116 protein-coding genes (1 of these 116 running past the window's edge) are annotated in these 110,450 nt (G+C 59.8%); 50 read left to right on the top strand and 66 right to left on the bottom strand.

Going from position 1 to position 110,450, the window contains the following annotated elements; genetic code table 11:
- Positions 1-103: 103 nt before the first annotated feature.
- The 7 genes from pta to ACR0IM_RS16910 all read left to right on the top strand — a co-directional run bounded on the left by pta (position 104) and on the right by ACR0IM_RS16910 (position 8,168).
- Positions 104-1,126, top strand: coding sequence for a phosphate acetyltransferase (pta, locus tag ACR0IM_RS16880; protein ID WP_480682617.1), 1,023 nt, complete (start codon positions 104-106; stop codon positions 1,124-1,126).
- Positions 1,127-1,196: 70 nt separating this feature from the next.
- Positions 1,197-2,228: a YeiH family protein gene (locus ACR0IM_RS16885; RefSeq protein ID WP_480593958.1), complete on the top strand. Its 1,032-nt coding sequence runs from the start codon at positions 1,197-1,199 to the stop codon at positions 2,226-2,228.
- 27 nt (positions 2,229-2,255) lie between these two features.
- Positions 2,256-5,075, top strand: a complete 2,820-nt coding sequence (locus ACR0IM_RS16890; RefSeq protein WP_480682618.1) for a molybdopterin oxidoreductase family protein — start codon at positions 2,256-2,258, stop codon at positions 5,073-5,075.
- A complete protein-coding gene (locus tag ACR0IM_RS16895) occupies positions 5,072-5,821 on the top strand; it encodes a 4Fe-4S dicluster domain-containing protein (protein WP_480593960.1) in 750 nt (249 codons plus the stop codon). The genes ACR0IM_RS16890 and ACR0IM_RS16895 overlap by 4 nt, the downstream gene beginning before the upstream one ends.
- Positions 5,821-6,708: a dimethyl sulfoxide reductase anchor subunit family protein gene (locus ACR0IM_RS16900; protein WP_480682619.1), complete on the top strand. Its 888-nt coding sequence runs from the start codon at positions 5,821-5,823 to the stop codon at positions 6,706-6,708. The genes ACR0IM_RS16895 and ACR0IM_RS16900 overlap by 1 nt, the downstream gene beginning before the upstream one ends.
- A gap of 108 nt (positions 6,709-6,816) precedes the next feature.
- A complete protein-coding gene (locus ACR0IM_RS16905) occupies positions 6,817-7,278 on the top strand; it encodes a carboxymuconolactone decarboxylase family protein (RefSeq protein ID WP_480682620.1) in 462 nt (153 codons plus the stop codon).
- On the top strand, positions 7,275-8,168 hold the full coding sequence (locus ACR0IM_RS16910; protein ID WP_480642452.1) for a sigma-70 family RNA polymerase sigma factor: 894 nt from the start codon (positions 7,275-7,277) through the stop codon (positions 8,166-8,168). The genes ACR0IM_RS16905 and ACR0IM_RS16910 overlap by 4 nt, the downstream gene beginning before the upstream one ends.
- 24 nt (positions 8,169-8,192) lie before the next feature.
- On the opposite strand, the gene dapA is transcribed toward ACR0IM_RS16910, so the two are convergent.
- Complete coding sequence (gene dapA / locus ACR0IM_RS16915) at positions 8,193-9,065, bottom strand: 4-hydroxy-tetrahydrodipicolinate synthase (protein ID WP_480642453.1); 873 nt, start codon at positions 9,063-9,065, stop codon at positions 8,193-8,195.
- Positions 9,066-9,198: 133 nt separating this feature from the next.
- Between dapA and ACR0IM_RS16920 the strand changes: the two genes are divergently transcribed.
- Positions 9,199-11,163, top strand: a complete 1,965-nt coding sequence (locus ACR0IM_RS16920; protein WP_480642454.1) for a lytic transglycosylase domain-containing protein — start codon at positions 9,199-9,201, stop codon at positions 11,161-11,163.
- On the opposite strand, the gene ACR0IM_RS16925 is transcribed toward ACR0IM_RS16920, so the two are convergent.
- Together ACR0IM_RS16925 and mnmC2 are read right to left on the bottom strand one after the other, a co-directional pair.
- A complete protein-coding gene (locus ACR0IM_RS16925) occupies positions 11,137-12,006 on the bottom strand; it encodes a DMT family transporter (RefSeq protein ID WP_480682621.1) in 870 nt (289 codons plus the stop codon). The two genes, ACR0IM_RS16920 and ACR0IM_RS16925, sit on opposite strands and share 27 nt — an antisense overlap.
- On the bottom strand, positions 12,003-12,668 hold the full coding sequence (mnmC2, locus tag ACR0IM_RS16930) for a tRNA (5-methylaminomethyl-2-thiouridine)(34)-methyltransferase MnmC2 (RefSeq protein ID WP_480593969.1): 666 nt from the start codon (positions 12,666-12,668) through the stop codon (positions 12,003-12,005). The genes ACR0IM_RS16925 and mnmC2 overlap by 4 nt, the downstream gene beginning before the upstream one ends.
- A 49-nt stretch (positions 12,669-12,717) precedes the next feature.
- Here mnmC2 and ACR0IM_RS16935 point away from each other — a divergent pair, with 49 nt between their 5' ends.
- Complete coding sequence (locus ACR0IM_RS16935; protein WP_480642456.1) at positions 12,718-13,758, top strand: NAD(P)/FAD-dependent oxidoreductase; 1,041 nt, start codon at positions 12,718-12,720, stop codon at positions 13,756-13,758.
- Here ACR0IM_RS16935 and ACR0IM_RS16940 read toward each other — a convergent pair.
- From ACR0IM_RS16940 to ACR0IM_RS16955, 4 genes are all read right to left on the bottom strand, one after another.
- Complete coding sequence (locus tag ACR0IM_RS16940) at positions 13,750-14,550, bottom strand: HTD2 family dehydratase (protein ID WP_480682622.1); 801 nt, start codon at positions 14,548-14,550, stop codon at positions 13,750-13,752. The genes ACR0IM_RS16935 and ACR0IM_RS16940 overlap by 9 nt on opposite strands.
- Positions 14,551-14,588: 38 nt before the next feature.
- A complete protein-coding gene (locus tag ACR0IM_RS16945; protein ID WP_480642458.1) occupies positions 14,589-15,131 on the bottom strand; it encodes an NADPH-dependent FMN reductase in 543 nt (180 codons plus the stop codon).
- Positions 15,132-15,246: 115 nt separating this feature from the next.
- Positions 15,247-15,918, bottom strand: coding sequence for a YiaD family glycine zipper/OmpA-like lipoprotein (locus tag ACR0IM_RS16950; protein ID WP_480642459.1), 672 nt, complete (start codon positions 15,916-15,918; stop codon positions 15,247-15,249).
- Between the two features lie 118 nt (positions 15,919-16,036).
- A complete protein-coding gene (locus ACR0IM_RS16955) occupies positions 16,037-16,729 on the bottom strand; it encodes a helix-turn-helix transcriptional regulator (protein ID WP_480682623.1) in 693 nt (230 codons plus the stop codon).
- Positions 16,730-16,832: 103 nt separating this feature from the next.
- On the opposite strand from ACR0IM_RS16955, the gene ACR0IM_RS16960 reads away from it, so the two are divergent.
- Positions 16,833-17,018: a hypothetical protein gene (locus tag ACR0IM_RS16960; RefSeq protein WP_480593975.1), complete on the top strand. Its 186-nt coding sequence runs from the start codon at positions 16,833-16,835 to the stop codon at positions 17,016-17,018.
- A 3-nt stretch (positions 17,019-17,021) separates the two neighbouring features.
- On the opposite strand, the gene ACR0IM_RS16965 is transcribed toward ACR0IM_RS16960, so the two are convergent.
- Complete coding sequence (locus ACR0IM_RS16965; protein ID WP_480593976.1) at positions 17,022-17,669, bottom strand: RluA family pseudouridine synthase; 648 nt, start codon at positions 17,667-17,669, stop codon at positions 17,022-17,024.
- A gap of 97 nt (positions 17,670-17,766) precedes the next feature.
- On the opposite strand from ACR0IM_RS16965, the gene ACR0IM_RS16970 reads away from it, so the two are divergent.
- Both ACR0IM_RS16970 and ACR0IM_RS16975 read left to right on the top strand, forming a co-directional pair.
- Positions 17,767-18,177, top strand: a complete 411-nt coding sequence (locus tag ACR0IM_RS16970; protein WP_480682624.1) for a nuclear transport factor 2 family protein — start codon at positions 17,767-17,769, stop codon at positions 18,175-18,177.
- A gap of 2 nt (positions 18,178-18,179) precedes the next feature.
- A complete protein-coding gene (locus tag ACR0IM_RS16975) occupies positions 18,180-18,884 on the top strand; it encodes an SGNH/GDSL hydrolase family protein (RefSeq protein WP_480682625.1) in 705 nt (234 codons plus the stop codon).
- Here the strand turns inward: ACR0IM_RS16975 and rarD are convergent.
- The 9 genes from rarD to ACR0IM_RS17020 form a co-directional block, all read right to left on the bottom strand.
- On the bottom strand, positions 18,875-19,780 hold the full coding sequence (gene rarD, locus ACR0IM_RS16980) for an EamA family transporter RarD (RefSeq protein ID WP_480682626.1): 906 nt from the start codon (positions 19,778-19,780) through the stop codon (positions 18,875-18,877). The genes ACR0IM_RS16975 and rarD overlap by 10 nt on opposite strands.
- A 161-nt stretch (positions 19,781-19,941) precedes the next feature.
- Positions 19,942-22,395: a GcvT family protein gene (locus ACR0IM_RS16985; protein WP_480682627.1), complete on the bottom strand. Its 2,454-nt coding sequence runs from the start codon at positions 22,393-22,395 to the stop codon at positions 19,942-19,944.
- 89 nt (positions 22,396-22,484) lie between these two features.
- A complete protein-coding gene (locus tag ACR0IM_RS16990) occupies positions 22,485-23,453 on the bottom strand; it encodes a GlxA family transcriptional regulator (RefSeq protein ID WP_480682628.1) in 969 nt (322 codons plus the stop codon).
- A 7-nt stretch (positions 23,454-23,460) separates the two neighbouring features.
- Entirely contained in the window at positions 23,461-24,354 is an 894-nt protein-coding gene (locus tag ACR0IM_RS16995; RefSeq protein ID WP_480682629.1) for a homocysteine S-methyltransferase family protein, read from the bottom strand.
- 13 nt (positions 24,355-24,367) lie between these two features.
- Positions 24,368-25,420, bottom strand: coding sequence for an alcohol dehydrogenase family protein (locus tag ACR0IM_RS17000; RefSeq protein ID WP_480682630.1), 1,053 nt, complete (start codon positions 25,418-25,420; stop codon positions 24,368-24,370).
- Positions 25,421-25,432: 12 nt separating this feature from the next.
- Positions 25,433-25,909, bottom strand: coding sequence for a cupin domain-containing protein (locus tag ACR0IM_RS17005; RefSeq protein WP_480593986.1), 477 nt, complete (start codon positions 25,907-25,909; stop codon positions 25,433-25,435).
- A gap of 17 nt (positions 25,910-25,926) precedes the next feature.
- A complete protein-coding gene (locus ACR0IM_RS17010; protein WP_480593988.1) occupies positions 25,927-28,374 on the bottom strand; it encodes a GcvT family protein in 2,448 nt (815 codons plus the stop codon).
- Between the two features lie 16 nt (positions 28,375-28,390).
- Positions 28,391-28,771 carry a GFA family protein gene (locus tag ACR0IM_RS17015; RefSeq protein ID WP_480682631.1) on the bottom strand — a complete coding sequence of 127 codons (381 nt, stop codon included), beginning with the start codon at positions 28,769-28,771 and terminating at the stop codon, positions 28,391-28,393.
- Between the two features lie 77 nt (positions 28,772-28,848).
- Complete coding sequence (locus tag ACR0IM_RS17020) at positions 28,849-29,418, bottom strand: helix-turn-helix domain-containing protein (protein ID WP_480682632.1); 570 nt, start codon at positions 29,416-29,418, stop codon at positions 28,849-28,851.
- A 56-nt stretch (positions 29,419-29,474) separates the two neighbouring features.
- On the opposite strand from ACR0IM_RS17020, the gene ACR0IM_RS17025 reads away from it, so the two are divergent.
- Complete coding sequence (locus ACR0IM_RS17025; RefSeq protein ID WP_480642475.1) at positions 29,475-29,810, top strand: DUF1294 domain-containing protein; 336 nt, start codon at positions 29,475-29,477, stop codon at positions 29,808-29,810.
- Between the two features lie 52 nt (positions 29,811-29,862).
- Complete coding sequence (locus ACR0IM_RS17030) at positions 29,863-30,222, top strand: hypothetical protein (protein WP_480682633.1); 360 nt, start codon at positions 29,863-29,865, stop codon at positions 30,220-30,222.
- Here the strand turns inward: ACR0IM_RS17030 and ACR0IM_RS17035 are convergent.
- Both ACR0IM_RS17035 and ACR0IM_RS17040 read right to left on the bottom strand, forming a co-directional pair.
- Positions 30,219-30,671 carry a GAF domain-containing protein gene (locus ACR0IM_RS17035; RefSeq protein ID WP_480682634.1) on the bottom strand — a complete coding sequence of 151 codons (453 nt, stop codon included), beginning with the start codon at positions 30,669-30,671 and terminating at the stop codon, positions 30,219-30,221. The two genes, ACR0IM_RS17030 and ACR0IM_RS17035, sit on opposite strands and share 4 nt — an antisense overlap.
- 92 nt (positions 30,672-30,763) lie before the next feature.
- On the bottom strand, positions 30,764-31,936 hold the full coding sequence (locus tag ACR0IM_RS17040) for a thiolase family protein (protein WP_480593995.1): 1,173 nt from the start codon (positions 31,934-31,936) through the stop codon (positions 30,764-30,766).
- A gap of 101 nt (positions 31,937-32,037) precedes the next feature.
- Here ACR0IM_RS17040 and ACR0IM_RS17045 point away from each other — a divergent pair, with 101 nt between their 5' ends.
- The 3 genes from ACR0IM_RS17045 to ACR0IM_RS17055 all read left to right on the top strand — a co-directional run bounded on the left by ACR0IM_RS17045 (position 32,038) and on the right by ACR0IM_RS17055 (position 34,639).
- The gene (locus tag ACR0IM_RS17045) at positions 32,038-32,376 is read left to right on the top strand and encodes an STAS domain-containing protein (RefSeq protein WP_480593997.1); all 339 of its coding nucleotides are present in this window, start codon (positions 32,038-32,040) and stop codon (positions 32,374-32,376) included.
- A gap of 26 nt (positions 32,377-32,402) precedes the next feature.
- Positions 32,403-32,849, top strand: a complete 447-nt coding sequence (locus tag ACR0IM_RS17050; RefSeq protein ID WP_480682635.1) for an ATP-binding protein — start codon at positions 32,403-32,405, stop codon at positions 32,847-32,849.
- A 212-nt stretch (positions 32,850-33,061) separates the two neighbouring features.
- Positions 33,062-34,639 carry a gamma-glutamyltransferase family protein gene (locus ACR0IM_RS17055; protein WP_480682636.1) on the top strand — a complete coding sequence of 526 codons (1,578 nt, stop codon included), beginning with the start codon at positions 33,062-33,064 and terminating at the stop codon, positions 34,637-34,639.
- Between the two features lie 25 nt (positions 34,640-34,664).
- On the opposite strand, the gene hspQ is transcribed toward ACR0IM_RS17055, so the two are convergent.
- Positions 34,665-34,991, bottom strand: coding sequence for a heat shock protein HspQ (gene hspQ, locus ACR0IM_RS17060; RefSeq protein ID WP_170328114.1), 327 nt, complete (start codon positions 34,989-34,991; stop codon positions 34,665-34,667).
- Positions 34,992-35,255: 264 nt separating this feature from the next.
- Between hspQ and ACR0IM_RS17065 the strand changes: the two genes are divergently transcribed.
- Positions 35,256-35,837, top strand: coding sequence for a transglycosylase SLT domain-containing protein (locus ACR0IM_RS17065; RefSeq protein ID WP_480594001.1), 582 nt, complete (start codon positions 35,256-35,258; stop codon positions 35,835-35,837).
- A 12-nt stretch (positions 35,838-35,849) separates the two neighbouring features.
- Here the strand turns inward: ACR0IM_RS17065 and ACR0IM_RS17070 are convergent, their stop codons facing one another.
- The 4 genes from ACR0IM_RS17070 to ACR0IM_RS17085 all read right to left on the bottom strand — a co-directional run bounded on the left by ACR0IM_RS17070 (position 35,850) and on the right by ACR0IM_RS17085 (position 42,014).
- Positions 35,850-36,452, bottom strand: coding sequence for a LolA family protein (locus tag ACR0IM_RS17070; RefSeq protein ID WP_480642482.1), 603 nt, complete (start codon positions 36,450-36,452; stop codon positions 35,850-35,852).
- A gap of 39 nt (positions 36,453-36,491) precedes the next feature.
- Positions 36,492-39,380, bottom strand: coding sequence for a DNA translocase FtsK (locus tag ACR0IM_RS17075; RefSeq protein WP_480682637.1), 2,889 nt, complete (start codon positions 39,378-39,380; stop codon positions 36,492-36,494).
- Between the two features lie 14 nt (positions 39,381-39,394).
- The gene (locus tag ACR0IM_RS17080) at positions 39,395-40,576 is read right to left on the bottom strand and encodes an aminotransferase class I/II-fold pyridoxal phosphate-dependent enzyme (RefSeq protein ID WP_480682638.1); all 1,182 of its coding nucleotides are present in this window, start codon (positions 40,574-40,576) and stop codon (positions 39,395-39,397) included.
- A gap of 109 nt (positions 40,577-40,685) precedes the next feature.
- Positions 40,686-42,014 carry an amidase gene (locus ACR0IM_RS17085; protein ID WP_480682639.1) on the bottom strand — a complete coding sequence of 443 codons (1,329 nt, stop codon included), beginning with the start codon at positions 42,012-42,014 and terminating at the stop codon, positions 40,686-40,688.
- 54 nt (positions 42,015-42,068) lie between these two features.
- Here ACR0IM_RS17085 and ACR0IM_RS17090 point away from each other — a divergent pair, with 54 nt between their 5' ends.
- Positions 42,069-43,331 (top strand): FAD-dependent monooxygenase, encoded by a 1,263-nt coding sequence (locus ACR0IM_RS17090; RefSeq protein ID WP_480682640.1) that lies wholly within the window; start codon positions 42,069-42,071, stop codon positions 43,329-43,331.
- Here ACR0IM_RS17090 and ACR0IM_RS17095 read toward each other — a convergent pair.
- The 4 genes from ACR0IM_RS17095 to ACR0IM_RS17110 all read right to left on the bottom strand — a co-directional run bounded on the left by ACR0IM_RS17095 (position 43,328) and on the right by ACR0IM_RS17110 (position 45,961).
- A complete protein-coding gene (locus tag ACR0IM_RS17095; RefSeq protein ID WP_480642487.1) occupies positions 43,328-43,513 on the bottom strand; it encodes a Trm112 family protein in 186 nt (61 codons plus the stop codon). The genes ACR0IM_RS17090 and ACR0IM_RS17095 overlap by 4 nt on opposite strands.
- Positions 43,510-44,151, bottom strand: coding sequence for an LON peptidase substrate-binding domain-containing protein (locus tag ACR0IM_RS17100; RefSeq protein ID WP_480594013.1), 642 nt, complete (start codon positions 44,149-44,151; stop codon positions 43,510-43,512). The genes ACR0IM_RS17095 and ACR0IM_RS17100 overlap by 4 nt, the downstream gene beginning before the upstream one ends.
- 27 nt (positions 44,152-44,178) lie before the next feature.
- Positions 44,179-45,096 carry a thioredoxin gene (trxA, locus tag ACR0IM_RS17105; RefSeq protein ID WP_480642488.1) on the bottom strand — a complete coding sequence of 306 codons (918 nt, stop codon included), beginning with the start codon at positions 45,094-45,096 and terminating at the stop codon, positions 44,179-44,181.
- Between the two features lie 76 nt (positions 45,097-45,172).
- Complete coding sequence (locus ACR0IM_RS17110) at positions 45,173-45,961, bottom strand: exodeoxyribonuclease III (RefSeq protein ID WP_480682641.1); 789 nt, start codon at positions 45,959-45,961, stop codon at positions 45,173-45,175.
- Between the two features lie 151 nt (positions 45,962-46,112).
- Between ACR0IM_RS17110 and ACR0IM_RS17115 the strand changes: the two genes are divergently transcribed.
- On the top strand, positions 46,113-46,472 hold the full coding sequence (locus ACR0IM_RS17115; RefSeq protein ID WP_480682642.1) for a hypothetical protein: 360 nt from the start codon (positions 46,113-46,115) through the stop codon (positions 46,470-46,472).
- Between the two features lie 181 nt (positions 46,473-46,653).
- Here the strand turns inward: ACR0IM_RS17115 and ACR0IM_RS17120 are convergent, their stop codons facing one another.
- A complete protein-coding gene (locus tag ACR0IM_RS17120; RefSeq protein ID WP_170328103.1) occupies positions 46,654-47,340 on the bottom strand; it encodes a response regulator transcription factor in 687 nt (228 codons plus the stop codon).
- 161 nt (positions 47,341-47,501) lie between these two features.
- On the opposite strand from ACR0IM_RS17120, the gene ribA reads away from it, so the two are divergent.
- Positions 47,502-48,596 carry a GTP cyclohydrolase II gene (gene ribA / locus ACR0IM_RS17125; RefSeq protein ID WP_480682643.1) on the top strand — a complete coding sequence of 365 codons (1,095 nt, stop codon included), beginning with the start codon at positions 47,502-47,504 and terminating at the stop codon, positions 48,594-48,596.
- The gene (locus tag ACR0IM_RS17130) at positions 48,593-49,093 is read left to right on the top strand and encodes a L,D-transpeptidase family protein (protein ID WP_480642493.1); all 501 of its coding nucleotides are present in this window, start codon (positions 48,593-48,595) and stop codon (positions 49,091-49,093) included. Before ribA ends, ACR0IM_RS17130 begins: the two co-directional genes overlap by 4 nt.
- Here the strand turns inward: ACR0IM_RS17130 and ACR0IM_RS17135 are convergent.
- Together ACR0IM_RS17135 and ACR0IM_RS17140 are read right to left on the bottom strand one after the other, a co-directional pair.
- Positions 49,077-49,736, bottom strand: coding sequence for a YggS family pyridoxal phosphate-dependent enzyme (locus ACR0IM_RS17135; protein WP_480642495.1), 660 nt, complete (start codon positions 49,734-49,736; stop codon positions 49,077-49,079). The two genes, ACR0IM_RS17130 and ACR0IM_RS17135, sit on opposite strands and share 17 nt — an antisense overlap.
- Before the next feature lie 103 nt (positions 49,737-49,839).
- Positions 49,840-50,898, bottom strand: coding sequence for a porin (locus tag ACR0IM_RS17140; protein ID WP_480594025.1), 1,059 nt, complete (start codon positions 50,896-50,898; stop codon positions 49,840-49,842).
- Positions 50,899-51,181: 283 nt separating this feature from the next.
- On the opposite strand from ACR0IM_RS17140, the gene ACR0IM_RS17145 reads away from it, so the two are divergent.
- The 4 genes from ACR0IM_RS17145 to holA all read left to right on the top strand — a co-directional run bounded on the left by ACR0IM_RS17145 (position 51,182) and on the right by holA (position 55,987).
- Positions 51,182-51,667, top strand: coding sequence for a DUF3576 domain-containing protein (locus ACR0IM_RS17145; RefSeq protein WP_480594027.1), 486 nt, complete (start codon positions 51,182-51,184; stop codon positions 51,665-51,667).
- 72 nt (positions 51,668-51,739) lie between these two features.
- On the top strand, positions 51,740-54,472 hold the full coding sequence (leuS, locus tag ACR0IM_RS17150) for a leucine--tRNA ligase (protein WP_480682644.1): 2,733 nt from the start codon (positions 51,740-51,742) through the stop codon (positions 54,470-54,472).
- A complete protein-coding gene (gene lptE, locus ACR0IM_RS17155) occupies positions 54,459-54,962 on the top strand; it encodes an LPS assembly lipoprotein LptE (protein ID WP_480682645.1) in 504 nt (167 codons plus the stop codon). The genes leuS and lptE overlap by 14 nt, the downstream gene beginning before the upstream one ends.
- Entirely contained in the window at positions 54,959-55,987 is a 1,029-nt protein-coding gene (holA, locus tag ACR0IM_RS17160) for a DNA polymerase III subunit delta (protein WP_480682646.1), read from the top strand. The genes lptE and holA overlap by 4 nt, the downstream gene beginning before the upstream one ends.
- On the opposite strand, the gene ACR0IM_RS17165 is transcribed toward holA, so the two are convergent.
- On the bottom strand, positions 55,984-57,168 hold the full coding sequence (locus ACR0IM_RS17165; protein WP_480682647.1) for a TIGR03862 family flavoprotein: 1,185 nt from the start codon (positions 57,166-57,168) through the stop codon (positions 55,984-55,986). The two genes, holA and ACR0IM_RS17165, sit on opposite strands and share 4 nt — an antisense overlap.
- A gap of 48 nt (positions 57,169-57,216) precedes the next feature.
- Between ACR0IM_RS17165 and ACR0IM_RS17170 the strand changes: the two genes are divergently transcribed.
- Complete coding sequence (locus ACR0IM_RS17170) at positions 57,217-57,513, top strand: HNH endonuclease (protein WP_480682648.1); 297 nt, start codon at positions 57,217-57,219, stop codon at positions 57,511-57,513.
- On the opposite strand, the gene ACR0IM_RS17175 is transcribed toward ACR0IM_RS17170, so the two are convergent.
- Genes ACR0IM_RS17175 through ACR0IM_RS17185 form a run of 3 tightly spaced genes read right to left on the bottom strand, consistent with a single transcriptional unit; the run spans position 57,514 to position 59,596 of the window.
- Positions 57,514-58,251 (bottom strand): VOC family protein, encoded by a 738-nt coding sequence (locus ACR0IM_RS17175; RefSeq protein ID WP_480682649.1) that lies wholly within the window; start codon positions 58,249-58,251, stop codon positions 57,514-57,516.
- Entirely contained in the window at positions 58,248-58,856 is a 609-nt protein-coding gene (locus ACR0IM_RS17180) for an enoyl-CoA hydratase/isomerase family protein (protein WP_480642503.1), read from the bottom strand. The genes ACR0IM_RS17175 and ACR0IM_RS17180 overlap by 4 nt, the downstream gene beginning before the upstream one ends.
- The gene (locus tag ACR0IM_RS17185) at positions 58,853-59,596 is read right to left on the bottom strand and encodes an SDR family oxidoreductase (protein WP_480594257.1); all 744 of its coding nucleotides are present in this window, start codon (positions 59,594-59,596) and stop codon (positions 58,853-58,855) included. The genes ACR0IM_RS17180 and ACR0IM_RS17185 overlap by 4 nt, the downstream gene beginning before the upstream one ends.
- A 139-nt stretch (positions 59,597-59,735) precedes the next feature.
- Here ACR0IM_RS17185 and ACR0IM_RS17190 point away from each other — a divergent pair, with 139 nt between their 5' ends.
- Positions 59,736-61,259 carry a DUF2125 domain-containing protein gene (locus ACR0IM_RS17190; RefSeq protein WP_480642504.1) on the top strand — a complete coding sequence of 508 codons (1,524 nt, stop codon included), beginning with the start codon at positions 59,736-59,738 and terminating at the stop codon, positions 61,257-61,259.
- 44 nt (positions 61,260-61,303) lie between these two features.
- Here the strand turns inward: ACR0IM_RS17190 and ACR0IM_RS17195 are convergent, their stop codons facing one another.
- On the bottom strand, positions 61,304-61,984 hold the full coding sequence (locus ACR0IM_RS17195; RefSeq protein WP_480642505.1) for an FkbM family methyltransferase: 681 nt from the start codon (positions 61,982-61,984) through the stop codon (positions 61,304-61,306).
- A gap of 211 nt (positions 61,985-62,195) precedes the next feature.
- Between ACR0IM_RS17195 and ACR0IM_RS17200 the strand changes: the two genes are divergently transcribed.
- Genes ACR0IM_RS17200 through lpxK form a run of 4 tightly spaced genes read left to right on the top strand, consistent with a single transcriptional unit; the run spans position 62,196 to position 66,546 of the window.
- Entirely contained in the window at positions 62,196-63,542 is a 1,347-nt protein-coding gene (locus ACR0IM_RS17200) for a TldD/PmbA family protein (RefSeq protein WP_480682650.1), read from the top strand.
- Positions 63,529-64,329 (top strand): inositol monophosphatase family protein, encoded by an 801-nt coding sequence (locus tag ACR0IM_RS17205; RefSeq protein WP_480682651.1) that lies wholly within the window; start codon positions 63,529-63,531, stop codon positions 64,327-64,329. Before ACR0IM_RS17200 ends, ACR0IM_RS17205 begins: the two co-directional genes overlap by 14 nt.
- Entirely contained in the window at positions 64,326-65,561 is a 1,236-nt protein-coding gene (locus ACR0IM_RS17210) for a 3-deoxy-D-manno-octulosonic acid transferase (RefSeq protein ID WP_480594054.1), read from the top strand. The genes ACR0IM_RS17205 and ACR0IM_RS17210 overlap by 4 nt, the downstream gene beginning before the upstream one ends.
- Positions 65,548-66,546: a tetraacyldisaccharide 4'-kinase gene (gene lpxK, locus ACR0IM_RS17215; protein WP_480682695.1), complete on the top strand. Its 999-nt coding sequence runs from the start codon at positions 65,548-65,550 to the stop codon at positions 66,544-66,546. The genes ACR0IM_RS17210 and lpxK overlap by 14 nt, the downstream gene beginning before the upstream one ends.
- A 39-nt stretch (positions 66,547-66,585) precedes the next feature.
- On the opposite strand, the gene ACR0IM_RS17220 is transcribed toward lpxK, so the two are convergent.
- The gene (locus ACR0IM_RS17220) at positions 66,586-67,248 is read right to left on the bottom strand and encodes a DsbA family protein (protein ID WP_480594055.1); all 663 of its coding nucleotides are present in this window, start codon (positions 67,246-67,248) and stop codon (positions 66,586-66,588) included.
- Positions 67,249-67,262: 14 nt separating this feature from the next.
- A complete protein-coding gene (locus ACR0IM_RS17225; protein ID WP_480594058.1) occupies positions 67,263-67,769 on the bottom strand; it encodes a DUF721 domain-containing protein in 507 nt (168 codons plus the stop codon).
- A gap of 81 nt (positions 67,770-67,850) precedes the next feature.
- Between ACR0IM_RS17225 and mutY the strand changes: the two genes are divergently transcribed.
- Together mutY and ACR0IM_RS17235 are read left to right on the top strand one after the other, a co-directional pair.
- Positions 67,851-68,906, top strand: coding sequence for an A/G-specific adenine glycosylase (mutY, locus tag ACR0IM_RS17230; protein WP_480682652.1), 1,056 nt, complete (start codon positions 67,851-67,853; stop codon positions 68,904-68,906).
- 59 nt (positions 68,907-68,965) lie between these two features.
- Positions 68,966-70,102: an alkane 1-monooxygenase gene (locus ACR0IM_RS17235; protein WP_480682653.1), complete on the top strand. Its 1,137-nt coding sequence runs from the start codon at positions 68,966-68,968 to the stop codon at positions 70,100-70,102.
- A 78-nt stretch (positions 70,103-70,180) separates the two neighbouring features.
- Here ACR0IM_RS17235 and ACR0IM_RS17240 read toward each other — a convergent pair whose 3' ends face one another.
- From ACR0IM_RS17240 to ACR0IM_RS17255, 4 genes are all read right to left on the bottom strand, one after another.
- Positions 70,181-71,569 carry an adenylate/guanylate cyclase domain-containing protein gene (locus tag ACR0IM_RS17240; RefSeq protein ID WP_480682654.1) on the bottom strand — a complete coding sequence of 463 codons (1,389 nt, stop codon included), beginning with the start codon at positions 71,567-71,569 and terminating at the stop codon, positions 70,181-70,183.
- A 144-nt stretch (positions 71,570-71,713) separates the two neighbouring features.
- Complete coding sequence (locus ACR0IM_RS17245; protein WP_480682655.1) at positions 71,714-72,814, bottom strand: DNA methyltransferase; 1,101 nt, start codon at positions 72,812-72,814, stop codon at positions 71,714-71,716.
- A gap of 107 nt (positions 72,815-72,921) precedes the next feature.
- Positions 72,922-73,539, bottom strand: a complete 618-nt coding sequence (locus ACR0IM_RS17250) for a ribonuclease HII (protein ID WP_480682656.1) — start codon at positions 73,537-73,539, stop codon at positions 72,922-72,924.
- Positions 73,540-73,650: 111 nt separating this feature from the next.
- Positions 73,651-74,142, bottom strand: a complete 492-nt coding sequence (locus ACR0IM_RS17255; protein WP_480682657.1) for a hypothetical protein — start codon at positions 74,140-74,142, stop codon at positions 73,651-73,653.
- Positions 74,143-74,317: 175 nt separating this feature from the next.
- Here ACR0IM_RS17255 and ACR0IM_RS17260 point away from each other — a divergent pair, with 175 nt between their 5' ends.
- The 3 genes from ACR0IM_RS17260 to ACR0IM_RS17270 all read left to right on the top strand — a co-directional run bounded on the left by ACR0IM_RS17260 (position 74,318) and on the right by ACR0IM_RS17270 (position 76,956).
- Complete coding sequence (locus ACR0IM_RS17260; protein ID WP_480682658.1) at positions 74,318-74,605, top strand: hypothetical protein; 288 nt, start codon at positions 74,318-74,320, stop codon at positions 74,603-74,605.
- On the top strand, positions 74,577-75,278 hold the full coding sequence (locus ACR0IM_RS17265; RefSeq protein ID WP_480682659.1) for a winged helix-turn-helix domain-containing protein: 702 nt from the start codon (positions 74,577-74,579) through the stop codon (positions 75,276-75,278). The genes ACR0IM_RS17260 and ACR0IM_RS17265 overlap by 29 nt, the downstream gene beginning before the upstream one ends.
- 106 nt (positions 75,279-75,384) lie before the next feature.
- Complete coding sequence (locus tag ACR0IM_RS17270; protein ID WP_480682696.1) at positions 75,385-76,956, top strand: DUF427 domain-containing protein; 1,572 nt, start codon at positions 75,385-75,387, stop codon at positions 76,954-76,956.
- 69 nt (positions 76,957-77,025) lie between these two features.
- Here ACR0IM_RS17270 and ACR0IM_RS17275 read toward each other — a convergent pair whose 3' ends face one another.
- The 6 genes from ACR0IM_RS17275 to ACR0IM_RS17300 all read right to left on the bottom strand — a co-directional run bounded on the left by ACR0IM_RS17275 (position 77,026) and on the right by ACR0IM_RS17300 (position 80,713).
- The gene (locus ACR0IM_RS17275) at positions 77,026-77,817 is read right to left on the bottom strand and encodes a DUF1217 domain-containing protein (RefSeq protein ID WP_480682660.1); all 792 of its coding nucleotides are present in this window, start codon (positions 77,815-77,817) and stop codon (positions 77,026-77,028) included.
- Positions 77,814-78,215 (bottom strand): flagellar biosynthesis repressor FlbT, encoded by a 402-nt coding sequence (flbT, locus tag ACR0IM_RS17280; RefSeq protein WP_480594082.1) that lies wholly within the window; start codon positions 78,213-78,215, stop codon positions 77,814-77,816. Before flbT ends, ACR0IM_RS17275 begins: the two co-directional genes overlap by 4 nt.
- Positions 78,215-78,589: a flagellar biosynthesis regulator FlaF gene (flaF, locus tag ACR0IM_RS17285; protein ID WP_480682661.1), complete on the bottom strand. Its 375-nt coding sequence runs from the start codon at positions 78,587-78,589 to the stop codon at positions 78,215-78,217. Before flaF ends, flbT begins: the two co-directional genes overlap by 1 nt.
- Positions 78,590-78,666: 77 nt before the next feature.
- The gene (locus ACR0IM_RS17290; protein ID WP_480682662.1) at positions 78,667-79,878 is read right to left on the bottom strand and encodes a flagellin N-terminal helical domain-containing protein; all 1,212 of its coding nucleotides are present in this window, start codon (positions 79,876-79,878) and stop codon (positions 78,667-78,669) included.
- Positions 79,879-80,088: 210 nt separating this feature from the next.
- Positions 80,089-80,448 carry a flagellar biosynthesis protein FlgN gene (locus ACR0IM_RS17295; protein ID WP_480682663.1) on the bottom strand — a complete coding sequence of 120 codons (360 nt, stop codon included), beginning with the start codon at positions 80,446-80,448 and terminating at the stop codon, positions 80,089-80,091.
- Positions 80,432-80,713, bottom strand: a complete 282-nt coding sequence (locus tag ACR0IM_RS17300; RefSeq protein ID WP_480642521.1) for a rod-binding protein — start codon at positions 80,711-80,713, stop codon at positions 80,432-80,434. Before ACR0IM_RS17300 ends, ACR0IM_RS17295 begins: the two co-directional genes overlap by 17 nt.
- 111 nt (positions 80,714-80,824) lie before the next feature.
- Here ACR0IM_RS17300 and ACR0IM_RS17305 point away from each other — a divergent pair, with 111 nt between their 5' ends.
- Genes ACR0IM_RS17305 through ACR0IM_RS17315 form a run of 3 tightly spaced genes read left to right on the top strand, consistent with a single transcriptional unit; the run spans position 80,825 to position 83,642 of the window.
- Positions 80,825-82,054, top strand: coding sequence for a flagellar hook-length control protein FliK (locus ACR0IM_RS17305; protein WP_480682664.1), 1,230 nt, complete (start codon positions 80,825-80,827; stop codon positions 82,052-82,054).
- Positions 82,055-82,056: 2 nt separating this feature from the next.
- A complete protein-coding gene (locus tag ACR0IM_RS17310; protein ID WP_480682665.1) occupies positions 82,057-82,722 on the top strand; it encodes a flagellar hook capping FlgD N-terminal domain-containing protein in 666 nt (221 codons plus the stop codon).
- Positions 82,723-82,748: 26 nt separating this feature from the next.
- Positions 82,749-83,642, top strand: a complete 894-nt coding sequence (locus tag ACR0IM_RS17315) for a phosphotransferase family protein (RefSeq protein ID WP_480682666.1) — start codon at positions 82,749-82,751, stop codon at positions 83,640-83,642.
- Positions 83,643-83,645: 3 nt separating this feature from the next.
- Here ACR0IM_RS17315 and ACR0IM_RS17320 read toward each other — a convergent pair whose 3' ends face one another.
- From ACR0IM_RS17320 to ACR0IM_RS17340, 5 genes are all read right to left on the bottom strand, one after another.
- A complete protein-coding gene (locus tag ACR0IM_RS17320) occupies positions 83,646-84,947 on the bottom strand; it encodes an NAD(P)/FAD-dependent oxidoreductase (RefSeq protein ID WP_480682667.1) in 1,302 nt (433 codons plus the stop codon).
- Positions 84,944-85,762, bottom strand: coding sequence for an ABC transporter permease (locus ACR0IM_RS17325; RefSeq protein ID WP_480594111.1), 819 nt, complete (start codon positions 85,760-85,762; stop codon positions 84,944-84,946). Before ACR0IM_RS17325 ends, ACR0IM_RS17320 begins: the two co-directional genes overlap by 4 nt.
- Positions 85,759-86,649: an ABC transporter permease subunit gene (locus tag ACR0IM_RS17330; protein ID WP_480682697.1), complete on the bottom strand. Its 891-nt coding sequence runs from the start codon at positions 86,647-86,649 to the stop codon at positions 85,759-85,761. The genes ACR0IM_RS17325 and ACR0IM_RS17330 overlap by 4 nt, the downstream gene beginning before the upstream one ends.
- Complete coding sequence (locus tag ACR0IM_RS17335; RefSeq protein WP_480642527.1) at positions 86,649-87,776, bottom strand: ABC transporter ATP-binding protein; 1,128 nt, start codon at positions 87,774-87,776, stop codon at positions 86,649-86,651. The genes ACR0IM_RS17330 and ACR0IM_RS17335 overlap by 1 nt, the downstream gene beginning before the upstream one ends.
- 66 nt (positions 87,777-87,842) lie before the next feature.
- On the bottom strand, positions 87,843-88,928 hold the full coding sequence (locus ACR0IM_RS17340) for a polyamine ABC transporter substrate-binding protein (protein WP_480594119.1): 1,086 nt from the start codon (positions 88,926-88,928) through the stop codon (positions 87,843-87,845).
- A gap of 140 nt (positions 88,929-89,068) precedes the next feature.
- On the opposite strand from ACR0IM_RS17340, the gene ACR0IM_RS17345 reads away from it, so the two are divergent.
- The gene (locus ACR0IM_RS17345; RefSeq protein ID WP_480682668.1) at positions 89,069-89,752 is read left to right on the top strand and encodes a GntR family transcriptional regulator; all 684 of its coding nucleotides are present in this window, start codon (positions 89,069-89,071) and stop codon (positions 89,750-89,752) included.
- A gap of 75 nt (positions 89,753-89,827) precedes the next feature.
- Positions 89,828-91,225, top strand: coding sequence for an aspartate aminotransferase family protein (locus ACR0IM_RS17350; protein WP_480682669.1), 1,398 nt, complete (start codon positions 89,828-89,830; stop codon positions 91,223-91,225).
- A gap of 495 nt (positions 91,226-91,720) precedes the next feature.
- Here ACR0IM_RS17350 and ACR0IM_RS17355 read toward each other — a convergent pair whose 3' ends face one another.
- Positions 91,721-93,019: a lytic murein transglycosylase gene (locus tag ACR0IM_RS17355; protein ID WP_480682671.1), complete on the bottom strand. Its 1,299-nt coding sequence runs from the start codon at positions 93,017-93,019 to the stop codon at positions 91,721-91,723.
- Positions 93,020-93,130: 111 nt separating this feature from the next.
- On the opposite strand from ACR0IM_RS17355, the gene ACR0IM_RS17360 reads away from it, so the two are divergent.
- Entirely contained in the window at positions 93,131-93,517 is a 387-nt protein-coding gene (locus tag ACR0IM_RS17360; RefSeq protein ID WP_480594133.1) for a DUF1801 domain-containing protein, read from the top strand.
- Here the strand turns inward: ACR0IM_RS17360 and rnr are convergent.
- The 3 genes from rnr to dapE are packed head-to-tail and all read right to left on the bottom strand — an operon-like array spanning position 93,508 to position 97,532.
- A complete protein-coding gene (gene rnr / locus ACR0IM_RS17365; protein WP_480682672.1) occupies positions 93,508-95,766 on the bottom strand; it encodes a ribonuclease R in 2,259 nt (752 codons plus the stop codon). The genes ACR0IM_RS17360 and rnr overlap by 10 nt on opposite strands.
- A 47-nt stretch (positions 95,767-95,813) precedes the next feature.
- Positions 95,814-96,389 (bottom strand): TIGR04282 family arsenosugar biosynthesis glycosyltransferase, encoded by a 576-nt coding sequence (locus ACR0IM_RS17370; RefSeq protein WP_480682673.1) that lies wholly within the window; start codon positions 96,387-96,389, stop codon positions 95,814-95,816.
- Positions 96,390-96,392: 3 nt separating this feature from the next.
- The gene (gene dapE / locus ACR0IM_RS17375; RefSeq protein ID WP_480682674.1) at positions 96,393-97,532 is read right to left on the bottom strand and encodes a succinyl-diaminopimelate desuccinylase; all 1,140 of its coding nucleotides are present in this window, start codon (positions 97,530-97,532) and stop codon (positions 96,393-96,395) included.
- Positions 97,533-97,731: 199 nt separating this feature from the next.
- Here dapE and ACR0IM_RS17380 point away from each other — a divergent pair, with 199 nt between their 5' ends.
- Positions 97,732-98,790, top strand: coding sequence for a transporter substrate-binding domain-containing protein (locus ACR0IM_RS17380; RefSeq protein WP_480594144.1), 1,059 nt, complete (start codon positions 97,732-97,734; stop codon positions 98,788-98,790).
- On the opposite strand, the gene ACR0IM_RS17385 is transcribed toward ACR0IM_RS17380, so the two are convergent.
- Positions 98,787-99,131, bottom strand: coding sequence for a hypothetical protein (locus ACR0IM_RS17385; RefSeq protein ID WP_480594264.1), 345 nt, complete (start codon positions 99,129-99,131; stop codon positions 98,787-98,789). The genes ACR0IM_RS17380 and ACR0IM_RS17385 overlap by 4 nt on opposite strands.
- 106 nt (positions 99,132-99,237) lie before the next feature.
- On the opposite strand from ACR0IM_RS17385, the gene ACR0IM_RS17390 reads away from it, so the two are divergent.
- Positions 99,238-99,573, top strand: coding sequence for a cupin domain-containing protein (locus ACR0IM_RS17390; RefSeq protein ID WP_480594147.1), 336 nt, complete (start codon positions 99,238-99,240; stop codon positions 99,571-99,573).
- 52 nt (positions 99,574-99,625) lie between these two features.
- Here the strand turns inward: ACR0IM_RS17390 and dapD are convergent, their stop codons facing one another.
- Positions 99,626-100,453 (bottom strand): 2,3,4,5-tetrahydropyridine-2,6-dicarboxylate N-succinyltransferase, encoded by an 828-nt coding sequence (dapD, locus tag ACR0IM_RS17395; RefSeq protein WP_480642537.1) that lies wholly within the window; start codon positions 100,451-100,453, stop codon positions 99,626-99,628.
- A 108-nt stretch (positions 100,454-100,561) separates the two neighbouring features.
- Positions 100,562-101,479, bottom strand: a complete 918-nt coding sequence (locus ACR0IM_RS17400; RefSeq protein ID WP_480682675.1) for a threonine/serine dehydratase — start codon at positions 101,477-101,479, stop codon at positions 100,562-100,564.
- 79 nt (positions 101,480-101,558) lie between these two features.
- On the opposite strand from ACR0IM_RS17400, the gene ACR0IM_RS17405 reads away from it, so the two are divergent.
- Together ACR0IM_RS17405 and ACR0IM_RS17410 are read left to right on the top strand one after the other, a co-directional pair.
- The gene (locus tag ACR0IM_RS17405) at positions 101,559-102,401 is read left to right on the top strand and encodes an LOG family protein (RefSeq protein WP_480594155.1); all 843 of its coding nucleotides are present in this window, start codon (positions 101,559-101,561) and stop codon (positions 102,399-102,401) included.
- Between the two features lie 3 nt (positions 102,402-102,404).
- The gene (locus ACR0IM_RS17410; RefSeq protein ID WP_480682676.1) at positions 102,405-103,502 is read left to right on the top strand and encodes a cystathionine gamma-lyase; all 1,098 of its coding nucleotides are present in this window, start codon (positions 102,405-102,407) and stop codon (positions 103,500-103,502) included.
- Here ACR0IM_RS17410 and ACR0IM_RS17415 read toward each other — a convergent pair whose 3' ends face one another.
- On the bottom strand, positions 103,503-103,886 hold the full coding sequence (locus ACR0IM_RS17415; protein WP_480594161.1) for a hypothetical protein: 384 nt from the start codon (positions 103,884-103,886) through the stop codon (positions 103,503-103,505).
- A gap of 148 nt (positions 103,887-104,034) precedes the next feature.
- On the opposite strand from ACR0IM_RS17415, the gene ACR0IM_RS17420 reads away from it, so the two are divergent.
- The 3 genes from ACR0IM_RS17420 to ACR0IM_RS17430 all read left to right on the top strand — a co-directional run bounded on the left by ACR0IM_RS17420 (position 104,035) and on the right by ACR0IM_RS17430 (position 107,009).
- On the top strand, positions 104,035-104,952 hold the full coding sequence (locus tag ACR0IM_RS17420; RefSeq protein ID WP_480682677.1) for a DnaJ C-terminal domain-containing protein: 918 nt from the start codon (positions 104,035-104,037) through the stop codon (positions 104,950-104,952).
- Complete coding sequence (locus ACR0IM_RS17425; protein ID WP_480594168.1) at positions 104,949-105,287, top strand: chaperone modulator CbpM; 339 nt, start codon at positions 104,949-104,951, stop codon at positions 105,285-105,287. The genes ACR0IM_RS17420 and ACR0IM_RS17425 overlap by 4 nt, the downstream gene beginning before the upstream one ends.
- Before the next feature lie 63 nt (positions 105,288-105,350).
- Complete coding sequence (locus ACR0IM_RS17430) at positions 105,351-107,009, top strand: U32 family peptidase (RefSeq protein WP_480682678.1); 1,659 nt, start codon at positions 105,351-105,353, stop codon at positions 107,007-107,009.
- Positions 107,010-107,012: 3 nt separating this feature from the next.
- Here ACR0IM_RS17430 and ACR0IM_RS17435 read toward each other — a convergent pair whose 3' ends face one another.
- The 5 genes from ACR0IM_RS17435 to ACR0IM_RS17455 all read right to left on the bottom strand — a co-directional run.
- Entirely contained in the window at positions 107,013-107,618 is a 606-nt protein-coding gene (locus tag ACR0IM_RS17435) for a cytochrome P460 family protein (protein WP_480594173.1), read from the bottom strand.
- Between the two features lie 255 nt (positions 107,619-107,873).
- Positions 107,874-109,061, bottom strand: a complete 1,188-nt coding sequence (gene rlmN / locus ACR0IM_RS17440) for a dual-specificity RNA methyltransferase RlmN (protein WP_480682679.1) — start codon at positions 109,059-109,061, stop codon at positions 107,874-107,876.
- Positions 109,062-109,140: 79 nt separating this feature from the next.
- Entirely contained in the window at positions 109,141-109,518 is a 378-nt protein-coding gene (locus tag ACR0IM_RS17445) for a lysozyme inhibitor LprI family protein (protein ID WP_480682680.1), read from the bottom strand.
- Positions 109,519-109,648: 130 nt separating this feature from the next.
- Complete coding sequence (locus ACR0IM_RS17450) at positions 109,649-109,816, bottom strand: hypothetical protein (protein ID WP_480642547.1); 168 nt, start codon at positions 109,814-109,816, stop codon at positions 109,649-109,651.
- Positions 109,817-109,977: 161 nt separating this feature from the next.
- A protein-coding gene (locus tag ACR0IM_RS17455; protein WP_480642548.1) for an invasion associated locus B family protein crosses the window boundary here: on the bottom strand, positions 109,978-110,450 show its 3' portion. Its footprint extends 61 nt past the window's final position; only the last 473 of its 534 coding nucleotides appear in the window; its start codon lies off the right edge, out of view; its stop codon occupies positions 109,978-109,980.

Consider the following 110,450-nt stretch of genomic DNA (forward strand, 5'->3'; position numbering starts at 1 on the left):
AGGAACTGGGCGAGCCCTTCCGTCGTGACGCGATGAAAAAACCGGTCGCAGTCGCCGGTATCAGCGAAAACGATATGACACCACAGGCCGGAGCGTAATCCGAGTGAAACCTCTGCGCGCCATTCTCGGGACTGCAAGCGCCTCTGACAAGATCATCGCCTTAGCCGAGGGCGATGATCCCCGTGTTGTCGAAGGCGCGGTCATGGCTGTGAAAGAGAACGTTGCGCGGATTATTCTGATTGGCAGCAAGGCCGAAGTCTCGGCCTTGCTGGACACGCATGAAAGCTATGATCGCGAACGGATCAAAATTTACGATCCTGCCCACTCTTCACTGACACCCGAACTTGCACAAGCGCTGTATGAACGGCGCAAACACAAGGGAATTTCGCTTGACCAGGCGCGGCAACAGATCACAAACCGTCTGAATTTTGCCGCCATGCTGGTGCAGCAGGGCATTGCAGACGGCACTGTCGGCGGCGCGGTTGAAACCACGTCAGACACCGTGCGTGCCGCGTTGCAGATCATCGGCACAGCCCCGGATGCCGCCATGGTCTCCAGCTTTTTTCTGATGCTGTTCTGCAAGGACCATCACGAGGTCAAGGGCGCACGCATCTTTGCCGATTGCGGTCTGGTCGTTGACCCCAGCGCACAGGAAATGGCCGAGATCGCCCGCGCCTCGGCCGCGTCCTACGAGACCCTGACCGGTGAAACCGCGCGCGTGGCAATGCTGTCCTTTTCCACCTCCGGCAGCGCCCAACATGCCAAAGTTTCCAAGGTCGTCGAGGCCACGCAAATTGCGCGCGATAGGGACCCAACGCTGCTGATCGACGGAGAGCTGCAGTTCGATGCCGCCTTCGTGCCCGAGGTCGCGGCCAAGAAAGCCTCCGATTCGCCGCTGAAGGGTGAGGCGAATGTCTTTGTCTTTCCCAATCTGGATGCCGGAAACCTGGGATACAAAATCGCCCAGCGCATTGGCAGGGTCGAGGCGATCGGCCCGGTCCTGCAGGGGCTGGCCAAACCCGCAAACGACCTGTCGCGCGGATGTTCCGCCGAAGACATTCTGCACATGATCGCCGTGACGGCCGTGCAGGCTCAACATGCCGAGTCCAAGCCGGAGACGTGTTGACCCGATCACCAAAGACCCCTGGCGGCTTGTCTGCCGATACCGTAATTTTTCAAAAAGGCCTGTTGGGTAGATGCTGGCAAAGACCGAGCTTACGTCTCTTTTCGGCGCAAACGCCGCCCGGACGATCCGCACCCTGTTTCCCGGCGTGCTGGTGGCTATGACCGTTGCCGCGACGGCCAAGTTCCTGTCCGAGCACTATGCCACCCCCGCCATGCTGATGGCGCTGTTGCTGGGCATCGCGCTCAGCTTTCTGGGGGAAGAGGGTAAAACCGTGCCTGGCATCGGCTTTGCCGCGAAATCGCTGTTGCGGCTGGGCGTGGCGCTTTTGGGCGTGCGGGTTTCGATGACGTTGATGATGGGGCTGGGCTGGGACCTGATCGCATTGGTCGTTGGTGGTGTTCTGGCCACGATCGCATTTGGCCTGCTGATCGCGCGGTTCTTTGGACATAAGTGGCGCTTTGCCTTTTTGACCGCGGGTTCGGTTGCGATCTGCGGTGCCTCTGCCGCAATGGCAATCAGCGCCATCCTGCCCAAGGACGAGCGGTCCGAGGAACGGCTGATCTTTACCGTTCTGGGTGTCACCGTGCTGTCGACTATTGCTATGATCGCCTACCCCATCCTGGTGCGCACGCTGGGCATGAGCGACGTGGCAGGCGGCGTGTTCCTGGGCGGCACGATCCACGACGTGGCGCAGGTTGTTGGCGCGGGATTCTCGATTTCGGAACAGACCGGCGACACCGCGACGCTGGTGAAGCTATTCCGCGTGGCCATGCTGGCTCCGGTGGTACTGGTCGCCTCGCTGATAATCCGCAGTGTCGCCGACATGGATGAGGCAGGCCAACGCCCGCCGATCCTGCCCAGCTTTGTCGTGGGCTTTCTGGTTTTGGCTGGGGCCAGCTCATTCGGTCTGATCCCCCCGTTCATTTCGGAACTGCTCAGCCAAACCTCGCGCTGGCTGTTGCTGATCGCCATCGCGGCGGTCGGCATGAAGACCAACCTGAAACAAATCCTGTCGGTCGGCGGTGCTGCAATCGCCCTGATCGTCGTGGAAACTCTTTTTATTGCAGGAGTTATCCTCGCCGGAATAACATTCCTGACCTGATACGCTGACCCGACAGAAGGACGCCAGATGACCATCCAGCAACCGAAGATCGACACCAGCCCCAAAGTCTCGGACGAGGTCCGGCGCACCACCTGTTACATGTGCGCCTGTCGCTGTGGCATCAACGTGCATATGAAGGACGGCAAGGTCGCCTATATCGAAGGCAACCGCGACCATCCGGTGAACAAGGGCGTTCTCTGCGCCAAAGGATCGGCAGGGATCATGCAGGTCAACGCGCCATCCCGCCTTCGCAAGCCGCTGCTTCGGGTCGGGCCGCGCGGTTCGGGTGAGTTTCGTGAGATCGAATGGGATGAGGCGATCAGCACCGCCGTCGGCTGGCTGAACGAGTTGCACGAGACCGCACCGCAGAAACTGGCCTTCTTCACTGGCCGCGATCAAAGCCAGAGCTTCACATCGTTCTGGGCACAGAATTTCGGCACGCCCAACTACGCGGCCCATGGCGGGTTCTGCTCGGTCAACATGGCCGCTGGCGGCATCTATACCATGGGTGGCGCCTTCTGGGAGTTCGGCCAGCCCGACTGGGAGCATACCAAACTGTTCATGCTGTTCGGTGTGGCCGAAGACCATGACAGCAACCCGATCAAGATGGGTATCGGCAAGATCAAGGCACGCGGCGCGCGGGTGATCGGCGTGAACCCGATCCGCTCGGGCTATAACGCCGTCGCTGATGACTGGGTCGGGATCACCCCCGGCACTGATGGGCTGTTCATCCTGTCGTTGATCCATGTGCTGATGAAGGCGGGCAAGATCGATCTCGACTACCTCAGCCGCTACACCAACGCGCCGGTTCTGGTGAACGCCGCCGAAGGGTCCGAAAAGGGCCTGTTCCTGCGCAACGCCGATGGCAAGCCGCTGGTCATCGATCGCGTGACAGGTGAGCCGACGGCTTTTGACAAGCCGGGCGTCCGCCCGGATCTGTCGGCCACCTATGAAAAAGATGGCGTCACCCATCGCCCCGTCTTCCACCTGATGGCCGAGAAGTACCTGTCCGACGAGCATTCACCCGAAAACGTGGCCGATCGCTGCGGTATCCCAGCCCAGCGCATCCGTGCCATCGCCGCCGAAATCGCCCGCGTCGCCTTTGACGAGGCCTTCGAACTGGACCACGAGTGGACCGATTTCCGGGGTGAAACACATTCAAAAATGACAGGCCGCCCGGTCAGCTTTCACGCCATGCGCGGGATTTCGGCCCATGCCAACGGGTTTCAGACCTGCCGGGCGCTGCATGTGCTGCAGATCCTGCTTGGAACGGTTGAAGTCCCCGGCGGCTTCCGTTTCAAACCGCCCTACCCCAAACCGATAGAGGCACACCCCAGCCCGCACGGAGACCGTCGACCCGGACGCCCGCTGGAAGGTCCGCATCTGGGATTTGTGCGTGGCCCCGAAGACCTGCTGATCGACGATTGCGGCACGCCACAGCGCATCGACAAGGCATTCACTTGGGAGAACCCCATGTCCGCCCACGGGCTGATGCACATGGTGATCTCGAACGCCGCCGCAGGTGATCCTTACAAGATCGACACGCTGTTCATGTACATGGCGAACATGTCATGGAACTCCTCCATGAACACCAAGGGTGTGATGGAGATGCTGACCGCCCGCAACGAAGACGGAAAATACGTCATCCCCAAGATCATCTATTCCGATGCCTATTCTTCGGAAATGGTGGCTTATGCCGACCTTGTCCTGCCCGACACCACCTATCTGGAACGGCACGACTGTATTTCTCTGCTGGATCGCCCGATCTGCGAGGCTGACGCCGCCGCCGACGCGATCCGCTGGCCGGTGGTCGAACCCGACCGCGACGTGCGCGGGTTCCAGTCGGTGCTGATCGAACTGGCTAACCGCATGAGCCTCCCGGGATTCACCAACGAAGACGGCACGCCCAAGTGGCAGGACTATGCCGACTATATCGTCAACCATCAGCGCAAGCCGGGCATCGGCCCGCTGGCCGGGTTCCGGGGCGAAAACGGTGACAAAGAAGGCCGCGGAGAAGTCAACCCTGACCAGCTGAACCGCTATATCGAAAACGGCGGCTTCTACGTTGCGCATATCCCCGAAGGCGCGGACTACTACAAGCCGTGGAACGCTGCCTATCAGGATTGGGCCGTGGGAATGGGCATCTATGACAGCCCGCAACCTTACCTGTTCCAGCTCTATTCCGAACCGATGCGAAAGTTCCAGCTGGCCGCTGAAGGCCACGGAGATCGCCAGCCCCCCGAGCACTTGCGCCAGCGCATCCAGGACACCATGGACCCGCTGCCGATCTGGTACGAAACCGATCAGCAAGGCAATGAGGGCTTTACGGTCAACGCCCTGACCCAACGTCCGATGGCGATGTATCACAGCTGGGGCACCCAGAACGCGTGGCTGCGCCAGTTGCACGGGCGCAACCCGTTATATGTCCCGACAAAACTGATGCGTGAGCACGGGCTGAGCGACGGCGACTGGGCGAAGGTCAGCTCTCCACACGGGGAAATCACCGTTCCGGTCATGGAGATGGCAGCGCTGAACGACAACACCGTCTGGACATGGAACGCCATCGGCAAACGCAAAGGCGCCTGGGCCCTGCAGGAGGATGCGCCGGAGGCCACCAAGGGCTTCCTGCTGAACCACCTGATCCACGAGCTGCTACCGCCAAAAGGCGACGGGCAACGCTGGGCCAACTCGGACCCGATCACCGGACAGGCCGCATGGTTCGACCTAAAAGTGAAAATCGAAAAAGCCGAGGCCCCGAGTGACGCGGAAAGCCAGCCCGAGTTTGGTCCGATCAAGTCACCCGTTGGCACCGGTCCGAAAGATCTGGCGTGGAAGGTAGGCAAATGACTCAGCTCCCCCAATCCACCGAACGCAAAATGGGTCTGGTCATCGACCTGGATACCTGTGTCGGCTGCCATGCCTGCGTGATCTCATGCAAAGGCTGGAACACCGAGAACTACGGCGCGCCGCTGTCGGATCAGGACGCCTATGGCGGTAACCCATCGGGCACCTTCCTGAACCGTGTGCATTCCTACGAGGTAACACCTGAACAGGGTCACGCCCAACTGATCCACTTCCCCAAGTCGTGCCTGCATTGCGAGGACGCGCCCTGCGTCACCGTTTGCCCAACCGGGGCCAGCTACAAAAGGGTCGAAGACGGCATCGTTCTGGTCAATGAAAGCGACTGTATCGGCTGCGGCCTCTGCGCTTGGTCCTGCCCCTATGGCGCGCGTGAACTGGACGTGGCCGAAGGTGTGATGAAAAAATGCACCCTCTGCGTCGACCGTATCTATAACGAAAACCTGCCCGAAGTGGACCGCGTCCCCTCTTGCGTCCGTACCTGCCCCGCTGGCGCACGTCATTTCGGTGATCTTGGCGACCCCGACAGCGATGTCAGCAAACTGGTGGCCGAGCGCGAGGGCATGGACCTGATGCCTGAAATGGGCACCAAACCCGTCAACAAGTACCTGCCGCCGCGGCCCAAGGATCAGATCGAGGACCAGATCGACATTCTGGCCCCCCTGCTTGCCCCTGTCGCCGAAGAGCCCAAAGGCTTCCTAGGCTGGCTCGACAAAACTCTGGAGAAGCTCTGATGCATCCGGCCCCATCTGTCATCATCTTCACAACCTGTTCCGGGCTGGGCTTCGGCCTGCTGTTTTTCCTTGGCCTCGGCCAACCCGCGGTAACCGGTTTCGTCGCGTTCGTATTCTACCTCATCGCCTACGCTCTGGCGGTGGGCGGCCTGCTCGCCTCAACCTTCCACCTTGGACACCCGGAACGTGCCTGGAAAGCGTTCAGCCAATGGAAATCCAGCTGGCTCAGCCGGGAGGGGGTCTGCGCCGTTGCTGCACTGCTTGTCATGGGGCTTTATGCCCTTGGTGCCGTGTTCATGGGCAGCCACTGGACCGTTTTGGGGTGGGTCGGAGCACTGCTCAGTCTGGCCACCGTGTTTACCACCTCGATGATCTATACACAGCTCAAGACAGTCCCGCGTTGGAACATGAACCTGACACCGGCACTGTTTCTGTCTTTCAGCCTTGCAGGGGGTGCTCTATTGGCCGGGGTCGAAGCCTTGGCCCCCTGGCTGTTGGCCATCGCTGGGGCCGTGCAGCTTGCCTATTGGGCTAAGGGCGACGGCGCATTGACCCGGTCTGGCACCACCTTGGGCACCGCAACCGGGTTGGGAGGCCGAGGCACCGTTCGTGCGTTTGAACCGCCACACACGGGAACCAACTATCTGCTGCGAGAATTCGTCCACGTCGTCGGGCGCAAACATGCACAGAAACTGCGTGCGATTTCCTTTGGCTTGGCCTTTGTCCTCCCGTTGCTGTTGATTCTGATCCCGGTCTCGGGGGTTGCGATCAAACACATCCTTGCACTGCTTGCCGTACTGTCACATCTGACCGGCGTCGTAGTCTCGCGGTGGCTTTTCTTCGCGCAAGCTGAACACGTGGTGGGGCTATATTACGGCAAGCGCTGAAAACGGTAGAAAGAGCCTCAGGAGTGAGGCTCTTTTTCTTTGCACCGTGTCACAAACCCGGTGACTCGTGCGTCCTGTTTTTGTTCAATACCCAAACAGGAGAAATCGATGTCCCCCCGGATCAATCACTTTGCCCTTGCACCCGACCTGTTGCAGCCCATGCTCGACATGGAGGAACGACTGCGCGCGTCCGAACTGGAACATAGCCTGATCGAGCTTGTGAAACTCAGAGTTTCTCAGATCAATGGATGTGCCTATTGCATTCACATGCATACGCATGACGCGCGCGCAAACGGAGAAACCGAAGACCGCTTGCACCTGCTGAACGCCTGGCATGAATCGTCGCTGTTTTCGGAGCGCGAACGCGCGGCATTGATCTGGGCTGAAACGCTCACCCGGATCGAAACCAGCCGTGCACCTGACGATGTTTACCGGGTAGTTGCTGCGCAGTTTTCGGAGCGGGACCTAATCACACTGACCCTTGTGACCACCACAATCAATACCTGGAACCGTCTGGCCATTGGGTTTGCGATTCCACACCCTGAAAGCAAAAAGGCCACGGCTGCGTGACCCGTACGATCCCTCTGCCCAAAGATCGGGCATTTGTCGAAATGCAACCGCGTCTTTTCGCGGTTGCATATCATATGCTTGGATCAGTCAGCGATGCCGAGGATATCGTTCAGGAAGCTTACCTGCGCTGGCAGCGCGTCGACACCGAGCAGGTGCGCGACACCACAGGATATCTCATCCGCGTGGTTTCCAGGCTTTGCCTCGATCATCTACGCGCGGCCCGGGCCACGCGTGAGGCTTACCCCGGAGAATGGTTGCCAGAACCGCTGGTTACGGAAGACGCGACAGAACGATTGGACCGCGATGTTTCTGTTGCGCTCTTGATGGCTTTGGAGCGTTTGTCGCCTCTGGAACGCGCTGCATTCCTTTTGCATGACGTATTCGAACATACCTATTCCGACTTGTCTGATACGCTAAACCGCAGCCAGAGCAGCTGTCGCCAACTCGTCAGCCGTGCCAGAAAGCATGTTGAGCACGTCAAGCCCCGTGCAAGCGTCACGCGTGAGCACGGCGAAGAACTGGCCAAGGCGTTTTTTGACGCAGCAAAAAGTGGCGACACAAGAAACCTGACCAACCTGTTGGCACGGGATGTGCAATTGCACACGGATGGTGGCGGTAAAATCATCGCAACACTGAACCCGATTTACGGGCGGGATAAAGTCATTCGGTTTTTCGCGGGGCTGGCGCGGAAAGCCACTGCCGATCAGACCTATTCCGCAACCTTCTGTTGGCTGAATGGACTACCGGCAGTAATCAACAAAGAACCGGCGGGGTCAATGCAGGCGACCTCGCTAAAGATAGAAAAGGGTAAGATCGCAGCCATCTATGTGGTTCGCAATCCCGAGAAGACCCAACATCTGGAAAAACTGCTGGCAGACAGGGCCCGCTGATATCAACAGGCCCCGGCTAATGACTCAGAGCAGCCCCGCATGCTCCATTGCAGCGTCGATGGCGGCCATTGTGCTGTCGTCCAACGCGGTCAGGGGCGACCGGACTTCGGTGCTGCACAGGCCCAGCTTGCTGAGCGCGTATTTGGCGCCAACCAGACCCGGCTCAATAAAGATCGCTTCGTGCAGGGGCATCAGACGGTCCTGATACGCCAGCGCCTTGGTGTAGTCGCCCGCCAGCGTCGCCTGCTGGAACTCGGCACATAGCTTCGGCGCAACGTTTGCGGTGACCGAAATGCAGCCGACGCCGCCATGCGCGTTGAAGCCCAGCGCGGTGGCGTCCTCGCCCGACAGTTGACAGAAGTCGGGCCCACACGAGGCACGTTGCTGACTGACGCGGGCCAAGTCGCCTGTTGCGTCCTTCACGCCAACGATGCGCGGCAGCTCGGCCAGCTCTCCCATCGTTGCGGGAGTCATGTCGATCACTGACCGGCCAGGGATGTTGTAGATGATGATTGGAATATCGGCGCAATCATGCAGCGCGCGGAAATGCGCGATCAACCCCTTTTGGGTGGGCTTGTTGTAATACGGTGTCACAACCAGCGCCGCATCCGCACCGATCCGTTCTGCGAATCGCACGAAGCGGATCGCTTCGACCGTGTTGTTCGAGCCCGCACCCGCGATAACCGGCACTCGACCGGCGGCGGCTTTGACAACCTCTTCCACAACGGTTTCGTGCTCTTCATGGCTGAGCGTCGGGCTTTCACCGGTGGTGCCTACGGGAACCAGCCCGGTCGAGCCTTCTTGAATCTGCCATTCCACCAAGTGTTTGAGCGTCTTCAGGTCCAACTCGCCGTTTGTGAACGGGGTGACGAGGGCTGGCATTGAGCCTTTGAACATGACACGCTCCTTGGTGTGCGGTTAGCATTTTTTACGCCTCGGGCCATCACAATCGTCACGATGTGAGTTGATCCCGGCGGCGCAAGGTTTATCCTGAGTGGCTGTATCCTTGGTTGGTTGGGAAATGCAAGGCATGACACGCGTTCTGGCGCTTTTGATAGCGGTGATTCTGGGGTCAATCGGGCAAGCGCGGGCCGACGCCGCGGGCGATCTGCGCGCCGGGATGAATGAAATGCGCAAGGGCGACTGGAATGCGGCCCTGCGTGTGTCAGGCAAACGGGGGTCCGTCAGCCGCGATATCATCGTTTGGCACTGGCTGCGGCAGGGCTTTGGCAGCTCGGGCGATGTGCTTGTGTTTCTGGACCGCCGTCCGGACTGGCCCGGGCTGGCCTGGCTGCGACACAAAAGCGAGCCTGCGTTCACCGGTGCCGATCCTGACCGGGTGATGAAATTCTATGCCGGCAATCGGCCGCAAACAGCGGAAGGTGCGCTGAACTATGCCGTCGCGCTGAAGGCTAAGGGGCATCCGGGCGATGCCGAAGCCGATATCGTGGCCGCCTGGCGCACTATGCCGATGGGGTCGGGGCTGCAAAAGGACTACCTTGAGAATTTCGGCAAGCTGCTGAAACCCCATCACGCCGCCCGACTGGACCGAATGCTGTGGGATGGGCACCATGTCAGCGCCGGGCAGATGTTGCCCTTGGTCAGCGCCGATCAGCGCAAGCTGGCCGAGGCGCGGATTGCCCTGCAAAAACGCCAGCCCGGCGTGGATAACAAGGTCGCCGCGGTTCCGAAGGCGCTGGTCGAATCTCCGGGTCTGGCTTTTGACCGGTTTGTCTGGCGCGACAAGAAGGAACTGGACGACAGCGCGATTGACCTGATGCTGGCACGTTCAACCGGACCGGATGCGCTGGGTGAGCCGGACAAATGGGCCGAGGGCCGCCGCCGTCTGGCGCGGCTTGAGATGCGCAATGGCGACGCCAGCCGTGCCTACAAGATCGCTGCCAGCCACCACATGACACCCGAGATGGGTTACGCCTATGCGGATCTGGAATGGCTGGCCGGGTTCCTTGCGCTGCGCAAGCTGAATGATCCCGCCACGGCGGTGCGGCATTTCCAGAACTTCTCGGGCGCAGTGGAATCGCCGATCTCGAAAGGGCGCGGCGGCTATTGGCTCGGCCGGGCCTATGCGGCTCAGGGGGAGGCTGACAAAGCCTATGACGCCTATGCGATGGGCGCAGACTATCAAACCTCGTTCTATGGCCTGCTGGCAGCCGAACGGATCGGACGGCCCTTCGACGGTGAACTGGCCAATCCGCGCCGGGCACCGCATTGGAAACAGGCCGATTTCGCCAACTCAAGCGTATTGGAAGCCGGACTGCTGTTGCTGCGCGCCGGGGAAAAAAACTTGTCCGAGCGTTTCCTGACCCATCTGGTCGAAGAGCTTGACCCGGTGCAAGCCACACAGTTGGGCGATCTGGTGATCGAACTGAAAGAGCCTCATCTGGCGGTGATGATTGCCAAGCGCGCGGCCAAAACCGGCGTTGTTTTGCCCGCTGCCTATTACCCGATGCATCCGGTGGCCGATATGGGCCTGCCTATGGCGAAAGAAATGACACTGGCCATCGCCCGCCGCGAAAGTGAGTTCGACCCTGTGGTCGTCAGCGGTGCCGGCGCACGCGGGTTGATGCAGGTAATGCCGGCCACAGCCAAGCTGGTGGCCAAGGAACTGGGCATCCTCAGCGGTCACAAGACGTTGAAATTGACTTCGGACTGGCAATACAACGCCAAGCTGGGCGCAAATTACCTCTCGGGTCTGGCAGCTGATTTCAACGGCAATGTGGTGATGATGGCCGCAGGGTATAACGCTGGACCGCGCCGCCCGATCTCTTGGATGGAGCGCTATGGTGACCCCCGCGCCGGTGAGATTGACGTGGTCGACTGGATTGAGACCATCCCCTTCAGCGAAACCCGCAATTACGTGATGCGGGTGGCCGAAAGCCTTCCGGTCTATCGTGCCCGTTTGGGTCAGCCCGCTTTGCCGGTTCCTTTCTCGCAGGAGTTGGTCGGCTCAACCCTGGCTTCGTTCGCGCCATAGGGTGAACAGGCCCGCAGCCACAACCAATGCGGCCCCGATGACAACTGCGGGCCGCAACGCCTCACCAAAGACCAAGATGCCGAGGGTGGCGCTCCAGACCAGATGGAAATAGGCAAAGGGCTGTACGGCGCTGGCCTCGGCCATTTCATAGCATTTGATCAACAGCCAGTGGCCCAGAACGCCGCTGACACAGAGCAGCGCCATCCACACCCAATCCGCGCGCGCCATCGGTTCCCAGAACCACATTCCCACCAGTGTCATCGCGACGGCCCCGGCAATGCCGGTCCAGAAAAAACTGGTGGCCGAACTGTCCTTGCGGGCAACATAGCGGGTCAGCAAACCATAAACCGCGAACATCAGCGCGGAAATCAGTGGCAGGATGGCCCAAGGGTTAAACACGCCAACACCCGGTTGCAGGATGATCAGAACGCCGATGCAGCCCACTCCGATCGCCACCCAGCGCCGCCAGCCGACCTGCTCGCCCAGCACCGGCCCGCTGAGTGCCGCGACCAGCAGCGGATAACAGATGAACACGGCCATGCTGTCGATCAAACCCAGCACCGTGAAGGCATAAACGGCGACGCAAATCTCAGCCGCCAACAAGAGGCCACGGAAGACTTGAAGCCCAAGCTGGCTGGTTCGGGTGGCAGCCACCAAGCCTCCGGGAGAACGCGCGGCCAGCGCAATCACGAAGGCCGCGAAAAACCAGTAGCGGATCATCACCACCATGTAGGTGTTGTATGTTCCCGCCAGATGGCGCGAGATGCCGTCCTGCAGGGCAAACACAATTGTCGCCGCGATCATCAGCGCGATGCCCACGCGGGAGTTGTTCTGCTGCGTCATTCCTGGATAGCCCGGGTCATATGGCGTTTGTGGCCGAAACCGGGAGTACGGGTGACAGTAAAGCCCGCACCCTCCAAACCGCGCCGCACAAACCCAGCGGCAGTATACGTGGCCGCCGTACCGCCAGCCACCGTGTGGTCGGCCACCTGCTGCATCAGGTCCGCCCCCCAGAGTTCGGGGTTCTTGGCTGGCGAAAACCCGTCCAGAAACCAGGCATCAGCCTCGCCTTCCCATGCGGGCAGCGTTTGACGCGCGTCGCCTTCGATCACCTCAAGATGCAGGGTGCCCAGATTACACCGACCGCCCTGCCATCGATCCAGAAAACGGTCGGTCCAAGGCGCAAGTTCCGGAAAGGCCGCCAGCGCACGGGACATGTCGTCGGCCACCATCGGGAAAGCCTCAAAACTGGTGAAGCTCAGGGGGGCGGTTTGGCCAGCCCTCTCCCACTCAGACCACACGGTTAGCATATTCAGACCGGTGCCGAACCCCAGTTCGGCAATGTGAAACCCCGGCGCAAACCGCGCGGGCAGGTCATTGCCCGCCAGAAACACGTGTCGCGTCTCTTCCAGCCCGTTCTGCAGCGAGAAATACGGATCATCGAAACGGTCCGAGACCGGAATCTGATCCTCGGTCCATGTCAGTTCAGCGCGCTGGTCTGCCATCGGGGAATCCTGTAGCTAAGCGGCGCGACACTGAACAAGGAAAAGGGGAATGGCAATGGTCGATGTAACGGTGCGCGGTGCGGGCATCTTTGGCCTGTCCATCGCCTGGACCTGCGCCCGACGTGGCGCAAAAGTGCAGGTCGTCGATCCGTATGGTGCCGGTTCAGGCTCCAGCAGCGGGTTGGTCGGTGCGCTGGCCCCGCATGTACCCGAGAACTGGAACGCCAAGAAAGCCTTTCAGTTCGACAGCCTGATCATGGCCGAACCGTTCTGGAAGCAGGTCGAAGCCACCGGCGGCGTTTCCCCCGGTTACGCGCGGTTGGGCCGGTTGCAACCCATTGCTGACGCTCGCACGCTGGAGCTTGCCCATGCGCGCGCGGAAACCGCTGCCGAGCTGTGGCAGGGGCGCGCCGAATGGAGGGTTGTAGCTGCCGAGGCCCTCGGTTCGTGGTGCCCGCCCAGCCCGACCGGTTTCGTAATCCACGACACGCTAAGCGCGCGAATGCACCCCCGCCGCGCCTGCGCCGCGCTGGTGTCGGCATTGGCAGTGATGGGAGTGGACGTGGTGGCGGAAGCGCCGGACCGGGGTCAGGTCGTTCATGCCACCGGTCTGGCTGGGTTGCAGGAGTTGAGCCAGGCCTTTGGCAAAACCGTCGGCAATGGCGTTAAGGGACAGGCCGCGCTGCTGCGTTTTGATGCGGGTGAAGTGCCGCAGCTGTTTGCCGATGCGATCCACATCGTGCCCCATGCCGATCGAACCCTTGCTATCGGTTCGACCTCAGAACGCGACTACGACGACCCGTCCAGCACGGATGCCGCGCTGGACGACGTGCTGGATCGCGCCACGCGGGCGGTGCCGGTGCTGCACGGCGCCGAGGTGATCGAACGGTGGGCCGGCGTGCGCCCCCGCAGCAAAAGCCGCGCCCCGATGCTGGGTGCACATCCGTTGCATCAGGGGCAGTTCATCGCCAATGGTGGCTTCAAGATCGGTTTCGGCATGGCCCCAAAACTGGCCGAGGTCATGACCGATCTGGTGCTGGACGGGCGCGACACGATCCCTGACGATTTCCGGCCCGAGGCCTCACTCTGATGAAGACACAGCCTCGGCCAACATGCATTGCCGCCCATCTGGGCCGCGTACCCACAGGGTTTGCCCGTTCCGACACAGTGTCGCGGTTTCGAAATGCATCAGCGGCGCGGTTGCCCGGAACGAGAACTTCGCCAAAGGCCCCATAGCGTCTTCCGCATAAAGCATCAGGTGCTGCGCCAGCAACGGGCCGTGCACGACCAGCCCGGCATAGCCCTCGACATCGCGGGCATAGTCCAGATCATAGTGGATACGGTGGCCGTTGAAGGTCAGCGCCGAATAGCGGAACAGCAAAGTGCTGTCAAAAGTGACCATGCACAGGTCTGTCTCGTCCGTGCGCGCAAGGGGCGGAACCGGTTTGACCTCATCAGGCGATGGATCCTGACGGTAGACCAGATCCTGCCATTCGGTCAGGCACAGCGTATCACTCTGCCAGACCTCGTGGCGCAGCGTAACAAATCCCAATGGCCCGGTGCGTCCCGTTTTCGAAGTCGCTTTTTCACAGACCGAGCGGCGCTCGGCCCCTGCCCCCGCGATCAGAGGCGTGTGGAAGTGCAGGCGGCCGCCCGCCCACATGCGACGGGGCAGGCCTATATCGGGGATCAGACTGCCCCCCACCTTCGGATGCCCATCGCGGCCCAAACGCTCGGGTGGCTGGGGCAACCAGAAATAGAGTTGGTGAAAGAACGGCGGCAGCGCCGCCCCCGCCATTATCGTTGCGTCCAGCCCCAACGCCACCTGCAATGCGGCAGCACGGGCCGGGTCGATCACATCAGATTGAATTTCATCTGCCATGGCGGCAGATTAAGCGGCCCGGAGAGGGTCAACAAGCGTTAGAACCCTGCCTCAGTTCGCAGCTTCTCCATCAGGGTCCGCAAGCTGCTTTCGTAGTGGTCGCTGGTCAGTTTCCCCTGCTCGTCGAACTCGTTCGAGCTGTCAGCCAGATGGATTTCCGGCCCCTGCAGGATGCGCGGCTGGAACGGCACCATACAGCTGCGCAGAACCATCTGCGCACGTTCACCGCCCGCACGGCCAGCTGCCGCCGACATCACGGCAACCGGTTTGTCTGCCCACGGGCGACCATTGGTCCGGCTGACCCAGTCCAGCGCGTTTTTAAGAACGCCAGACGGTCCTTTGTTGTATTCCGGCGTTGAGATGATCACCGCATGGGCCTGCGCGATTTGTTCAGCCAGCGTTTGAACCGCCTGTGGAATGCCCTCGCCCGCTTCCAGATCACCGTCATAGAGCGGCAGATTCAGATCGGCCTCGATATGGGTGCCGGGGTTGAACAGCCGCGCGGCCTCGCGAAGCAGTTTGCGGTTGGTGGCATTTTGGCGCAACGAGCCTGAAAGGCTCAGCAGGATCGGTTCAGACATCAGGAAACTCCGTCTTGGTGTTTCCCAATAGCTAGCCCAAAGGCCGCACGCGCCAAAGCCCAGTTGACGCGCAGTCAATGTGCGAAAAAGGGCACCCGCAGGTGCCCCCTTCACATTAAACGCTACCGTTCGGAATGATCTCGATATCGACCCGGCGGTTGCGGGCCTTGCCCTCGGGCGTCAGGTTCGACGCGGCTGGTCGGTTCTCACCCAGGCCTACTGTGCTGATCCGGGCACTGCTGACACCATTGGCCTGCAGGATATCCGCCACCGACCGGGCACGGCGTTCGGACAAGGCCTGATTATACGACGCCTCGCCATCGCTGTCGGTATGGCCGACGACCTGGACGCTCGAATTGGGATACCGCGTCAGGTTCTGGCCCACTCTCTCCAGATCAGCCCGCAGCGCCGGGCGCACGGTCGCGCTGTCGGTGTCAAAGGAGATATCATTCGGCACGGTGACAATCAGACGGTCGCCCGCATTGGTGACGGTGATGCCCTGATTGGCCAGTTGCTGACGCAGCTCGGCCGCTTGACGGTCCAGCTGATTGCCGATCAAACCGCCACCGGCGGCACCGACCGCAGCCCCGGCCAATGCACCCAGACCCGGGTTCGAGTTATTGGCAATCGCGCCAACTCCGGCCCCTACTAGACCACCCAAAATCGCGCCTTGTTTCGCGTTTTGGTTGGGATCGGCTGGCAGGTTCAGCGTGCCGGGATCTGTACAGGCCCCCAGAAACAAGGCTGAGCACAGCCCGGCGGACAATACAAATTTGGAATTCGTCATGATATCACCTTCTGCTCCGGCACCCGTTTACCGGGCGCATATTGTTTGGTGCAGTTTATCGCGCTGCTTGCAGGCGTTCTCAAGCAACAATCCGGTGAAATCGGCGAATACCCGCCGCCTAGGAGGCCCGTGCCGAGGCATCCCAGTGGTTCTGTTCCTGCCAGATCGCGCGCAGGGGTTCGCCCTGCCCGCAAAAGTGATCCTCGGTCAACTCGCACGCCCAGATTCGGTCGGTGCGGAAATGGCGGAACCCGTTCCGTAACTCACACCAGGCGGCCAGCAAGGTGCATTCGATGTGATAGATCAGCGCTACGGGCCGGACGATCCGTTCGGTTCGTTCCCCTTCGGCGTTTTCGTAGGTGATGCGAATCTTGCGTTCGTCCCGGATTGCCTCGCGATAGTTCACCACGGGTACGCAGCCTTTTTCGGGGTCGTCCATTGGGGCACCCCACGGCGCGACTTGCAGCCAGTCGGTCGGTACGCGCAAAGCTTCGATCTTGCGACACACCCGGTCAGCAGCCTGTTGCAACGTACTGTCCCCGGTGCGCGCCAGCATCGACAGGCCGACCCACAGCGCCTCGACCTCCTCGGCATCAAAATTCAAAGGCGGCAGGTCATAACCGCGCCGCATCAGGTAACCAACACCGGCCTCACCCTCGATCGGGGTGCGTTGCGCCTGCAGGGCTGCGATATCGCGATAGACCGTGCGCGCGGACACTTCGAGCTTTTCTGCCAATGCATCCGCCGTCACCGGCGCTTCGGCGGCACGCAGGATCTGGATGATTTCGAACAGGCGGGTGGAACGGCGCATGGGTTTCTCCGGTTCATATGCTGACACTCTAGCACACCCCCCTGACAAGGTGGTGTCAGGAGTGATGGTCGAGACTTGGCGTCAGACGAAAAGGAGATCACCGATGCCAAGCCTCGACAATCACGTGATGATGACCCTGAAACTGGGTCCTTGGGCGCAGGATCACACCTTGCGCAGCTTTGAAATCGAGCGCGAGATCATGGCCGCCCGCCAACCCTGCACCCCGCGCAAACGCCGCTGGCGTTTTTCGCTGGGTAACCTGAAGATGCTGTGGACCAGTAGCGCCTAAGATTCAGAAATCCGCCTTGGCGCGGAACTTCATCGAATCCCCGCCCTCGGGGCTCTTCAGGCGCAGCTCCTCGGAATGAAGCATCAGCCGCGGGAAATCCCGGGCCGCCCCATCGGCATAGAACGGGTCACCCAGGATAGGGTGGCCCAGCGCCTGCATGTGAACCCGCAATTGATGCGACCGACCCGTTTTGGGGAACAGGCGCATGCGGGTCGTTTCGCCCTCGTGTTTGACGACTCTCCAGTCGGTGACAGCGGGCTTTCCGGTCTCATGACACACCTTCTGGCGCGGACGGTTAGGCCAATCCACGATCAGCGGCAGGTCAACGGCACCAGTCTTTTCTTCAACCCGTCCCCAGACCCGCGCCACATAGGTTTTGCGGGTTTGGCGGTTCTCGAACTGCATACTCAGATGGCGTTGTGCATGGGGGGTCTGGGCAAAGACCATCACACCCGAGGTATCCCGGTCCAGCCGGTGCACCAGCAACGTCTGCGGAAAGGCCGCCTGTACCCGCGACAGCAGGCAATCGGCCAAGTGCTCGCCCCGCCCCGGCACTGACAACAGGCCCGAGGGTTTGTTCACCACTATCAGCTGCGCGTCCTCATACAGAACGTCCAGAGGGGTGTTCGGGGGATCATAGGTCTCGCTCATGCGCGCCTGCCTATCGCAGCGCGCGACCTCCCGCAACGTCGCGCTTGCCTGAACGAAGCAGTTCAGCAACTCTGCCCTCAAAGCGGAAGGAGAATCCATGCACCCCACGATCGAACGCATGCAGGAGGTGGTCGCCAAAGGCGATGAGAGCTTGATTCACGAATTGCTGGCCCAGGATGTGCGCTTTTCCCCACCCACCTACTACAGCACCTGGACCGGGCGCGAACCGGTGGCGGCCGTGCTGGGCCATGTGGGGCAGGTATTCTCAGATTTCCGCTATCGCCGTGTGATGGGTGAGGGCAAGGACTGGGCGCTGGAATTCCAGTGCAAGGTCGGAGATCTGGACGCTGTGGGGGTCGATCTGATCACGCTGAACGATGACGGGCTGATTCAGGAGTTCGAAGTCGTCATGCGCCCCTACAAAACCATCGGCGCCTTGCGCGAGGCGATGATGGCGCGCGTCATGACCGACCCGCGGTTCCTTGAATACAAGAACGCGCTCAGCTGACCATGCCTGTCGCCGCCGACCAGCTGTTGCGTGTGCCGTTGCTGCCGGTTCTGGCGGTTCAAGGCCTGTCGGTGCGCCGCAATGCTCAACTTTTGCCGGAACCCAGTGGCCCGCGCCAGGGGCGCGTGGGACGAGGGCCGCGACGGCGTCTTCTGATCGCAGGCGACAGTTCCGCCGCAGGGGTTGGCGCGGGGACACAGGCACAAGCTCTGTCTGGCTATCTCGTGGCACAGCTGGCCAAGCACTATACGGTTGAATGGCGGCTTGAGGCCACGACCGGACATACAACACAGGACACGATCGATCGACTAAGCGGCTTGACCGGCCAGTTCGATATGGCCATCACTGCGCTCGGCGTTAATGACGTGACACGCGGTGTGACGCGCCAAAAGTTCATCGCCCACCAAACCCAATTGCTGGATCTTTTGACCGGTCACCTGGGCGCGCGACGGCTGGTGGTCACGGCCGTGCCGCAGATGAACCTGTTCCCAGCACTGCCGCAGCCGCTGGCCTGGGTATTGGGACGGCAGGCCGCGCGGCTGGATCGCGGTTTGCAGCAAGTTGCGGCCAGCTTTCCACAGGCACGACATCTGCAACTGGATTTACCCAACGACCCGGCCCTCGCCGCGCCGGATGGCTACCACCCCAGCCCAAAAACCTATGCCATTTGGGCGGAAAAGGCCGCCCGCCTCTTGCGTCAGGCCTGAGCCCGCATCTGCCGGATCATCGGGATCGAATAGACCACCAACGCCGTCCAGATCAGCGGAAACGCGATCATGCGCCCCCGGTCGATCTGCTCACCAAATACGGTGATGGCTGTGATGAAAATCATGGTCGGCGCGATGTATTGCAGGATACCCATGGTCGACAGCCGCACCAGTTTCGCCCCGTTGGCATAAACCAGCAGCGGCACCGCCGTCACAACGCCTGCACAAGCCAGCAGCATAGTGTCGGTTGCCCCCACACCGAAATGCCCGGTGCCCTCCACACCCAGCCACGTGACGTACATCAGCGCTGGGATAAGCAGGATCACAACTTCAAGCAGAAACCCCTGATTTGGGCCAATCGGCAGCGACCGCTTGAAAAACGCGTAGAACCCCCAGCTGATCATCAAGCCCAGCGCCGCCCACGGCAGGCTGCCTGCCTCGACCACCAAAACCAGCACCCCTAACGCTGCAATTGCCACTGCTGCCAGTTGGATTTTCGTCAAAGGCTCACGCAACAGAACCGCGCCCAAAGCAATACTGAACAGCGGGTTGATGTAATAACCCAGCGCCGCATCCAGAGCCCGGTCATTGGCAATCGCCCAGACGTAAATCGCCCAGTTCACCGAAATCAGAGCCGCCGTTATGCAAGCCATCCCCAACATTTTTGGGTTCACCAGCGCCGCTTTTAAATCGCGCGTGCGCCCCAAGGCCACCAGCAACAGCCCCGCCACCGGAACCGACCAGATGATGCGGTGCGACACGACCTCAATCGGCCCCACATGAGACACCGCCTTCATATATAGCGGCAGAAAACCCCACAGGACATAGGCCGTCACGGCCAATGCCAACCCTTTGGGCGTATCTGCATTGTTGGGCGGTACAGGAGTGTCTGCCACGGCGGGTCTCCGACTGATACCGGATCTCTCTACGGCAAATCAGACCGGGTTGGAAACTACGAAAACTGTGAAGCAGGTCATCAGGAAATCTGATACGTCGCGACGCCCACCAGCACACCCCAAGAAAAAAGCCGGGGCGCCGCAGCGCCCCGACAGTTTGGTTATACTTTAACGCGTTCCGATTTCGGGTCGTACATCGGCTTCAGCGACGCCTCGGCTTTGACCTTCACGCCGCAGACGTCGATTTCGTAGGTCGAGGCAAGCACATCCGCTGCCTTTTCGCCTTCGCACGGTACGTAGCCCAGACCAATGGCAGCACCCAAAGTGTGGCCGTAGTTGCCCGAGCTCAGATAGCCCACATATTCACCATCACGGATGATAGGCTCATTGTGAAACAGCAGCGGCTCGGCATCGGTCAGTTTGAACTGCACCAGACGGTTCTTAGGACCACTTTCCTTGCGCGCAATCACCGCCTCGCGGCCGATGAAATCGCTGCCCTTGTCCACTTTGACCGCAAAGCCGAGCCCCGCATCCACTACGTGGTCTTCGCAGGTGATGTCGTGACCAAAGTGGCGGAAACCCTTCTCGATCCGGCAGCTGTCCATCATGTGCATCCCACAGAGTTTCAGCCCCATGTCCTGCCCGGCTTCGTGCAGCGTCTCGAATACACAACCAGCCATGTCGGACGAGACATAAACCTCCCAACCAAGCTCACCCACATAAGTCACGCGGTGCACGCGGGCGAGGCCCATGCCGATCTCGATTTCCTGCGCAGTGCCGAAAGGATTGGTCGCGTTCGAGAAGTCGTTGGGCGAGACTTTCTCCAACAGCGCGCGTGCGTTCGGGCCCATCACCGCCAGAACCCCTTCGCCAGCGGTCACGTCGGTAAGGACCACATTGAAGTTGCCCACATGGCGCATCATCCAGGTCTGATCGGCCAGACGCGTCGCAGCCGGTGTCACCACCAGATATGAGGTCTCGGTCAGTCGGGTGACGGTCACATCAGATTCGATCCCGCCAGTGCGGTTGAGGAACTGGGTATAGACGATCTTGCCGTTGGGCACCGAATAGTCGCCGCCGCCGATATAGTTCATGAACTTCTCGGCATCGGGTCCTTCGACGCGGATCTTGCCGAAAGACGACATGTCGTACATGCCGACATTTTCGCGCACAGCACGGTGTTCGGCCGCCGAGTTTTCGAACCAGTTCTGGCGCTTCCAGCTGTATTGGTATTCGCGCTCCTGCCCTTCATTTGCAAACCAGTTGGCGCGTTCCCAACCGGCGATTTCGCCCATGACAGCACCCTGTTCCAGCAGGTGATGGTGGAACGGTGTGCGGCGCACACCACGTGCGGTCGCCTTTTGCCGATAGGGGAAATGGTCCGCATAGAGCAGACCCAGCGTCTCTTTCGAGCGTTCAAACAGGTATTTCTTGTTGCCTTGGAACGGCTGCATCCGGCCGATGTCCACGTCACCCAAATCAAAGGGCTTCTCACCGCTGTCCATCCATTCGGCCAGCGCCATGCCCGCACCACCGGCGGACTGGATACCGATCGAGTTGAACCCCGCCGCGACCCAGACATTGTCCATCTCGGGTGCCAGACCCAGGTGATAGGCGTCGTCGGGAGTAAAGGACTCGGGGCCGTTGAAGAAGGTGTGAATGCCCGCCTCGGCCAGCATCGGCATCCGGTTACAGGCCGCTTCGAGGATCGGCTCAAAGTGGTCGAAATCTTCGGGTAGTTGGTCGAACTCAAAGGTGTCCGGAATACCACCCATGCCCCAGGGTTTGGCATTAGGTTCAAACGCACCCAGAAGGATTTTGCCCGCGTCTTCCTTGTAGTATGCGCACTCATCCGGAACACGCAGAACCGGCAGCTGTGTCAGGCCGTCGATGCCTTCGGTCACAATATAAAAGTGTTCGCACGCATGCAGCGGGACATTCACGCCCGCCATGCGGCCGACCTCGTGACCCCACATCCCGGCGCAGTTCACCACCATGTCGCATTCTATGTGACCCGAGGCGCTGCCATCGTCAGCCACCCAATCTACACCGGTTACCTTGCGCCCCTGCTTGACAATATCGGTGACCTTCACACGTTCCTTAACGATGCCGCCACGCTGACGAGCACCTTTGGCAAGGGCCAGCGCAATGTTCGCGGGATCGCCCTGTCCGTCCAGCGGCAGATACACTGCGCCTTTGACGTCTTCGATGTTTAAATGCGGATACAGCTCGGCCACGCGCTCGTTCGAGATCTCTTCAACCTCAACCCCAAAGGCGCGGGCCATGGCGGCCTGACGATAGATTTCCTCCTTGCGCTCTTCGGTCAGGGCAACGGTAATTGAGCCGCAGCGCTTGAAGCCGGTAGCGACCCCTGTCTCTTCTTCCAAAGAGCCGTAGAGCTCCTGGCTGTACTTCGCCAGCTTGGTCATGTTCGCCGTTGCACGGAGCTGTGCGATCAGACCAGCGGCATGCCATGTGGTGCCGCTGGTCAGCTGCTTGCGCTCCAGCAGGACAACGTCGCTCCAGCCCTTTTTGGTCAGGTGATACGCGACCGAGCATCCAATGACGCCGCCGCCGATGATGACCACTCGGGCCTTGCTGGGAAGATCAACCATCCTGAAATCTCCGCTGTGTCAGGTTTTGCGCAAAATGCCACGGAAGATCGACACTAAATGCACCAAAAACGTCACAGTATCGGCGATTTTCACCGATATGTCGCCGCCCGCTTTTCCCGTCGGACAACAAAGGGGGTGACACCGAAAAAACTTTTGTAAACAGAAGAAAAACCGTTGGGAAACCCGCAGGCTAGACCGATTTCACGGACGCTCATGGTGGTGTTGAGCAACAGGTTATTGGCTTTGGCCAGCCGCATTTCGCGATAAAACCCGTTCGGCGTGGTGCCAAAGTAATTTTTGAATTTCCGCTCCAAAGACCGGTTCGACAGGTGCAGTGATTCGACAATCTGGTGGATCGGCAGCGGGTCTTCGATATTGGCCTGCATCAGTTTGATGCACAGATCCAGCTTGGCGTCGCCGGTTGCGGTCTTCTTGGCCCCGGAAAACGGCTGCATCGAGGCAAAGTCGCGGATATTTTCGTGCAGCATGATGTCGGCCACGGTCATCTTGGCCGGTCCCGAGATATGCCGGCCTATGACGGCTAACGCCACATCCGTCGTCGCCCCCATCCCGGCGCAGGTCACCACCGCGCCCTGTTCTGTCGCGATCGACAGCTTGGCCTCAAACCGGGCGCCGCGTTCGCGCAGGAACGAGGCATTTTCCCAATGCGTTGCCATGTCGTCTGTGCCCTGTTCATCAATATAGCGGCTGGCGGCTTCGGCCAGCAAAAACACCTTGGCCCCGCGGTAGGTATAATCCGTCACCACGCGGCCCAGAGACAGGTCCGGGTGATCCGGGTTGGAATTGCCAATCACGAACAGGTAATTCGCCTCGGGTTGGGCCTGCACTGGTTCCGTTTGCACCACCGCATCGCTGCTGCTGGCAATCGGGCCGCCTTTCAGCGAACGATAGGTATAGGTGAACGGAGGTGTCGGACACACGCGATTGGCCAGCCGCAGCACTTCAACCAGCGAGGCCAGTTCCAAGAGCACAAATCCCGGCGCAACCAGGATATCGAATTGGAGCTGATCTGAATTGCCCGCAGGTTTCCGCATCATCTACACCTCAGACGATCTGGTGACCGGCAGAACGCAACTGGTTGGCCAGAGTTTCGATGTGATCCGGGCCGACCTCGCAGCAGCCGCCGACAATGGTCGCCCCGTGCGCAACCCATACCATCACATGATCGGCATAGGCCTCAGGCCCCAGATCGTGACGTTGCTCCAGCGCGTCTACGGTGGGCGCGTCTTCCAGGAATTTCTGAGTAATGCCGGTGAACCCGTTGGCATAGGCCCCGAACGGTCGACCCAGTTTTGCGATGACGTTCAGAGCTGCGGGAATGGCCTCGGGACGCGAGCAATTGATCAGCACGGCCTCGGGCGAATACCGATCAACCAATGGCGCGACGTCGGACAGCGGCTCGCCCGAGCGCAGGCGTGTACCATTGTCGTCCATCACTGTCAGCGCCAACCAGGCGGGCTTGCCGCCTTCCGCGGCGCCGCGCAAGGCACCTTCGGCTTCCTGAACCGAGGATACGGTTTCGATCAGGAAAAAATCTACGCGATCTGCCATCAGCTTCGCCAGCTCAGCGAACTTCTCAGCCGCCTCGTCCACGTCGGGGTTCAGGTCAGGCCGGTACGAGGCCAGAAGCGGCCCAAGCGCCCCTGCAATGCGCCCGCCATTTGATCCCCGCGCCCGTTCGGCCTGTGTCAACGCCGCGTTGATCAGGTCGGCAAGCTGCGCCTCCATCCCCTCCCGAACCAACCGAGACCGGTGCACGGCGTAGGTGTTCGTCGTGGCAACGGTGGCACCCCGGCGAAAATACTCGGCATGAACGTCCCCGACCAATTCGGGGTGGTCAATCATCACCCGGGTCGACCACAATGGAGTCGGCTGTTTCCCGCTGCGCTTGACCAGTTCCTGCCCGATTGAGCCATCCAGAAGAGTGATTTTCGCCATTACCCCAGCCTTTTCACGGAATCAGAACAAGTTTGCCCGGGAACGTCTTGGATTGGAAATCCGCCTGCGCCGCCGCAATGTCCCTTAGCGGATAAGTCTTTGAGATCAAGGGCCTGATCCGGCCGGCATTGATCATCTCGACCAACCTCCCGAACACCTCAAAGGCCTGATGGGTGCAGCCATGGATGGTAATGTCGCGCAGATAGATGTCGCGCAGGTCGGCCTGAACGATTGGCCCCGCAATTGCGCCCGACACGGCATAGTGGCCACCAGGCTTCAGGGCCAGGACCAAGCCGGGCCATGCCGGGCCGCCCACAACGTCGATCACCACATCGAACATGTCCGCAGGCAGCACCGCATCGCGTGCAAAGGTCGCTGCCGCACCTTGCCCTTTGACCACCTCGGCCTTGGCCGGGCTGGTTACGCCCCAGACAGTTGCGCCCCGCAGCGCCGCCAGTTGCACAGCGGCCAGACCGACACCACCGGACGCCCCTGTAATCAGAACCTTCTGACCCGAGGTTACACCCGCACGGGTCAGAAGGTTTTCGGCGGTGCCAAAGGCGCAGGGGATGGCGGCAATTTCGACATCCGACAAGGGAGAGGCGGTCACGTCATACAGATCATCCGCCTCAACAAGACAATATTGCGCAAATGCACCATCCATTTCCGAGCCCAGAGCAATAAACCCGGTCGGATGGCCCGGTTGCGGGCGGGGCAGGTTGATCGGGCAGGTTACCCGCTGACCCGGTTTGAACCTGGTTCCCGGCTCGGCTAGTTCGACGACGCCGCAAAGGTCCCCGCCCTGAATGCGCGGAAACTGCAGCGCGCCGCCCCAGCCTCCGACCTCGACGTCCTGATCAACGGCATCAGTCGCGCCCGTCACATCAGCGGAATACCAGCCGACACGCGTGTTGATATCGGTGTTGTTCACCCCCGCGGCGAGAACCCGAACCAGCACCTGCCCCGGTCCGGGCTGGGGCAACGGTATATCCTCGCGCCAGTTCAGCGCCTCCGGCCCGCCGTGTTGGGTCAGATAAACGCCAGACATTGTATGGGGGAGTGTCATCTGATGCCGCTTTCAGGTCTGATCGTCCGGATGTGGCGGAACCGGACCCATCGGGATGATGTCATAGCGGGCGTTCAGAGCAGCCATCTTTGCCTCATCTGCGAAATCGGCCTGGCTCATTGCCGCAAGCTCTGCGAGGAAACCGTCAAACCCCGATGGTTGAAAGATCATCAGCATCCGCGCGGGTTTCCCTCCCGCCACACGGCAGGCATGGGGCACACCGGGCGGGACATGCATCGTGGTGCCTGCCGTGCACCGGTGCCAGTCGCCATCGACGTAGAAATCCACCTTACCTTCCAGAAAGTAGAAGGTCTCGGCATGGCTGTCGTGGCGATGAAGGCCAAGCGCGAAGCTGGCCTTCAGATTGTCTTCCATGAGCGTATAGGCACCACCTGAGTCCTGACCGGAAACCTTGACGAAGGTATGGTCGTTTTCCCAGTCATAGTTGGGGCCTGCGCCAGGCCCCAGTTTGGAGTATCGCTTGCTCATGGCAGCTCCGTCCGGGGTTATGCGCGCAGCCGCTCGTTTGCCGGATCCCAGAGCGGTTGGTCCTCTTGTACCACAGCACGGTATTTCTGGCCGTAGATTTCCACCTCCAGCTCAGTGCCCGGGTTGGCGGCTTCGGTCTTGACCATGCCCAGTGCGATGGACTTTCCAACGCGATAGCCCCAGGCGCCCGAGGTGGTCTCGCCCACGATCTCGCCATTCTGCGAGATGCAGGACATGTAGGGTGCGTCGCAATCACCGGCCTCAACGGTCAGCGTGACAAAGGCTTTCTTAACACCCTGCTGCTTTTCGTTCTGGATCGCAGCCTTGCCGGGGAAGTCCTGCGGCTTGTCCAGTTTGACGAACCGTCCCAGACCACCTTCCAGCAGCGAGTAGTCACTCGACAGATCGCCCTTCCAGGTGCGGTAGCCCTTTTCGATCCGAAGCGCGTTCAGCGCATACATACCGAAGGGTGTCGCACCGGCGTCGAGGATCGCCTCGTAAATCGCGGGCATGTCCTCGTTCAGGGCGTGCACTTCCCAGCCCAGTTCACCGGCGAAGGACACACGGATCAGGAAGGCCGATTTACCAGCTACTATGGCCGCCTGATGGGTCAGCCAGCCGGTGGTCAGGTCCGCATCGGTCAGACCCGACAGGATCTCACGCGATTTCGGGCCGGTCACGATCAGGGTGTCGCGGGTGGTGGTGACGTCCTCGACGGAAACGCTGGCGGGCATGACCTTTGTCAGGATATCACGGTCATGCCACTGTGCGGTGGCGGCAGTGATCATCATGAACTCATCCTCACCCAGACGGACACAGGACATCTCGGTCAGGATGCGGCCCCGGTCATCAGAGATGTAGACCAGATTGATGCGGCCGACCTTGGGCAGACCACCGGTGATCAGGCCGCGCAGGGCCTCGGCCGCGCCTTCACCTTTGACCATGAAGCGCGAAAAGCCCGGCAGGTCGAGCACGCCGCAATTGTCGCGGACGGCTTCACACTCTTCCTTGATGCGCTGTTCCCACGGGCCGGACCGGCCCCATGTGTGGGTGGCTTCCTCGGAGGTGTTGTCGCCCGGCTTGGCGAACCAGTTGGCGCGTTCCCAACCGTTATACGCGCCCATGACACCGCCCAGTTCTTTGACCTTGGCATGGACCGGTGACAGCTTCTTGTCACGCGCTGCAGGCCATTCGTGATGTGGGAAATGCATGGCGTATTCGTTGCCGTAGACCTCCATACCTTTCTGGTTGCAGTAATCCTGATCGGTATAGTCGGTGTAGCGGCGCGGATCGACCGCCCACATATCCCATTCAGTGTGGCCATCGACGATCCATTCGGCCAATACCTTGCCTGCGCCACCGCCTTGTGCAATGCCGAAGGTAAAGCTGTGCGCCTCGAACGCGTTTGTCACGCCCGGCATCGGGCCGATCAGCGGCAGACCATCCGGAGCGTAGGGGATCGGGCCATTGATGACGCGTCCAACGCCTGAGGTGGCCATCAGCGGCACCCGCTCCATCGCGTCGGTGATGATGTCTTCGATGCGGTCCAGATCGTCATTCCACAGCTGGAACGAGAAATCCTCGGGCATCGGATCGTTTTCGGTCATCCATTCACCCTTACAGTTGGGCTCGTAGGGGCCGAGGTTGAAGCCGTTCTTTTCCTGACGCAGGTAGTACGAGATATCCACGTCGCGCAGCAGCGGCAGCTTGCCGCCGTTTTCTTTCGACCAAGCCTCGACCTCGGGCACTTCGTCGGTCAGCAGGTACTGGTGGCTCATGACCATCGCGGGCACGGTGCGGCCACCATATGGCTTGAACATCTCGCCCACGCGCTGCGCGTAGTAGCCGGCGGCATTCACCACATAGTCACAGGCGATGTCGCCTTTTTCGGTGTGTACGGTCCAAGTTCCGTCGTCATGTTGGGTCACACCTGTGGCCGGGCAGAATCGGATGATCTTCTGCCCCATGTCGCGGGCACCTTTCGCCAGCGCCTGAGTCAGCTGCGCCGGGTCGATATCACCGTCAGTGGGGTCATACAGTACACCTTCCAGATCATGGGTTTCGAGGAACGGGTAATGCTCTTTCGCCTGTTCCGGAGTCCACATCTCCATCGGGATGCCCTGATACTTGCCCATAGCCATGGCGTGTTCGAATTCCTGCATCCGCTCTTTGCTATGCGCCAGACGGATCGAGCCCGAAACGTGGTAGTTCATTGGGTAGTCAACCTCTTCGGCCAAACCCGAATACAGCTCGGTTGAATAGCGCTGCATGTTCATGATCGCCCAAGAATTCGAAAACGTGGGGACGTTACCCGCCGCGTGCCAGGTCGAGCCGGCTGTCAGTTCGTTCTTTTCCAGCAGAACGCAATCGGTCCAGCCCTTCTTGGCCAGATGATACAGGGACGAACAGCCAACTACGCCGCCGCCGATGATGACCACACGGGCCTTGGTTGGAAAATCGCTCATGTGTTTTGATCCTCTTTTACTGTGCCCGCCGGGGCAGATCGTCTGTGATGTCGTAGTAATCGCCCTTTTCGGCCACAAAGATGTGCCGGGCGAGGTTCAGTCCGGTGGGTTCGCTCAGGGCGCCCATGGAAATGGAAATCGTGTCCTCGTCATTGTGCTGCCAGAACAGGAACGAACCACAGGCACTGCAGAAGCCGCGCCGTGCGGTGTCTGATGCCCGGAACCAACGCAGCGTGTCGCTGGCGGTAAAGCTGAGGTTGTCCTGATGGGTCGAGGTCGAGGCCCAGACATGGCCCGATTGCTTGCGGCATTGGCCGCAATGGCAGGCCGAGGGCGGTGACAGATCGCCGTCGATGGCAAACGAAACAGCGCGGCAAAGGCAGGAACCGGTATGCATGTGATTATCTCCTTGCTGCTGGCGCATGGATGAGCACCTGCCCAACCCCACCAAAATTGAATGCAGGACCCGACATGTCAGTACACTGGCGGCGCGATGACCCAGATGGCCACTGCGGGCTCATCATAGGGATTGGCCCATTGATAAGGCTCGTTCTTGATGCGAAAACTGTCCCCCGGACCGACCGAAAATGCACGGCCCCCGATCATCAGATCCAAACGACCCGACACCAAATAGCCGACCTCTTGCGTTGGGCGATTTGCGGGCGTCTGCATCTTCGAGAATGGCTCGAACGTGGAATGCACCATTTCGAAGTCATCGGTCAGATCAGGTGAAAGCAGCTCTTCGATCAACCCTTCCTCGCCCGAACCCATCGGGCGGCGCAACCCGGCACGCACGACATAACCCTGCTCGTCCACCGGCACTGAGGAATGCGCAAACAGCATCGACATCGGCACACCCAGGCATTCGGCGATCTGGCGCAGGTCCGAGATCGAAGGGTCGGACATGTCCCGCTCAACCTGGCTGAGCCATCCGACCGAGCGGTTCAGACGTTCGGCTATTTCGGTCAGCGTCAGCCCACGCGCCTTGCGAAGGGCGCGGATATCTGCACCAAGCGTCGCGCTATGGGGGGCATGAGTGTTCACGTGCCGCTCCGATTCCGGTGAAATTTTTCTCTCCTTTTTCACGATGACCCAGATTCGTGAAATTTCCAAGAGTTTTTTCATTTACACGTGAAAGCGTACCGGTTTATGCCAAGGCCATGTGGATTGCAGTGATCTATCTTTGGGCGATCAACGCCCTGACGCTATTGGCATTTGCGTGGGACAAGGCCCGCGCCCGGCGGCGCAAAGGCAGGGTTCCGGAACGTCGGTTGCTGTGGCTGGCCGCACTGGGCGGCAGCCCTGGTGCGGTTCTGGGCCGCTGGATTTTCAACCACAAAACCCGCAAACGCGGCTTTTCGATGCGGCTTCTTCTTATTGTCGGGATGCAGGTTGTCTGCGGCTTTTTTCTTGTGCAGTTTGCGCAGGCAAATTGATCAGAAAAGTGCTGTTCAAGCCAACGTACTGGGTGAATTTACGGGGTAGCCGATGGATCTTGTATTGCAGTCGATCAAGTACATGCTTTGGCTGAACGGAGCGATGACTGTCGGCGCGACTGGAATCGCCATTGGATACAATTCGCCCGAAGCCATTGCGGTATCCCTGCAGATCGGGCTGGTCATCTTGATCTTGCTGGCCTTTCGTGCCGGTCTCCGCAGAGAAAAGCGTTGGGTTGCCCTGTTATTTGCCGTGTTCTGCACAGTTGACCTGTTTGGCGCGATTTCAGGCGGCATTTCGCTGCGGAACGCCATCAACCTCGTTGACGGTATCTTGTCGTTCGTCGCCATTTGCGGTGTCATCATTTGGCTGCGCGAGCGCAGCATCACAGCCTCACAATCAAAGGCCTAACAGGCAAAGACCTGCGCCAGAATGCGAGCCAGTTTGTCGGCATCTTCCTCGTCAAAAGCATCCGGCTGATCGCTATCAATGTCGAACACGGCAATAACTTCACCCGATGCGTCGCGCACCGGCAGCACCAGTTCGGACCGGGTGGACGACGCGCAGGCGATGTGACCCGGAAACGCATCCACGTCCGGCACCAACTGCACCTCGCCGGTGCGGGCCGCCGCCCCACAGACGCCGCGATCAAAGGGGATGACCAGACAGCCGTGCCCGCCTTGATAGGGGCCGATCTTCAGCAGGCCCGGTTCAGTCACCCGGTAAAACCCGGTCCAGTCAAACCGGTCGTCGGCGTGATGCACCTCGCAGGTGATCGTTGCCATCAGGGCGACCTGATCCGTTTCGCCTGCTGTAAGGGCGGCGATGGTTTTGGCGAGCGTGTCGTAATTAACAGTCATGGTCAGTCTTATTCCGTATGGGGCGGGGGCACTGCCCCATCTTGAGTCAATGACTCAATTCACCCCCGGAATATTTTCAAAAGGATGCAGCGTCAAATTCGTTCGATGGCAACGGCGGTACCTTCTCCTCCGCCGATGCAAATGGCCGCAACACCGCGTTTGAGGTTCCGCTTTTCCAGTGCGTTCAGCAGCGTGACCATGATCCGCGCCCCCGACGCTCCGATCGGGTGGCCCAACGCACAAGCACCGCCATTCACGTTCACCTTATCGCGCGGCAGGCCCATCTCGTGCATGAAAGCCATGGGGACAACGGCGAAGGCTTCGTTGACTTCCCAAAGGTCCACATCATCATGGGACCAGCCGATGGTCGAGAGCAACTTTTGCGCTGCAGGAACCGGAGCCGTCGTGAAAAGGCCAGGCGCCTGCGCATGGCTGGCGTGACCGACGATCCGGGCACGCACCGTCAGGCCCTGCGTCTCGGCAGCGTCGGCCGAGGCCAGCACCAGCGCGGCGGCACCGTCAGAGATTGATGAGGAATTGGCCGCCGTCACCGTGCCGTTCTTGCGGAAGGCGGGTTTCAGCGTCGGGATTTTGTCGGGCCGCGCGGATTGCGGTTGCTCGTCTTGGCCAAAGGTGACCTCACCCTTGCGAGAGCGGGTGGTGACCGGTGTGATCTCGCCCTCGAAAGCGCCGTTTTCCTGCGCCGACAGGGCGTTGGACAGCGATTGCAGCGCGTATTCGTCCTGCGCTTCGCGGGTAAACTGATAGGCTTCGGCGCAGTCTTCTGCGAAGGTGCCCATCAGGCGGCCCTTGTCATAGGCATCCTCGAGCCCGTCCAGGAACATATGATCGACTACCTGACCGTGCCCGATCCGCGCGCCCCCGCGCATTTTTGGCAACAGGTAGGGGGCATTGGTCATGCTCTCCATCCCGCCCGCGATCATCGTGTCGGCGTGGCCCAGAGCGATCTGGTCAAAGGCCATCATCGCGGCTTTCATCCCCGATCCGCACATCTTGTTCAGGGTCGTCGCGGGCACCTCTTCGCCCAAGCCTGCTGCAAACCCGGCTTGTCGCGCTGGCGCCTGGCCCTGACCCGCGGGCAGCACGCATCCCATCAGCACCTCGTCCACCGTTTCAGCGCCAGCACCCTGCAGCGCGGCCCGGATGGCGGCTCCACCCAACTCGGCGGCTGCCACGCCGTCAAACATCCCTTGAAATCCCCCCATGGGTGTGCGCGCGGCCCCGGCGATAACAACCTGTTTCATCGGCGTGTTCCTCCTTTTTTCCATTCGATGGATACCGAATGGTAAGATTTGCCGTCTAGCGTATTTCTACTAGCGAATTTCAGATTAGAGGACCGTCGCGCATGGCCCTGACCAGCACAACAACCGACGAAACCCAGATTATCAAAGTACATTCAGACCGAATTGATGCGGCCATGGCTATCCAGTTCAAGGAAGACATGCGCAACGAGGCCGAAGGCGGCACCACACGGGTGGTGCTGGACCTGAGCAGCGTTGAGTTCATCGATTCAAGCGGGCTGGGCGCCATTGTCGCCTCGATGAAGCAGCTAGGCAACGACCGCAGGCTGGATCTGGCCGGGCTGCATCCCTTTGTCGAAAAGGTGTTTCGACTGACCCGGATGGACACGGTCTTCAAACTGTACCCGACGCTGGATGACGCCTTGTCGGCCACCGCCAGCTGACCCTCTTGACCATCTGAATAGGCCCAATGCCCATGTGTAACGGCAAGTGTTTGGATCTGAGCTTTGCAGCGACCGAGTCTGAGGCCAGCGCGGGTATTGCGCAGCTCAGCAGATGCCTTGCGACACAGGGGTTGCCGCAGCAAAAGGCGGGTGACGTAAAGATTGCTCTGGCCGAAGCGATCAACAATGTTGTGGAACACGCCTATGCCGATGTGACGCCCGCAAAAGTCAAGGTGCGATGCCGCCTGCATCGGAACTGTCTCGATATCGTGATCTCCGACACCGGCAACCCCCTGCCCGGGTTTCGGGTACCAGACGGGGTTCCGGCACCGTTGGGATCAACCGTCGATGAACTGCCCGAAGGAGGGTTCGGCTGGTACCTGATCCACGAATTGACCAGCGATATCCGATATGTACACTCCGATGGCTGCAACCGGCTATCGCTGCGGTTTGACTTTCCCGATCCCGCCTGACGGCAAGAAAACGTCACAATAAGGCCCAGATCGAACCATTGTAGCGCCGCAAACAACGGGCAAAAAGATACCTGTAGCTCAGATAGCTTCCCTCGGCGTCAAGTGTCACAGCCCCCACCCAGTGAACGGCGCCGAGGAACTTCTCCCCCATGTGACTGGACAACCTCTGACCGCGCGATATCTTCGGCGCGTTCAAAGCGGGGAAACGCACCATGCGGGATTTTCACACTCCGGGCCGATCCGAAGTTCTGGCGACCGAAGGAATGTGCGCCACGTCGCACCCTCTGGCCGCGAAAGTGGCCGTGGATGTTCTTGCACAGGGCGGAAACGCGATGGATGCGGCCATTGCCGGAGCGGTCCTGCTGGGCATTTGCGAACCTCAAATGACCGGGTTGGGGGGCGACTGTTTTGTCCTATACAACCGGGCCGGAGAGGATGATGTTCGCGCCCTGAACGGTTCGGGCCGTGCGCCTGCCGCAACCGATGCAGAGAAACTGCGGGCGCAAGGGTTGACTGCGGTACCCCTGAATACCCCGGATGCTGTAACCATCCCCGGCGCTGTAGATGCGTTCTGCCACTTGGCGGAAACCGAGGGCAAGCTGGGGCTGGATGTCATCCTGCAACCCGCCATTCACTATGCCGAGACAGGTGTACCGGTTGCGCCAAGGGTTGCTTTTGACTGGGCGGTCGGGGCGGCCACCCTGCAAGGGGCGGCGCGGGCGCATTATCTAATCGATGACAAGGCACCCGGGATTGGGCAGGTTTTCCAATCCCCCGGTCAGGCCGAGGTCCTGCGCCGGATTGCCCGGAACGGGCGGGACGCATTTTATTCCGGCGACATTGCCGAGGATATGCTCGCCGTGCTGGCTCAACGGGGTGGTACCCATACGGTTGAGGATTTTCTTGCCAATGCCTGTACCGAGACCCAACCTGTCAGCGGCTTGTATAACGGGCTGGAACTGGTCGAGCACCCGCCCAATGGTCAGGGCGCCACTGCAATTTTGCTGCTGAACATACTCAAGAATTTCGACCTCGCCAGCCTCGACCCGTTCGGGGCCGAACGTCTGCATATCGAAGCTGAAGCCTCAAAACTGGCCTATGACGCCCGCAACCGGTTTATTGCCGATCCCGATCACACAATGCACGCGGATCGATTTCTGGATCAGGACGTGGCCGATAGGCTGGCCGCGCTGATCGACCCAAAGCGCGCAATGCCTGCTGCGGCCCCGCTGACCGAAGCCATTCACAAAGACACCGTCTATATCACAGTGGTGGACCGAGACAGGATGGCGGTCTCGTTGATCTATTCCATCTTCCACAGCTTCGGCTCGGGGATCGCATCCGAAAAATATGGCATTCTGCTGCAAAACCGCGGGGCTGGCTTTACACTGCAAGCAGGTCACCCCAATGAGTTGAGCGGCGGCAAACGCCCTATGCACACCATCATTCCCGGGATTCTGAAACAAAATGGCCGGATTCTGATGCCGTTTGGAGTGATGGGCGGCGCCTACCAGCCCACCGGTCACGCCCGGTTCATGTCAAACCTGACCGACCACGAACTGGCCATGCAAACCAGCATCGATGCGCCGCGTGCTTTTGCGGACAACGGCGTGTTGAAGCTGGAACGCGATATTTCGCCCAAAGTGGCTCAACAATTGTGTGAATTGGGCCACACTGTTGAAGTACCGGAAACGCCGCTGGGCGGAGCACAAGCCATTCGAATCTGTGAAAATGGTGTTCTGATGGGCGCAAGTGACCCGCGGAAAGACGGTTGCGCGCTCGGGTATTGACCGGCGAACGCGCTGCCAAAGGGCCTCAGTTCAGATGGAAATGAAGCGGATAGGACCCGTTTTCGAACGGACCGAACATGTCGGGGATATCCGGGTGCTCAACCGGTTCGCCGGACTGGTCCGCAACCAGATTTTGTTCTGAAACATAAGCAACATAGAAGGATTGGTCGTTTTCCGCCAACAGGTGATAAAACGGCTGATCCTTGATTGGGCGGCTGTCTTCGGGAATGGCCTGATACCACTCTTCGGTATTCGAAAACTCTGCATCCACGTCAAAAATCACCCCGCGGAAGGGATGTTTCTTGTGACGGACCACCTGACCCAGGCGGTACTTGGCATGTGTCTTCAGCATTGTTTCTGCCCCCATTGAACTTACTACCTGTTTCCGGGCTGAAAAGCCAATCATTGATCCGAAATCAAAGGAAACAGTCTGTGAACCACTTGCTGACAGTGCTCTAAATTGCGGCCCGATTCTTTCTGTTGGCCGACGGGGATCATGACCACAATATTTCTGTCCGCAGGCGCATTACATCTAATTCGAGCTAACGTTCCGCAACGATTGTGATTTCCTAAAAGTTCAATCTGCGCTAGAATAAAAGAAAAAGGCACGAGGCACATGAGCAGAATTCTTATCGTACTCTTCGGGGTGCTGTTTCTGGCATCCTGTGGGGGTGGCTCTAAACAGCCGCCCAGCAAACTGAATGACGCGTGCAGTATTGCGCGCGAACGGCCCGAATTCATGAAGGCCTTCAAAAGCACCGAACGGAAATGGGGCGTCCCGGTCCATGTACAGATGGCGACGATCTATCAGGAAAGCCGCTATAAGCACGATGCCCGCACACCGCACCAATACGTTTTGGGTGTGATCCCAATGGGTCGCCAAAGCAGCGCCTATGGCTTCAGCCAGGCACTGGACGGAACCTGGGAGCAATACCAAAAAGAAACTGGGAAACGCCGTGCCAAGCGGGATCGCATCCGCGATGCGTCGGATTTCATCGGCTGGTACATGAACAAAAGCTACGAGCGGAACGGCATTCACCCCAGCGACACGCGCAACCAGTACCTTGCTTATCATGAGGGCCATACCGGTTACGCCCGCGGCAGCCATTACAGCAAGACCTGGCTGTTGAACGTCGCCAATGACGTGGATGCGCGCGCCAAGCTTTATCAGGCGCAACTGTCCGGTTGCCGTTATTGACAGGCTAGCGGGTCAGCGATTGCCTGACCCGCTTCTTTTCGATTTCGAGAACAGATCGCGGCTCAGGCTTTTGCCCGTATCCAGTTGCCCCAGCAGAACGGTTGTCTGGGTGCCTGCGTTGTCATGTATGACCCATTTGCGCAGCTCGATCGGATTATCTGTGAACATAAGTTCGATTCGACCGGACTCGGGGTTTTTCGGGTCCTGAGCGGTCACGACTGTGGCCGTGCCGTCGAAATCATGAGCCACGACCATATTTGCCTGACCCAGATTCACGTTCCGCGCCAGAACCAGCGACAAAGGCGTGCGCTTCAGCGGGTATTGCTCGGGCGGCTGGTTCGACTTCGGGTCAAAAATCTGCACCGTACCCGTGTTGGCCAGAACAACCGCGCTGTTAGGCGGATCATATTCGAACCGCATCTTGCCGGGCCGCTGCAACCACAGCTTGCCGGTGCTCAGCGAGCCATCGTCGTTGACCTGTGTGAATGTGGTCTGAACAGTTTTCAGGCCGTTCAGATAGTTGGAAATCTGCGACAGCGGCAGTTTATCGGCCGCCCAGGCGGCAGGTGCGGCCAGGGTCAGGGCAAGGGTAAGGGCAAAAGCGATCTGTTTCATGCGTCACAGATATGCGCTCTGCCCTTGTTATTAAATATCCTACTGCTCGGGGACGAGGATTTCCCGCTTACCGACGTGATTTGCCGCCGAAACAACACCTTCGTCTTCCATCTGCTCAACCAAACGCGCGGCCTTATTGTAGCCGATGGCGAGTTTCCGCTGGATGTATGAGGTCGAGCATTTGCGATCCTTGATCACAATCGCCACCGCTTGATCATAGAGCGCATCCTCACCATTGGTGTTGCCACCAGTGTTTAGGCCCAGAACCGCGTCGATATTGTCGGCCTTTTCTTCGGCCGGGCCATCGACCACACCACTCATGTAATCCGGCGGACCGAACTGTTTCAGGTGGTTGACGATTTCTTCGACCTCTTCATCCGACACAAACGGCCCGTGGCAACGGGTAATCTTGGCGCCGCCTGCCATATACAGCATATCACCCTGCCCCAGCAGTTGCTCGGCACCCATTTCTCCCAGAATGGTGCGGCTGTCGACTTTCGAGGTCACCTGGAACGAAATCCGGGTCGGGAAGTTCGCCTTGATCGTACCGGTGATCACATCGACCGAGGGGCGCTGCGTGGCCATGATCAGGTGAATGCCCGAAGCCCGCGCCATCTGCGCCAGACGCTGAATGCAGGCTTCGATTTCTTTGCCCGCGACCATCATCAGGTCGGCCATCTCATCGACGATGACAACGATGTACGGCATCGCCTCGGGGGCGAATTCCTCGGTCTCGAACACCGGCTCGCCGGTCTCATCGTCAAATCCGGTCTGGACCGTGCGGCTGAACATCTCGCCCTTGGAGAGCGCATCCTTAACGCGGCCGTTGTAGCCGGCGATGTTGCGGACGCCCATCTTGGACATCTTGCGATAGCGGTCCTCCATCTCGCCCACGACCCATTTCAGGGCCACAACCGCCTTTTTCGGGTCAGTCACAACGGGCGACAGCAGATGCGGGATGCCATCATAGACAGACAGTTCCAACATCTTTGGGTCGATCATGATCAGTCGGCATTCGTCCGGTGTCAGCTTGTACAACAGCGACAGGATCATCGTGTTGATCGCCACCGACTTACCAGAACCGGTGGTCCCCGCGATCAGAAGGTGAGGCATCTTGGCCAGGTTCGCCACAACGGATTCGCCGCCGATATCCTTACCCAGCGCCAGAGGCAGCGCGTGGTTTCCGTCGCCAAAGTCACGGCTGGCGAGGATCTCGCGCAGAACCACCATTTCACGGTTCTCATTCGGCAATTCGATCCCAATCACGGACCGCCCGGGCAGGGTCGAAACCCGCGCCGACAGGGCAGACATCGACCGGGCGATATCGTCGGCCAGACCGATCACACGGCTGGCTTTCAGACCCGGGGCTGGTTCCAGTTCGTACATGGTAACGACCGGGCCAGGGCGTACGCTGACGATCTCCCCCTTTACGCCGTAATCATCCAGAACGTTTTCCAGCATCCGCGCGTTTTCTTCCAATGCCTCATCACTGAGGTGATGGCGCTGAATGCTGGCCGGGTTTGACAAAAGACCCAACGGTGGCAGTTCGAAATCGGAATGCCTGTCCTCAAAAGACAGCGCAGGCTGCGCCTCGGCCCGTGCGCGGCGCGACGGCGGCGGGGTGCGGCGTACGGGTTGCGCCACCACCGGCTTGCGCGGCTCTGCCACCGGGATTTTCATAGCCGGGCGCGGCTGCGGTGCGGATTCGGGAGCATCTTCGAACACGGCCTCGTCTTCAAAATCCTGCTCGGGCGCGAAATCCTCATGCAGCGGTTCCTGCTGCCATTCGGGCACGGGGTCGGCTGTCAGCATCGGCTCGGGAGGCAGACCGGCCAACGTTACCGGCGGTTCAGGTGGCAATTCTTCCCCGCCTCGGGTGTTCAGGATCAACGGGTCCGGACCACGGCCCCGACCCTTGGTCAGCGGCAGGTTCGGATCATGCTCGGGTGCCATCTCGCCAGCGGCGACTTTGCGGTTACGCACGGCGGCGGAGATTTTCGATCGAATTCGATCCTCGCCCGGCATCTCGTCAAAGCCCGCAACGGGTTCGGGATCAACCAGTTCAGGCTCGGGCATCGGCTCGGGGCGGCGGATCAGGCTGGGCATCCGTGCCAGCAAACCTGTTTTTGCAGGCTCGGGTTCGTCGAATTCCGGCTCTTCAAAGATCGGGTCTTCAAAGGCGATTTCATCGTCGAAAACGGCATCGGCGCGGGCGGTCTTGCGTTCCTCCCACTGAGCGCGGCGGTCGCGGGCGGCCTGTGCGGTGGCGGCAGCACCACGGCCCAGCAGGTTCATCAGCATGTCGTAAGACATCACCAGACCCAGCAGGAAGGCGCGGAATCCTTTGCGTACATCGGCCTTGGTAAAGCCCAGAACCACAACACCCAGTGCGAAAACCGCAAGCAAAGATAGCAGAGACACGAGTTTTACAGCAAATACCGCCCCCATTGGCATCAGCGACAGAATAGCGCCGAGGAACGTGTACCCCAACATGCCGCCCAGACCAAAGGAGTGGCTTGCCTGCCATTCTACGCTCGCGTTCAGGGTCTCCATGTGTAGCGCAATCAGCAACACCCAAGGCGCAAACAGAACAACCGGCCAGAACCAGCGATCCAACCCGCTATGCGTCACAAAACGAACGCCCCAAACAAGCAGGAATATGGCAATTCCCCAGCATCCTAGGCCGAAGAGCGTGTTGAGGACAAAAATGATCGATGCGCCTGCCCGGCCCAACCAGTTCTGAACAGCTGTATCAGTCGAGACCATCCAGTTCGGATCATCCGGCGTATAGGACCAAATCATTGCGGCAGCGGCCAGCCCCAGCAGGATCAGGGCGATCCCGATCAGCTCTTTGCTGCGCCGCTCAATCGCGGCCTGAGTCGTGCTGTCCAACAATGGATCGCGGTTGCGCGCGTTCAATGATGCCATTTTGCCCTCGTACCTCACGAATAGATGCAGTCGCGGAGCTTGATCAGCCCTTGCTGCAACTCTGTTTTTGGGGCCACCAAAGCGACCCGGATAAATTGCTCGCCCGGGTTTTGCCCCGGATCACCTTGAGAAAGATATGCGCCCGGCAGCACCCGGACACCGGTCTGCTGCCACAGTTTCAATGCGGTTTCTTCGCCGTTTTCGACCGGCAGCCACAGGAAGAATCCGGCCTCGGGCGGCATATATCCCTGAATGCCCGCGAACACCTGATCGGCAATCGCGTATTTTTCCTGATACAGCGCACGGTTTTCAGCGACATGCTCTTCGTCCGCCCAGACCCGAGCTGCAGCGGCCTGCAACGGCAACGGCAGCGGTGCCCCTGCATAATTGCGCAACTGCTTGACCTGTTTAATCGACTCTGGGCCGCCAGCGATCAGACCTGATCGCAATCCGGCCAGATTCGAACGTTTCGACAGCGAATTAAACAACGCAACCCGCTCGGGGTCGGCGCCCAGTTCCTGCGCCACAGTCAGCGCGCCCGTGGGCGCCTCATTGCGGTAAATCTCGGAATAACATTCGTCGGCGAAAACGCGGAAATCGTATTTCTCTGCCAGTTGGATCAGCTCGACCCAATAGTCACGCGACGCCACAGCCCCCTGCGGGTTTGCAGGCGAACAGATATAGGCCGCGACAGTTCGGTTCAGAACATCCTCGGGCAGTCCCGCATAGTCTGGCAGATGGTCCGTGGCTGCTGTGGCGGGCACAAAAACCGGCTCGGCCCGGACCGAGATCGAAGCGACCATATAGACCTGGTAAAACGGGTTTGGGCACAGGACTACCGGTTTTTGGCCGTTCTTTTCCTCGGGGCACAGCGCCATAGCGGCGTTATACAGGCCCTCGCGCGTACCGTTCAGGGCCATCACGTTGGTGTCTGGGTCCATCTGCACGCCATAACGGCGGCTGATCCAGTCGGTGATTGCACCCCGCAGCTCGGGCGAGCCTTCATTCGGCGGATAGCCCTGAAAACCGGCGGCGTTTTCCATGATCACATCCGTCACCCAGGCCGGAAAGTCATGCATCGGCGCGCCGATGGTCATGTGAATCACCTCTCCGCCCGGCTGGTGGTGGTCCAACAGGGTGCGCAGACGCGGGAATGCGTATTCCGGTAGGTTCGAAAACCGCTCGGGGAAATTCATAACTGCTGCCTCAATATCGGGATCATTTTTGCCCCGTTTTTTTGGCAGATTACAGGCCACACCCCGCTTCGTCCAGACAAAGAGGTGCCGAATCAGGGGATTGTGGCATTCAGGCCAAAGCGGCCTCGGCTGCGGATCCAAGCCTTAACAACGCCTCTTCCGAGCCCGGATAGCCCATCATCATCACCCCGCAGCCGGGCGTTCCGGTGGGCAATGTCAGCGCGGCCAGACCCATCAGATTGCCAATCCGGGTGTTGCGCAGGGCCAGCAGGTTTTCGGCGACATAGTATTCATGGTCGGTCATCAGCCGGTCCAGATTCGGCGGAAGGATGGGAGCGGTCGGGGCCAGAACCGCGTCAAACCCCGCGGTGGCCGCGTCCCACGCGGCGCGGCTAGCCTTCAGCTTGGACCAGGCGGCGATATAGTCGGGGCCAGAGGCGTTTTTTCCAGCGCGGAAGCGTTCCAGAATCTCCGGGTACATCGCGTCCGGGTTGGCCTCGATCACATCGCGCCACAGGCCATAGGCTTCGGTTGTATAGAGAATGCCAGACAGCCCCATCGCCTCGTTCAACTCGGGCACTTCGAGGGGCACAATCTCGGCCCCGGCTTCCCGCAGACGGTCCAGCGCATCCTCGAAGGCCTTGCGCGGTGCGTCCCGCAGATCGTCTTTGGCAACGTTCTGCAGGTCCGCAAATCGGCACCCCTTCAGGTTGGCGCCACGCAGATCAGCCGGGGAACTGCCTTCCAGCAAGGCCAGCAGATGTGCCGCATCCTCGACCGACCGGGCCAGCGGGCCAGCGGTATCGAAGCGCAGGCACAAGGGTACCACCCCTTCCAGACTGACCCGCCCGGCGGTGGTTTTCAGCCCGACCAGATTGTTCCACGCCGCCGGAATGCGCACCGAGCCGCCCGTATCCGAACCGATTCCACCGGCCGCCAAACCCCAGGCCACCGACGCTGCCGCCCCCGAGGATGAGCCGCCGGACACAGCGTCTTCATCATCAATGCACGGCGGGGTTCCTGTGATCGGGTTCAGGCCCAGCCCAGAAAAGGCCAACTCACTCATATGGGTTTTGCCCAGGCAAACGGCGCCCAACGCAGTGGCGTTGCGCAAGACGACCGCGTCCGCTTCGGGCACGCGGCCTTTCAACAGCGCCGATCCGGCCTCGGTCCCGGTTCCGGCCGTATCGAACAGGTCTTTCCAGCTGATTGGCACGCCATCCAGCAGTGACCGACGCAGGCCCAGCTTGGCGCGTTCTTGCGCCGCCTTGGCCTCGGCGCGGGCGCGGTCGTGGGTAACGCGGGCATAGATCCGCTCGCGGTGATGATGCGCATCGATGGCAGACAGATAGGTTTCAGTCAGCTCAACCGGATCAATCCGCCCCATACCGATGCCCCGGCCCAGATCACACGCCGTCATGGTCAGCCAGTCCTGCATCCCTGCCCCCCTTTGGAAAATCGTGTTCATCGGACGGTAGCGACAGGACCGCACATGGACAATCCCGAAAGGCCGCGCATATTGCGGGGCATGGAACAGAAGACCGAAATCCTGATCGTTGGCGGCGGCCTCAATGGCCCGGCCCTGGCACTGGCACTGGCGCAGACGGGACATTCCGTCACCGTAATTGACGCACTGGCTGAGAAAGTGCGCAAGAACGCAGCCTTTGACGGGCGCGCCTATGCGCTGGCGCTGGCGTCTCAGCGCCTGTTGGACGCGATCGGGGTATGGGATCACGTGGCCGAACACGCCCAGCCGATGTTGGAGATCAAGGTCACCGACGGGCACGCGGGCACAGGACCGTCGCCCTATTTCATGCATTTCGACCATGCCGAGATCGAAGAAGGTCCGATGGGTTACATGGTCGAGGATCGCCACCTGCGCCGCGCTTTTCTGGACGCCATGGCCAGGGAAAAGGGCATCACCCAGATCAGCGGCCGGATGGTCATAGCGCAAGAGGTCGACGCGACCGGCGTAACCCTGACACTGGACGATGACAGTACTGTTACTGGCCGCCTGCTGGTCGGCTGCGACGGGCGCCGTAGCGGTACCGCCTCGCGCGCCGGCATAAAGCGCAGCGGGTGGGATTACGGCCAGACCGCACTGGTCTGCGCCATCGAACACGACCTGCCCCATCACGGTATCGCACACCAGTTCTTTATGCCCCCCGGCCCGCTGGCCATCTTACCGTTGACCGGCAACCGCAGCTCGATCGTCTGGAGCGAACGGACTGAAACCGCACAGCGCATCGACGCCCTGCCCGAGGCCGAATATCTGCAGGTTCTGCGCCCACGGTTCGGAGATTTTCTAGGAGATATACGCCTGCAGGGAGACAGGTTCACCTACCCGCTCAACCTGACCATCGCCAATTCATTCATTGGCGACCGCTTAGCTCTGGTCGGAGACGCGGCACACGGCATGCATCCTATCGCCGGTCAGGGTCTGAACGCCGGGCTCCGCGACGTAGGCGCGCTGGCCGAGGTGCTGACGCTGGCGGGGCGGCGCGGTGAGGATATCGGCTCGGTCCAGGTTCTGGAACGCTATCAGGAATGGCGCCGCTTCGACACGGCCGCGCTGGCCATGGCGACGGATGTGTTCAACAAGCTGTTCTCCAACGACAACCCGCTGCTGCGTGCTGGGCGCGATATCGGGATGGGGATCGTCGGGTCTCTGCCCGGATTGCGTCGCGGCTTCGTGCGCGAGGCCGCCGGACTGACCGGAGACCTGCCGAAACTGCTGCAAGGTCGCTCAATTTAGTCGAGCGTACGCGCCTCGTCGACCAGCATCACCGGAATCCCATTTCGTATCGGAAAGGCCAGATTGGCGGCCTTCGAGATCAGCTCCTGCTTTTCAGCGTCGTATTGCAGCGTGGTGTGCGTCTGCGGGCAGATCAGCGCCTCAAGCATGTGGCGATCAAAGGGGTGTTCGGGGTCGGTCATTGCAGTTTTTCCTCGTTCGTTCCGCCGCGCATGGCGAATTCTATCAATGTCACCAAAGTCTCGCGCCGGGTGCGCAGGCACGGGGCCTCAAGCAGTGCCTGTTTCTCTTCGGGATCGAAATCCAGCAGCATCGACAATGAATTCACCAGCAGCTCATCATCGGCGTCTTTCAACGTATCCCAATCCGTCGACAGCTGACGCGAGGCAAAGAAACGTTCCAGCAGGCAAAGAAACTGCGAACGATCAAAACCTTCGTCCAGCTCGGCCTTGCCCAGATCGCGGTCAAACCCGCCCCATGACACGGCGCAGCGCCGATAAGGTGTGAAGGCGTCCAGCTCCGACGTGATGCGAAACCTGGAAATACCGGTCAGCGTGATCAGATAACGGCCATCCTCGGTTTCTGAAAACTGCGTCACCCGCCCGGCGCAGCCGATCCGGTGCAGTTTGTCTTCATTGCTCTGACAGGGGTTCGGCTGCACCATGCCAATCAGACGTTCCTGCGTTTTCAGCGCATCGTCCAACATTTGCAGATAGCGCGGCTCAAATATATGCAGCGGCAGGCGAGAACGGGGCAGCAACAGCGCCCCGGGCAATGGAAAAACGGATACCGTTTCCGGCAGATCAGCGGGATGCATCATGTATCCGAGTGTAGCCCTGATCCCGAATTAGGCAAATATCATCGAGCTGAGCTTGCGGCGACCGTTCAGAACAATCGGATCATTGGGCTTGAGCGCGTCGAAAACGGTAAACAGTTGCGCTTTGGCGGCGCCGTCATTCCATTCACGGTCGCGTCGGAACAGTTCCAACAGCTGCGCAACGGCTTCTTCCACATCGCCATTGGCGTGCAGAGCCTGCGCCAGATCGAACCGTGCCTGATGGTTGTCGGGCTCTGCCTCAACCGTAGTGGTCAACTCGGCCACGGGGCCGGCATCTGCGGCCTGCTTGGCCAGCTCCAATTGCGCGTGGGCGGCTTCCAACTCGGCTGCGGTGGAAATCTCGGCTGGTGCACCGTTCAGGATTGCCTCGGCCTGTTCCAGATCACCGGCCGCGATATGCGCACGCACCAGCCCGCCATAGGCTGTGGCATTGTTCGGATCTTCGCCCAAAATGGCAGCAAAAGTCTGAGCCGCGTCAGTGGCCGCGCCTTCTGCCAGCATTTCTTCGGCGGCTTGAATGGCGTCGTCCAGTTGCCCGCCGGGGCTTTCACCGCCCGCGGCCTCGATCACACGGTCGACAAACGCCTTGATCTCGGACCCCGGCACTGCACCCTGAAACCCGTCTACGGGCTGGCCCTTGAAGAACGCGTACACGGTCGGGATCGACTGGATGCGCAGTTGCGCGGCGATCGTCTGCGCCTCGTCCACGTTGATCTTGACCATCTTCACCGCACCCTTGGCCGCGGTCACGGCCTCTTCCAGCAGCGGCCCGAGCGTCTTGCAGGGGCCACACCAGGGCGCCCAAAAATCGACGATGACCGGAGTAACCTGAGAGGTTTCGACCACGTCGGCCATGAACGTGGCCTCGGTTCCGTCCTTGATCAGATCAGTTGCCTCGGGGCTGGCAGCAGCGTTCAGAAGGTCCATGGCATTCACTCTCCGGTTCGAACTCGCGCCCTATATGCAACCGCTTGTTGCAGAAACCAAGGGCCGAGTTACGCAATTACAGGTCAAAACTGGCAAAAACAGGGGCGTGGTCGCTGGGCTTCTCCCACCCACGTGCGTCGCGCAGGATACGGCTGGAGTGCCCCGCGTTCGAGATATCGGGCGTGGCCCAGACATGATCCAGCCGCCGCCCCTTGTCGGCCGCGTCCCAATCACGCGCACGATAAGACCACCAGCTATAGAGCTGCCCCTCGGGAATATCCTGGCGGGTGATATCAACCCAGCCGCCCGCATCCTGGGTTTCGGCCAGCGATTCGACTTCGATCGGTGTGTGCGAGACGACCTTGAGCAGTTGTTTGTGCGACCAGACGTCATCCTCACGCGGGGCGATGTTCAGATCGCCGACCAGAATGGATTTTTTCGGCTTTTCCGCATGGAACCAGTCGCGCATATCGGTCAGGTAATCGAGTTTTTGGCCGAATTTCTCGTTCTTCTCGCGATCCGGGATATCACCGCCTGCGGGGACGTAGAAATTGTGGATCGTTACACCATTCTCCAACCGCCCTGCGATGTGGCGGGCATGACCGAGACCAGCAAAATCCTTGTCGCCCACCTCCTCCATCGGCAGGCGCGACAGGATGGCGACGCCGTTATAACCCTTTTGCCCGCGCGCGATCATGTGGGTATAGCCTAGCTCCGCAAACCCTTCGGTCGGGATCTTTTCGACCGGCGACTTGCACTCCTGCAAACACAGAACATCCGGAGCCTCTTCCTGCAGCAATTTCAGCACGATGGGCTCGCGCAGGCGAACCGAGTTGATGTTCCAGGTGGCAAGGGTGAAAGGCATGGGAGATTCCTCTGTCACGGGTTGGGCGGAGGTTAGCGTGATGAGGGATGGGGTGCCACGGGAAAAGCTCACTAGAAAGAAGCTAAGCGGACGAAGCCGCCGTTAGACGTACCGTCTTGTGCGTAAACAGACAACTGCGTAGAAAAATCAAATGAAGAAAGCTCCGGTTATTCTGTCGTTCCTTGGTCTAACTTTGCTGCTTGGCTACCAGTCTTTTCAGGTTATCAAGTTAAAGCATCAACGAAATCACAACGCCTCATTCAGAGAGTTTTTTGGGAATGCGGTAGAGCAAGTTTGCTTGACCAAAGAAGCAGTTATTGACGCGGCTACGTCTCAAGGGTTTTGGTATGTTCAAGAGGGCGAAACTGCGCTGGAACCACTTGATGATCCAGCTCCCATCGGTGCGGTTGATTTAGTGAAAGTCCATATCGAACCAGACCCGTTTCTCGCTCCCCGTGTATTCACGACCTTCCCGTTCGATGAGGATGGCTGTTGGATAACGAATGAATAAATGGATTCTGTGTTTCGGCTCTATGCCGACCTCTACTCCCAATCAACACACAAAAAAGCCGGGCCATCAGGCCCGGCAGTCCAACAGGGAGGTGCATGTCATAACCCGGACATGCGCGGGTTGGGAGAACTCTAATTACACATCCAGAGTATCACTTTGATCCACGTCAATCCACAACCAGTTAAGACACCAGCCTATATCCACCCGATTCTGTGACCAAAAGGCGCGCATTGGACGGATCGGGCTCAATCTTCTGGCGCAGGCGATAGATGTGGGTTTCCAGCGTGTGCGTGGTGACCCCGGCGTTATAGCCCCAGACCTCGTGCAACAGCACGTCTCGGGCAACGACGCCATCGGTCGAGCGGTACAGAAACTTGAGAATGTTGGTTTCTTTCTCGGTCAGCCGGATTTTGCGATCGTCTTCGGTGATCAGCATCTTCATCGCAGGCTTGAACGTGTAGGGACCCAGAACAAACACCGCGTCCTCGGACTGTTCATGCTGGCGCAGTTGCGCCCGGATACGGGCCAGCAGGACCGGAAACTTGAATGGCTTGGAAACATAGTCGTTGGCACCCGCATCCAGACCCAGAATGGTATCCGCGTCGCTGTCATGGCCGGTCAGCATCAGGATTGGGCTTTTGACGCCTTGCTTGCGCATCAGGCGGCACAACTCGCGCCCGTCAGTATCCGGCAGGCCGACATCCAGAATGACCAGGTCATAAATCGCTTCGCGCGCACGCTCCATCGCGGATGCTCCGTCATGGGCTTCGAACACGTCGAAGTCCTCGGTCATCACAAGTTGCTCACTAAGCGCCTCGCGCAGGTCTTCGTCGTCATCCACCAGCAGGATTTTCTTGAGCTGAGCCATGTGCGGTCCTCCTAAGCCTTTTCCACCACTTGCGCGCGGAAGATGCAATCAACAAGGTTTGCTGCAATGGTTTCACGCCCTCGTGTCTGAGGCAGAGGAAATGTTTCACATTTCCGTCTTATCAGGCTACAGGGAGGCCGGATGGTTACAGGGTAACACAGATGAGTCTTGTCCCGGATATTTCAGAATTGCTGTCGCGGGCCCGCGCGGATCTGCGTATGGGCGTTCCAGTTGCCCTGACCGATGACAGCGGTTTCAGCGTACTGGCCGTTGCTACCGAGACACTGAGCGCCCAGCGGCTTGCTGATCTGCGCGGCCTTGGCGGCAACCCTGCGGTCGCCGTCACCGTGCGCCGGGCCGAGACGCTGAAGGCGCGGGCCTATGACGGTGATCTGGCCCGGGTGATCATCCCGGCAGATGCGGATATTGGCTGGGTTCAGGCCGTAGCCGATCCATCGGACGATCTGAACGCACCAATGAAAGGCCCCCTGATGACCGAGCGTCAGGGTAACGCCAACCTGCACCGCATCGCCATCGCCCTGACCAAATCCGCACGCCTGCTACCTGCGGCGGTTGTTCTTCCCATCAAGGATGGGCGCAACTTTGCCGCGACACATGGCCTGACATGCATCGACCACACCCGCGCCGCGCCGCATCTGGCGGATCGCAGCGCACTGCATGAAGTGGTCGCGGCGCGCCTGCCGATGGAAGTCTCCGAGGCAGGACGGTTGCATGTGTTTCGTCCCGAGGACGGCGGTGAAGAGCATTATGCCGTCGAAATCGGTCGCCCGGATCGCGGCAAGCCGGTTCTGGCGCGGCTGCATTCGGCCTGTTTCACTGGTGACCTGATGGGCAGCCTGAAATGCGATTGCGGGCCTCAGTTGCGGGGCGCGCTGGCACAGATGGGCTCGGAAGGAGCCGGGGTGCTGCTGTACCTTAACCAAGAAGGTCGGGGGATAGGTCTGGCCAACAAGATGCGCGCATATTTCCTGCAGGATCAGGGGTTTGATACGGTCGAAGCCAACCACCGGCTAGGCTTTGAAGATGATGAGCGTGATTTTCGCCTGGGCTCGGATATCCTGAAATCGCTGGGATTCAACTCGGTTCGGCTGCTGACCAACAACCCTGCGAAAATCGTCATGATGGAGAAAACCGGGATCGCCGTGACGGAGCGCGTGCCCCTGAAAGTGGGTGAAACAGCCCACAATCGGGGATACCTGGCGACCAAGGCGGCCAAGTCTGGGCACCTGCTGTGACGCCTGACGACCTGGTACTGACCCCGCGCGGCGTGCGGTTTGCCGGCCGGGTCTTTCCCTGTTCGATTGGCAAGGGCGGGTTGGCACGCTCGAAGCGCGAGGGGGATGGTGCGACACCGATGGGTACGCATCACATTGTCGGGATGCTGTACCGGCCGGACCGGGTTGCGAAACCAGCTGAGTGGGCGATTCCCATCGGTCCGTGGGACCTGTGGTCGGATGACGTGCGGGACCATCACTATAACCACCTCGTCTCCGCACCCTATGCCTTCAGCCATGAAAAGCTGCGCCGCGCCGATCCCCTGTATGATCTGGTGCTGATCACCGACTGGAACTGGCCCAATGCCGTGCCCGGCCACGGATCGGCAATCTTTATTCACCAGTGGCGCCGCCCCGGTTATCCGACCGAGGGCTGCGTTGCATTCCGCCGCGACCACCTGCGTTGGATCGCCAGCAAGGTGGCTCCGGGTGCGCGGTTAATTATCCCTCCGGCTTGATCCGCTCACCGAATATGGCGGATCCCACGCGCACATGCGTTGCGCCAAGTGCGATGGCCCGTTCGAAATCTCCGCTCATTCCCATCGACAAGCCCTGAAGATCGTTGCGCTCGGCAATCTTGGCCAGAAGGGCAAAGTGCAGCGAGGGTTCCTCGTCAACCGGTGGAATGCACATCAGGCCCTGAATCGGCAGGTCCAGTTCCCGGCATTCGGCGATAAAGGCGTCCGCGTCGGCAGGCAGGATACCGGCCTTTTGCTCCTCCTCCCCGGTATTGACCTGAATGAACAACTCCGGGCAGGAACCAACCTCCTGCGCCAGCCGAGCCAGTGTCTTGGCCAGCTTGGGCCGATCGACGGAATGGATGGTGCTGAACAAGTCTATCGCCTGCCGGGCCTTGTTGGTTTGCAGCGGTCCTATCAGGTGCAGATCGACATCCGGGTATCGCGCGGTGAAGCCCGGCCATTTGCCTACCGCCTCTTGCACCCGGTTTTCACCGAAACACCGGTGTCCCTGATCCAGAACGGCCTGCACACGCGTGTCCGGTTGCACCTTGGACACCGCGATCAGTTTGACGGATCCCGCGGCCCGCCCCGCGGCAGTTTCGGCTTTGGCGATTCGGACAGTGATTTCTTGCAGCGACATTGGTTTCCTCAATCTGCTTTCCGCGCAGAAAAACACCATGTCGGCACAAAAGAAAAGGGCAGGTCCGAGGACCTGCCCTAAAACCTTCCGGTTTCAGATCAACTTAGAAGTTGAACTGTGCACCGAAGTCAGCTTGAATGCGGCTGTCGTCGCAGATGTCGCAGTCGTTGACGCCGATACCACCGCGCAGCGATGCACCGCCGCCCAGGTCGTAGATGGCACCGATTGCGACTTCTTGTGTGTCAGCGTCGGCATTACCGTCACCGTAGGTGAACAGCAGGGTGGTTGCGGCGCCCAGGTTGTAAGCAGCCGACAGACCCCATGCGGTGCCGTCAGTTGCGTCAACTTCTGTCGCGTCGTCTGCAACAAACAGGGTACCGTTGAAATCACCCCATTCGCCACCCAGGGTCAGAACGGTCAGGCTCGGATCGCTACCACCGCCCGGCAGATCGGTTTGACCATAGGCCACAGCAGCAGTGATGTTGTTGAAGGTGTAAGTTGCGCTTACGTCCCAACGGTCAGCGTCCTGCGGGTTGCCGTTGATGGCCACAGTCTGCTGGTCATACGATGCGCCGAAGGCGAAGTCGCCAACCGCGTACTGGAAGAACACAGCGTTCGAACCCGGGTTGTCGCCCGAAACATAGCTCAGGAAGCTATAGTCAACGCCCGAGTACTGACCTGCGAACAGTTCCAGACCAACTTCGTTACCGTAGTAGTTTGCCAGGTTGTCGAACGAACCGGCGACGTTGCCGGCGTCAACGCGCAGACCACCGTAGATAACCGAGAAACGTGCGCCGTTCAGACGAGCGTTGTTGGCTTCACCGTTGGCCGCGTTTTCGTCGGCTTGCATACGAACACGTGCTTCAAAGCGAACGCCACCGTCGGTTTCGGTGAAACCGTCGATGTTCAGACGGAAGCGCGAAACCAGGATCGCGTCGTCGGTGTCGACAACTGCAGTGTTGGTGGTGGTGATAACACCGGTGTTCACGGCACCGCCAGTGGTGGTGGTGGTACCGGTTACGAAGTTGGTAACAGCACCGGCACGGTCTTCCAGGTAGCCGATACCAAAACGGCCGTAACCGCTGAAGTTAATTCCGGAGTCAGCCGCTGCGACACCTGCGGTCGCGATCAGAGCGGTCGATGCGAAGAGAACTTTTTTCATCTTGTTTCCCTCGGTTTCAAAAGTTTTTCTACTCGACACATGCCTCAGCACATGTCTCAGCACGGGAACCGTTTCGCTCTTTTTGCCCCTGACACGCAAGCTTGGCATAAATGAATGGATCGCATTGGCATAAAATTGGTGCAAGGATGCCACAGTCGGTTTTGAGGGCTGGAACGGGGCCAAACCCACGCGAATGCGACAATAATAGGGTTGTTGCGGATCGGGTCCTTGTCTAGGAGTAACATCTGACAACGTAGACCAAAGTGAACAGGACCAGTCGACAATGCGCCTGCAGACGATTTTCGGTTTGATCATAGTGACTGCTGCCGTGTCGGCCTGCGGACAGAATCGGGCCACGCCGACCGAGTACAACCCGAATCTGATTGGTGGCAATACCGAAGAGCGCGAGCTTAACGACCCAGAGCGTTCGACCATCTGGGATGTGTTCAACACCGCCAATGCCGAACAAATCACAAATGTGAATCGCTACCTGTGGGCTGCGTCGCTGGATGTGCTGAACTTCCTGCCCGTTCAGGAGGTCGATCCGTTTACCGGCGTGATTGTAACGGGTTACGGCACACCTCCGGGTGGCGGACGCCAATACCGTGCGACCGTTCACATCAGTGACCCGGCACTGGCGGCGCGCTCTTTGTCAGTGTCGCTGCAGACCAGTGGCGGCGCTCCGGTCAGTGCGGCTACGGCGCGCGCGGTCGAAGATGCGATCCTGTCCCGTGCCCGCCAGCTACGCATCGCGGACAACAAGTTCTAGCAACCCGCCGAAAATCACACTAATACCACGCCGGGTTCCTACCCGGCGTTTTCATTCACGAAGGACCGCACGATGTCTCGCTACTCGGCCAACGAAATCGAAGCAAAATGGCAAGAGGCCTGGGACAAGGCCGGAATCTTTACCGCCAACCGCGCGGCGGACAAACCGAAATACTATGTGCTCGAAATGTTTCCCTACCCCTCGGGCCGAATCCATATGGGGCATGTGCGCAACTATACGATGGGCGACGTGATCGCGCGGCACAAGCTGGCGACCGGCCACAACGTACTGCACCCGATGGGCTGGGATGCGTTCGGGATGCCTGCGGAAAACGCCGCCATGGCCATCGGCGGTCACCCCAAGGACTGGACCTATGGCAATATCGCCGACATGCGGGGGCAGATGAAGCCGCTGGGCCTGTCGATCGACTGGTCGCGCGAATTCGCTACCTGTGACCCGGAGTATTATGGCCAGCAGCAGGCGTTGTTCCTGGATATGCTCGAAGCCGGGCTGGTTTACCGCAAGAACGCTGTGGTGAACTGGGACCCGGTCGACATGACCGTTCTGGCCAATGAACAGGTGGAAAACGGTCGTGGCTGGCGTTCAGGCGCCTTGGTGGAGCGGCGTGAGCTGACCCAATGGTTCTTCAAGATATCCGACTATTCCGAAGAGCTGCTGGACGCGCTGGACACGCTGGAGAACTGGCCTGCCAAGGTGCGTCTAATGCAGGAAAACTGGATCGGCAAGTCGCGCGGCCTGCAGTTCGGGTTCGAACGCACCGACGGAGGTGAGCCAATCACTGTCTACACGACTCGCCCCGATACGCTGCTGGGCGCGTCTTTCGTCGGCATCTCACCGGACCACCCGATTGCAAAGCAGCTTGAAGCGGAAATCCCCGAAATTGCTGATTTTGTTGCCGAATGCCGAAAGGGCGGCACCACAGAAGAAGCCATCGAAACGGCTGAAAAGCTGGGCTATGACACCGGGATTCGCGTCAAGCACCCGCTGGATCCGAATTGGGAACTACCGGTCTGGATCGCCAACTTCATCCTGATGGATTACGGAACCGGCGCGATCTTCGCCTGCCCGGCGCACGATCAGCGCGACCTCGACTTTTGCCGAAAATACGGGTTGCCCGTGGTGGACACCTTCTTTGCTCTGGACGATGAGACACCGGTCGACAAGATCGCATTCGTCCCACCGAAGACCGAGAAAGTTCGCTGGGTGAACCACTTTGCCGGTCTTACCGAGGCGACCGGCGAAGAAGCAATCAACACCACTGTCGATTTCGCTGAAAAAGCTGGTTGGGGCGAAGGCGTAACCAAGTACCGACTGCGCGACTGGGGTCTGTCCCGTCAGCGTTACTGGGGCTGCCCGATTCCCGTCGTGCATTGCGAATCCTGCGGTGTCGTACCAGAGAAGAAAGAAAACCTGCCGGTTCGCCTGCCCGACGATGTCAGCTTTGACAAACCCGGCAACCCGCTGGACCGCCACCCGACCTGGCGCGATTGCGCGTGCCCCTCCTGTGGTGCGCCCGCCAAGCGCGAAACCGACACTATGGACACGTTCGTCGATTCGTCGTGGTATTTCGCCCGTTTCACCGCCCCACGCGCCGAAACACCCACCGATCTGGTCGAGGCCGAATACTGGATGAATGTCGACCAGTATATCGGCGGCATCGAGCACGCGATTCTGCACCTGCTCTATTCCCGGTTCTTTGCACGCGCGATGAACATCACCGGCCACCTGCCGGAAAAGGCCATCGAGCCCTTCGACGCACTGTTCACCCAAGGCATGGTGACGCATGAGATGTACGCTAGCCGGGAAGTAGTCGAAACTGCTGGAGAACGGTTTGATGAACAAGAAAACCAAGTAATCAAAGCTGGGCGAACTTGGAGGCCTGTGTACTTTTTCCCAGAAGAGGTGGTGCGGTTTCAGTCAAACGGTACCGAGAAAGCGCTGCTGAAGAGTTTTACTGAAGAGAACAGCGTTTCGGAGGCGGACCCGACCGAGTTGGAGAAACTTTGGCAAAAAGAAAAGGAATTCAGCCGCACCGAAGCAGCAAACAGAATCGGATACGTTGAAAGAAACCCTGACATTCTTCCTTCAGCCAAGATGTCCAAATCCAAGAAGAATGTGGTCGATCCGGTCAGCATCATCTCGGCCTTTGGTGCAGACACCGCGCGTTGGTTCGTGCTGTCCGATTCGCCGCCCGAGCGGGACGTGGAATGGACAGCTGCAGGTGCCGAGGCCGCTTACAAGCACCTCAATCGCGTTTGGAACCTCTGCGACAAGATCGGCGCACTTCAGCCCGATGCGGCCGGTGAAGGGGATGAAGACCTGCTGCGCGAGATGCACAAAACCATCCGCGACGTGACATTGGGTGTTGAAAGCTTTGGCTTCAATGCAGCAATCGCCAAGCTTTACGCCTTTACCAACACGTTGGCAAAATCCAAGGCTGGTGCTGCGGCTCAGAAGCAAGCGATCAAGACACTGGCGCAGCTGATGTCGCCAATGACACCGCATCTGGCCGAAGACATCTGGGCGCATCAGGGTGGTGAAGGCCTGGTCGCGGTCGCGCCGTGGCCGGTCGCTGATGAGGCAATGCTGGTCGACGACACCGTCACTCTACCGATCCAGATCAACGGTAAGCGCCGCGCGGAAATCAGCGTCGCCAAGGATCTGGCCAAGGATGAGGTTGAAAAAATCGCGCTCAGCACCGAAGCTGTACAAAAGGCGCTGGATGGCAATGCGCCGAAGAAGGTAATTGTTGTCCCGGGCCGGATCGTGAATGTCGTTGTTTAATCGCAGAACCCTGTTGTTGATGCCGCTGGCTTCCTGTTTTCTGGGGGCCGCCTGCGGCTTTGAACCGGTCTACGCACCCGGAGGTTCCGGCGCGGCCCTGAATGGTCAGGTCGCCGTCTCGGCCCCGAATTCGGTCGACAGCTATATGCTGGTCCAGAATTTGGAACAGCGTCTGGGCCGCAGCGCAAATTCGGGCAGCGAGTATAATCTGGATGTGAACGTTTCGACCGCATTCCGGTCGGCTGCGATCACCACGACGAACGAGACCAACCGGTACACAATAGAAGGCAGGGCGAACTACGCGCTCAGATCAAATGCGACCGGTCAGGTCGTTGCATCCGGCACGGTAAACAATTTTGTCGGTTATTCGGCCGCCGGATCGACCGTGTCCACGCTGGCCGACGAACGCGATGCCAAAGAACGGCTGATGGTGATTCTGTCGGATCAGATCATAGCCGAGCTCTACGCCGCGCCGGGTCTTGGCACATGAAGCTCAGCCCGCGCGAGGCTGAGGGGTATTTTGCCCGACCAGACGCCGACAAGGCCGGGCTGCTGATCTACGGCGCGGATGCGATGCGCGTGGCGCTGAAACGGCAGCAGGTTCTGGCCGCCCTGCTGGGACCCAACGCCGAAGAGGAAATGCGCCTGACCCGTATGCCGGGCGCGGATTTGCGCGGTGATCCGGCCCTATTGTTGGACGCGGTCAAGGCGGTGGGATTCTTCCCCGGGCCGCGTGCCGTTTTTGTCGAGGACACCACAGATGTGGCCGCCGCTGCGATTCTCGCTGCGTTCGAAGACTGGGCTCCGGGTGATGCCCAGATCATCGTCACTGCCGGGCAACTGAAGCCCAGCTCGAAAATTCGCAAGGCGTTCGAGGCGCATCCGGCGGCCTATGCGGTCGGCATCTATGATGATCCCCCTTCGCGCGGTGAGATCGAGCGGATTCTGACCGAGGCCGGGTTACAGAGCATTCCCCGTGATTCGATGTCAGCACTTGCAGAGCTGGCCACAGGGATCAGCCCTGGAGATTTCGCGCAAACCATTGAAAAACTGTCCCTCTACAAACGCGGCGACAATTCGGAACTGACCATGGAGGATATCGAAGCCTGCGCCCCCCGCTCGACCGAGGCTGGGTTGGACGATGTTCTGAACGTGGTCGCCGAAGGCCGTGCGGGCGAGATCGGCCCGCTGATCCGGCGTCTGCAGTCGCAGGGCACCAACGCGGTCAGCCTGTGTATCGGTGCGACCCGGCATTTTCGGACTTTATACGCCTGTGCTTCCGACCCGGGCGGGGCAGCGCAGGGCATCGGCAAGCTGCGACCGCCGGTCTATGGCAAACGCCGCGACCGCATTTTGCGGCAGGCGCAGGGTTGGGGCGCACCGAAACTGCAAACCGCTCTGACCGTTCTTACCGATACCGACCTGTCGCTGCGGTCGGCGGGCCAAACCGCCCCCGCAATGGCACTGGTCGAACGCGCCATGATCCGCCTGGCGATGCTGGCCCGGTCACGCTAACCGGCGCGGTTCAGCCAGTCTGCGGCGGAGCGCCCGGCCCATTTCCCGGTCGCCATGCAAGCGGTCAGCAGATACCCACCGGTCGGGGCTTCCCAGTCCAGCATCTCCCCGGCGCAGAACACTCCGGGCAAAGCGGTCAGCATCAGCCCGTCGTCCAATGCGGATCGCCTGACACCGCCTGCCGTTGAAATTGCTTCATCCATCGGACGAAGACCCGCGTGGCGGATCGGAAGATGCTTTAGTGCATCGCCCCAGTGCGCTTGAGGCAAAGCACTAGCCTTGGCCATCTCGTGAAACAGCGCAACTTTTTGCGGCGGCAGACGGAGCGACTTTTTCAACCATTGCGACAGCGTGGTTTTTGAACTTTTCGCAGCCAATCGTTCTTGCAAAGATGACGCGTCCAGATCAGGCACCAAATCAACGAAGAAATCAACGCCATCACGCAGGGCCGGAGTTAGAGAGTACAGCCCGCCCCCCTCAAGCCCGGTCGCCGATATCGTGGCTTCACCGCGACTGTCCAGTTCCCCGGCCATCCACCGCACCGATTTCAGCGCCGCACCGAAATGAAGCTGCATGTGAGGGCTCCAATCGACGGACAGGGCCGAGTTCGAAGGCGCAAACGTTTCAAGCTCCACACCTTTTTCTTGCAAGATTTGCGCCCACTGGCCATCAGACCCCAGCCGCGCCCAGCTGGCCCCACCCAGCGCAAGCACGGTGACATCCGGTGTGATCGCCTGCCGTCCTTCCACTGTCTCGAACAACAGCGCATCGCTGTCCCAACCCTGCCAACGCCAGCGGCTTCTGATCTGTACGCCTGCGCCTTCAAGCCTCCTCAGCCACGCGCGTAACAAAGGCGAGGCTTTCATCACCGTGGGAAACACCCGCCCTGTCGAACCGGTAAACACGTCCTGCCCCAGCCCCCGCGCCCAGCCCTGCACACCGGCGGCGTCGAAATTGGCAATAATCGGACGCAACCAGTCCGACGCCGCACCATAGGCCTGCAGAAAGATCTCGAACGGCTCTTCTTTGGTCAGGTTCAGTCCCGACTTCCCGGCCATCAGAAACTTGCGAGCGACCGAAGGTTTGGCCTCGGCCACCAGCACATCATGACCCGCAGCGGCCAGTTCCTCTGCCGCCATCAGGCCCGCGGGCCCGGCCCCAATTACCACTGCCTGCGCCATTGCCGTCCTCTTGCCTTCCACGCCATCTGGCGCAAATTAGTCCCTGCCATGCCGACCAGTGATCCAATCTGCCCACTTTGTGACCGCCCCATCCCGGATGGGGGTGGCAGCCTGCACCATCTGATCCCAAAACTCAAAGGGGGCAAGGGCGGACCTACGGTTTTGCTGCACATTATCTGCCACAAAGAGGTGCACACCACCTTGTCTGAGGCCGAACTGGCACGCGAGTTCAATTCGGTCGAGGCCCTGCGCGCCCACCCACGGCTTGAGAAATTTCTGAACTGGGTCCGAAAACGCCCCCCCGGGTTTCGGTCGAAAGTGCCGGGTAAGCGGCGCGGTCGGTGATCAGCCGGGCCGCACCGGGCCACCAAAGGCATCGCGGAGAGAACTCGTCAGACCCTGAACCTCCAATCCGCGATAATCCGGTGCCGGAGCAAATTGCGCCCCGGCAAGGTGTTGAAATTCCAGCGTGGTATAGGGGCGTTTCCACAGCCATTCCCGGTTCTCAACCGCCCAAAGGTCCGCATGCGGCGGTTCCTCATCGGTGAAGGCATAGAAATGCAGGTCGAACCCGTGTTGGGCCACATCCTGCACCGACAATAGACGCATTCCCTGCCCACGGCAGAACGCATCCTCTGCGGCGATATCACCGGTGCGCAAGGTGATCTGGCCGATACAGGCTTTGGCGAAAGGCTCGCCCGGGTCGGCGACATTTTCGGGGCGGTTGCCCTTGAAATCATGTTGCAACAGCTCGATCACAAAGCCCTCAGGGTCTTTCAGGTGGCACATATAGCCGATGTCGAGGAATTGTTTCGGGTTCGAGACTTCAACTCCTTTTTGGTGCAGATACGCGGTGGCCAGATCGACATCCGGCACGGTGATACCGATCTTCCAATACCTCTGCCCGCCGTCATGGGTATAGCCCCCCCCGCCTGGCATCAGCAGCAAGTCGGCGTCCTGCCCGCCATAGCCAACGCGGCGGTTTGACCCCTGCGCCCGCCCCGTCATACCCAGAACGTCCGCGTAAAACGCGGTCAGCCGGTCCGGATCAGCGACACGTAGCAGCACAGCAGACAATCTCATCGGCACATCCTTGCAATACCGGTGGCAATCCGGGGGTTGGCGGCCAGACTGTCCACCACCAGTTCATGCGCCGTTGGCATCAGCCTGTCAGGCTCAACCACGCGGTCGACCAGACCAAAGGCATAGGCCTCATCCGCGCCTATCTTCTGCCCGCCCATCAAAACCATCTTGGTCCGCGCCGGGCCGATCAATGCGGCCATGCGCACCGGGTCCGACGGTTGCGGCAGAAAACCCAGCTTCATGACCGGATAGAAGAACTTTGCCTGCGGCACCGCGATCCGAATGTCACAGGCCAGCACCATCCCATTGGCCCCGCCCGCAAGCGTTCCGTTCAGGGCTGCGACCGTCAGACACGGCAGGGCGGCGATGGCACCCGAAAGCCTCTCCCACACGTCCGAGGTTGCTAGACCAGCGCGCGCCTCGTCCAAATCGGCCCCGGCGCTGAATACATTGCCCGCACCGGTCAGGATCAAGGCGCGCGCCTCGGTCGCGGACTCGGCAATCTCGGCCAGTTCGGTCAGCATCGCTTCGGTCAAGGCGTTGGCCTTTTGCGGATTGTTGAGCGTGACGGTCCATAACCCGCCTTCCTTGGTCAGTTCGATCACGTCAGCCCAACCCTTTGCCGGATATCCTCGCGCCGAAGCGAGATTTCGGTGCCCAGGAAATCGTCCGCATCCGCCGAGCACATCCACAACAGCGCCCGCGCGGGCCAATCGACGGGGATGTGATCGCTCCAGTCCAGTTGGCTGACCGCGTTGATACCGCTGGCCTTGATGACACGCTGCATATCCGTGGCCACGGTGCCCGGCGACAGCCCCATGGCGCGGATGCCGTGAATGGATTCCTCAAGATGCAGGCATTCGGTTAGCATCTTGGCGCCTGCTTTTGAGGCGCAGTAATGGCTCCACGCCTCAATCGGGTTGGACGCTGCGCCCGAGGACACGGTGATCACTGTGCCCCCACCTGCGGCGCGCATGACGGGCAAGGCCGCGCGCATCCCGTAGAAAACGCCCTTGAGGTTGATGTCGATGGCCGCGCTCCAGGCCGCGACATCGGCGTTGGACAAATGGAAGATCGGATCGATGACGCCTGCATTTCCAATCAGAACGTCCAGCCCGTCGAACCGGTCGACACAATCGGCAACTGCCTGTTCGACCTGCACGAAATCGCTGACATCACATTGCAGCGCGATGGCGTTTTCGCCCAGCGCGTCCGCCAGCGCCCCGATCTGATCCCGGTTCCGCGCCACCAAAGCAACATTTGCCCCGGCTGCGGCAAATACGCGCCCCGCCTCGGCTCCAATGCCGCGGCTGGCCCCTGTTATCAGTACGGTTTTCCCCTGCATACGATCCCTGTAGCTCCGTTGTTTTGAGATTGTGTGAATCTCTACCGCGCCAAAGGGGAACGGGTCCAGCCCTTGCCCCTTGACGCCCGGCCCCACAGACACGACGATGCCCGCAAAATTGATCAAGAAGGGTTCTCAAATGTCCGTTTTCGTTCGCCGCAGCTGCGGCGCAGTCTTGGCTTATGCCATTGTCACTCAGGGCGCGCTTGCCGATGTCACCGCGCAGCAGGTCTGGGATGATTGGAAGGCCTATATGACCCAGATGGGATACACGGTTTCTGCAGAACAATCCGTGTCGGGTAACGTAACCACCATCACTGATATGAAAATGGTAGTGGAAGTTCCGGATACCGAAGGTGGTTTCCAGATGACCATTCCCCAAATGACGCTGACTGAGAACGGCGATGGTACGGTCAATATCGGCGTGCCTGAAAGCTTCCCTATGACTTTCTCCGGCGATGAAGAAGACAGCTCGTTCTCTGTCGATGTCGAATACTATCATGATGGGTTGGAGATGGTCGTTTCGGGTGACCCGAAAGACATGACCTATGATTATTCCGCACCCACTTTGGGCGTGAAGCTGGCGAATCTGACAGTCGATGGCGACACCATGCCAAGTGACGTTCTGGCTTTGGATGTCAAACTGACCGAAGTCGCAGGTAGCTCGCAGATGAAAACTGGCGAAAACCGCGAGGTCGATCAGAAATTCACCGCCGCAGGATTGGTATACGATCTGGCGTTCAAAGACCCGGAAGGATCGGATGACGGCAAAATCGACGGTTCGATGAACGATCTGGCCTTTGAAGGCACCAGCGTGATCCCCTCGGATTTCGATGGCGCTGACCCCGCGAGCTTTTTCCAGGGTGACACATCATTCTCGGGCCTGTTTACCTATGGTTCGGGCAACACGGCCATTGAAGGGACCAGCGAAGGCGAAGCGTTCTCGATGGGTAGTGAATCCCAAGGCGGGCGTTTTGGGGCCAGCCTGGATGAACAGCGCCTTGCTTATGACATTGAGCAGAACAGCGCAAAACTGGCGGTGACTACGGCTGACCTGCCGTTCCCGATCGAAATCGCCATGGCCAAGTCCGGTCTGAGCTTTGAATTTCCGCTGAAGCAATCCGAAGAAGAGCAGCCCTTCGGGTTCGCGTTGAACCTAACGGATTTCACCATGTCGGACGTGTTGTGGAGCATTTTCGACCCGGCCGGTGAATTGCCGCGTGATCCTGCGACCATCGCGCTGGACACCACCGGCACAGCCAAGGTGTTGACCAACTTCTTCGACCCTGCCTCGATCGAAGCGATGGAGGAATCCGGTGAAGCGCCGGGTGAGCTGAACTCGCTGAAGATCAACGAGTTGCTGGTATCTCTGGTCGGCGCGAAACTGACCGGCGACGCAGACTTTACCTTCGACAATTCGAACACGGAAGAGTTTGATGGAATGCCCGCACCGGCGGGCGTGGCGAACCTGAAGCTGGTCGGCGCCAATGCGCTGATCGACAAACTGATCGGTATGGGCCTGGTCGAGGAAAGCGACGCGATGGGCGCCCGGATGATGATGGGTCTGATGGCGGTACCGGGGGATGAGCCTGACACGCTGAACTCGAAAATTGAGTTCACTGAAGACGGTCAGATCTTGGCCAATGGGCAACGCATCAAATAAAACCGGTCGGGAAGGCGGTTTGACTGCCTTCCCACCAAACAAACCTATCGGCGGCCAATGCGGCGGAACAGAACGGACCCGCCCCGGCTGACACGTTGATCATAGGCAAATCCCAGCGCCGACAAATGATCAAAACAGGCTTTTATCCCTCGAAGGCCGATTTTACGTGTGTGGACTTCTAGGTAAACTTTCTGAACCCGCGCCAGGTTGGCCCCATCGAACAGGTTTTTTTCACCACCTTCGATGTCGACGATCAGAACGTTGGCGTCAAACTCGTCCAGTATTTCTGAAAGGTGCCGCTCGGGCACACTGACCTCTTTGACATAATCTGGCTTGGGGTCCAGGGACGAGGACCAGAAGGGGTCTCGAACGTAAAAGGTAGACATGCCCGGGGTCCGGGAATCGCTCAATGCAACCGCATTCAGCACTTCGACGTTTGATATCCCGTTTGCTGCATGCGCGCGCGAAATGAAATCGCACAGGTTGGGGTTCGCCTCCACACACATGACAGATCGAACACCCAATTGAGTGGCTAGAAAGGAGGAGATAAAGCCTATCCCGGCGCCGAGTTCAACCACGCGGTCGTCTGATTCAATAAACTTGGGAAGGCCTTCAACTTCGTCTTTTTCATAGCGTTGCGCCAGAATGGATCGTTTCACCTGTGGCGTGATGATGCGCGGATCATCCGGAAGTTTGACGCCCCGCAGTAAGTGAAAATCATTCATAAAGTATCCTGCCCGTGTACCCCAAAAACCAGCTTTAAGATTATCGCCTTGCAGGGCAACTTAGATCAAGGTTGCAACCACTGCAGTAGGTTTGATTGGAAATCGGCATTTTTTTCCTCGGCAGTGTGTGTTCGACTTAGGCAAAACAGTCGCAGGTCTTGCGGGTCGGGCTGTCCAAGGCTAGGTCCAATGCATAAAGACCGGAGGCCGCATGACCCAAATACCCGAAGAGATCAGCCAATCCCTGTTGGATGCGGCCCGCGCAGCCGGGGCGGATGCGGCGGATGCCATCGTGATCGATGGCTCTTCGGTCTCGGTCGAGGTACGGGGCGGCGCACTGGAACATGCCGAGCGTTCGGAAGGGACCGACCTGGGCCTGCGGGTGTTTCTGGGCCAGCGGCAGGCGATCGTGTCCAGTTCGGACAGTCGCCCGGAAACCCTGACCGCGATGGCCGAACGCGCCGTGGCCATGGCGCGAGAAGCGCCAGAGGACCCATTTACCGGGCTGGCCGGCGCGGAACAGCTGGCCAAGGGCTGGGACTTGGCCGCGCTGGAATTGTTCGATCCCTCACCGGAACCGGCAGCCGAGGACCTGTTGCACGATGCGCTGGCCGCCGAGGCCGCAGCGCTGTCGGTTCAGGGGGTCTCGCAGGTTTCCGACGCGGCGGCGGGTTATGGCACGCATCGCGTCCATCTGGCGGCGACCAACGGGTTTTCCGGCGGCTACGTCCGCAGCAGCCGCTCGACCTCTTGCGTGGCGATCTCAGGCCAAGGCACCGGGATGGAGCGCGACTATGACGGTGACAGCCGTACTTTCCAGAACGACCTGCGCAACCCCGAAGAGATTGGCCGTACTGCAGGCAAACGTGCCGTGTCGCTGGTGGGCGCGCAAAAACCCGCTACCGGCACCTTTCCAGTGCTGTTTGACGAACGCATCTCGTCTTCGCTGATCGGTCACCTGCTGGCGGCCAGCAACGGGGCCGCCATCGCGCGGGGTGCCTCCTGGCTGAAGGATTGTCTGGGCGAACAGGTCCTGCCCGAGCACCTTTCGCTGATCGAAGACCCGCATCGCCCGCGCATCGCAGGCTCACGTCCTTTCGATGCCGAGGGTCTGGCGACCCGGCGCCGCGCGATTGTTGAAAACGGCATTCTGACCGGCTGGACCCTGGACCTGTCCAGCGCACGCAAGCTGGACATGACATCAACCGGCAATGCAGCACGCGGCGTGTCCGGGCCGCCTTCACCCAGCAACTGGAACCTGAGCCTGACACAAGGCACCCAATCCCGCGAAGACCTGCTGCGTGACATGGGTACCGGGCTGCTGGTGATCTCGATGATCGGTTCTACCATCAACCCCAACACGGGTGACTATTCGCGCGGCGCCTCGGGGTTCTGGGTGGAAAACGGAGAAATCACCCATCCAGTGAATGAATGCACCATCGCCGGGAACCTGCGCGATATGCTGAAACGGATCATCCCGGCAAACGATGCGCGGCCCTACCTGTCGCGAGTAGTGCCCTCGGTGCTGATCGAAGGAATGACACTTGCCGGCAGCTGACCTGCACCTTCTGATCGACGCCGCACTTGAGGCTGGAAAAATCGCCACCCGATTCTCGGGCACTACGGCGCAGCGTTGGGACAAGCCCGGTGGAGCAGGTCCGGTGACCGAGGCCGATCTGGCCGTCAACGCCATGCTGGAACAGCGCCTGCCCTCGGCCCGACCCGGCTATGGCTGGCTAAGCGAAGAGACCGAGGATTCCTCGGATCGGCTGACGTGCGATCGGGTTTTCATCATCGACCCGATCGACGGCACGCGCAGCTTTGCCGAAGGCTCTCGAACCTGGGCACATTCGCTTGCCGTCGCCGAAGGGGGCGAAGTCACTGCCGCAGTGATTTACCTACCGAAGCGTGACCTTCTTTATGCCGCGGCCAAAGGCGAAGGCGCCACCCTGAACGGCGCATCGATCCGGGTGTCCAGAGTCTCGAAAATAGAAACGGCCGAGGTTCTGGCCGCCAAACCCAATCTGGACCCGCGCCATTGGCTGCACGGTCAAGCGCCTGAATTCAAACGGGTCTATCGCCCTTCGCTGGCTTATCGAATGGCCGTTGTCGGCCAAGGGCGGTTTGATGGGATGCTGACGCTCAGACCCAGCTGGGAATGGGATATTGCCGCCGGAGACCTGATCATCCGCGAGGCGGGTGGCATCTGTACGGATCAACTGGGCCAGCCCTTGCGGTTCAACAACGCGCACCCGCGCCTGAACGGCGTAATCGCGGCAGGCCCGGCGCTTCATGATGCCTTGCGGGCCCGGCTAGACCGGGACAGCACTGGTATCCGCCCATGAGCAAGCCGCGCTCTCTTAGCCTGGCTGCGTATCGGGTCCTGTCCTGGGGCGTACCGAACACGGCAAGCCACCCCGACCTGCCCCGCCCCGAAGGCGAGCTGATCTGGGTCCATATCAGCGTACAGAACCGCCAGCGTGCGGTGATTGATTTCTGCCGCAGACTGCAACAGGCCCGCCCCACACTGAATGTGTTATTGACGGCACCGCCCGAGGCCGATCTGCAGCGCTGGGATCAGGGTGACTACCCGCTTGTGAACCTGCCTCTGGAACAGACCGGCGCCGCGCGCGCATTTCTGGAACACTGGAATCCCGATATCGGCCTCTGGGTCGGGGGTGGGCTGATGCCCAACGTCATCACCCGCGCCGAGGAACACGGCATTCCCCTGATCCTGATTGAGGCGCAGATCGACATCAAGGTCGCGCGTGGGGCACGATGGCTGCCTGATATCACCCGCTATACGTTGGATTGTTTCCAATCGATCCTTACCAAAACCTCCGAAACAGCCCGAACGATCCGCCGCCTTGGTGTCGCCTCGGACAAGGTCGGTGAGTCCCCGCCCCTGCATGTCAGCCCAAACCCGAGACCCTGGCCCGAAGACGAGTTGATCGAAACAAACCATGCCCTGGCAGGGCGACTGGTTTGGCTTGCGGCCAACGTATTGGACAAGGAATTCATATCGGTGCTCAGCGCCCACCGTCAGGCGATGCGAATCCTGCCCAGACTGACGATGGTGCTGCATGTCGCGGACACAGCTGAAGCCAAGCCATTGCAAAGGCGACTGGAATCCATGGACCTGCGCTGTGCCAACTGGGATACCGACGGGCAGATCGAAGATACCACGCAGGTGATCCTTTCGGCCGAACCCGAAGACCTGGGCCTGTGGTACCGGATATCGCCTGTCACGTTCATGGGCAGCTCGATGGAGCGCGGTGCGGGCGGGTACGATCCGCTTGTCGCCGCGGCCCTCGGCTCGTCCATCATCCACGGGCCGTTTGTTCATGGACATCAGCAGATATACGATCAGCTGGATCGTGCTGACGCTGCGCGCATGGTCAAAACCGCAACCGAGTTGGGTGACGCAGTGGTCGAGATGCTGTCGCCAGATCGCGCTGCGGACATGGCGCTGGCGGGGTGGCAAATTGTTTCCGAAGGCGCACCACAGACGGATCAGCTGATCGATATGGTGCAAGACTTTCTGGATCAGCGGGGGACAGATGATGCGCGCACCTGATTTCTGGAACACCGCACCAGACCGGCTGGATTATCGCGCCAGACTGCTGGCGCCGCTGGGGCGCATCTATGCGGCGGCAACCGCCCGCCGGGTAGCGTCAGATACCGGTGTCAGACCCGGGGTACCGGTGATCTGCGTCGGCAACCTGAACGCGGGCGGCACCGGCAAGACCCCCACCGTAATCTGGATGATCGAACAGTTGCGCGACGCCTGGCACCAAACCCATGTGGTCACGCGCGGCCATGGCGGCTCATTGGAAGGGCCTGTGCGCGTTGATCCTGCCAAACACAGCGCCGCTCAAGTCGGAGATGAACCGCTATTGCTGGCCGCATTCGCCGAGGTCTGGGTGGCCAAGGACCGCGCCGCCGGAGCCCGCGCCGCCGCAGAAGACGGGGCAACCGTGATCGTGCTGGACGACGGGTTTCAGAACCCTTCGGTCGCCAAGGATTTCTCGATCATCGTGGTGGACGCGGCGCGCGGCTTTGGCAATGGCCTCTGCCTGCCTGCCGGCCCCCTGCGCGAGCCCGTTGATATCGGACTGCAACGTGCCGATCTGGTGCTTTCGCTGGGGGATGCGGAATCTCAGGTGCAATTCTCCAACCGTTGGGACGCGGCCCTGACGGTGCCCCACGCCACCGGTGAGGTCGCACCCTTGCAGACCGGTATGGATTGGGCCGACACGCCCGTTCTGGCCTTTGCAGGCATCGGGCATCCGGAAAAGTTCTTTCGCACGCTGCGCCAGCAAGGCGCAAAGCTGCTGCGGGCCGAGGCGCTGGACGATCACCAACCGCTGACCCCGGCCCTGATGACGCGACTGGATAACGAGGCGCGGCTATTGGGTGCGCAGATGGTGACAACGGAAAAAGACGCCGTGCGCCTGCCCGCCGCATTCCGCAGCAAGGTTCTTACGTTACCTGTTCGTCTGAAAGTGGATGAAGCCGACAAGATCCGGCAGATGCTGCTGCAGATCGCCCCGTCACCGTGATTGGCGACCGGCCCGAATTGAGCCGGTCGCAGCAGGCAGTTAGCTGCCCAGTTCTTCTTCGATCAGCTTCTTGAAATCGGGATAGGACATGTTGTCGACCTTCTTGCCGTTCACGATGAACGAAGGCGTTGCCTGAATGCCGTCCCGCTCGGCGTTTTCCTGATACCAGGCCACCAGAGTCTGTGCGCGGGTGCCGTCCTGCAGGCAGGCCTCAAGCTGGTCGTTGTCAATACCGGCCAGGCGGCCGATCTTGCGCAGCTCGTCCACGATCTCGGCCGGGCCACCGGCTTTGACCCACTCGGACTGGCCTTCAAAGATCAGATCGGAAATGCCAAAGAACTTTTCGGGGCCGCCACAGCGCGCCACCATCGAGGCCCACAGGCCATAGCGATCGAAATACACCTCGCGGTAGGTGAATTTGACCTTGCCGGTGTCGATGAAGTCCTTCTTCATCTGCTTGTACGCGCCCAGATGGAAAGTGGCGCAATGGGGGCAGGTGTAGGACGCATATTCGATGATCTCGACCGGCGCATCCTCGGCGCCCTGCACCATCTCGACGATGGTCGAGGTGTCCAGATCAGCCTCTTGCGCCTCGGCACTGCCGACCAGCGGGTAAGACGGAGAGGAATTTGACAGCGACAGCCAATAGCCGCCTGCGGCGATGGCGACCGCCGCGCAGATTCCAGTTGCGATACGGCTCATTTCTTAGCCCTTTCTCAGCGTTTTTGCTTGGATAAAACGTTACGGCCCAGACGTTCAAGGGCCGCGCGCAAATCACCATCGTGAACGTCGCGTGCGGTCCGGCCTGCCTCGGCTGCAATCTCTGGGTCAATCTTGGGTTTCGCCGGTTTCGGTTTATGGTCGAAACTGGCCTGCCCCTCGGCAAATCCGGTCGGAGCGGTCTGGGTGATGCGTACTCGGCTGATGGCGTTATAGCCGTACACCGCGTTCACCTTGCCGCGCAGCTGTTCCTTCTGCATCTCAAGCATCGGGGCCTGCGGGCCAGTGGTCAGAACGGTCAGCGTCGCGCCGATCCCTTCCCTGCCATAGCCCACCTTTACGGGTCGCGCGATAGAGGCCAGGTCCTGACCTACGATTTCGGCCCAGTGGGTCAACAGGCGCGACACAGCAAAGCCCCGGCTTTCCCCGGCGCGCCGAATCTGACCGTTCAGCAATGTCGCGGTGCGTTTGAACCCGCGGGTCGAAGAACGTCTGCGTTGCATCTGGTTTCCAACTCCTGCGCCGCTATTGTAAAGGGCGTGACACCGGGCGCCAGCGAAACCCGACAGGGAGATAGATAAAACTTGCGTGACTCTATTCAACAGGACCTGAGCGGTGCTCTGCTTGACTGGTACGACCGCCACGCCCGCGAAATGCCCTGGCGCATCGGCCCGGCAGATCGGGTCGCAGGGGTGATACCCGACCCTTATCGCATCTGGCTTTCCGAAGTGATGCTGCAGCAGACAACCGTGGCCGCCGTGCGCGACTATTTCAACCGATTCACATCGCGTTGGCCCACGGTTCAGGCACTGGCCGCAGCCCCGGACGACCAAGTCATGGGCGAATGGGCCGGGCTGGGCTACTACGCCCGCGCCCGCAACCTGCTGAAATGCGCGCGGGTTTTGACCGACGTTCACGGTGGTGTCTTCCCCGACAGCTATGACGCGCTACTGAAACTGCCCGGCATCGGCCCCTATACCGCCGCGGCCATTTCGGCGATTGCCTTCGACCGGCCCGAGACGGTGCTGGACGGCAATGTCGAACGGGTCATGGCCCGCCTTTACGACCTCCACGATCCCCTGCCCGGCTCGAAACCCTTGCTCAGGGAAAAAGCCGCCGCGCTGACGCCAGACACGCGGCCAGGGGACTATGCGCAGGCGGTGATGGATCTGGGGGCCACGATCTGCACGCCGAAATCTCCGGCCTGTGGTATTTGCCCGCTGCGCGATCCCTGTCAGGCCCGCGCAGCTGGAACGCAGTCCGACTTGCCACAAAAGTCACCCAAAAAGCCCAAGCCCACGCGGTACGGTCATGTCTATATCGCACAAAGCGACAACGGCGCCGTGCTGCTGGAACGCCGCCCTGACAAAGGGTTACTGGGCGGGATGCTGGGATGGCCCGGCTCGGGCTGGTCTGACACACCGGAGGAAACGCCCCCGTTTGAGGCGGATTGGCAAATGCTGTCTGGTGAGGTGCGACACACATTCACACATTTCCACCTGACCCTGCGTATCTGGACGGCTCCGCTGCCAGCCGGACGCACGCCCGAAGGCCTGATCCTACTGGATAAGCACGCCTTCCGCCCTGGCGACCTGCCGACCGTAATGCGCAAGGCGCACGACCTGTGGCGCAACCGATAGCCCATTGAACGCCCCGTCGGACTGTGCCTAGTCTATGCGCAATCGTTCGGAGCCCCACCATGACCGCAACCCAGTCCCTGTCTCGCTGGCAATCGGCCCTGCCCTTCTGGATCTCGTTCCTGTTGATCCCGATTATCTGGGCAACGGCGACGGCTGGCAGCTGGTGGGTCCTGCTTATCCCGATGTCGACATGGTGGGCCTTTGCCGTGCTGGACCGCCTGACCGGGCTTGACCTGAGCAACGCCGACCCCGACACGCCAGACCGCGCGCTGCGCTGGTATATCCTGCTAACTAAAGCTTGGGTTCCTTTGCAGTTCCTGACCCTGTACGGGCTGATCTGGTACGCTACCCATACTGACCACCTGTCCACGCCGGCCAAGTTCGGGTTGTTCTTCGGCATGGGCACCATCTCGGGCACAATTGGTATCAACTACAGCCACGAATTGATGCACCAAAAGGGTCGGCTCGAGCGTTGGCTGGGCGATATCCTTCTTGCGATGGTGCTGTATTCGCACTTTCGCTCCGAACACCTGCTGGTTCATCACCGCTATGTCGGCACCCCGCGCGACCCGGTTACCGCGCGCTATAATGAAGGCTTCCACCGCTTCTATCCCCGCGTCCTGAAACAATGCCTCGTCTCTGCTTTCCGTGCCGAGCGCGCAAAACTGGCCCGCAAGGATCGCCACTGGACCGACTCTTCCAACCCCTTCTGGCGATATTGGGCTCTGCAAGGCGCGATGCTTGCCCTTGCCCTAGCGATCGGAGGCCTGTCTGGACTCGCCCTGTTCCTGATTCAAGCGGGTACTGCGATCTGGCAGCTGGAACTGGTCAACTATGTCGAACATTACGGTCTGACCCGCAAACATCTGGGTCAGGGCAAATACGAGCATGTCCTGCCGCGCCATTCCTGGAACGCCTCGCAGAAGGCGTCGAACTGGCTGCTGATCAACCTGCAGCGGCACTCGGACCACCACTACAAACCGAACCGCCGGTTTCCGCTGCTGCAGCACCACTCCGAAGATGCCGCGCCGCAACTGCCCTACGGCTATCCAGTGATGACCGTCGCCGCGATGATCCCGCCTCTCTGGCGCCGGGTCATGAATCCCCGCGTTCGAGCCTGGCGCCTCCAACACTACCCCGAGGTCGCCGACTGGGCACCCTACAACCGCGCAGAAAACCCCTTACCTCAACCCTGACCGCTGCGCGCGCCAGCGCGCTGCCCGGCCCAACGATCCGTCTTGAATCTCTGATGCAGGGGAGATCGGCGGGAGCGCCTACTCTGCCATCACCCACACGTCCATCGGATTCTCCACCCCCCGGACCGCTTGGTTTTCGTGTTCGGCAAACCCGGCCATCACCTCCGGCACGCTGGCGCCTTCCTTCTGCAACTGGCTCCGCACCGAGTCGCTGATGATCACCTTCGCCTTAAAATCACGGGTCAGCGCTTCCAGTTTGGCGGCCACATTCACCGCATCCCCGATCACCGCAAATTCCAGCCGATTGGCCCCGATATCACCCAGAACCACTGCACCAAAATGGACCCCGATCCCGACGCTGATTTCGGGCTCTCCCGCCCGGCGGCGCTCAATGTTCCACCGGTCGATCACCGCAACCATTGCCCGGGCACAGGCCACCGCGTTGCTCGCATCCGATGGCGTTGGCACCGGAGTTCCAAAGGTCGCCATCAGCCCGTCACCCAGATATTTATCCAGCGTACCGTGGTGCCGAAACACCTCAGCCTCCATCCGGGCATGGAAACCGCGCAGAACCTCGATAACCTCATAGGGATCGCGCCCGGCAGCATATTTGGTGAACCCCACAATATCGATGAACAGCACCGCAATATCTTCCTTACGCACCTGCTTGAGCGGCTCGTCATTCTGACTGAGTTCATCCACAACATTCGGTGAGAAGTACCGCGACAGGTTCGCCCTTTCGCGCTCCAACCCCGCATTTGTCATCAGCAACCGGTTGAGCCGCCGCATCGACACGCCCAGCGTCACCGCAACCATCATGAATACGACTACTTCCTGGATGCGTTGGGTGGGCATGAAACTGTTGGGGTCCAACAACTCAGCCACATCCGGATAGCCGGTCAAAGCCTCCGCCACACGTTCGCTGAGCCCAGGCATCGGCATCGCAACCCACCAGGCGATGATCCACCCTGCGGTCCACATCCCCGCTGTCCATGATCCTATCGCAATCACCGTGCGCCAGGAATACGCCAGCGTTCCGGCCGCCAGAATGATGAAGAAATACTGGAAGTTATCGAACCGGTACTGCATTGCCAGCGGCCGCACATCGTCGCTGAACGGATTGGGCACAATCATTGCCGTGGTCATGATCAGCAGGTCTGCAAAAATTAGCAACAACTCGGTCCGCGATTGCCCAACACGGCCCGCCCGACGGATCAACCAACCGTTTGCGCATATCAGCAGCAGGATGAAGTGATACCACATCACATCCCATTGTGGATTGAGGTAAATCAGCAGCACACCGGTGAGTCCCATCGCGATCCAACGGGCGCGGACGGCAAGCTCAAGCCCCTCGCGCTTGTGCCTTTCCAGCGCGGCTTCCGTGTATTTGTTCTCCAGATCAAACCTGTCCGGGCGGGTCACAAAGAACCGGTCAAAGCGGGATTGGCTGGCAATGGTATCAGACATCGCTGAGGCTCCTTCACTGTGCCGCAGGATACAACAGGCGCGGATTGAGACCAGACACCCGGAAAACAAAAGACCCCGCCGAAATCGGCGGGGCAAGGCTTAGTGCCTTGTGTCAGGCCACAGGCACCGGCGGTATTGGTGAAATCAATTCATCTCGGCCCGGATTTGCTGGCGCAGAACGTCGATCGGTACTGTCTTGCCGTCGCGCTTAAAACACCAGTAGGTCCAGCCGTTGCAGGACGGAGCATTCTCGAGATGCGCACCAACCTGATGGATCGAGCCCTTGACGTTGTCGCCCACCAGCGTGCCATCGGCGCGGACCTTTGCCTTGTGGCGCTGGTTCATCGAATAAAGCTCCTCGCCCGGGCGCAGCATCCCGCGTTCGACCAGTTGGCCAAAGGGGACGCGCGGCTCGGCGCGTTTGCTGGCGCTGACTTCCAGCGCCTCGCGGTCGAATTTGCGGACCTTGGAGATGCGTTTTGCAGCCACTTTGCGATAGCTTTCCTCGCGCTCGATCCCGATGAATTCCCGGCCCAGCATCTTGGCAACGGCGCCTGTTGTCCCGGTGCCAAAGAACGGGTCCAGAATAACATCGCCCGGATTGGTCGAACCAATCAACACGCGATGCAGCAGCGACTCCGGCTTCTGCGTCGGATGCGCCTTGTCGCCGTTTTCATCCTTCAGGCGTTCATGCCCGGTGCAGATCGGCAGCACCCAGTCGCTGCGCATCTGAACACCTTCGTTCAGCGCCTTCAACGCTTCGTAGTTGAACGTGTACTTCGCACCTTCGCGCTTCGACGCCCAGATCATCGTCTCATGCGCATTGGTGAATCTCTTACCGCGGAAATTCGGCATCGGGTTCGACTTGCGCCACACGACGTCATTCAAAATCCAGTAGCCCGCATCCTGTAAGGCCGAACCCACACGGAAGATGTTGTGGTATGAGCCGATAACCCAGATCGCACCATTCGGCTTGAGCAGACGATGCGCCGCTTTCAACCACTCGCGGGTGAACTGGTCATACGCGCCAAAGCTGCTGAACTGATCCCAGTGATCATCGACCGCGTCTACCTGGCTGTTATCGGGGCGATGCAACTGGCCTTTCAGCTGCAGGTTATAGGGCGGATCCGCAAAGATCAGGTCCACCGACGCCTCGGGCAGACTGTTCATCACATCGATGCAGTCCCCGGAAAGAATCGTGTTTAAAGGGAGCGCTTTTGCGCCCTTTTTGGTGGTTGTTGTCATTTTACTGCCTCAAGTATCCACGGCGCTTTTGCGCTCATTTGGTTGAGACAAGGATGAGTCAAAGACGATTCGCCGTCAATTTCTTTTTTGAATCAGCAACTTACAATTTACTCTTGATACAAGATATTGTGGACCGGCTTGAACGAACGTCTATGGTGTGGGGTCACACCAAGATTTTGCAGTGCGTCCTTGTGTTGTTTCGACGGATAACCTGCGTTTGTCTCCCATCCATAGCCCGGATGCTGTTGCGCCAAATCCACCATCAGTTGATCGCGCCAATTTTTTGCGACAATCGAAGCAGCTGCGATCGACACCGAATGCGCATCACCTTTCACCACCGCCTGCGCTGGAATCGTTAACCCGTGCGGTATCAGGTTCCCATCGATCAGCAGGTAATCCGGCGGCGGGTCCAATGTCGCGACCGCGCGTTCCATCGCCAAGTGCGAGGCGCGCAAGATGTTGTGTTCGTCGATCTCTGCCACCGTGGCCTCAGCCACCGCGATCTCGGCTCGGTCGCGCAAGGTGGCCTCCAGCGCGGCGCGGCGCTTGGCAGTCAGCTTTTTGGAATCGTTCAACCCTTCGGGGATGTCTTCAGGGTTCAGGATCACAGCGGCCGCCACCACCGGACCGGCCAGCGGCCCGCGGCCCACCTCATCCACGCCTGCGATCCGAAGATACCCTTGCCTCGCGGCGGCTTTTTCAATTTCATAATCTGGTTTCGTCATGTCCCCCGGAAAACCGCGTTTCACCGCTAATCGCAAGAAAAAAGAGAGGGCAGCTTGCGCCACCCTCTCCCTGCACGGCGCTTCTGTGGCGCCGCTCCTGCTCGAAAATCGTTACTTGTAACTCACCCGGTATCCGTTCTGACGCAGGCAGCCTGGGTGGTACGCCCGCTTGACCTTTTTGCCATTCCAGAACCTGACCTTGCACTGGTCCGGCAGGCTATTGCTGTATTTGTAATGCTTGCTCAGGCAGTTCTTGCCCAACAGCGGTTGATCGGGCGAGAACCCATGGAAGGTGCGCAAGCATCGTTGCGGCAAGCTATAGCGCGCAACCCGTTCCGGCAGCGGGCGCACATTATGCGGCCTGTGTTTTGGCTTTGTGTGCACGTGGTTTTGGGGTGCCTTATATATGTGATTGTAGTTATTCGTAACGGTGTTCTTTTTTTTGTTTTCGTCGTTGAAGTGCTTTACCGCGACACCAAGCAGTGCGATGGCCGCCAATCCACCCAGGATATCTTCGACATCGGCTGCCCGCGCCTGCGACGCCGAAATTCCGGTGATGGCAACCGCAGAGGCCACAATCAGGGCTATGAACTTCTTATGCATGGTGCTTGTCCTTCAGTAGTCTCAGGGGCCCGGTGGCGGGCCATGTGCTCGATGCCCTGACACTGGGTCCTCCCTGCCCAGACAAGCAATAACGGCCCCCTGTTATCCGATATCAGGCCAGCCAAACCCCTTGGGTTATTGAATATCGCACCGACCCATGCGCAGGATGCGGCCTATGAAACATATCCTCTCTTCTCTGGCCCTGCTGGCCCTGATATCGCTTGGCTCTGCTGCCGCGGCGGCCGATTGTTATGCTGATTACAAGGCCAAACGGGACAATCCGCTACGCCTGCACTATGGCGTCATGCAGGTTTCGGTCTGCGACAAGGGGCAGGCAAAACGTGAAGTCGCCCAGCGCCTCAAGGGCTCAGGGTGGACCCTGCTGAACGTCATGTCCGTGTTCGGACCGGAAGGATTGGATAAAAGGAAGGCAAATGCCGGACAATTCTATCTCCGTTACTGAGGCCCGCCGATCCGGTGTCAGATTGGTCGGCGCGGGCATCGCGGCGATCGTGTTGATTTTGGTGACGGCGGCGATCTTCCTGTTCTGGACACTGCCCGATGCCAACGCCTTCAACGCGCGAGTCGAGCGGTTGTTCATCGAAAGCGACCTGACCTCGCAGACGGAAATCCGCCTGCTTGAGATTCTGGCGCAATCCGGCACCGCCTTTGCCGACACGCTGTCCAGCTATCGGATGGTGATCTTCGTATTGCTGGTCTTTGCCTCCGCCATGCTGGTGACGGCGCTGGTGTTTCTGGTGATGCTGGTGTTGCTGAACCGGCGCATGGCCCAGATCGAGCGCACCGGTATTCAGGTGACCTCATTGCTGATCAGCCGCGAGGAAAACACCGTCTACCTGAACAATATGGATTTCAAACTGACCCCGGCGGCGATGGAAACTCTGTCTGTGCTGGCTGAATCCCGTCTGGATGACGAGGTCCTCTCGGGCGTGCAGATCGAGGCGATGATTTCCGGCAAGGACGCCTCGGAATGTGACGAGGCAGCAGGCGCCACCCGGATCAAACGGCTGCGCGATGCCTTGGGCAACCAGATAGTCAGCGAGTTGCTGGTCAAGAATATCGCCAAAAAGGGCTATATGCTGTCGATCGAAAAAGACGTGATTCAAATGGTCTGATACGGCGGCCTCGCACAGGGCACGTGCGGTAAAAAGCCGGTGACACCCCTTGGAATGCAACCGCCAAAGCCCCATCCTATAAAGACTCGCGTCAGGGAGTCTGATGATGAATGTGCACACCACCCCAAAGACCAAAGGTTACGGCATCTCGGTCGAAGAGCTGACCGGGCGGGTTGCGATTTACCGCGATGACACCCTTTTGGCCGAAAGCACCAACGCCAAAGTCATGTATGAAACGCGACTGCCGGCGACGATCTATATTCCGCGCGATGACGTCTGCATCAATCTTGGCGACGAAACCGAATTGCAAACCTTCTGCCCCTTCAAAGGAACCGCGACCTATCACGATGTCATATTGGATGGTCAACGTCTGGCCAATTCCGTCTGGGCTTACGAAGACGCCCTGCCCGAAAGCACAGCCATTCAGGGCCATATCGGCTTCATGCCCGAAGCCTATACGCGGATCGATCTGGGCGAGAACAATCTGCGCGACCCCGAGGATGGCAATATCAGTGGCCCACTGATCGATTGGCTGATGCGCGGCGCGTCCGAGAACCAAACCCCTGAAGCATTCACTAAAGCCCTGGCTGAGAAAATGCTGGAACACGGGATCGCCATCCAGCGGCTCAGCATTCTGGCCTGGTCGCTGCATCCGCTGATCGCAGGCAAACACTATATCTGGGAAAAGGGCGAGGCCGAGATTTCGACCAATGTGCCCACCTATGAAATCCACGACCATCCGGCCTATATCAACAGCCCCCTGCGCCACGTGTCGAACGGGCTGGGCGGGGTACGCCAGCGGCTGAACGACGAAAACCCGCAAAACAGCTTTCCGATCATGGAAGACTTGCGCGCTAAGGGGGCAACCGATTACGTCGCCATGCCGTTACCGTTCTCGGACGGGCGAACCAACGTTCTGACCCTGACTTGCGACCATCCGGAAGGGTTCACCACCGAAAATCTGGGGCTGGTGTTCGAGTGCTCCTCGGTCATTGCCCGGTTTTACGAGGTCTTCATGCAGCGCGAAAATGCGCAGGTTCTGCTGGAGACTTACGTGGGCAAACGCTCAGGCGCGCGCGTTCTGGGGGGTGAAATCCGGCGCGGGGACGGAGACGAGATCGACGCCGCAATCATGTTCTGCGACCTGCGCAATTCCACGAGTCTGGAGGAGCAGCTCGGCCGCGCCGCCTATATCAACCTGTTGAACGAGTTTTTTGAGACCGTGTCTGGCATCGTGCATGACAATGGCGGAGAAGTCCTCAAATTTATCGGCGACGCTGTGCTGGCGGTGTTCCCGGCCGGAGACGACTCGGATTCGGCGCGTTGGAATGCCCAGCGCTCAGCCATCGAAATTGTCGAAAAACTGGGCGAGCTGCGCCTATCCGGGTCTGACACTCATTGCGATTGCTCGATCGGTGTCGCCTATGGTCGGGTCACCTATGGCAATGTCGGATCACGCGAACGGCTGGATTTCACCGTCATCGGACAGGCCGCAAACGTGGCGGCCCGATTGGGAGAATATGGCAAAAAGGTCGGTCACCGTATTGTCGTCTCGGCCGATATTCAGCCGGCTTGTGCCAATGCGTTGCCGCTGGGGGAAGTCAAACTGCACAACGTGTCCCAGCCGGTCACATCCTTTGCCCTGAGAACCTCAGCAGATGCGGTTTTGAGCAGCTAGCGTATTTTTGGACGGGCATTGCGATCGGACGAAGACCGACCGGGTTAGGTGCCGGACCCTTTTTCGCCGTCACGCCCCAAGCAGGATCAACGCGGTTTGAGCGGGTGAAATCGTGCTCTGCAACTGTGCAATCTGGCTGCGGGCAAGATACCGGTCGGTCAGCTGCGCCACCGCCGTCTCATCCGTAAACTGCGACAGATCATCCGACCCGGTCACATCCGACAGCCGGTCTTTGAACACCTTAAGCTGCCGGTCGATATCCAGCTGGGCAAAGCTGGACGGCAGGCCAAGCGCTGTTTCCATCATGCTGCGCAGCGGCGGCAGACTCATCAGATCGAACCACTTGGTGTCCGCACTTCCGCTTTGCCCGGCCAGATCGACCAGAGCGTGCTGCGCATACAGCGCAATCCGCATGGTTTCGTCGGACTCACCCACCGCGATTTCGAACCGAGATACGTCGTTGTCGCGTGCAATGTCCTCCATGAAGGTCACCAACCCCGTCCGGCGTATTTCCCCCGGCCCAAGACCGAATGCTTCGGAAAACTCCCGATACCTGCCGTCCGACAGCCGGTTTGACAGCGCATCATCGGCGGTGGTGCCATCGGACAGCACTTTTTGAATGAAGTACCGGTTGTTTATGTCGGCCTCCAAACCGAAAGCGCCCAGTGCGACCTGCAGCAAACGACGGTCCGACACTAGATCCTCAGCCGTTTGCACCTTGCCGATATTTTCCAGAAAATACTGCCTCTCCCTCTCGTTGACGGATGACGAGGAGAAGCTGTCGAGCTGCGCCTCGTAGGTGCGCTGCAGAAACCGCCAGCCCACCAAACCGCCCGTAGGAATGACAGGCTGGAATGTCATTGCTGATACGCCATCAAGCGTTCTTCGCGCGGCAACAATGCGCGCAGCGATTTCAGACACTTGTAGTATTGCTCGGCCAACAGGGCCTCGGTCGCCTCTGACAGAACGCGGCGGCTGTCCGCGTCGGTGAAGACCTGGCTCAGCTCTTCGACACGGCGCAGCAGCTGCTGACGGGCGCGATCAGGCTCTGCATCGCCGGACAACACAAGCTGCGCGGCGTAACAGACCCGCCTGACCGGGGTGTTTACCTCATCCGGGTGGATGGCGTCCCGCAAGCGCAAGACGTTTGCATCGGGCGTCATGATCGAGAACCGGCAGCGACGATCCCCGTTTTCAACAACCACACCGTTGATCAGCACCCTCTCTTTTGGTGCGAGTTTCAGAACCAGCCCGCCCATCAGGTAGCCCCCATTTGCCGAAGGCCGCGCAGCACGGCCATGTTGATCTCAAGCAGAGGTTCCACCGTCGCCTTGTTGCCCAGAACCTGGCTGCTGTGCTGCTCGGTGAACTCGGCCAGATAGAAAATCCGGGCCCGCAACTCGTTGGGCAAGGCATTGTCTGAATCCGTGACACCGCTGGCCAGAACGGTCCAAAGACGGCGATTTTCGTGCAGTGCCTGAACGAACCCGCCAAAATCCGATTTTTGCCGGGCTGCGGCAGCCTTGAGCCGGTGCGTGATCTTTGAAATCGCCTCGTATTCGGTGTCGCGCGGTGTGCGTGTGGGCGCGGAGGTCTGCGCATAGGCTCGCTGTGCAAGAGTGTGCGGTGTCACTTGAAATCCTTCCAATAGTCCGTCTTTTGGCGATCAGGGCCGGGGCGCATTTCCACGCCCCAGCCGGGTTCCGAAGGTTAACGGAACAGAGACAGGATGGACTGCGGCGCCTGGTTGGCGATCGACAGCGACTGGGTGGCCAACTGCTGCTGAACCTGCAGGGCCTGCAGACGGGCCGAGGTCTCTTCCATGTCGGCATCAACAAGCGAACCGATACCGGATTTGAACGAGTCAGCCAGGTTTGAGATGAACTCTTTCTGGGTCTCGATCCGGCCCTGCGACGAACCGAATGCAGCCGAAGCGTCAATCGAGGTGTCAATCAGGGTTTCAATCGTTGCCATAGCCGCGGTTGCGCCAGCGCCGGTCGAAACGTCAATGCCGGTCAACGCGCCCAGACCGCCCGAACCTGCGTTCACATACTGAGCCGAGAATGAGACGTCATTGCCAGTTGCGTTGGCGACCGACAGCGTGCCTGGAGTGCCCGAGTCGTAATCAACGGTCAAACCGGTGATGCCCAGTTCGTCGATCTTTGCCTTCAGGCCCACAGCGACAAGGTCACCTGTGGTTGTCGCAGCAGCGTCCGCAGCCGAGACGGTATATGAAACGACCTGATTGTTAATTGCGACAACAACCTTGTCACCCGCAGCAAAAGCGCCGCTGGATTCATCTGTCACCAGCGCAGTTGCCGAGGTTGCCCCGTTGTCGATGGTCGCGCCCACTCGGTCGTTGCCGGTCGAGGCGCCTGTCGAACCGTCAAACACCTGAGCCGCCGTATAACCGCCAGTCGACAGGTTCTGACCAGCCACAGAGATCGACGAAGCGGTCACCGCGCCTGTGTTGTCACGATCGAGCGAGGCCAGAATCGAAGCGGAACCTGAAGACCCGTCCACCAGATTCAGGCCGTTGAACTGCGCCGCACTAACAACCGAGTTGATCTGATCTTTCAGAGCGGTCACGTCGTCATTGATCTTGCCACGATCCACGTTGTCTTCCTGTGCCGCGACGATCTTACCTTTCATCTGGGTCAGCAGATCGGTCACTGTTTCAGCGGCATTCCGGGCCACTGCAACGGTCGATTCACCCAGCGCCAGGCTGTCCTTGATCGCGTTGAATCCATTAACGTCGGATTCCATGACCTTGGAGATCGCCCAGACGGCTGAGTTGTCTTTGGCAGTTGCAACGTCCTTGCCGGTCGAGATCGCGTTCTGGGTTTGTGCCAGGTTCTTGTTGACCGATTTCAAAGTTTGCAGCGCAACCATTGCGCCATTGTTGGTCAGAATGCTGGACATAGCTTTCTTCCTTTTCCGTTCGGGCCTTTTACGCCCATGCTTACCCCGCATCATCCGCGGGCTTTGACGTCTTTCTGATCAGTGCGATCCGCCGCCGGGCTGTTCGCGCCACCTGCTGATTTCAGGTGCCCGACCACCTTTGCCCCTGATCCCCTAACGGAGTGCTAAAGCGCCCAAGCCAGAAAATTCGGATTTGAATCAAACCCGTCGCTATGCCCGTTTTTCCAGCTTCGCATGGTGACGCACGGTGTATCCGTTGCGCTGGCCGTCAGCGCCATAGGTGCTGAACTCCTGCCGCACGCGACGCAATTCAGCCATGCGGCTGGCGACGGCGCGAATCCCCTCTGCCGCGCTGTTCAGCAGAGCCTGATTGCGTTCCACTTTTCCTTGCAGGCGAATCAACTCGGCACTGTCAAAAACCCGAAGCTCATTGATCGCCCCGATAAGCTTTTCCTTTTCCGGCGCCATGTGATTCAGCCAGTCCAGATCACCATCCACAAGCGCGTTACGCTCAAGGTCTAGTACTTCTTCCAAGGACTTGATCAGATCGGCATCAGCTTTGGTCGGCATTGGTTTTCTCCATCATTGACTGGATCAGTATTTCGGACAGGCCGACGCCACCGGATTCGGCCAAGGCGCGCGCCTGATGCTGCACAAGGAAAGAGGAAAACTGGTCTTCCCCTGCGCCACCGCCGAAGGATTGGCGCGCTTTGCCCATTCCGGTCGCCTTGAGCATTTCTGCGAGAAACGCCGCCTCCAACTCGACGGCGGCGGCCTGAACTTTCTGGGATGTTGTCGGCGGTTGCGGGGCGGGTGGGGTCGCAGAAACCTTCATTGCTTTCTCCGAAATTTGCATCGAACTTTCTCGATCAAAGGCGAAAGCGGTTAAAATAAACGTAACTTCCTGCGGGCAGATTTTCGGTTACACAAAAGGAGCCGGAGCAAAATGCCCAACCCTCTTTCAGCGGCGATGTCCTCACCAACCGCCGCCACGAAACCAGATGCCACCCCGCATGAGGCACGCGAATCCAAAGGCGGCATGTCCTTTCAAACGGTGATGGATCAGGACATCGGCCCGCAGTCCGGTGACGCTGAATCGGCTGACATTCTGGTTCAGGATCCGGATGCGGCGGCAGAGCTGGAGATCGTCTCGGAAGAGAATCAGGCCACAGACATTGCTGTTGCTGCGGATGACCAGCCCCCTGTCGAAACACACCCTGTTGCAACGGAGGTCGTTCCAATTCCGGTTTTGGAATCGCCTCCAAAAGAGCCCACTTTCACACCTCCGGTCGCCACGGCTGATGCTGAATCGACCGGGGACAAGCAACCGGATTTCCCGGGGGTAGAAACCCTTCGAACATCCGAAAACCCAGTGCAGCGTTCGGTACCGCCGGCCTTTCAGGCTTTGGTCTCAGGAGCCGACCAACCGAGGCGGCCACATGAAAACGTCCTTAAACCGCAGAGCCTACCGACGGGTCCGATCATCGCGGACTCTCACTCAAGAGAGACGCCGTTTCTGTCGGCAATTGCAGACCCGGTTCGGAACGTACTGCAGGCGCCGCTCACTCCCGGACCGATGCCGAAACATCCAAATACACCCGATCGCGCGCGGTCTTTAGTGCAAACGCAGCTTCTGGCATCCGACACAGCCAGCATTCAGGCCACAACGCAGCCGGTTCCCGAGATCGAAGACATACAGGCCGCCAGAGAGGCCCCGACTTTATCAGTCACACGCGACTCGGGGCCAGCGGTTCAGGCGATGACAGCCATCGCCCGCGCGGAAACAGCGCGCGCCATCGCATCTCAGATGGCAACCGCCATCAACGTAAGGCTGCATTCCGGCGCAATCGAGGTTGCGCTGAACCCCGAGGAACTGGGGCGCGTTTCGATCGTTTTGAATGGCCGCGACGAAGGCCTGCACCTGACGATCACTGCGGAACGCCCCGAGACGCTGGACATGATGCGGCGCCACCTCTCGGTTCTTGAGGGCGAATTCCGGAATTTCGGTATGGGCAACTTGTCCTTTGATCTGGGTACATCTGCCGATGCGAAACACGATGATTCTGACGGTGGTGCGGGCACCGAGATCTCGGCCCCTCAACCTGAGCACGTCGCCGAAGTCGGCCCGGCACGCCCACACATCGCCCCCGACGGGCGGATCGATATGAGGCTTTAACCATGATCACCCCAACGCAATCGACGACACAGACCAACACGCCCGCGCAGACGGCATCCAATTCACAAGCTGCATCCGTGGCATCCGACTTTGATACGTTCCTGTTGCTGATGACCACCCAGGCGCAGAATCAGGACCCGCTGGAGCCGATGGATTCCAGCGAATATGCGTCGCAGCTTGCACAGTTTTCGATGGTCGAGCAGCAGGTGCAAACCAACGAGGCGCTCTCAGAGTTGGTGCTGTCGCTAGGCGGCATCAAGCTGGAGGAGTTGGCCAATTGGGTCGGTATGAACGTCCGGACCACTGCGGCGTTTCACTTCGACGGTGAACCTGTGGCCCTGTCCGCGCAATCTGCAGAGGCGGCTGATGGCGCGGTCATGGTCATCCGTGACAGCAACGGCACCGAGATTGAGCGGATTTCCGTACCAGTAACACAAACCGACTATACGTGGGCTGGCACAAAGAGTGACGGCAACCCCTTGCCGGCGGGCAGCTATACGGCAACACTGGAAAGCTATGACGGGGATGAATTGCTGTCGACCCAACCCGTCGCAGCCTACAATCAGGTGGTTGAGGCACAGGTCGGGGACGATACTGTCTTGCTGACGCTGGAAAGCGGTCAGGTGGTACCGGTGGGAATGGTGACAGCAGTCCGAACCGGAACTTGATCTGCAGGGCGCGACAGGCCACACCTGTGCAACTACGACTCGCTTTTGTACCGGTGACCCCTCTGTCTGACCCAATTACCCCTCCGTTGGATCTTGTTGATGACCTGCGCGTTCAGGGCCTGGTTGCAGCGGATGCGCAGTTTCAGACATTGTATGGCGGGCGCACCAACCAGGTCTGGAAGGTGCTGGAAGAAAACGGCGGTAAGGTGCTGAAACTGTATCGCGCCGGACCGCGCAACCCGCTGTTCCGCAACGATGCCGAGCTGGAGGCGCTGTGCTTGACCGCCTTGGAGCCCACCGGTTTTGTTCCGCGCCTGCGCTCGGCCGGTCAACATAATCATGGCCGATGGGTGTTCTACGATCACGCGCCGGGCTCACCCTGGCGCGAGGGGTCGGCTGAGGTAGGGGAGTTGTTGCGCAAGCTCCATACGCTCGACCTGCACGTTCAGGCGCCGAAAGGCTGTAATGGCAGCGCGGATTTGGCGCGGCACGGGCAGAGAATTCTTGGTGTTTGCATTTCGAAGACGCGGGTTCTTTTAGAAGAGTTAAAGCCCAAGGAGCAGGTACCGCCTACCGCACGCACGTGCCTGATTCACGGTGACCCCGTGGCCGGGAATATTCTGACCGCACCTTCCGGTCTGACACTTATCGACTGGCAATGCCCAGCGCAGGGTGACCCGTGTGAGGACCTGGCTTTATTCTTGTCCCCGGCGATGCAGTATCTGTACCGGGGCGCGGCTCTGACTCAGGCGGAAGAGCGTCGGTTCCTGTCTGCCTATGGCCATACAGATACAGTGGATCGGTATCAACGGCTTCGCCGCTGGTTCGCGTGGCGCATGGCCGCCTATTGCCTGTGGCGTATCGAAAACGGTGCGGGCGATTACGAGAAAGGGTTAGAGCTGGAGCTGGCAACGCTCTAACCGTCACCAATCTGCAAGCGCCATCACCGCATAGGCTGGTGGCAGCAACGCACGACGCCAGCGCCCCAGCGGAAACCGTTGCGGCGCACGTGCAATAGGCTCCGGGAGTTCGGCACCCTGCTCCAATACCATCTGGGCCAGCGCACGCCCGCAATAGGTGCCCATCGCCACCCCGTTTCCATGATAGGCAAACCCGGCGAACAGCCCCGGCTGGCCGTCCACAGGCCCGACATAAGGCGTTAGACCCCGCGAGAGGCAGACCATGCCTGACCACATATGGGTTACGTCAACACCCGACCAACCCGGAAACATCTTCCTGAAATTCCTTATGACCTTGCGCCTGATGGCAGCTTCTGCCCGCGGTGATGACAGCAATCCTCCGCGCATTCCGAACAGAAACCTTCGGTCGGGCATCAGGCGGAAATAGTGCAGCAGTTGGCGTGTGTCATAGGCCATCTGGTCCGAGGTCCAGCCCTGCGCCTGCAATTCGGCCTCGGACAAGGGACGGGTCACCAGTACAGTGGACTGCGCAGGCATGTACCGGCCTGCCATCCAAGATGGGATGTCCTCGCTGGAGTAACCGTTGGTGCAGATCAGCACGTTTTGCGCCCTGATCCGGCCTGAATCGGTCTGAACCTCGAAGCCGGATTTCGTTTTACGGACGGTTTGCGCGGCGCTTTGTTGGAACAGATCAGCGCCGCGCAATCGTGCCGCCTGCGCCAATCCGAAGAGGTACTTTCTGGGGTTCAGCGCAAATCCGACAGGGTTGGTGTAGCCGCCGTGGAACTTGCCGCCAAAGCCAAGCCCCCGCAGATCACCCGGTTCATGTAGCGTGCCGGACGCCTCAGCCTGCCGTCGCAGCTTGTCCATCGCGCGTGGGGTATGGGCCAGTTGGGTCTCACCCCGTGAATGCACATCGGCGTCGATGCAATGCGTCCCAAGCAGGTCGGTGACCAGGGGAACAGCGTCTGCTTCGGCCTGGGCATAGTTGCTTGTGGCAGTCTCTCCAAACTGGCGGATCATCGCGTGATGGCTCAGCTTTGATCCGCCCAAACAACAGAACCCACCATTGCGCCCGGATGCGCCCCAGCCCGGTGTTTTGGCCTCAAGCACGGCAACCGACACTCCGGCCTCGGCCAGATGCAGCGCCGCCGAGAGGCCTGTGAAGCCGCCGCCGACAATAGCAACATCCGCATTCTGGTCGCCCTGCACGACCGGCCATTCGGGGCTGGCAATCGTTTCATCCCACCAGCAGTTGGTCCGGGGGCCGGGACCGTAGGTATAGTCGGGAAACAGCCGTTTCATTCAGTGCGCGCTGCGGCCATTTCATCCTGCTTTTGCCGCACCATCGCCCGTTTCGTGATCAGTGACGCGGTGATGACCCCCACCGTCACAATCCCGATCATGATCGTGGACAGCGCATTGATCTCGGGGCTGACGCCCAGGCGCACGGCCGAGAAGATCTTGATCGGCAAGGTCGTCGCAGACGGCCCCGATGTGAAGGAGGCAATCACCAGATCGTCCAGCGACAGGGTAAAGGCCAGCAACCAGCCCGAGATCACCGCAGGGGCGATGATCGGCAAGGTCACCAGACGAAACGCCTGCGCAGGCGAGCAGCCCAGATCCAACGCGGCCTCTTCCAGCGATTGATCGAATGTCACTAGACGCGAGGAGACGACCACGGAAACGAAACACATCGAAAAGGTCGTATGCGCCAGAACGATGGTCAGGATGCCCCGGTCCAACCCAATGCCGATGAACAGCAGCAGCAGCGACAGGCCGGTGATCACCTCGGGCATCACCAGCGGCGCGTAGATCATGCCGGAAAACAGCGTGCGGCCAAAGAACCGACCGCCGCGAACCAGCACATAAGCCGCCGCGGTACCCAGAATGGTGGCCAGCGTCGATGAGAACACCGCAACACGTACGGTTACCCAAGCGGCGTCCAGAAACGCTTCGTTCTGCACGACCGATGCATACCATTTGGTCGAAAACCCGGCCCAGACCGTCACCAGTTTGCTTTCGTTGAAGCTGAAGATGATCAGGATGATCATCGGGATATAAAGGAATGCAAACCCCAGGGTCAGCGAAACCGTGTTGAACCAACTCATCCTGTTCATCGGTCTGCCTCCGCCTGTTTCTGCTGGTTGCGCTGAAACAGCACGATCGGGATCACAAGGATCAGCAACAGCACCACCGCCACTGCACTGGCGACCGGCCAGTCACGATTCGAGAAGAACTCCTCCCACAGCACTTTACCGATCATCAATGTGCCCGAGCCGCCCAGCAGCGACGGGATCACGAACTCGCCTATCACCGGGATCATCACCAGAAAACACCCGGCGATGATACCGGGGCGCGACAGTGGGATGGTCACCAGCCAGAAGGCTTGCAGGCGGGAACAACCCAGATCCTCGGCGGCCTCGATCAGGGATTCATCCATCCGTTCCAGAGACGAATAGATCGGCAGGATCATGAACGGCAGATAGGTATAAACGATGCCGATATAGACAGCCGTATTGGTGTTCAGAATGGTCAGCGGAGTTGAGATGATACCCGTCCACAGCAGCAACTGGTTCAGGTAGCCTTCGTTCGACAGGATACCCATCCACGCATAAACCCGGATCAGGAACGAGGTCCAGAAAGGCAGGATTACCAGCATCATCAGCGAAGGGCGCCATTCTGCGGGCGCGCGGGCCATACCATAGGCGATGGGATAGCCCACCAGCAGCGTCAGAAAAGTAGAAATGACCGCGATTTTGACGCTGGAGAGATAGGCCTTCCAATACAGATCATCTTCGGTCAGCCAGACGAAATTCTCAAAGTCCAACTGGCTGAAGAAATCCTTGATCCCGGCCCAACCCTGCGACAGGTCCAGCGTCGGCGTGTAAGGCGGGATCGCCAGTTCGGTATCCGACAGCGAGATTTTCAGGACGATGAAAAACGGCACCAGAAACAGCGCCAGCAGCCAGACATACGGAACGGCAATCAGAAACGCGCGGCGCATCAGCTTGCCAGCAAAACCGCGGCGGTTGCTGTCCAGGACAGCCAAACCGGGTCTTCCCATGTAAACGACCGGCGCGAGATACGGCGAGTGTTGGCCGTCTGCGCCTTGATAATCGTGCCGTTCGGCAGTTCAACGTGATAGGTGGAGAGATTGCCCAGATAGGCGATGTCGTGCACCTTGCCCTGCACCGCATTGATCGCATCCGCCGGGCGGTCTGCCGAGATCGTCACCTTTTCAGGCCGGATCGCAAGGTGACAGGTCTGTCCCTGCGAAAACCCGTTGGCCGAGGTCGCCGTCAAGGGCGACTGCCCCTCGGCCCAGTCGATCTGATAGGTATCTTCGCCATTGGCCGAGGCCCGGCCTTCGATGATGTTCACATCGCCGATAAAATCCGCGACATAGACCGAGTTCGGGTTCTCATAGATGCGATCCGGCGTTGCCACCTGCATCAGCCTGCCCTGATCCATCACCGCAACGCGGCTGGCGACCGTCATCGCCTCTTCCTGATCGTGGGTCACGATCACAAAGGTGGTGCCGGTCTTTTCCTGAATATCCATCAGTTCGAACTGAGTGTCCTGCCGCAATTTCTTGTCCAGCGCGCCCAGCGGTTCGTCCAGCAGCAGCAGCTTGGGCGCCTTGGCCAGAGACCGCGCCAGCGCCACCCGCTGACGTTGCCCGCCCGAGATCTGGTGCGGCTTGCGGCGTGCGAATTGCTCCAACCGGGTCAGGCGCAGCATCTCTTCGACTCGATCCTCAAGGTCATGCTTGGGCATGTTGTCCCGGCGCAGGCCAAAAGCGATGTTGTCCCAAATGCTGAGATGCGGAAACAACGCATAAGACTGGAACATCATGTTCACCGCCCGTTTATTCGGCGGGATCGGGTCGATGTCCTGACCACCCAGCAAGATATGCCCTTCGGTGGGTTTCTCGAACCCGGCCAGCATCCGCATCATGGTGGTCTTGCCGCAGCCCGAAGGCCCCAGCAGCGCAAAGAACTCGCGCTCGAAAATGTCCAGAGACAGGTTGTCGATGGCCGTGAAGTCTCCAAACCGTTTGGTGACATTCCGGAACTGGATCAAAGGTTTCGCCTGTGGATCATTCCACGGCTCAAAGACGTCAGAGTTCAAAACGGCCCCCGTTCGACATTCTGTAAAAGGATGCAAGGCGGCCAGGCCGCCTTGCGCAAAACCGGATCAGGTGCCCGATTTGATCTTGGTCCACATGCGCGTCACGACGCGCTGAACTTTCTGAGGGTAAGGCCCTTTGACATAGGTGTTATCCATAGCTTCAGGAGAGGGGTAAATCGCCGGATCACCGATCACGTCTTCCGCCAGAAATTCCTGAGAAGCCTTGTTACCATTGGCGTAGTACACATAATTCGACGCGGCGGCCATGTTCTGAGCATCAAGCATAAAGTCTATGAACTTGTGCGCACCATCCGGGTTGGGGGCATCGACCGGCACAGCCATTTGGTCGAACCACATCTGCGATCCTTCCTTGAACGCGTTGTAGGCAATATCAACACCGTTTTCAGCCTCTGCAGCCCGGTCGCGCGCTTGCAGAACATCGCCCGAGAAACCAACGGCAACACAAATGTCGCCATTCGCCAACGCGTTGATATATTCTGAACTGTGGAACTTCGTTACGTAGGGACGAACGGCTGCAAAAACCTCTTCGGCCTTTGCGATATCGTCCTTCTCTGACGAGTTCGGATCAACGCCCGCATAAATCATTGCGGCAGGCACCATCTCGTCGGGGGCATCCAGAAAATGCACGCCACAAGACGCGAGCTTTTCCATATTTTCCGGGTTAAAGATCAATTCCATCGAGTCCAGCGGTGCATCCTCGCCCAGAACTTCCTTGACCTTGTCGACATTGACGCCAAGTCCGGTCGTCCCCCACATGTAATTGACTGAATGCTTGTTGCCCGGGTCGAATTGCGCCACGCGCTCGGCAATGACATCCCACGCGTTTCCGATATTCGAAAGCTTGGCTTGATCCAGCTCCTGGTAGGCCCCGGCTTCGATCTGACGCCCCATAAAACTGCCGGTTGGCACCACGACGTCGTACCCTGATCCGCCAGCCAGTATTTTGGTCTCTAGAACCTCATTACTGTCATAGACGTCGTAGATCAGCGTCAGGCCGGTCTCTTCCTCGAACTTCTTCAGAAGGTCTTCATCAATATAGTCGGACCAGTTGTAAACGCGCACCTCTTCGGCGAAGGCCGCCGAAGTCCCCAATGCGATGACTGCGGTCATCGTCAGCGTTTTGATTGACATTTTTTTCTCCCTGAAAGTGTACGGGTATTTTCCCGTTTTTTTGGATTTGATCAAGTTTTGCGTTTTCCCCCGATCCCGCGTATGGTTTCAAAAGGTCAGGCATCTGGCAAGTCAGCATCATTGGAAACAGGGCAAACTAATTGGATTTGATCAAAAATAAAGCGTCGAGCTCCAAAACAGAGGCCGAAAAACGGCCCGCGCATGAGCAGGTGTATCAAACCCTCAAGGCTCAGATCATGTTCGGTGAATTGGTACCCGGACAGCCCGTCACGATTCAGGGGCTGACTGATTCTCTGGAGGTTGGCATGACCCCCGTTCGCGAGGCGATCCGCCGCCTGATTTCCGACGGTGCACTGGTGTTTCAGGGCAACCGACGGGTCAGTGTCCCGCTGTTGTCCGCGGGTGATGTCGAGCAGATGATTTTCGCTAGACTGTCAATAGAATCAGAGCTTTCCAAACGCGCGACCGTGAATATGAGCGGCGCCGATATCGACCATCTGGAGCATATCGACCGGCGGCTGGACCGCATGATCGCGGATGGAGATGTCAGCGGCTATTTGCATCTGAACCACACTTTCCACGAGACGCTTTATTCCTATGCGGATGCTCCGATTCTACGTGACTTGGCCGAACGGCTCTGGCTCAGATTCGGGCCGTCTCTGCGCGTGGTTTGCGGACGGTTTGGCACTCAAAGCTTACCGGACCGGCATAAGGACATCATCGCCGCCCTGCGCGCCAAAGATGTCGACGGGGCGGCAAAAGCCACCGCTCAGGACATCGAACAGGGGATGGAGCTGATGGCGGACTCCCTGACCGACGGCTAGACACAGTCGATTCGATTGACAGGAAAAAATTTGATCATATTGTGAATGGCAACCGCTTTTGCAGGAGATTTCCGGATGTCCACCATCACCAATCACATGCCCACCGCTGAGTTGCAGGCGCTGGACGCCGCCCACCACATACACCCGTTTTCGGCCAATGGGTCGCTTGGCCGAGAAGGCGCGCGCGTCATCACCCGCGCCAATGGCGTCTATCTGACCGACAGCGAGGGTGAAGAGATTCTGGACGCCATGGCTGGCCTTTGGTGCGTCAATATCGGCTATGGTCGGGATGAGCTGGCCGAGGTCGCCGCCCGCCAAATGCGTGAACTGCCGTACTATAACACCTTTTTCAAAACGACCCACGTGCCAGCCATTGCACTGGCCAGGAAACTGGCCGAACTGGCACCGGGCGATTTGAACCATGTGTTCTTTGCTGCGGGCGGGTCAGAGGCCAACGATACCAATATCCGTTTGGTGCGCACCTATTGGGCCGAGAAAGGCCAACCCGACAAAAACATCATCATCAGCCGCAAGAATGCCTATCACGGCTCGTCCGTGGGCTCGGCCTCGTTGGGCGGTATGGCCGGGATGCATGCGCAAGGCGGCATTCCGATCCCGAACATCCATCACATCAACCAGCCGAACTGGTGGGCCGAGGGCGGCGACATGACGCCCGAGGATTTCGGTCTGGCCCGCGCGCGTGAGCTGGAAGAGGCCATTCTGGAGCTGGGCGAGGATCGCGTCGCTGCCTTCATCGCCGAACCCGTTCAGGGCGCGGGCGGTGTGATCGTGGCACCCGACACCTACTGGCCCGAGGTTCAGCGCATCTGCGACAAATACGATATTCTGCTGGTCGCCGATGAGGTGATCTGCGGCTTTGGCCGCACCGGCAACTGGTTCGGTTCGCAAACCGTTGGCATCAAACCGCATATCATGACTATCGCCAAAGGGCTCAGCTCGGGCTATGCGCCCATCGGTGGGTCCATCGTCAACGACGAGATTGCCGAAGTTATCGGCGGCACCGAGTTCAACCACGGCTACACCTATTCCGGCCACCCCGTCGCCGCCGCCGTGGCGCTGGAAAACCTGCGTATCCTCGAAGAAGAAAAAATCGTCGATCACGTCCGCGACGTGGCCGCGCCCTATCTGAAAGAGAAGTGGGAGGCGCTGGTCGATCACCCGCTGGTGGGTGAGGCCAAGATTGTCGGCATGATGGCCTCGATCGCACTGACCCCGGACAAGGTCAGCCGTGCCAAGTTCGCGTCCGAGCCCGGCACCATCGGCTATATCTGCCGCGACCGTTGCTTTGCCAACAACCTGATCATGCGCCATGTGGGCGACCGGATGATCATCTCACCGCCGCTGGTTCTGACGCCTGCGGATATCGACGAGATGTTCGTGCGTATCCGCAAGTCGCTGGACGAGGCGCAGGCCGAGATCATCGCCCAAGGGCTGATGAAGGCGGCGGCATAAGAAAGCGCCTGGAATACGTAAGGACCGCCTGATGACACCGGCTTTTTTGCCGGTGTCCTTCGGGTTCACTTTTTCGGCAGGTACCGGTTTACCGCGTTTCGTAGCTCCGGCTCCAACTGTCTTCGTACTCTCCCAAAACTCTGGACAAGTCCAGCAAGGACGCAAAAAGCCTTGCGTAAACGTCCCTCGACATAAGAGGTTCCTTTTCGTCGAGAAGCTGTACCAGGTGGACCACGTTGGTCGCGAAGACATCGTAGACTTCTTTGTCTGCGGATGTTGGGTCTAGGGTCCAGATGCTGCGATCATCGTAATATTGTGCTGGCTTCGGTTCGTCATCAATCATGGAGCGGCCTCATCAATTTGAAGCACACTTGGGACCGGTAAGAACCGACACAATATCCGTGGCAGGAAGTAACAAGAGATTGGCCAACTCGACCAACCTTCTGCAACTAATACGCCGGAACGTTGTCAAAGGTCAGGGCCTTTGCTGCGTCCTTACCGCAACCGCTCCAACAGTCTGAGACTCGCATATCCATCCGGCAACAACCCCTGTGCCAGTTGATAAGCCCGCACCGCGTCGGTCGTATTTGGCCCGGTACGCCCGTCGATGCCCTGCGTATCGAACCCGGCCTCGGTCAGGCGGGATTGCAGTTCCTTTTTCTCGGAAAAGCTCAGCGCCCGGTCGCTGCGGGGCCAGTCGGCCTGAAACGGGTTGCGTCCGGCCAGACGGTCGGACAGATGGCCGATGCCGATCACATAAGCGTCGGCGCCGTTGTAGGTCTCGATCACCCCGAAATTGTCGAAGATCATCAGCGCCACTCCCTGCCCTCCGGCGGGCAAAAGGATGGCGGCTTGCCCGTGATCCGGGACCGGGTTGCCGTCGCGCCCGACTACCCCACGCGCGGCCCAGTCAGATGGCATCTGGGTGTAGTCCCGTTTGGCGATGGCATAGTCGAACCCTTCGGGCAGGTGCACCTCAACCCCCCAGGGTTGCCCCTTGGTCCAGCCGTGCCGCGCCAGATAGGCGGCGGCCGAGGCCAGCGCGTCGGTGGGGTCATCCGACCAGATATCCCGCCGCCCGTCGCCGTCAAAATCCACCGCGTGATCCAGGTATGAGGTCGGCATGAACTGCGTGTGCCCCATCGCACCCGCCCAACTGCCAACCATGTCACCGGGGCTGACATCCCCGGCCTGAATGATCTGCAACGCAGCAATCAGCTGGGTTTCAAAGAACTGCGACCGCCGTGCGTCAAAGGCCAGCGTCGCCAGTGATCGGATGGTATGGTCACTGCCCTGGAACGTGCCGAACGCGGTCTCAAGGCCCCAGATCGCGGTGACCACCTCTTTCTCGACGCCATATTGCGCCTCGATCCGGGTCAGGATTGCGTGGTGACGCTCAAGCCCTGCCCGGCCGTTGGAGACGCGCGTATCCGAGACGGCAGAATCCAGATACTCCCAGATCGGTTTCGAGAATTCAGCCTGATCGCGGTCGCGTTCGATGATCTTCTTGTCATAGGTCAGCCCGGCCAGCGCCCGATCCAGCGTTGCGGCGGAGATGTCCTGTTCAAGCGCCCGTTCCCGAAACGCCCCCAGCCACGCCTGAAACCGCGCGTTTCCTTCGGTTGACACCCGATACTCCATCGCTGAGGGCCGCAGAACCGGTCGTAACGATACTGTCAGATCGGCCGAGGCCAGCTGAAAGGTCTGAGACCCATCCGCCGAATTGAGGGATTCCGCCTGCACAATGGATGCCCATAATGCAGCGGCAATGACGCCACTTGTGCATTTACGCATTCCGAAATTCCTGATTACTGCTCGGGGCCAGAATAGCGCAAAACGCGGGATTCACAAAGTACTCAGACCGAAACTTCTGACGTGTCGGATCAAACGGGATAAGCTGCTGAGATGAAGCCATTTGATGACCCAAAAGTAGCCGCTGCTTACGAAGCGCTGCCAAAGAAGGCCCGCGCCGGTGCGCTGGTCCTGCGCGAGTTGATCTTTGAGACGGCCGAGTCCCACCCCCGTGCGCAGCCTCTGGAAGAGGCGCTGCGCTGGGGGCAACCCGCCTATCTGGCGCCAAAAGGATCGACGATCCGGGTCGGAACGCATAAGGCCGCGTCTTTTGCACTGTTCGTGCACTGCCAAAGCCGGTTGATGGGTGATTTCACCTCGGCCTTTCCAGGTGTGGATCGGCTGGATGGCAACAGGGCCGTTCTATTCGACGAACCCGCGCAGATAGACCCGACCCGCCACGGCTGGCTGATTGCGCGTGCGCTGACCTATCACCTCTGACGGCGTTTGCGTTCGACCTTGCGTTTAATCTTGTCTTTCTTGCGCTTGGTGCTGACCGCCTTGCGTCGTGTCGGCCGCCCTTTCGGGCCACGACCGAGCGGCAGAGCCTGATCATCGATGGACAGCAATTCCAGTTCCAGCCCGCCGGTGACGGGTGTCGCCTCAGTCAGGCGCACGGTGACGCGCTGGCCGATGGCAATGATTAGCCCTGTGTCTGACCCCATCAGGGTCCCGGCCTCGCGGTCAAAGTGGAAAAACTCGCGCCCCAGCGATCGCACGGGCACCAACCCATCCGCGCCGGTCTCATCCATCTTCACGAAAGCCCCGAACCGGGCGATACCGCTGATACGGCCCGAGAACTCATTGCCCACCCGCTCGCTGAGATAGGCGGCCAGATAGCGATCGGTCGTGTCGCGTTCCGCCATCATCGAACGCCGCTCGGTGTCCGAGATATGGGTGGCGGTTTCATCGAGCCGCGCGATTTCGTCCTCGGTCAGCCCGTCTTCACCCCAGCCATGCGCCGAGATCAGCGCCCGGTGCACGATCAGGTCGGCATAACGCCGAATGGGCGAGGTGAAATGCGCATAGTTCCGCAGCGCCAGCCCGAAATGGCCGAAATTCTCGGGGTTATAATAGGCCTGCGCCATCGACCGCAGCGTGCTGAGGTTGATCAGTTCGGCGTCTTCGGTCCCGGCGGCAGCGTTAAGCAGCGCGTTCAGATGACGGGTCTGCAGCACCTGCCCTTTGGCAAGATTCAGCCCCGCTGCTTGCGCCGTTTCCCGCAGGCTTTCCAGTTTCTCGGGCGCGGGTTCCTCGTGCACGCGGAACAGCAGCGGGCGGCGTTTGGCGATCAGGGTTTCGGCAGCGGCGACATTGGCGAGGATCATGAACTCTTCGATCAGCTTGTGCGCATCCAGACGCTCGCGAAAAGCCACACTTTCGACCTCTCCTGATTCGCTGAGGACGATCTTGCGTTCCGGCAGGTCCAGCTCCAGCGGCTGCCGCACGGCGCGGGCCTTCTTCAGCGCGGCGTAAGCGGCGTAGAGCGGTTTCAGCACCGGCTCCAATAACGGCCCAGTGCGGTCGTTCGGGTTGCCATCGATGGCCTCCTGCACCTCGGTGTAATGCAGCGACGCGGCAGAGCGCATCAGGCCACGAACGAAACGGTGGCCGATCTTGTTGCCCTCAGCATCGATCTGCATCCGAACGGCGATACAGGCACGCGGAACGCCCTCGTGCAGGGAACACAAATCACCCGACAGACGGTCGGGCAGCATCGGCACCACGCGGTCGGGGAAATAGCTGGAGTTGCCGCGCTTGCGTGCCTCACGATCCAGCGCGGTGCCGGGCTGCACATAGGCAGCAACGTCGGCAATCGCGACCCAGACCACGTGACCGCCGGGGTTTTTCGGATCGTCATCGGCATGGGCGTAGCAGGCGTCGTCATGATCCCGCGCATCCGAGGGGTCGATGGTGAGCAGCGGCATGTCCCGCAGGTCTTCGCGGCCCTTCAGGCCAGCAGGTTTGGCCTTGTCGGCCTCGGCAATCACCTTGTCGGGGAATTCGTCCGGGATGCCATGTTGATGGATGGCGATCAGGGACACGGCCTTCGGCGCAGACGGGTCGCCCAGACGTTCCACGATCCGTGCGCGGGGCAGGCCCATGCGGTTCTTGGGGCCGGCCTGTTCGGCCTCGACCAATTCGCCGTCTTTCGCGCCCAGAACCGCGCCGTCCTGGACCAGCCATTCGGTCTGGCCGGTCTTGTCGATAGGCACGATCCGCCCGCCCTCAGCCCCTTTGCGGAAGATTCCGACGATCTTGCGCGGGTTGGTCCCGATGCGGCGGATCAGGCGGGCCTCGTAATTGTGGTCTTCCTCATGCACCACGGTCAGACGGGCCAAGATTCGGTCACCCTCGCCCAGCGCCGGGTCGCTGGCACGGGTGATGATCAGAACGATGGGCTCGACCCCTTCGCCATGCCATTCCAGCGGACGGGCAAACAGATCGCCATCGGCATTCGGAGCCTTCACCTGCAACACGCTGACCGGCGGCAGGCGATCTGGGTCGCGATAGCTGCGCTTGCGCTTTTCCAGATGTCCTTCGGCCTCAAGCTCTTTGAGGATTCGTTTCAGGTCGATCCGGTCCGCGCCCTTGATGCCAAAGGCCTTGGCGATATCGCGTTTCGAGGTCAGGGTGGGGTTCGCCGAGATCCAGTCGAGGACCTCTTGCTTGGTGGGGATGCGAGTCATGATTCCGGCCTAGCACGGGGATGCGACCGCGTCATGACTAAAAAGGGTCAGGGCTTCAGATCGGCCAGCGTGTCGACATCGCGCAACTGATCCAGCAAGGCCACGCGCGTGCCGGTGACAGAGGCCAGCGTGTCCGCCAGGGCGTGTTCGGTTGACCAACGGACATCGCGGAATAGGCCCAGCGGCAGCGCACTGTATCGTTGCGCACCGACCAGCCAGTACCCTCCGTCCGGTGCAGGGCCGAAGACCATCTGGTCCTGACCAAGCGCCTTGAACGCCCGTGCGATGTGCCCGCGTGTGATGCCGGGAATATCCGCGCCGATCAGGCAAACGGGTCCTTTCGGCATTCCGCACAGCATCCGACCCATCCGGTGACCCAGATCCCCCCGCCCTTGTGCCGCGCGCGGCAGATCAGCAGGCCAGATGCGGCTGGTCAGCCCTTCGCGATCCGGGGACACCGCCAGCACGATCTGCCAGCGCGGGTCGCGAAGTCGCCGGATCAGCGACCGGGTCTGCTGCCGAAACCACCACGCCGCACCGACCATGCCGATATCGCGGCCCAGCCGGGTTTTTACCCGCCCGGGGCGTGGCTCTTTGACCATGATGACCAGAGTGCGCTGCATCACTCAGGCGAAATAGTCCCGCAGGATGCGCGTGTAGATCGCCTTCAGCTGATCGATATGCGCCACCTCAACGCATTCATCCACCTGATGCATCGTGCGGCCAACCAGGCCAAACTCGACCACCGGACAGTGGTTTTTCACAAACCGCGCATCCGAGGTGCCGCCCGTCGTGGACATCTCGGGCCGGGTACCGGTTTCCGCCTCGACCGCCTGCGCCACCAGATCGGACAGCGGGCCGGGCGGAGTCAGGAAGCTTTCGCCCGAGATCTTGATCTTGACCGCCACCTCGACCCCATAGGTTTCGGCCACGGTTTGCGCCTCGGTCCGCAGCCATTCGCTGAGGCTTGCCCCTGAGTGCAGATCGTTGAAACGAATATTCACCGCCCCACTGCTTTGCGCCGGGATCACGTTGGTCGCTTCGTTGCCCGTGTCGATATTCACAACCGCCAGCGTCGAGGCGTCGAAATGGTCCGAACCGCGATCCAACTCGTGACTGGCCAGCCGGTCCATCAGCCGCGCTATCGCGGGCAGAGGGTTTCTTGCCCGGTGTGGATAGGCCGAATGGCCCTGCGCGCCGGTCACGGTGAACCATGCGGTCATCGAACCTCGGCGGCCGATCTTCATCATCTCACCCATCGTGTTTGGGCAGGTCGGTTCGCCCACCAGACAGACCGACATCCGTTCACCGGATTCAGTCATATAGTCCAACAGTGCTGTGGTGCCGTCCAACGCATCGGCCTCTTCATCGCCGGTGATGGTCAGGATAACGGCGCCATCGGGCGGCGTTTCGCGCACGAAATCCACCGCTGCTGCCGCAAAGGCCGCCACGCCGGATTTCATGTCGGTGGTCCCGCGCCCATACATCAAACCGTTGCGGATCTCGGCACCAAAGGGCGGCATGGTCCACGCGGCCTCGTCCCCGACGGGCACTACATCGGTGTGACCGTTGAAGCCAAAGCTGCGCCCGTGGCCTTTTTCGCCCCAGCGGGCAAACAGGTTGCTGATGCCTCCGCGGTCCACGCGGGTGCAGTCGAACCCCGCATCGGACAGAAGTTGTTCCAAAAGAACCAGGGCACCGCCTTCCTCGGGTGTGACCGATGGGCAACGGGTCAGGGCCGCTGTCAATTCTACCGGATCAGTCATGGCGGAGCCCCTCTGGTTCGTTTGCGCGCACAGATTCAACGAATTGGGCCGATTGCCAACCCCTGCCCACGCAAATCTGATCGCTTTTTTGCAAGCGTTTCGCTTTGACACCCCAACAAAACACAGGACTTTACCCCGCGAATACCTTGCTGCACCGTTCAAATCTGCGTTAGAGCCCCGCGAAACAGGTGATTAGAAGATGATACGCGCGCTTTTCGCATTGGTCTGTATGACCTTTGCCGTTCTTGCACAGCAAAGCCAGGCACAGACCCTGAATGTCACCACGGTGACCCGCCCTCCGTTTTCCTATGCTGAAGACGGGGCGCAGACCGGGTTTTCCATGGACTTGCTTGAGGCGCTCGCCGAGTCGCTGAACTGGGAGTATTCGGTCAACCGTGTCGGGTCGTTCGGCGAGATGCTGGGCGCGGTGCAGAACGGATCCGCTGATCTGGCCATCGCCAATATCTCGATCACCGCCGCGCGTGAGACGCAGATGGACTTCAGCCAGCCGATTTTCGAGGCCGGGTTGCAGATTATGGTCCCGTCCGAGGCAGCGCGCCAGCCGTCATTGCTGCATGCGCTGCTGTCGCGCGAATTGTTTATCGCCATCGGCCTGGCCTTCGCCCTCTTGTTGGGCGGTGGCATGTTGATGTGGACGTTCGAACGCCGCTCGCAGCCTTATTTCGACCGCAAGTTAAACGAAGCGTGGTTCCCCTCTTTCTGGTGGGCGCTGAATCTTGTAGTGAATGGCGGCTTCGAGGAACGGATGCCCCGCACCCCGTTCGGCCGCCTGTTGGGCGTAATTCTGGTGGTCTCGTCCCTGTTCATCGTGTCGGTGTTCACGGCGCGCATCACCTCGGTCATGACGGTGGATGCAATCAGCGGCAGCGTTAATTCCGTCAACGATCTCTATGGCAAACAGGTCGGCACGATCACCGACTCGACCGCCGCCAGTTTCCTGAACCGGCGCGATATCGAGTTTGTCGGGTATTCCGGCCTTGATGAGATGCTGGCCGCCTTCGAGGACAAGGACTTGGACGCTGCGGTCTTTGACGCACCAATCCTGTCCTACTACGCCTCGCACGAAGGCCGCCGGATCGCCACAATGACCGGCGGCGTCTTCCTGCGTGAAAGCTATGGGATCGCGTTTCCGACCGGCTCACCCCTGGTCGAAGAAGTCAACCAGGCCCTGCTGTCGCTGCGCGAAGATGGCACTTATGACGAGATTTACCGCAAGTGGTTCGGGGCGCGGAACTAGGCCTGTTCCTCATCGCCAAAAAACGGCGTCATCTGCGCGACGACCACGGCGTTTTCATCCAAAGCCCGCTGCATCAACGCCCGTTCGTCGGGGTCGATGTCATGGCCCTGCGCCTCGCGCTCGGCCAAGGTGCCATAGCCGGTGACATCCAGCGGCGCGGTATCGGCCTGTTTAAGTATGGCCACGGTTTCACGCACGGCCTCGGCCTCGTCCACACCGCTGGCGAAACACATCAGCGCCGCCCCGGTCGCGCCTTCGGGCAGGCCGTCGCCGTCCTTGCGGCCGATCTGCACAAGCAGGGTATAAACCTGCTGACGAGAGGGTTTCTTTTGCTTTTCCATGGTGGGGGCCATAGCCGTGCGCCCGCCTACGGTCAAGCGGTCGGGAATTGCAGGACCGCAACTTCGCCGTCATAGTGCGGTGACACATATCGCAAAGGATGCCTCCATGCCCTATCCTGAATTCATCACCGACTTTCCGAGCCTCGACGTGCCTTTTCCCGAGGACGTGGTGCAATCAGCGGTGATCCGGTCGGATACGGGGCTGGTAGCCTTCTTCACCTTCCTGAAGGATTTCGAACTGCCCGCACATTCGCACAAGGCCCAATGGGGCACGGTGATTGAAGGTGAAGTGGAACTGATTATCGGGGATGAGACCAAAATCTACCGCCCCGGCGATAGCTATTCGATCCCGTCCGGTGTCGAACATGGCGGCAAGATCAAGGCCGGAACGCGGGTGATCGACGTATTCGAGGAACCCGACCGCTATCCGGTTAAAGCGTAAACAAAAAAGGCCGCAGCACGATGCCGCGACCCCTGTTTGATCTGCGGTTCGATCAGTCGCGCAGCAGCTCGTTGATACCGGTTTTCGAACGGGTCTTTTCGTCCACCCGCTTCACGATCACGGCGCAGTACAGGCTGACATTGTTCTTGGACGGCATCGAACCGGCAACGACCACCGAATAAGGCGGCACTTCGCCATACATGACCTCACCGGTTTCGCGGTCGACGATCTTGGTCGATTTGCCAATGAACACGCCCATGCCCAGAACCGAGCCCTCACGGACGATACAGCCCTCGACCACTTCGGAGCGCGCGCCGATAAAGCAGTTGTCCTCGATGATGGTGGGGCCGGCCTGCATCGGCTCCAGCACGCCACCGATGCCAACTCCGCCGGACAGGTGAACGTTTTTGCCGATCTGCGCGCAAGAGCCGACGGTGGCCCATGTGTCAACCATGGTACCCTCGTCGACATAGGCGCCCAGGTTCACGAAAGACGGCATCAGCACCACGCCCGGCGCTATATAGGCCGACTTGCGAACCACGCAGTTCGGAACCGCGCGGAAACCGGCGGCTTGCCACTGGTTCTCGCCCCAACCGGCGAACTTGCTGTCCACCTTGTCCCACCAGCCGCCAGCCTGCGGGCCGCCGTTCTGGATTTCCATATCCTTGATGCGAAAGCCCAGCAGAACCGCTTTCTTGGCCCACTGGTTCACGTGCCAGTCACCGCTTTCCAGCTTTTCGGCCACACGCAGCGAACCACTGTCCAATGCGTTCAGCGTATCTTCGATCGCTTCTCGGGTCTCACCGGTGGTGGCGGGGGTAATGGTGTCGCGCGCCTCCCAGGCGGCTTCGATGGCGGCTTCCAGTTGCGCGTTGGACATGTGTGGGCTCCCTGCAGAATCTGTTCACGTTGGTGTTGCCTATACGCAAGCGAAGGACTGGCCGCAATGCGACGCTGAACGCGCGCTTTGCGGCTGTTTGCTGCGGTTTTATGCGCCCAGAGGGTCTGGAGAGATATTGCCGCCGCAGATCAGCACCGCCACCCGCTCGCCCGGTTCCGGCTGGTAGGCCCCCGATAGCAGTGCCGCCAACGCCGTCGCACCTGCCGGTTCCACAAGGATTCGATGGGCTTGCCAAAGCAACTGCTGCGCCTCGGCAATGGCCTCATCCCTCACCAGAACCGAGGTCATCCCCTGCGCCAGACCGAAACAGATCGAGCCAATCCGCCGCGCGCCCAGCGCGTTGGCGGCAATGCCCGAGACGGTGACATCCACCGGCTTTCCTGCCTGCAAGGCCGCGTTCAGCGCGCAAGAGGCCTCTGGTTCGACCGCCACAACCTTGCGCGCGCCTTGAAACCAGCCCAGCGCCCCGGCGATCAATCCACCACCGCCGACAGCGATAAGAACCGTATCGGCCTTCAGTCCTTGCGCCTCCCACTCGGCAAAGCAGGTGCCCTGCCCGCCCACGGTGGCGGGTGCATCATAAGCGTGGATCTGCATCGCGCCGGTTGCCTCTTCGTGCTGCTGCGCGCAGGTCAGCGCGTTGGCATATTCACCGGACACCACGCTCAGATCAGCGCCAGTCTGTTGGATCAGGGCAATCTTGGACGGCCCCGCTATTTCCGGCACGAAGATTTTCGCCGGATAGCCCAAGGACCGCGCTGCGTAAGCCGCCGCCGCGCCATGGTTTCCGCCGGATGCAGCAACAACACCCGCCTCGGGCACATCCAGGCTGAGCAACGTATTGAACGCCCCGCGCGCCTTGAAACTGCCGGTATGCTGCAAGTGCTCCAGCTTCATTTCGACCGGATAGCCCAGCCCCAAAGCCTGACTTTCCACCACCGGAGTCACCTGCGCGTACCCGGCAATCCGGGCGGTTGCTTCCGAAATTTCACTCTTCCAATTCATTGTTGTTCTTCCGTGACTGGCGCTCTGGCCGCGAACCCTATAGCTGTTTGAAGAACACGCAAGCATGGATAGATCACCTATGAGAGAAGACCGCCTGAGCCCCTTCCGCGACGCGCAGACCGACCGCTCGACCGCGAGTGAAGTTCCGGACACGCCGCAGACACGCTCACCCGCCTATCGCCTTGCCTTTGCGGATGACGATTTCCTGTGTCGGGATGAGCTGCGCCCGGTGCGCCTGCAGCTGGAACTGCTGAAACCCGAGATGATCATGACCGAGCGCGAGATCACCTCGACCATCGTCATGTTCGGCGGTGCGCGCATCCCCGAGCCGTCGCAGAAACACACCGCCCGAACCGAGACATTGGCCAACCTATCGCAATATTATGACGAGGCGCGTGAGTTTGCGCGGCTGATGACCGAGAAATCCAATGAAACCGGTTGCCGTGAAAACGTCATCGTCACCGGCGGCGGCCCCGGTGTGATGGAGGCCGGGAACCGGGGTGCGCAGGATGCGGGTGGCTGTTCCATCGGCCTGAACATCGTGCTGCCGCATGAACAAGCGCCGAACCTTTATGTTACGCCCGATCTCAGCTTCAACTTCCATTATTTCGCAATCCGCAAGATGCATTTCCTGATGCGCGCCCGCGCCATCACCATCTTCCCCGGCGGGTTTGGTACGATGGATGAGCTGTTCGAATCCCTCACCCTGATCCAAACCGGCCGGATGGAGCGCGTGCCTTTCCTGCTGTTTGGTCGCGAATTCTGGGAAAAGGTTATCAACTGGGAGGCTCTGGCTGATGCGGGCACGATCTCGGACGAAGACCTCGACCTGTTCCGCTTTGTCGACACCGCGCAAGAGGCAGTCGACATCATCGAGAACTGGGAACCCGCCCCGCCTCGTGACGAAATTCCGGGGCGCTGAGCCATGGCCCCGAAGACCGGAGAAATGCTGCACCTGCGCGGCAACACGCTGAACGCGGGTGAGCCAGTGACCCTGCCGCTGACCCAAAGCAGTATGTACCACCTGCCGGGCGCAACGGCCGGTCTGCCCACGTACGGGCGCGTCGACAACCCCACATGGCAACATCTGGAACATGTGCTGGCCCACCTTGAGGACGCACCTTGTCTGACATTCCCGTCCGGCATGGGGGCGATCTCGGCGGCCTTGTTCGCAACATTGAAAGCGGGGTCGCGCCTGCTGATTCCCTCGGATGGGTACTACGTCACGCGGGTATTGGCCGACCGGTTTTTGTCCGGTCTGGGTGTTTCGGTTACAGAACGCCCGACAACCACCTTCACCGAAGGCGGGTTAGACGGGTTCGATGTGGTCTTTGTCGAGAGCCCCTCGAACCCCGGGTTGGACATGATAGACCTGCCTGCCATCGCCTCGGCCGTTCGTGACGCCGGCGGGATCACATTTGCCGACAATACGACCCTGACCCCCTTGGGCCAGCGCCCGCTGGATATGGGCGTCGACGTGGTGGTGGCATCAGACACCAAGGCCATGGGCGGGCATTCCGACCTGCTGATGGGGCATGTAGCCAGCCGCAATGCGCAGATCATGGAGCGGGTTGAGGAATGGCGGCGGGTTTCCGGCGCGATCCCGGGCCCGCATGAGGCATGGCTGCTGCATCGCGGATTGGAAACGCTGGACGTGCGCTTCGACCGCATGTGTTCCTCGGCGCAGGTGCTGGCCGAGCGATTGGCCGATCACCCGGCGATTCAGCAAATCCGCTACCCCGGCCTACCAGATGATCCCTCACACGCGCTGGCCAAAACCCAAACCACGCGGTTCGGGTTCCTGATGTCGATCACTCTCGAGACCGAAGAAAAGGCCGAAGCCTTCATCAACGCCTGCCCGATGCTGCGCCCGGCAACATCCTTCGGTGGCGTCCACAGTTCGGCCGAGCGCCGCGCGCGGTGGGGTGACAATGTCGACCCCGCCTTCATCCGCCTGTCTGTCGGGTGTGAACCGGTGGAAGAGCTGTGGCAGGCGATCGAGACCAGCCTGAACGCGCTGTAGCTACTTCTTGGGCTCGCGCAGTTCCGTGAACACATAGATCGGCAGCACTATACTGCCGATCAGCGCGCCCAACCATACCAGCAGTGTTGCGGCCAGCAGGTTCGAAATCCCTCCAATCGTCAGCCCGTTGGTCACCAGATCGGTCACCAGCAAACCTACGAATGTCACGATCAACGCGATCCCGCCTTTCAAAGCGGGTGCTTTCTTTTCCCCCAGCTTCAGGATCAGTGGCTCAGCAATCACCTGAACCAGCGTAAAGACGATCACCACCACGATGAACGAGATCGGCCGGATCGCAAATTCTGACAATAGAACCGCCGCCAGCAGCAACCCGATGGCATTCCCGGCCAGCAGAGCCAGAATGGACTTGATTCTGCGCGTCATGGGGATCTCCGTCAAAAAACAATTCGAAACATGCATATGTTAACAGACCTGCGGGAATTTGCGAGCGGTTTCAAAAGTCCCTTCCTTTTGGGCCATTGAAAACGCATGATAAAACCCATCCTGTTCCGCCCGACCTGCGAGAGGTGAGATGAGCGACGATCCCTATTCCGTCCTTGGTGTCGCCAAAGACGCCAGCGATGCCGAGATCAAAAAGGCCTATCGGCGCATCGCCAAGGAATGCCACCCCGACCTGAAACCCGGTGACGCCGAGGCCGAAGCCAAGTTCAAGGCCGCCGCTGCAGCTTATGATCTGCTGAAAGACCCCGAAAAGCGCGCGCAATACGACAATGGCGAGATAGACGCCTCGGGTCAGGAACGCCCGCAGCAGCAGTATTACCGCGACTATGCCGAGGCCGCCGGAAACCCCTATCGCGGGCGCGCCGCAGATCCGGACGACATGTCGGACATCTTTGCCGAGTTCATGCGGGGCCGCGGCGGATACGGTCAGCGCACCCATGAATTCCACGCGCCGGGGCACAATCGCGCCTACAGCCTGCAGATCAGCTTTCTGGATGCCGTATTCGGCGCCAGCCAGAAACTGACCCTGCCCGACGGCGACCGGATCGAGGTGAAGATACCCGCTGGCATCACGGACGGCCAGACCATCCGTCTGCGCGGAAAGGGTGATCCCGGCTTTGGTGAGGGTCCTCCGGGTGACGCCCTGGTCACGGTCTCGGTTGCAAAACACCCGGTCTTCGACCGTCAGGGCGACGACATCCACATCATTCTGCCGATCACGATTGACGAGGCCATTCTGGGCGGCAAGGTCCCCGCCCCCACCATCGACGGTGGCGTGAATGTCAGCGTCCCGGCGGGTACCAGCAGCGGCAAGACATTGCGCCTACGTGGCAAAGGGGTCAAGAAACGCGGCTCAACCGAACGGGGCGATCAACTGATCGAACTGACTGTTTCGATGCCCGACCAGATCGACGACGATTTGAAGCACTTCATGGAGACGTGGCGCGAAAGCCACCGCTATGATCCGCGCAAAGGAATGCCGTCATGAGCCTGACAGAAAAGGAACTGATCGCAACAGTCACCCGCCTGACCTCGGCCCGGCTGACCGAGTATCTAGCCGCCGAGATCGTGATCCCTGAACAAACGGATGAGGGTCTGGTCTATCACAGCCTCGATGTCGCCCGTCTGGAACTGGCCTGTGAACTTCACGATCAGTACGAGATGGAGCCGGACGCGCTGTCGATGATGATTTCTCTGATCGACCAGATGCACGGGTTGCGCGCCGAACTTCGCGAGGTGCTGAACGCCGTCCAGGCGCAGCCCGACCCCGTCCGGCAACAACTGATCGAGGTTATCGGCACAGCGCGGTTCCGTCGCAGATAACGGGCTTTTGGACTCGGGGTGTTTGCCGTAAAAGGCCCCCTTGATCTAAACCCCGGTATGTCCATGACCCAGTCCAGATCCGAATTGCTGATGCCCGCGGGCAATCTGCGCAAGCTGAAACTCGCCATCCTCTACGGGGCGGATGCGGTGTATCTGGGTACGCCGGATATGTCGCTGCGCACAAAATCCGAATTCTCGCTGGAAGAGGTAATCGAAGGGGTCGAGTTCTGCCACCAACATGGTCGGCGTGCTTACCTGACGCTGAACCTGTTTTCGCACAACAAGGACATCCCGAAGCTGGACGAATACATCGACACCGTCCGCAGGGTAAAGCCCGACGGGCTGATCATCGCCGATCCCGGTGTATTCCAATATGTGCGCGAACGCGCGCCCGAATTGCCGCTGCATATCTCGACCCAAGCCAATATCTGTTCCTGGCTGTCGGTGAAGTTCTGGCAGGATCAGGGGGCCGAACTGGTGGTACTGGCGCGCGAGGTTTCCTACCCTGAACTAGTCGAAATCCGCGAGAAATGCCCTGACATCAAGCTTGAGGCCTTTGTTCACGGCGCCATGTGCATGACTTATTCGGGCCGCTGTCTGCTGTCGAATTTCATGGCCGAGCGTGGTGCTAATCAGGGCAACTGTGCCAATTCCTGCCGCTGGAACTATGGCCTGAAGCTGCGCCTCAAGGATGGCACGCGTGAAGAAATCCGAATTACCGAGGAAAATGCCGACCTGTTCGAATTCCTGCTGGAAGAAGGTTGCCGCCCCGGTGATCTGATGCCCATCGAAGAGGATGATCGCGGCTCGTATATCCTGAACTCCCGCGATCTGTGCATCATGCCCAAGCTGGATGAATACCTGAAGATCGGCGTCGACAGCCTCAAGGTCGAAGGGCGCGGCAAGTCCGAGTATTACGCCGCTATCGTCGCGCGGGCCTATCGTATGGCCATTGATGACTATCACGCCGACCCCGAGAGCTGGGACCCGAAACCTTACATGCGCGAACTCGAAACCGTCGGGAACCGTGGCTATACGCTGGCCTTCCACCAAGGGCGCCTGACCAATTATGCGCATGATTACGAACACACGGCCTCGATCGCACAATGGGAATATGCCGGGATCGTCACCGAGGTCACCGAGGACGCGTTTCTGGTCGAGGTGAAGAACAAGCTGGAACCAGGCGACGTGCTGGATTTCGTCTCACCCATCTCGCGCGACACGGTTCTGCTGCGGGTCTATGATTTCGAACGCGCCCATGATGGCGCGCGGCTGGACGTGATGCATGGCAGCACGAAAACCGTCATCCGCCTGCCCTTCTCCCTGTTCGATCACGAAGACATCGACGACTTGCGTGCCCGGTTCCCTGTCTATTCCGTGCTGCGCAAGGAACGCGCACTGACCGACGAACACTGGAGCCGCATCCGCTTTGACAAGCTGGTGCAAGGGCTGGAAACCTCGGGCCGTGACAACCCCAATGCCTATGAGCGCCGCCGAGACGAACTGGTGGAAAAGATCGGCGAGGATGGCAACCAACGCCGGTTCAAGACCAACCGGATCGGTACCGAAGGCTGTTGCGGCAAAGGCTGCAACGGCTGTCTGATCTTCTGGCAGGATGAGAAATACGCGCTGGCCCGAGAGGTCCTGTCGAAACGAAAACAGGGTGAACAACTCAGCCGCCGCGAAGCCACGGCGCTGAAACTGCCCGACGAGGCCGTCTGACGATCAGTTCCCGACGGCGTATTCTTCGGGAACAAAGAACGTGTAGTCCCGATCCGCGACCGCTTCGTGACAGTCATGGCAATAACCGACCGCTGAAGCGCGGAATCCCATCGTGTCACCGAACAAAGACCCGTCCGGCAATACCATGATATAGCGCCAGTCTGCCGTTTCGGGGCTGGCACCCTCGGCCAGTTTCTCCATCACGAACAGGGCGCCGGGATGGATGTTGCCCTCATCCGTGACAGTCACGCTGTCCTTGGCCAGCACCGAGCCCTTGGGCAGTTTTTCACCCTCCTGCAAGGTGCCGTAATTATGTGCCATGCGATTGGCATAGGTGTTCACGAAACGCTGGCCATGTGTGGCCGAAATATAGGGCGCATCATTGAACAGCGGCCAGTTCTGGTAGTTCAGCAACTGGTCCAATTGGGCGGCACGGTACCCGCGCGCCATACGTCGTTGCAGCGACTGGTAGACCTGCAACGCCTCGTCTTTGGTCAAATCCGCCGGGTTTTCGATGGCAATATGCGCATTCTCGCCGGTAGACTGTGCAGCGGCATGGGTGGCAAAAACGCCCGAAATCACCAACGCTGCAAGAGAGATCGAATACATTCGTTTTAATCGTAATAACATAGGGATGGCCCACCTGTTTCAAAAGGTTCGCCTGAACGCCGCTCGTCATGCCTGAAATAAGATAGCGGCCGTGAACAAACACGCCACGACCGGACAGCGGCTTTCACCGCTTTGTGCGCAAGAGTGAAATGCGCCCATCCCGCCTTGACTGCCTAAATATATCAAATTGTGCATTCAAAAAACAGCGGGACAAACATTAATTTATTGTCGCCCATCGCGAGACAATGGTACCGGTCAGTTTTGCAGCCCGGCTTCGGCCTCGATCTGCTTGCGCGATTTGCGGGCGCGCTCGGTGGCCGATTTCAGCTGACCACAGGCCGCCATGATATCCTCGCCGCGGGTTTTGCGGATCGGCGAGGCATAGCCCGCCTGATAGATGATGTTTGCAAAGGCCCGGATACGGTTGTTCGAGCTGCGCTTGTACGGCGCGCCCGGCCATTCGTTGAATGGGATCAGGTTGATCTTGGCCGGAATATTGTGGCGCTTGATGTGGTCGATCAGGCGATGCGCATCCTCGTCGCTGTCATTGACGCCATCCAGCATCACGTACTCAAAGGTGATCCGCTCGGAATTCGAGGCTTTGGGATAGCTGGCCAACGCATCCAGCAGTTCTTCGATATTCCAACGCTTGTTGATCGGCACCAGCACATCGCGGGTTTCATCCGTGGTGGCGTGGAAGGAAATCGCCAGCAGACAGCCAATTTCCTCGGCAGTTCGCGCAATCTCAGGCACCACGCCCGAAGTCGACAGGGTAATGCGGCGGCGCGACAGCGAAATTCCCTCGGGGTCCATCGCGATTTTCATCGCATCGCGGACGTTTTCGAAATTATAGAGCGGTTCACCCATGCCCATCAGAACGATATTCGACAGCAGGCGGGTTTCGTCCTTGGGCGCGCCGGGAACCGGCCATTCCTCAAGATCGTCGCGCGCCATCATTACCTGACCGACAATTTCTGCAGCGGTCAGGTTGCGCACCAGTTTCTGCGTACCGGTATGGCAGAAGGAGCAGGTCAGCGTGCATCCCACTTGGGATGAGATACACAGCGTGCCGCGATCTTCTTCGGGGATGTAAACCACCTCGACCTCATGCCCGCCAGCGATGCGGCACAGGTATTTGCGGGTACCATCCTCGGAGACCTGGCGGGTCACAACCTCGGGGATTTCGATGACGAAGTCTTCGGCCAGTTGCGCGCGATAAGCCTTGGCGAGATTGGTCATCTCGGCAAAGTCACGCACACCCCATTGGTAAATCCATTGCCAGATCTGACCAGTCCGCATTTTGGCCTGTTTCTCGGGCGTGCCATGTTCGATCAGAGCTTCACGCAGCTGGTCCCGCGTCAGGCCGACAAGGTTAGTCTTCCCCTCGGGCAATTTGCGGGGGATGGTCATGACGTCTTGAGTGATCGGCGCATTGGGCGACATGTGGCTATCTCAACGGATTCTGGCTTGGGATGCGCCTCTATATAGGAACATGCGCAAAGATCAAAAGGAATCGTATCGATCAATTGGCAAAGCGCAACAATTCATCCACACGCGCACGCCCCAAACCGACGCGACACGACGTGATCGCGATGCCGGTTCCGGACCCGCCGCCGTAAGAGGCGCCGATGGCCTCGCATTGCGCATCCCGGTAACCTTCCCAAGCCAACTGCGCGGCCTTTAGCGCAGGCTGAGCCACCTCACGTCCCGTGACCTCGTCCAGCTCTTTTGCGGCCTGCATGGCAAAGCCGTAGCTTTCCTCCAGCGCCAGATCGACCCGGTCCTCCATCGCACCGACGCAAGAACCGATTTCGACTTGGGATCCCGCCTCCGAACACTCCAACGCAGGGTCCGCCAGAGCCGCGGATGACAAAAGAAATGAAAGCAAGACGTGGCGCATTTTCCGTTCCCGATTAAAGCTTTGACGGGACCACGATACCACGTCATCGGCGAAGGCCCCAAATAAAGATCGGCCGCACCGACCAAACCGATGCGGCCATTTTTAGGTTATCCAGGTCAGATTAAACCGCTCAGATGCCCGCGGGCAGGATATCGCAATCTGCTGCATCCAGCGTTTTCACCGGATCTTCCGGGCCGCACTGCTCACCCGAGACCGGGTAGGTGTCGGCCTCTTTTTCACAGGCGCTCAGGAACATGGCGGCGGTCATCATGACGGCGACAATGGTTTTATTCAGCATAGGCAGGCTCCTTCCTTATCTCTGAACTGATTAGTTCAGAAACGTCGGTCACTCACTTTGATACGGATCAATTTTTCAGGCAGACGTGGCGTCAAGCGGACGTGTTTGCCCAAAAGAAAACCCCGCCGGATGACGGGGTTTCGCGTGCCTGCGGATGGCGATCAGTTCGTGCAGCGTTTTTGGGCGTCTTCCAGCGCTGCGGTGAATCCCAGCAACGAGAACGTGTCCTTGGTCTGCGTCCCACGCTCGGACCGGGCCGTCACCACTGCCTCGGTGCCTTTTTTCATGGCCTCGATCACCTTGGGTTCCTGACCCTGCGTCGCAGGCCAAGCCCATTCGCCGTCAGTGATGAACTCAAACTCCTGGTCGTCGATCCGGACATTGACCGAAGAACCAGGCGCAAAGGGGTAGCCACCGGTAAAGGAAACCTGACCGGCAACGTTTTCACTGGGCCGGAAAACCACAAATAGCAGGATGTCGCTGCGCCGCACCGATACCACGCGCCCACCGCGTGTGTTGACGGTTTCGTCAGGTGTCGCGACGCTCCAACATTCCGTGGGATCTTCTTCGACAAACACGCTCCAATCCGTCTTGGCAGCCACGCGGTTGGTGCTGGACGCCTGTTGAGCGATTG

The sequence above is a fragment of the Ruegeria sp. BF6 genome (assembly GCF_056538665.1).

Excerpts from the sequence above, each read along its gene's own strand:
- ACR0IM_RS16885 (WP_480593958.1), top strand. The coding sequence starts at position 1,197 with ATGCTGGCAAAGACCGAGCTTACGTCTCTTTTCGGCGCAAACGCCGCC.
- ACR0IM_RS16890 (WP_480682618.1), top strand. The coding sequence starts at position 2,256 with ATGACCATCCAGCAACCGAAGATCGACACCAGCCCCAAAGTCTCGGAC.
- ACR0IM_RS16895 (WP_480593960.1), top strand. The coding sequence starts at position 5,072 with ATGACTCAGCTCCCCCAATCCACCGAACGCAAAATGGGTCTGGTCATC.
- ACR0IM_RS16900 (WP_480682619.1), top strand. The coding sequence starts at position 5,821 with ATGCATCCGGCCCCATCTGTCATCATCTTCACAACCTGTTCCGGGCTG.
- ACR0IM_RS16905 (WP_480682620.1), top strand. The coding sequence starts at position 6,817 with ATGTCCCCCCGGATCAATCACTTTGCCCTTGCACCCGACCTGTTGCAG.
- dapA (WP_480642453.1), bottom strand. The coding sequence starts at position 9,065 with ATGTTCAAAGGCTCAATGCCAGCCCTCGTCACCCCGTTCACAAACGGC.
- ACR0IM_RS16920 (WP_480642454.1), top strand. The coding sequence starts at position 9,199 with ATGACACGCGTTCTGGCGCTTTTGATAGCGGTGATTCTGGGGTCAATC.
- ACR0IM_RS16925 (WP_480682621.1), bottom strand. The coding sequence starts at position 12,006 with ATGACGCAGCAGAACAACTCCCGCGTGGGCATCGCGCTGATGATCGCG.
- mnmC2 (WP_480593969.1), bottom strand. The coding sequence starts at position 12,668 with ATGGCAGACCAGCGCGCTGAACTGACATGGACCGAGGATCAGATTCCG.
- ACR0IM_RS16935 (WP_480642456.1), top strand. The coding sequence starts at position 12,718 with ATGGCAATGGTCGATGTAACGGTGCGCGGTGCGGGCATCTTTGGCCTG.
- ACR0IM_RS16940 (WP_480682622.1), bottom strand. The coding sequence starts at position 14,550 with ATGGCAGATGAAATTCAATCTGATGTGATCGACCCGGCCCGTGCTGCC.
- ACR0IM_RS16945 (WP_480642458.1), bottom strand. The coding sequence starts at position 15,131 with ATGTCTGAACCGATCCTGCTGAGCCTTTCAGGCTCGTTGCGCCAAAAT.
- ACR0IM_RS16950 (WP_480642459.1), bottom strand. The coding sequence starts at position 15,918 with ATGACGAATTCCAAATTTGTATTGTCCGCCGGGCTGTGCTCAGCCTTG.
- ACR0IM_RS16955 (WP_480682623.1), bottom strand. The coding sequence starts at position 16,729 with ATGCGCCGTTCCACCCGCCTGTTCGAAATCATCCAGATCCTGCGTGCC.
- ACR0IM_RS16960 (WP_480593975.1), top strand. The coding sequence starts at position 16,833 with ATGCCAAGCCTCGACAATCACGTGATGATGACCCTGAAACTGGGTCCT.
- ACR0IM_RS16965 (WP_480593976.1), bottom strand. The coding sequence starts at position 17,669 with ATGAGCGAGACCTATGATCCCCCGAACACCCCTCTGGACGTTCTGTAT.
- ACR0IM_RS16970 (WP_480682624.1), top strand. The coding sequence starts at position 17,767 with ATGCACCCCACGATCGAACGCATGCAGGAGGTGGTCGCCAAAGGCGAT.
- ACR0IM_RS16975 (WP_480682625.1), top strand. The coding sequence starts at position 18,180 with ATGCCTGTCGCCGCCGACCAGCTGTTGCGTGTGCCGTTGCTGCCGGTT.
- ACR0IM_RS16985 (WP_480682627.1), bottom strand. The coding sequence starts at position 22,395 with ATGGTTGATCTTCCCAGCAAGGCCCGAGTGGTCATCATCGGCGGCGGC.
- ACR0IM_RS16990 (WP_480682628.1), bottom strand. The coding sequence starts at position 23,453 with ATGATGCGGAAACCTGCGGGCAATTCAGATCAGCTCCAATTCGATATC.
- ACR0IM_RS16995 (WP_480682629.1), bottom strand. The coding sequence starts at position 24,354 with ATGGCGAAAATCACTCTTCTGGATGGCTCAATCGGGCAGGAACTGGTC.
- ACR0IM_RS17000 (WP_480682630.1), bottom strand. The coding sequence starts at position 25,420 with ATGACACTCCCCCATACAATGTCTGGCGTTTATCTGACCCAACACGGC.
- ACR0IM_RS17005 (WP_480593986.1), bottom strand. The coding sequence starts at position 25,909 with ATGAGCAAGCGATACTCCAAACTGGGGCCTGGCGCAGGCCCCAACTAT.
- ACR0IM_RS17010 (WP_480593988.1), bottom strand. The coding sequence starts at position 28,374 with ATGAGCGATTTTCCAACCAAGGCCCGTGTGGTCATCATCGGCGGCGGC.
- ACR0IM_RS17015 (WP_480682631.1), bottom strand. The coding sequence starts at position 28,771 with ATGCATACCGGTTCCTGCCTTTGCCGCGCTGTTTCGTTTGCCATCGAC.
- ACR0IM_RS17030 (WP_480682633.1), top strand. The coding sequence starts at position 29,863 with ATGGATCTTGTATTGCAGTCGATCAAGTACATGCTTTGGCTGAACGGA.
- ACR0IM_RS17035 (WP_480682634.1), bottom strand. The coding sequence starts at position 30,671 with ATGACTGTTAATTACGACACGCTCGCCAAAACCATCGCCGCCCTTACA.
- ACR0IM_RS17040 (WP_480593995.1), bottom strand. The coding sequence starts at position 31,936 with ATGAAACAGGTTGTTATCGCCGGGGCCGCGCGCACACCCATGGGGGGA.
- ACR0IM_RS17045 (WP_480593997.1), top strand. The coding sequence starts at position 32,038 with ATGGCCCTGACCAGCACAACAACCGACGAAACCCAGATTATCAAAGTA.
- ACR0IM_RS17050 (WP_480682635.1), top strand. The coding sequence starts at position 32,403 with ATGCCCATGTGTAACGGCAAGTGTTTGGATCTGAGCTTTGCAGCGACC.
- ACR0IM_RS17055 (WP_480682636.1), top strand. The coding sequence starts at position 33,062 with ATGCGGGATTTTCACACTCCGGGCCGATCCGAAGTTCTGGCGACCGAA.
- hspQ (WP_170328114.1), bottom strand. The coding sequence starts at position 34,991 with ATGCTGAAGACACATGCCAAGTACCGCCTGGGTCAGGTGGTCCGTCAC.
- ACR0IM_RS17065 (WP_480594001.1), top strand. The coding sequence starts at position 35,256 with ATGAGCAGAATTCTTATCGTACTCTTCGGGGTGCTGTTTCTGGCATCC.
- ACR0IM_RS17070 (WP_480642482.1), bottom strand. The coding sequence starts at position 36,452 with ATGAAACAGATCGCTTTTGCCCTTACCCTTGCCCTGACCCTGGCCGCA.
- ACR0IM_RS17075 (WP_480682637.1), bottom strand. The coding sequence starts at position 39,380 with ATGGCATCATTGAACGCGCGCAACCGCGATCCATTGTTGGACAGCACG.
- ACR0IM_RS17080 (WP_480682638.1), bottom strand. The coding sequence starts at position 40,576 with ATGAATTTCCCCGAGCGGTTTTCGAACCTACCGGAATACGCATTCCCG.
- ACR0IM_RS17085 (WP_480682639.1), bottom strand. The coding sequence starts at position 42,014 with ATGCAGGACTGGCTGACCATGACGGCGTGTGATCTGGGCCGGGGCATC.
- ACR0IM_RS17090 (WP_480682640.1), top strand. The coding sequence starts at position 42,069 with ATGGACAATCCCGAAAGGCCGCGCATATTGCGGGGCATGGAACAGAAG.
- ACR0IM_RS17095 (WP_480642487.1), bottom strand. The coding sequence starts at position 43,513 with ATGACCGACCCCGAACACCCCTTTGATCGCCACATGCTTGAGGCGCTG.
- ACR0IM_RS17100 (WP_480594013.1), bottom strand. The coding sequence starts at position 44,151 with ATGATGCATCCCGCTGATCTGCCGGAAACGGTATCCGTTTTTCCATTG.
- trxA (WP_480642488.1), bottom strand. The coding sequence starts at position 45,096 with ATGGACCTTCTGAACGCTGCTGCCAGCCCCGAGGCAACTGATCTGATC.
- ACR0IM_RS17110 (WP_480682641.1), bottom strand. The coding sequence starts at position 45,961 with ATGCCTTTCACCCTTGCCACCTGGAACATCAACTCGGTTCGCCTGCGC.
- ACR0IM_RS17115 (WP_480682642.1), top strand. The coding sequence starts at position 46,113 with ATGAAGAAAGCTCCGGTTATTCTGTCGTTCCTTGGTCTAACTTTGCTG.
- ACR0IM_RS17120 (WP_170328103.1), bottom strand. The coding sequence starts at position 47,340 with ATGGCTCAGCTCAAGAAAATCCTGCTGGTGGATGACGACGAAGACCTG.
- ribA (WP_480682643.1), top strand. The coding sequence starts at position 47,502 with ATGAGTCTTGTCCCGGATATTTCAGAATTGCTGTCGCGGGCCCGCGCG.
- ACR0IM_RS17135 (WP_480642495.1), bottom strand. The coding sequence starts at position 49,736 with ATGTCGCTGCAAGAAATCACTGTCCGAATCGCCAAAGCCGAAACTGCC.
- ACR0IM_RS17140 (WP_480594025.1), bottom strand. The coding sequence starts at position 50,898 with ATGAAAAAAGTTCTCTTCGCATCGACCGCTCTGATCGCGACCGCAGGT.
- ACR0IM_RS17145 (WP_480594027.1), top strand. The coding sequence starts at position 51,182 with ATGCGCCTGCAGACGATTTTCGGTTTGATCATAGTGACTGCTGCCGTG.
- leuS (WP_480682644.1), top strand. The coding sequence starts at position 51,740 with ATGTCTCGCTACTCGGCCAACGAAATCGAAGCAAAATGGCAAGAGGCC.
- lptE (WP_480682645.1), top strand. The coding sequence starts at position 54,459 with ATGTCGTTGTTTAATCGCAGAACCCTGTTGTTGATGCCGCTGGCTTCC.
- holA (WP_480682646.1), top strand. The coding sequence starts at position 54,959 with ATGAAGCTCAGCCCGCGCGAGGCTGAGGGGTATTTTGCCCGACCAGAC.
- ACR0IM_RS17165 (WP_480682647.1), bottom strand. The coding sequence starts at position 57,168 with ATGGCGCAGGCAGTGGTAATTGGGGCCGGGCCCGCGGGCCTGATGGCG.
- ACR0IM_RS17170 (WP_480682648.1), top strand. The coding sequence starts at position 57,217 with ATGCCGACCAGTGATCCAATCTGCCCACTTTGTGACCGCCCCATCCCG.
- ACR0IM_RS17175 (WP_480682649.1), bottom strand. The coding sequence starts at position 58,251 with ATGAGATTGTCTGCTGTGCTGCTACGTGTCGCTGATCCGGACCGGCTG.
- ACR0IM_RS17185 (WP_480594257.1), bottom strand. The coding sequence starts at position 59,596 with ATGCAGGGGAAAACCGTACTGATAACAGGGGCCAGCCGCGGCATTGGA.
- ACR0IM_RS17190 (WP_480642504.1), top strand. The coding sequence starts at position 59,736 with ATGTCCGTTTTCGTTCGCCGCAGCTGCGGCGCAGTCTTGGCTTATGCC.
- ACR0IM_RS17195 (WP_480642505.1), bottom strand. The coding sequence starts at position 61,984 with ATGAATGATTTTCACTTACTGCGGGGCGTCAAACTTCCGGATGATCCG.
- ACR0IM_RS17200 (WP_480682650.1), top strand. The coding sequence starts at position 62,196 with ATGACCCAAATACCCGAAGAGATCAGCCAATCCCTGTTGGATGCGGCC.
- ACR0IM_RS17210 (WP_480594054.1), top strand. The coding sequence starts at position 64,326 with ATGAGCAAGCCGCGCTCTCTTAGCCTGGCTGCGTATCGGGTCCTGTCC.
- lpxK (WP_480682695.1), top strand. The coding sequence starts at position 65,548 with ATGCGCGCACCTGATTTCTGGAACACCGCACCAGACCGGCTGGATTAT.
- ACR0IM_RS17220 (WP_480594055.1), bottom strand. The coding sequence starts at position 67,248 with ATGAGCCGTATCGCAACTGGAATCTGCGCGGCGGTCGCCATCGCCGCA.
- ACR0IM_RS17225 (WP_480594058.1), bottom strand. The coding sequence starts at position 67,769 with ATGCAACGCAGACGTTCTTCGACCCGCGGGTTCAAACGCACCGCGACA.
- ACR0IM_RS17235 (WP_480682653.1), top strand. The coding sequence starts at position 68,966 with ATGACCGCAACCCAGTCCCTGTCTCGCTGGCAATCGGCCCTGCCCTTC.
- ACR0IM_RS17240 (WP_480682654.1), bottom strand. The coding sequence starts at position 71,569 with ATGTCTGATACCATTGCCAGCCAATCCCGCTTTGACCGGTTCTTTGTG.
- ACR0IM_RS17245 (WP_480682655.1), bottom strand. The coding sequence starts at position 72,814 with ATGACAACAACCACCAAAAAGGGCGCAAAAGCGCTCCCTTTAAACACG.
- ACR0IM_RS17250 (WP_480682656.1), bottom strand. The coding sequence starts at position 73,539 with ATGACGAAACCAGATTATGAAATTGAAAAAGCCGCCGCGAGGCAAGGG.
- ACR0IM_RS17255 (WP_480682657.1), bottom strand. The coding sequence starts at position 74,142 with ATGCATAAGAAGTTCATAGCCCTGATTGTGGCCTCTGCGGTTGCCATC.
- ACR0IM_RS17260 (WP_480682658.1), top strand. The coding sequence starts at position 74,318 with ATGAAACATATCCTCTCTTCTCTGGCCCTGCTGGCCCTGATATCGCTT.
- ACR0IM_RS17265 (WP_480682659.1), top strand. The coding sequence starts at position 74,577 with ATGCCGGACAATTCTATCTCCGTTACTGAGGCCCGCCGATCCGGTGTC.
- ACR0IM_RS17270 (WP_480682696.1), top strand. The coding sequence starts at position 75,385 with ATGAATGTGCACACCACCCCAAAGACCAAAGGTTACGGCATCTCGGTC.
- ACR0IM_RS17275 (WP_480682660.1), bottom strand. The coding sequence starts at position 77,817 with ATGACATTCCAGCCTGTCATTCCTACGGGCGGTTTGGTGGGCTGGCGG.
- flbT (WP_480594082.1), bottom strand. The coding sequence starts at position 78,215 with ATGGGCGGGCTGGTTCTGAAACTCGCACCAAAAGAGAGGGTGCTGATC.
- ACR0IM_RS17290 (WP_480682662.1), bottom strand. The coding sequence starts at position 79,878 with ATGTCCAGCATTCTGACCAACAATGGCGCAATGGTTGCGCTGCAAACT.
- ACR0IM_RS17295 (WP_480682663.1), bottom strand. The coding sequence starts at position 80,448 with ATGCCGACCAAAGCTGATGCCGATCTGATCAAGTCCTTGGAAGAAGTA.
- ACR0IM_RS17300 (WP_480642521.1), bottom strand. The coding sequence starts at position 80,713 with ATGAAGGTTTCTGCGACCCCACCCGCCCCGCAACCGCCGACAACATCC.
- ACR0IM_RS17305 (WP_480682664.1), top strand. The coding sequence starts at position 80,825 with ATGCCCAACCCTCTTTCAGCGGCGATGTCCTCACCAACCGCCGCCACG.
- ACR0IM_RS17310 (WP_480682665.1), top strand. The coding sequence starts at position 82,057 with ATGATCACCCCAACGCAATCGACGACACAGACCAACACGCCCGCGCAG.
- ACR0IM_RS17320 (WP_480682667.1), bottom strand. The coding sequence starts at position 84,947 with ATGAAACGGCTGTTTCCCGACTATACCTACGGTCCCGGCCCCCGGACC.
- ACR0IM_RS17325 (WP_480594111.1), bottom strand. The coding sequence starts at position 85,762 with ATGAACAGGATGAGTTGGTTCAACACGGTTTCGCTGACCCTGGGGTTT.
- ACR0IM_RS17330 (WP_480682697.1), bottom strand. The coding sequence starts at position 86,649 with ATGCGCCGCGCGTTTCTGATTGCCGTTCCGTATGTCTGGCTGCTGGCG.
- ACR0IM_RS17340 (WP_480594119.1), bottom strand. The coding sequence starts at position 88,928 with ATGTCAATCAAAACGCTGACGATGACCGCAGTCATCGCATTGGGGACT.
- ACR0IM_RS17350 (WP_480682669.1), top strand. The coding sequence starts at position 89,828 with ATGTCCACCATCACCAATCACATGCCCACCGCTGAGTTGCAGGCGCTG.
- ACR0IM_RS17355 (WP_480682671.1), bottom strand. The coding sequence starts at position 93,019 with ATGCGTAAATGCACAAGTGGCGTCATTGCCGCTGCATTATGGGCATCC.
- ACR0IM_RS17360 (WP_480594133.1), top strand. The coding sequence starts at position 93,131 with ATGAAGCCATTTGATGACCCAAAAGTAGCCGCTGCTTACGAAGCGCTG.
- rnr (WP_480682672.1), bottom strand. The coding sequence starts at position 95,766 with ATGACTCGCATCCCCACCAAGCAAGAGGTCCTCGACTGGATCTCGGCG.
- ACR0IM_RS17370 (WP_480682673.1), bottom strand. The coding sequence starts at position 96,389 with ATGCAGCGCACTCTGGTCATCATGGTCAAAGAGCCACGCCCCGGGCGG.
- dapE (WP_480682674.1), bottom strand. The coding sequence starts at position 97,532 with ATGACTGATCCGGTAGAATTGACAGCGGCCCTGACCCGTTGCCCATCG.
- ACR0IM_RS17380 (WP_480594144.1), top strand. The coding sequence starts at position 97,732 with ATGATACGCGCGCTTTTCGCATTGGTCTGTATGACCTTTGCCGTTCTT.
- ACR0IM_RS17385 (WP_480594264.1), bottom strand. The coding sequence starts at position 99,131 with ATGGAAAAGCAAAAGAAACCCTCTCGTCAGCAGGTTTATACCCTGCTT.
- ACR0IM_RS17390 (WP_480594147.1), top strand. The coding sequence starts at position 99,238 with ATGCCCTATCCTGAATTCATCACCGACTTTCCGAGCCTCGACGTGCCT.
- dapD (WP_480642537.1), bottom strand. The coding sequence starts at position 100,453 with ATGTCCAACGCGCAACTGGAAGCCGCCATCGAAGCCGCCTGGGAGGCG.
- ACR0IM_RS17400 (WP_480682675.1), bottom strand. The coding sequence starts at position 101,479 with ATGAATTGGAAGAGTGAAATTTCGGAAGCAACCGCCCGGATTGCCGGG.
- ACR0IM_RS17405 (WP_480594155.1), top strand. The coding sequence starts at position 101,559 with ATGAGAGAAGACCGCCTGAGCCCCTTCCGCGACGCGCAGACCGACCGC.
- ACR0IM_RS17410 (WP_480682676.1), top strand. The coding sequence starts at position 102,405 with ATGGCCCCGAAGACCGGAGAAATGCTGCACCTGCGCGGCAACACGCTG.
- ACR0IM_RS17415 (WP_480594161.1), bottom strand. The coding sequence starts at position 103,886 with ATGACGCGCAGAATCAAGTCCATTCTGGCTCTGCTGGCCGGGAATGCC.
- ACR0IM_RS17420 (WP_480682677.1), top strand. The coding sequence starts at position 104,035 with ATGAGCGACGATCCCTATTCCGTCCTTGGTGTCGCCAAAGACGCCAGC.
- ACR0IM_RS17425 (WP_480594168.1), top strand. The coding sequence starts at position 104,949 with ATGAGCCTGACAGAAAAGGAACTGATCGCAACAGTCACCCGCCTGACC.
- ACR0IM_RS17430 (WP_480682678.1), top strand. The coding sequence starts at position 105,351 with ATGACCCAGTCCAGATCCGAATTGCTGATGCCCGCGGGCAATCTGCGC.
- ACR0IM_RS17435 (WP_480594173.1), bottom strand. The coding sequence starts at position 107,618 with ATGTATTCGATCTCTCTTGCAGCGTTGGTGATTTCGGGCGTTTTTGCC.
- rlmN (WP_480682679.1), bottom strand. The coding sequence starts at position 109,061 with ATGTCGCCCAATGCGCCGATCACTCAAGACGTCATGACCATCCCCCGC.
- ACR0IM_RS17445 (WP_480682680.1), bottom strand. The coding sequence starts at position 109,518 with ATGCGCCACGTCTTGCTTTCATTTCTTTTGTCATCCGCGGCTCTGGCG.
- ACR0IM_RS17450 (WP_480642547.1), bottom strand. The coding sequence starts at position 109,816 with ATGCTGAATAAAACCATTGTCGCCGTCATGATGACCGCCGCCATGTTC.